General features: G+C 40.4%; 116 protein-coding genes, 3 tRNA genes and 1 other RNA gene (2 of these 120 cut by a window edge). 56 read left to right on the top strand and 64 right to left on the bottom strand.

All coding sequences use genetic code 11. The features are described 5' to 3' along the window. The 3 genes in view from IM797_RS00835 to IM797_RS00825 are tightly spaced (at most 14 nt apart) and all read left to right on the top strand, a layout consistent with a single transcriptional unit that may run on beyond the window. Positions 1-498, top strand: the 3' portion of a protein-coding gene (locus IM797_RS00835; RefSeq protein ID WP_194125194.1) for a DUF1338 domain-containing protein. The gene continues 408 nt to the left of window position 1, outside the view; the window shows 498 of its 906 coding nt (coding positions 409-906); the start codon falls outside the window, past its left edge; its stop codon occupies positions 496-498. A 14-nt stretch (positions 499-512) separates the two neighbouring features. Then, positions 513-2,042, top strand: a complete 1,530-nt coding sequence (locus IM797_RS00830) for an aldehyde dehydrogenase family protein (protein WP_194125193.1) — start codon at positions 513-515, stop codon at positions 2,040-2,042. 5 nt (positions 2,043-2,047) lie between these two features. Beyond that, entirely contained in the window at positions 2,048-4,996 is a 2,949-nt protein-coding gene (locus tag IM797_RS00825; protein ID WP_228098663.1) for an FAD-binding and (Fe-S)-binding domain-containing protein, read from the top strand. Here IM797_RS00825 and IM797_RS00820 read toward each other — a convergent pair. Then, positions 4,993-5,637 (bottom strand): hypothetical protein, encoded by a 645-nt coding sequence (locus tag IM797_RS00820; protein WP_194125192.1) that lies wholly within the window; start codon positions 5,635-5,637, stop codon positions 4,993-4,995. The genes IM797_RS00825 and IM797_RS00820 overlap by 4 nt on opposite strands. 69 nt (positions 5,638-5,706) lie before the next feature. Further along, positions 5,707-6,027, bottom strand: coding sequence for a hypothetical protein (locus IM797_RS00815; protein WP_194125191.1), 321 nt, complete (start codon positions 6,025-6,027; stop codon positions 5,707-5,709). A 413-nt stretch (positions 6,028-6,440) separates the two neighbouring features. Between IM797_RS00815 and IM797_RS00810 the strand changes: the two genes are divergently transcribed. After that, positions 6,441-6,593, top strand: coding sequence for a hypothetical protein (locus tag IM797_RS00810; RefSeq protein ID WP_194125190.1), 153 nt, complete (start codon positions 6,441-6,443; stop codon positions 6,591-6,593). Positions 6,594-6,630: 37 nt separating this feature from the next. On the opposite strand, the gene IM797_RS00805 is transcribed toward IM797_RS00810, so the two are convergent. From IM797_RS00805 to IM797_RS00795, 3 genes are all read right to left on the bottom strand, one after another. Then, complete coding sequence (locus IM797_RS00805; RefSeq protein WP_194125189.1) at positions 6,631-7,473, bottom strand: VOC family protein; 843 nt, start codon at positions 7,471-7,473, stop codon at positions 6,631-6,633. Between the two features lie 107 nt (positions 7,474-7,580). Next, a complete protein-coding gene (locus IM797_RS00800) occupies positions 7,581-8,045 on the bottom strand; it encodes a DUF6265 family protein (protein WP_194125188.1) in 465 nt (154 codons plus the stop codon). Between the two features lie 71 nt (positions 8,046-8,116). Further along, a complete protein-coding gene (locus IM797_RS00795) occupies positions 8,117-8,914 on the bottom strand; it encodes a helix-turn-helix domain-containing protein (RefSeq protein ID WP_194125187.1) in 798 nt (265 codons plus the stop codon). A 112-nt stretch (positions 8,915-9,026) separates the two neighbouring features. Here IM797_RS00795 and IM797_RS00790 point away from each other — a divergent pair, with 112 nt between their 5' ends. Further along, complete coding sequence (locus tag IM797_RS00790) at positions 9,027-9,503, top strand: hypothetical protein (protein ID WP_194125186.1); 477 nt, start codon at positions 9,027-9,029, stop codon at positions 9,501-9,503. A 60-nt stretch (positions 9,504-9,563) separates the two neighbouring features. Here IM797_RS00790 and IM797_RS00785 read toward each other — a convergent pair whose 3' ends face one another. Next, entirely contained in the window at positions 9,564-10,211 is a 648-nt protein-coding gene (locus IM797_RS00785; RefSeq protein WP_194125185.1) for a hypothetical protein, read from the bottom strand. A gap of 204 nt (positions 10,212-10,415) precedes the next feature. Beyond that, positions 10,416-10,856 (bottom strand): PaaI family thioesterase, encoded by a 441-nt coding sequence (locus IM797_RS00780; RefSeq protein WP_194125184.1) that lies wholly within the window; start codon positions 10,854-10,856, stop codon positions 10,416-10,418. A 254-nt stretch (positions 10,857-11,110) separates the two neighbouring features. Here IM797_RS00780 and IM797_RS00775 point away from each other — a divergent pair, with 254 nt between their 5' ends. After that, positions 11,111-11,647: a pyridoxamine 5'-phosphate oxidase family protein gene (locus IM797_RS00775; protein ID WP_194125183.1), complete on the top strand. Its 537-nt coding sequence runs from the start codon at positions 11,111-11,113 to the stop codon at positions 11,645-11,647. Between the two features lie 475 nt (positions 11,648-12,122). Here the strand turns inward: IM797_RS00775 and IM797_RS00770 are convergent, their stop codons facing one another. After that, positions 12,123-13,274, bottom strand: a complete 1,152-nt coding sequence (locus IM797_RS00770) for a DEAD/DEAH box helicase (RefSeq protein ID WP_194125182.1) — start codon at positions 13,272-13,274, stop codon at positions 12,123-12,125. 173 nt (positions 13,275-13,447) lie between these two features. On the opposite strand from IM797_RS00770, the gene IM797_RS00765 reads away from it, so the two are divergent. Further along, positions 13,448-13,867, top strand: coding sequence for an OsmC family protein (locus IM797_RS00765; RefSeq protein ID WP_194125181.1), 420 nt, complete (start codon positions 13,448-13,450; stop codon positions 13,865-13,867). A gap of 55 nt (positions 13,868-13,922) precedes the next feature. Here IM797_RS00765 and IM797_RS00760 read toward each other — a convergent pair whose 3' ends face one another. Next, on the bottom strand, positions 13,923-14,381 hold the full coding sequence (locus IM797_RS00760) for a PA2169 family four-helix-bundle protein (RefSeq protein WP_194125180.1): 459 nt from the start codon (positions 14,379-14,381) through the stop codon (positions 13,923-13,925). Positions 14,382-14,470: 89 nt separating this feature from the next. Then, on the bottom strand, positions 14,471-14,857 hold the full coding sequence (locus IM797_RS00755) for a hypothetical protein (protein ID WP_194125179.1): 387 nt from the start codon (positions 14,855-14,857) through the stop codon (positions 14,471-14,473). Positions 14,858-15,016: 159 nt separating this feature from the next. On the opposite strand from IM797_RS00755, the gene IM797_RS00750 reads away from it, so the two are divergent. Next, the gene (locus IM797_RS00750) at positions 15,017-16,420 is read left to right on the top strand and encodes a YihY/virulence factor BrkB family protein (protein WP_228098662.1); all 1,404 of its coding nucleotides are present in this window, start codon (positions 15,017-15,019) and stop codon (positions 16,418-16,420) included. Between the two features lie 10 nt (positions 16,421-16,430). Here IM797_RS00750 and IM797_RS00745 read toward each other — a convergent pair whose 3' ends face one another. The 3 genes from IM797_RS00745 to IM797_RS00735 are packed head-to-tail and all read right to left on the bottom strand — an operon-like array spanning position 16,431 to position 21,804. Then, positions 16,431-19,550, bottom strand: coding sequence for an error-prone DNA polymerase (locus IM797_RS00745; RefSeq protein WP_194125178.1), 3,120 nt, complete (start codon positions 19,548-19,550; stop codon positions 16,431-16,433). A gap of 15 nt (positions 19,551-19,565) precedes the next feature. After that, a complete protein-coding gene (locus IM797_RS00740) occupies positions 19,566-21,065 on the bottom strand; it encodes a DNA polymerase Y family protein (protein WP_194125177.1) in 1,500 nt (499 codons plus the stop codon). Between the two features lies 1 nt (position 21,066). Continuing rightward, positions 21,067-21,804: an ImuA family protein gene (locus tag IM797_RS00735; RefSeq protein WP_194125176.1), complete on the bottom strand. Its 738-nt coding sequence runs from the start codon at positions 21,802-21,804 to the stop codon at positions 21,067-21,069. A 70-nt stretch (positions 21,805-21,874) separates the two neighbouring features. Between IM797_RS00735 and IM797_RS00730 the strand changes: the two genes are divergently transcribed. Further along, positions 21,875-22,681: a helix-turn-helix domain-containing protein gene (locus IM797_RS00730; RefSeq protein WP_228098661.1), complete on the top strand. Its 807-nt coding sequence runs from the start codon at positions 21,875-21,877 to the stop codon at positions 22,679-22,681. Positions 22,682-22,763: 82 nt separating this feature from the next. Here the strand turns inward: IM797_RS00730 and IM797_RS00725 are convergent, their stop codons facing one another. Together IM797_RS00725 and IM797_RS00720 are read right to left on the bottom strand one after the other, a co-directional pair. Continuing rightward, on the bottom strand, positions 22,764-23,204 hold the full coding sequence (locus IM797_RS00725; RefSeq protein WP_194125175.1) for a carboxymuconolactone decarboxylase family protein: 441 nt from the start codon (positions 23,202-23,204) through the stop codon (positions 22,764-22,766). 77 nt (positions 23,205-23,281) lie between these two features. Then, positions 23,282-23,854, bottom strand: a complete 573-nt coding sequence (locus IM797_RS00720) for a Crp/Fnr family transcriptional regulator (RefSeq protein ID WP_194125174.1) — start codon at positions 23,852-23,854, stop codon at positions 23,282-23,284. Between the two features lie 172 nt (positions 23,855-24,026). Between IM797_RS00720 and ligD the strand changes: the two genes are divergently transcribed. Together ligD and IM797_RS00710 are read left to right on the top strand one after the other, a co-directional pair. After that, on the top strand, positions 24,027-26,744 hold the full coding sequence (gene ligD, locus IM797_RS00715) for a DNA ligase D (RefSeq protein WP_194125173.1): 2,718 nt from the start codon (positions 24,027-24,029) through the stop codon (positions 26,742-26,744). 87 nt (positions 26,745-26,831) lie between these two features. After that, positions 26,832-27,464 (top strand): TetR/AcrR family transcriptional regulator, encoded by a 633-nt coding sequence (locus IM797_RS00710; RefSeq protein ID WP_194125172.1) that lies wholly within the window; start codon positions 26,832-26,834, stop codon positions 27,462-27,464. A gap of 46 nt (positions 27,465-27,510) precedes the next feature. Here IM797_RS00710 and IM797_RS00705 read toward each other — a convergent pair whose 3' ends face one another. Then, complete coding sequence (locus tag IM797_RS00705) at positions 27,511-27,858, bottom strand: YtxH domain-containing protein (RefSeq protein ID WP_194125171.1); 348 nt, start codon at positions 27,856-27,858, stop codon at positions 27,511-27,513. 183 nt (positions 27,859-28,041) lie between these two features. Between IM797_RS00705 and IM797_RS00700 the strand changes: the two genes are divergently transcribed. Next, on the top strand, positions 28,042-28,242 hold the full coding sequence (locus tag IM797_RS00700) for a hypothetical protein (protein ID WP_194125170.1): 201 nt from the start codon (positions 28,042-28,044) through the stop codon (positions 28,240-28,242). A gap of 48 nt (positions 28,243-28,290) precedes the next feature. Further along, on the top strand, positions 28,291-28,755 hold the full coding sequence (locus tag IM797_RS00695) for an NUDIX domain-containing protein (protein WP_194125169.1): 465 nt from the start codon (positions 28,291-28,293) through the stop codon (positions 28,753-28,755). A gap of 141 nt (positions 28,756-28,896) precedes the next feature. Here IM797_RS00695 and IM797_RS00690 read toward each other — a convergent pair whose 3' ends face one another. Beyond that, complete coding sequence (locus IM797_RS00690) at positions 28,897-29,493, bottom strand: chemotaxis protein CheB (protein WP_194125168.1); 597 nt, start codon at positions 29,491-29,493, stop codon at positions 28,897-28,899. Positions 29,494-29,645: 152 nt separating this feature from the next. Here IM797_RS00690 and IM797_RS00685 point away from each other — a divergent pair, with 152 nt between their 5' ends. After that, positions 29,646-30,101, top strand: a complete 456-nt coding sequence (locus tag IM797_RS00685) for a PA2169 family four-helix-bundle protein (RefSeq protein ID WP_194125167.1) — start codon at positions 29,646-29,648, stop codon at positions 30,099-30,101. 98 nt (positions 30,102-30,199) lie between these two features. On the opposite strand, the gene IM797_RS00680 is transcribed toward IM797_RS00685, so the two are convergent. Beyond that, a complete protein-coding gene (locus IM797_RS00680) occupies positions 30,200-31,708 on the bottom strand; it encodes a PAS domain S-box protein (protein ID WP_194125166.1) in 1,509 nt (502 codons plus the stop codon). Between the two features lie 283 nt (positions 31,709-31,991). Between IM797_RS00680 and IM797_RS00675 the strand changes: the two genes are divergently transcribed. Together IM797_RS00675 and IM797_RS00670 are read left to right on the top strand one after the other, a co-directional pair. Then, on the top strand, positions 31,992-33,026 hold the full coding sequence (locus IM797_RS00675) for a hypothetical protein (RefSeq protein ID WP_194125165.1): 1,035 nt from the start codon (positions 31,992-31,994) through the stop codon (positions 33,024-33,026). Positions 33,027-33,180: 154 nt separating this feature from the next. Next, positions 33,181-33,438 carry a hypothetical protein gene (locus tag IM797_RS00670; protein WP_194125164.1) on the top strand — a complete coding sequence of 86 codons (258 nt, stop codon included), beginning with the start codon at positions 33,181-33,183 and terminating at the stop codon, positions 33,436-33,438. 15 nt (positions 33,439-33,453) lie between these two features. Here the strand turns inward: IM797_RS00670 and IM797_RS00665 are convergent, their stop codons facing one another. Continuing rightward, positions 33,454-34,911, bottom strand: coding sequence for a rhomboid family intramembrane serine protease (locus IM797_RS00665; protein ID WP_194125163.1), 1,458 nt, complete (start codon positions 34,909-34,911; stop codon positions 33,454-33,456). 261 nt (positions 34,912-35,172) lie between these two features. Between IM797_RS00665 and IM797_RS00660 the strand changes: the two genes are divergently transcribed. Then, positions 35,173-36,393 carry a PQQ-dependent sugar dehydrogenase gene (locus IM797_RS00660; RefSeq protein WP_228098660.1) on the top strand — a complete coding sequence of 407 codons (1,221 nt, stop codon included), beginning with the start codon at positions 35,173-35,175 and terminating at the stop codon, positions 36,391-36,393. 604 nt (positions 36,394-36,997) lie between these two features. Here the strand turns inward: IM797_RS00660 and IM797_RS00655 are convergent. From IM797_RS00655 to IM797_RS00645, 3 genes are all read right to left on the bottom strand, one after another. Continuing rightward, positions 36,998-37,252: a hypothetical protein gene (locus IM797_RS00655; protein WP_194125162.1), complete on the bottom strand. Its 255-nt coding sequence runs from the start codon at positions 37,250-37,252 to the stop codon at positions 36,998-37,000. A 174-nt stretch (positions 37,253-37,426) separates the two neighbouring features. Beyond that, positions 37,427-37,645 carry a hypothetical protein gene (locus IM797_RS00650; protein WP_194125161.1) on the bottom strand — a complete coding sequence of 73 codons (219 nt, stop codon included), beginning with the start codon at positions 37,643-37,645 and terminating at the stop codon, positions 37,427-37,429. Positions 37,646-37,799: 154 nt separating this feature from the next. Continuing rightward, entirely contained in the window at positions 37,800-37,985 is a 186-nt protein-coding gene (locus IM797_RS00645; protein ID WP_194125160.1) for a hypothetical protein, read from the bottom strand. 180 nt (positions 37,986-38,165) lie between these two features. On the opposite strand from IM797_RS00645, the gene IM797_RS00640 reads away from it, so the two are divergent. From IM797_RS00640 to IM797_RS00630, 3 genes are read left to right on the top strand one after another with little or no spacing between them, the layout of a single operon-like run. Next, entirely contained in the window at positions 38,166-39,098 is a 933-nt protein-coding gene (locus IM797_RS00640; RefSeq protein ID WP_194125159.1) for a hypothetical protein, read from the top strand. Between the two features lie 44 nt (positions 39,099-39,142). Continuing rightward, positions 39,143-40,333: an acetate/propionate family kinase gene (locus tag IM797_RS00635; RefSeq protein ID WP_194125158.1), complete on the top strand. Its 1,191-nt coding sequence runs from the start codon at positions 39,143-39,145 to the stop codon at positions 40,331-40,333. 4 nt (positions 40,334-40,337) lie between these two features. Continuing rightward, positions 40,338-42,698, top strand: a complete 2,361-nt coding sequence (locus tag IM797_RS00630) for a phosphoketolase (RefSeq protein ID WP_194125157.1) — start codon at positions 40,338-40,340, stop codon at positions 42,696-42,698. On the opposite strand, the gene IM797_RS00625 is transcribed toward IM797_RS00630, so the two are convergent. The 3 genes from IM797_RS00625 to IM797_RS00615 form a co-directional block, all read right to left on the bottom strand. Beyond that, a complete protein-coding gene (locus IM797_RS00625) occupies positions 42,699-43,748 on the bottom strand; it encodes a response regulator (protein WP_194125156.1) in 1,050 nt (349 codons plus the stop codon). A 129-nt stretch (positions 43,749-43,877) separates the two neighbouring features. Beyond that, positions 43,878-44,531 carry a 2,3-diphosphoglycerate-dependent phosphoglycerate mutase gene (locus tag IM797_RS00620; RefSeq protein WP_194125155.1) on the bottom strand — a complete coding sequence of 218 codons (654 nt, stop codon included), beginning with the start codon at positions 44,529-44,531 and terminating at the stop codon, positions 43,878-43,880. 136 nt (positions 44,532-44,667) lie between these two features. Beyond that, complete coding sequence (locus IM797_RS00615; protein ID WP_194125154.1) at positions 44,668-45,645, bottom strand: GlxA family transcriptional regulator; 978 nt, start codon at positions 45,643-45,645, stop codon at positions 44,668-44,670. 96 nt (positions 45,646-45,741) lie between these two features. Here IM797_RS00615 and IM797_RS00610 point away from each other — a divergent pair, with 96 nt between their 5' ends. Further along, a complete protein-coding gene (locus IM797_RS00610) occupies positions 45,742-46,368 on the top strand; it encodes a DinB family protein (protein WP_194125153.1) in 627 nt (208 codons plus the stop codon). 23 nt (positions 46,369-46,391) lie between these two features. Here IM797_RS00610 and IM797_RS00605 read toward each other — a convergent pair whose 3' ends face one another. Further along, positions 46,392-46,832 carry a hypothetical protein gene (locus IM797_RS00605; RefSeq protein WP_194125152.1) on the bottom strand — a complete coding sequence of 147 codons (441 nt, stop codon included), beginning with the start codon at positions 46,830-46,832 and terminating at the stop codon, positions 46,392-46,394. 146 nt (positions 46,833-46,978) lie between these two features. Between IM797_RS00605 and IM797_RS00600 the strand changes: the two genes are divergently transcribed. The 7 genes from IM797_RS00600 to IM797_RS00570 all read left to right on the top strand — a co-directional run bounded on the left by IM797_RS00600 (position 46,979) and on the right by IM797_RS00570 (position 54,923). Next, positions 46,979-47,410 carry a DoxX family membrane protein gene (locus tag IM797_RS00600; RefSeq protein ID WP_194125151.1) on the top strand — a complete coding sequence of 144 codons (432 nt, stop codon included), beginning with the start codon at positions 46,979-46,981 and terminating at the stop codon, positions 47,408-47,410. Positions 47,411-47,482: 72 nt separating this feature from the next. Further along, positions 47,483-48,067, top strand: a complete 585-nt coding sequence (locus IM797_RS00595) for a hypothetical protein (protein ID WP_194125150.1) — start codon at positions 47,483-47,485, stop codon at positions 48,065-48,067. Between the two features lie 199 nt (positions 48,068-48,266). Beyond that, the gene (locus IM797_RS00590) at positions 48,267-48,833 is read left to right on the top strand and encodes a putative glycolipid-binding domain-containing protein (RefSeq protein WP_194125149.1); all 567 of its coding nucleotides are present in this window, start codon (positions 48,267-48,269) and stop codon (positions 48,831-48,833) included. A 69-nt stretch (positions 48,834-48,902) separates the two neighbouring features. Beyond that, positions 48,903-49,964 carry a hypothetical protein gene (locus tag IM797_RS00585; protein WP_194125148.1) on the top strand — a complete coding sequence of 354 codons (1,062 nt, stop codon included), beginning with the start codon at positions 48,903-48,905 and terminating at the stop codon, positions 49,962-49,964. 193 nt (positions 49,965-50,157) lie between these two features. After that, a complete protein-coding gene (gene uvrA / locus IM797_RS00580) occupies positions 50,158-52,683 on the top strand; it encodes an excinuclease ABC subunit UvrA (protein ID WP_194125147.1) in 2,526 nt (841 codons plus the stop codon). A gap of 19 nt (positions 52,684-52,702) precedes the next feature. Next, a complete protein-coding gene (locus tag IM797_RS00575; RefSeq protein WP_194125146.1) occupies positions 52,703-54,103 on the top strand; it encodes a DASH family cryptochrome in 1,401 nt (466 codons plus the stop codon). A gap of 172 nt (positions 54,104-54,275) precedes the next feature. Further along, a complete protein-coding gene (locus tag IM797_RS00570) occupies positions 54,276-54,923 on the top strand; it encodes a hypothetical protein (protein WP_194125145.1) in 648 nt (215 codons plus the stop codon). A gap of 181 nt (positions 54,924-55,104) precedes the next feature. Here the strand turns inward: IM797_RS00570 and IM797_RS00565 are convergent. Further along, positions 55,105-55,177: transfer RNA gene (locus IM797_RS00565), tRNA-Lys, on the bottom strand. A gap of 430 nt (positions 55,178-55,607) precedes the next feature. On the opposite strand from IM797_RS00565, the gene IM797_RS00560 reads away from it, so the two are divergent. Further along, complete coding sequence (locus IM797_RS00560; protein ID WP_194125144.1) at positions 55,608-57,101, top strand: succinate CoA transferase; 1,494 nt, start codon at positions 55,608-55,610, stop codon at positions 57,099-57,101. Here IM797_RS00560 and IM797_RS00555 read toward each other — a convergent pair. After that, entirely contained in the window at positions 57,069-58,385 is a 1,317-nt protein-coding gene (locus tag IM797_RS00555; protein ID WP_194125143.1) for an ATP-binding protein, read from the bottom strand. The two genes, IM797_RS00560 and IM797_RS00555, sit on opposite strands and share 33 nt — an antisense overlap. Positions 58,386-58,653: 268 nt before the next feature. Here IM797_RS00555 and IM797_RS00550 point away from each other — a divergent pair. Then, a tRNA-Lys gene (locus IM797_RS00550) sits at positions 58,654-58,726 on the top strand. Between the two features lie 248 nt (positions 58,727-58,974). After that, a complete protein-coding gene (locus IM797_RS00545) occupies positions 58,975-60,192 on the top strand; it encodes a site-specific integrase (RefSeq protein WP_194125142.1) in 1,218 nt (405 codons plus the stop codon). A 216-nt stretch (positions 60,193-60,408) separates the two neighbouring features. Here the strand turns inward: IM797_RS00545 and IM797_RS00540 are convergent, their stop codons facing one another. Next, the gene (locus IM797_RS00540) at positions 60,409-60,966 is read right to left on the bottom strand and encodes a hypothetical protein (RefSeq protein ID WP_194125141.1); all 558 of its coding nucleotides are present in this window, start codon (positions 60,964-60,966) and stop codon (positions 60,409-60,411) included. Between the two features lie 633 nt (positions 60,967-61,599). Here IM797_RS00540 and IM797_RS00535 point away from each other — a divergent pair. The 3 genes from IM797_RS00535 (at position 61,600) to IM797_RS00525 (ending at position 63,416) form a co-directional block, all read left to right on the top strand. Further along, on the top strand, positions 61,600-62,526 hold the full coding sequence (locus IM797_RS00535) for a HEPN domain-containing protein (RefSeq protein ID WP_194125140.1): 927 nt from the start codon (positions 61,600-61,602) through the stop codon (positions 62,524-62,526). Positions 62,527-62,530: 4 nt separating this feature from the next. After that, entirely contained in the window at positions 62,531-62,824 is a 294-nt protein-coding gene (locus IM797_RS00530; protein WP_194125139.1) for a hypothetical protein, read from the top strand. Between the two features lie 103 nt (positions 62,825-62,927). After that, positions 62,928-63,416: a hypothetical protein gene (locus IM797_RS00525; RefSeq protein WP_194125138.1), complete on the top strand. Its 489-nt coding sequence runs from the start codon at positions 62,928-62,930 to the stop codon at positions 63,414-63,416. A gap of 15 nt (positions 63,417-63,431) precedes the next feature. On the opposite strand, the gene IM797_RS00520 is transcribed toward IM797_RS00525, so the two are convergent. The 5 genes from IM797_RS00520 to IM797_RS00500 form a co-directional block, all read right to left on the bottom strand. After that, a complete protein-coding gene (locus tag IM797_RS00520; protein WP_194125137.1) occupies positions 63,432-64,412 on the bottom strand; it encodes a DUF5712 family protein in 981 nt (326 codons plus the stop codon). Between the two features lie 3 nt (positions 64,413-64,415). Further along, the gene (locus IM797_RS00515) at positions 64,416-64,964 is read right to left on the bottom strand and encodes a BfmA/BtgA family mobilization protein (protein ID WP_194125136.1); all 549 of its coding nucleotides are present in this window, start codon (positions 64,962-64,964) and stop codon (positions 64,416-64,418) included. 3 nt (positions 64,965-64,967) lie between these two features. Beyond that, positions 64,968-65,285 (bottom strand): hypothetical protein, encoded by a 318-nt coding sequence (locus IM797_RS00510; RefSeq protein ID WP_194125135.1) that lies wholly within the window; start codon positions 65,283-65,285, stop codon positions 64,968-64,970. Further along, entirely contained in the window at positions 65,275-65,547 is a 273-nt protein-coding gene (locus IM797_RS00505) for a helix-turn-helix domain-containing protein (protein WP_194125134.1), read from the bottom strand. Before IM797_RS00505 ends, IM797_RS00510 begins: the two co-directional genes overlap by 11 nt. 543 nt (positions 65,548-66,090) lie before the next feature. Beyond that, positions 66,091-66,342, bottom strand: coding sequence for a helix-turn-helix domain-containing protein (locus tag IM797_RS00500; RefSeq protein ID WP_194125133.1), 252 nt, complete (start codon positions 66,340-66,342; stop codon positions 66,091-66,093). A gap of 359 nt (positions 66,343-66,701) precedes the next feature. Here IM797_RS00500 and IM797_RS00495 point away from each other — a divergent pair, with 359 nt between their 5' ends. Both IM797_RS00495 and IM797_RS00490 read left to right on the top strand, forming a co-directional pair. Beyond that, on the top strand, positions 66,702-67,418 hold the full coding sequence (locus tag IM797_RS00495; protein WP_194125132.1) for a hypothetical protein: 717 nt from the start codon (positions 66,702-66,704) through the stop codon (positions 67,416-67,418). A 96-nt stretch (positions 67,419-67,514) separates the two neighbouring features. Beyond that, positions 67,515-69,242 (top strand): hypothetical protein, encoded by a 1,728-nt coding sequence (locus tag IM797_RS00490; protein WP_194125131.1) that lies wholly within the window; start codon positions 67,515-67,517, stop codon positions 69,240-69,242. 27 nt (positions 69,243-69,269) lie between these two features. Here IM797_RS00490 and IM797_RS00485 read toward each other — a convergent pair whose 3' ends face one another. Next, positions 69,270-70,268 (bottom strand): phospholipase D-like domain-containing protein, encoded by a 999-nt coding sequence (locus IM797_RS00485; RefSeq protein WP_194125130.1) that lies wholly within the window; start codon positions 70,266-70,268, stop codon positions 69,270-69,272. Positions 70,269-71,266: 998 nt separating this feature from the next. Between IM797_RS00485 and IM797_RS28615 the strand changes: the two genes are divergently transcribed. Beyond that, a complete protein-coding gene (locus IM797_RS28615) occupies positions 71,267-71,509 on the top strand; it encodes an Arm DNA-binding domain-containing protein (RefSeq protein ID WP_194126096.1) in 243 nt (80 codons plus the stop codon). Positions 71,510-71,619: 110 nt separating this feature from the next. Here the strand turns inward: IM797_RS28615 and IM797_RS00475 are convergent, their stop codons facing one another. After that, the gene (locus IM797_RS00475; RefSeq protein ID WP_194125129.1) at positions 71,620-72,024 is read right to left on the bottom strand and encodes a hypothetical protein; all 405 of its coding nucleotides are present in this window, start codon (positions 72,022-72,024) and stop codon (positions 71,620-71,622) included. Between the two features lie 192 nt (positions 72,025-72,216). After that, positions 72,217-72,660: a hypothetical protein gene (locus IM797_RS00470; protein ID WP_194125128.1), complete on the bottom strand. Its 444-nt coding sequence runs from the start codon at positions 72,658-72,660 to the stop codon at positions 72,217-72,219. Between the two features lie 323 nt (positions 72,661-72,983). Between IM797_RS00470 and IM797_RS00465 the strand changes: the two genes are divergently transcribed. The 4 genes from IM797_RS00465 to IM797_RS28575 all read left to right on the top strand — a co-directional run bounded on the left by IM797_RS00465 (position 72,984) and on the right by IM797_RS28575 (position 75,854). Next, positions 72,984-73,229: a hypothetical protein gene (locus tag IM797_RS00465; protein ID WP_194125127.1), complete on the top strand. Its 246-nt coding sequence runs from the start codon at positions 72,984-72,986 to the stop codon at positions 73,227-73,229. Then, the gene (locus IM797_RS00460) at positions 73,189-74,739 is read left to right on the top strand and encodes an AAA family ATPase (protein WP_194125126.1); all 1,551 of its coding nucleotides are present in this window, start codon (positions 73,189-73,191) and stop codon (positions 74,737-74,739) included. Before IM797_RS00465 ends, IM797_RS00460 begins: the two co-directional genes overlap by 41 nt. Before the next feature lie 490 nt (positions 74,740-75,229). Then, positions 75,230-75,739 carry an AAA family ATPase gene (locus IM797_RS00455; protein WP_194125125.1) on the top strand — a complete coding sequence of 170 codons (510 nt, stop codon included), beginning with the start codon at positions 75,230-75,232 and terminating at the stop codon, positions 75,737-75,739. Positions 75,740-75,776: 37 nt separating this feature from the next. Then, complete coding sequence (locus tag IM797_RS28575) at positions 75,777-75,854, top strand: type II toxin-antitoxin system HigB family toxin (RefSeq protein WP_194126095.1); 78 nt, start codon at positions 75,777-75,779, stop codon at positions 75,852-75,854. A gap of 26 nt (positions 75,855-75,880) precedes the next feature. Here the strand turns inward: IM797_RS28575 and IM797_RS00445 are convergent, their stop codons facing one another. The 4 genes from IM797_RS00445 to IM797_RS00430 all read right to left on the bottom strand — a co-directional run bounded on the left by IM797_RS00445 (position 75,881) and on the right by IM797_RS00430 (position 80,781). Continuing rightward, on the bottom strand, positions 75,881-76,624 hold the full coding sequence (locus IM797_RS00445; RefSeq protein ID WP_228098659.1) for a LytTR family DNA-binding domain-containing protein: 744 nt from the start codon (positions 76,622-76,624) through the stop codon (positions 75,881-75,883). Next, positions 76,621-78,327: a sensor histidine kinase gene (locus IM797_RS00440; RefSeq protein WP_194125124.1), complete on the bottom strand. Its 1,707-nt coding sequence runs from the start codon at positions 78,325-78,327 to the stop codon at positions 76,621-76,623. Before IM797_RS00440 ends, IM797_RS00445 begins: the two co-directional genes overlap by 4 nt. A gap of 66 nt (positions 78,328-78,393) precedes the next feature. Next, the gene (locus IM797_RS00435) at positions 78,394-79,551 is read right to left on the bottom strand and encodes a TlpA disulfide reductase family protein (protein ID WP_194125123.1); all 1,158 of its coding nucleotides are present in this window, start codon (positions 79,549-79,551) and stop codon (positions 78,394-78,396) included. Between the two features lie 120 nt (positions 79,552-79,671). After that, a complete protein-coding gene (locus tag IM797_RS00430; RefSeq protein ID WP_194125122.1) occupies positions 79,672-80,781 on the bottom strand; it encodes a serine hydrolase in 1,110 nt (369 codons plus the stop codon). A 116-nt stretch (positions 80,782-80,897) separates the two neighbouring features. Between IM797_RS00430 and IM797_RS00425 the strand changes: the two genes are divergently transcribed. Beyond that, complete coding sequence (locus tag IM797_RS00425; protein ID WP_194125121.1) at positions 80,898-82,052, top strand: NAD(P)/FAD-dependent oxidoreductase; 1,155 nt, start codon at positions 80,898-80,900, stop codon at positions 82,050-82,052. A gap of 21 nt (positions 82,053-82,073) precedes the next feature. Here IM797_RS00425 and IM797_RS00420 read toward each other — a convergent pair whose 3' ends face one another. The 3 genes from IM797_RS00420 to IM797_RS00410 all read right to left on the bottom strand — a co-directional run bounded on the left by IM797_RS00420 (position 82,074) and on the right by IM797_RS00410 (position 83,931). Then, complete coding sequence (locus IM797_RS00420; RefSeq protein WP_194125120.1) at positions 82,074-82,325, bottom strand: hypothetical protein; 252 nt, start codon at positions 82,323-82,325, stop codon at positions 82,074-82,076. A gap of 269 nt (positions 82,326-82,594) precedes the next feature. Next, complete coding sequence (locus IM797_RS00415) at positions 82,595-83,266, bottom strand: DUF6766 family protein (protein WP_194125119.1); 672 nt, start codon at positions 83,264-83,266, stop codon at positions 82,595-82,597. Positions 83,267-83,343: 77 nt separating this feature from the next. Further along, entirely contained in the window at positions 83,344-83,931 is a 588-nt protein-coding gene (locus IM797_RS00410) for a ferritin-like domain-containing protein (protein ID WP_194125118.1), read from the bottom strand. A 352-nt stretch (positions 83,932-84,283) separates the two neighbouring features. On the opposite strand from IM797_RS00410, the gene IM797_RS00405 reads away from it, so the two are divergent. Together IM797_RS00405 and IM797_RS00400 are read left to right on the top strand one after the other, a co-directional pair. Next, on the top strand, positions 84,284-85,330 hold the full coding sequence (locus tag IM797_RS00405) for a glycoside hydrolase family 130 protein (protein WP_194125117.1): 1,047 nt from the start codon (positions 84,284-84,286) through the stop codon (positions 85,328-85,330). A gap of 86 nt (positions 85,331-85,416) precedes the next feature. After that, a complete protein-coding gene (locus IM797_RS00400) occupies positions 85,417-85,869 on the top strand; it encodes a hypothetical protein (RefSeq protein WP_194125116.1) in 453 nt (150 codons plus the stop codon). On the opposite strand, the gene IM797_RS00395 is transcribed toward IM797_RS00400, so the two are convergent. After that, positions 85,860-86,501 (bottom strand): hypothetical protein, encoded by a 642-nt coding sequence (locus IM797_RS00395; protein ID WP_194125115.1) that lies wholly within the window; start codon positions 86,499-86,501, stop codon positions 85,860-85,862. The genes IM797_RS00400 and IM797_RS00395 overlap by 10 nt on opposite strands. Positions 86,502-86,596: 95 nt before the next feature. Further along, positions 86,597-87,709 carry an acyltransferase gene (locus tag IM797_RS00390; RefSeq protein WP_194125114.1) on the bottom strand — a complete coding sequence of 371 codons (1,113 nt, stop codon included), beginning with the start codon at positions 87,707-87,709 and terminating at the stop codon, positions 86,597-86,599. 242 nt (positions 87,710-87,951) lie between these two features. Here IM797_RS00390 and IM797_RS00385 point away from each other — a divergent pair, with 242 nt between their 5' ends. Next, positions 87,952-88,392: an SRPBCC domain-containing protein gene (locus IM797_RS00385; RefSeq protein ID WP_194125113.1), complete on the top strand. Its 441-nt coding sequence runs from the start codon at positions 87,952-87,954 to the stop codon at positions 88,390-88,392. Positions 88,393-88,530: 138 nt separating this feature from the next. On the opposite strand, the gene IM797_RS00380 is transcribed toward IM797_RS00385, so the two are convergent. Next, positions 88,531-89,265 carry an SRPBCC family protein gene (locus IM797_RS00380; protein WP_194125112.1) on the bottom strand — a complete coding sequence of 245 codons (735 nt, stop codon included), beginning with the start codon at positions 89,263-89,265 and terminating at the stop codon, positions 88,531-88,533. Between the two features lie 229 nt (positions 89,266-89,494). Between IM797_RS00380 and IM797_RS00375 the strand changes: the two genes are divergently transcribed. After that, the gene (locus IM797_RS00375) at positions 89,495-89,815 is read left to right on the top strand and encodes a helix-turn-helix transcriptional regulator (RefSeq protein WP_194125111.1); all 321 of its coding nucleotides are present in this window, start codon (positions 89,495-89,497) and stop codon (positions 89,813-89,815) included. Beyond that, positions 89,812-90,309, top strand: a complete 498-nt coding sequence (locus IM797_RS00370) for an SRPBCC domain-containing protein (protein WP_194125110.1) — start codon at positions 89,812-89,814, stop codon at positions 90,307-90,309. The genes IM797_RS00375 and IM797_RS00370 overlap by 4 nt, the downstream gene beginning before the upstream one ends. 34 nt (positions 90,310-90,343) lie before the next feature. On the opposite strand, the gene IM797_RS00365 is transcribed toward IM797_RS00370, so the two are convergent. From IM797_RS00365 to IM797_RS00335, 7 genes are all read right to left on the bottom strand, one after another. Further along, positions 90,344-91,423 carry a hypothetical protein gene (locus tag IM797_RS00365; RefSeq protein ID WP_194125109.1) on the bottom strand — a complete coding sequence of 360 codons (1,080 nt, stop codon included), beginning with the start codon at positions 91,421-91,423 and terminating at the stop codon, positions 90,344-90,346. A gap of 374 nt (positions 91,424-91,797) precedes the next feature. Beyond that, a complete protein-coding gene (locus IM797_RS00360; protein WP_194125108.1) occupies positions 91,798-93,000 on the bottom strand; it encodes a sensor histidine kinase in 1,203 nt (400 codons plus the stop codon). Between the two features lies 1 nt (position 93,001). Beyond that, positions 93,002-93,982 (bottom strand): ATP-binding SpoIIE family protein phosphatase, encoded by a 981-nt coding sequence (locus IM797_RS00355; RefSeq protein WP_228098658.1) that lies wholly within the window; start codon positions 93,980-93,982, stop codon positions 93,002-93,004. Between the two features lie 19 nt (positions 93,983-94,001). Then, positions 94,002-94,415, bottom strand: coding sequence for an anti-sigma regulatory factor (locus tag IM797_RS00350; protein WP_194125106.1), 414 nt, complete (start codon positions 94,413-94,415; stop codon positions 94,002-94,004). After that, positions 94,396-94,803 carry an STAS domain-containing protein gene (locus IM797_RS00345; RefSeq protein WP_194125105.1) on the bottom strand — a complete coding sequence of 136 codons (408 nt, stop codon included), beginning with the start codon at positions 94,801-94,803 and terminating at the stop codon, positions 94,396-94,398. The genes IM797_RS00350 and IM797_RS00345 overlap by 20 nt, the downstream gene beginning before the upstream one ends. Positions 94,804-94,814: 11 nt before the next feature. After that, on the bottom strand, positions 94,815-95,672 hold the full coding sequence (locus IM797_RS00340) for an STAS domain-containing protein (protein ID WP_194125104.1): 858 nt from the start codon (positions 95,670-95,672) through the stop codon (positions 94,815-94,817). Between the two features lie 283 nt (positions 95,673-95,955). Continuing rightward, the gene (locus IM797_RS00335; RefSeq protein WP_194125103.1) at positions 95,956-96,177 is read right to left on the bottom strand and encodes a hypothetical protein; all 222 of its coding nucleotides are present in this window, start codon (positions 96,175-96,177) and stop codon (positions 95,956-95,958) included. A 305-nt stretch (positions 96,178-96,482) separates the two neighbouring features. Between IM797_RS00335 and IM797_RS00330 the strand changes: the two genes are divergently transcribed. Then, the gene (locus IM797_RS00330) at positions 96,483-96,983 is read left to right on the top strand and encodes a GNAT family N-acetyltransferase (protein ID WP_194125102.1); all 501 of its coding nucleotides are present in this window, start codon (positions 96,483-96,485) and stop codon (positions 96,981-96,983) included. 70 nt (positions 96,984-97,053) lie between these two features. Here IM797_RS00330 and IM797_RS00325 read toward each other — a convergent pair. Both IM797_RS00325 and IM797_RS00320 read right to left on the bottom strand, forming a co-directional pair. After that, positions 97,054-97,126, bottom strand: a tRNA-Lys gene (locus IM797_RS00325). Positions 97,127-97,247: 121 nt separating this feature from the next. Next, a complete protein-coding gene (locus IM797_RS00320; protein WP_194125101.1) occupies positions 97,248-97,847 on the bottom strand; it encodes a CBS domain-containing protein in 600 nt (199 codons plus the stop codon). Positions 97,848-98,116: 269 nt separating this feature from the next. On the opposite strand from IM797_RS00320, the gene IM797_RS00315 reads away from it, so the two are divergent. Further along, entirely contained in the window at positions 98,117-99,547 is a 1,431-nt protein-coding gene (locus tag IM797_RS00315) for an SDR family oxidoreductase (RefSeq protein ID WP_194125100.1), read from the top strand. A 42-nt stretch (positions 99,548-99,589) separates the two neighbouring features. Here the strand turns inward: IM797_RS00315 and IM797_RS00310 are convergent, their stop codons facing one another. Both IM797_RS00310 and IM797_RS00305 read right to left on the bottom strand, forming a co-directional pair. Continuing rightward, the gene (locus tag IM797_RS00310) at positions 99,590-100,498 is read right to left on the bottom strand and encodes an AraC family transcriptional regulator (RefSeq protein WP_194125099.1); all 909 of its coding nucleotides are present in this window, start codon (positions 100,496-100,498) and stop codon (positions 99,590-99,592) included. A 51-nt stretch (positions 100,499-100,549) separates the two neighbouring features. Further along, entirely contained in the window at positions 100,550-101,386 is an 837-nt protein-coding gene (locus tag IM797_RS00305; RefSeq protein WP_194125098.1) for an alpha/beta fold hydrolase, read from the bottom strand. A 118-nt stretch (positions 101,387-101,504) separates the two neighbouring features. Between IM797_RS00305 and IM797_RS00300 the strand changes: the two genes are divergently transcribed. Further along, entirely contained in the window at positions 101,505-102,035 is a 531-nt protein-coding gene (locus tag IM797_RS00300) for an HAD-IIIA family hydrolase (protein ID WP_194125097.1), read from the top strand. Positions 102,036-102,082: 47 nt separating this feature from the next. Here the strand turns inward: IM797_RS00300 and fsa are convergent, their stop codons facing one another. Both fsa and ffs read right to left on the bottom strand, forming a co-directional pair. Beyond that, positions 102,083-102,742, bottom strand: a complete 660-nt coding sequence (fsa, locus tag IM797_RS00295) for a fructose-6-phosphate aldolase (protein ID WP_194125096.1) — start codon at positions 102,740-102,742, stop codon at positions 102,083-102,085. A 138-nt stretch (positions 102,743-102,880) separates the two neighbouring features. Next, positions 102,881-102,980: signal recognition particle sRNA small type (gene ffs / locus IM797_RS00290), an RNA gene on the bottom strand. 391 nt (positions 102,981-103,371) lie between these two features. Between ffs and gltB the strand changes: the two genes are divergently transcribed. Both gltB and IM797_RS00280 read left to right on the top strand, forming a co-directional pair. Then, the gene (gene gltB, locus IM797_RS00285; RefSeq protein WP_194125095.1) at positions 103,372-107,880 is read left to right on the top strand and encodes a glutamate synthase large subunit; all 4,509 of its coding nucleotides are present in this window, start codon (positions 103,372-103,374) and stop codon (positions 107,878-107,880) included. A gap of 68 nt (positions 107,881-107,948) precedes the next feature. Further along, positions 107,949-109,415, top strand: coding sequence for a glutamate synthase subunit beta (locus tag IM797_RS00280; RefSeq protein ID WP_194125094.1), 1,467 nt, complete (start codon positions 107,949-107,951; stop codon positions 109,413-109,415). A gap of 57 nt (positions 109,416-109,472) precedes the next feature. Here IM797_RS00280 and IM797_RS00275 read toward each other — a convergent pair whose 3' ends face one another. The 3 genes from IM797_RS00275 to IM797_RS00265 are packed head-to-tail and all read right to left on the bottom strand — an operon-like array spanning position 109,473 to position 111,835. Further along, positions 109,473-110,126, bottom strand: coding sequence for a YdeI/OmpD-associated family protein (locus IM797_RS00275; RefSeq protein ID WP_194125093.1), 654 nt, complete (start codon positions 110,124-110,126; stop codon positions 109,473-109,475). Between the two features lie 11 nt (positions 110,127-110,137). Further along, entirely contained in the window at positions 110,138-110,668 is a 531-nt protein-coding gene (locus IM797_RS00270; protein WP_194125092.1) for an RNA methyltransferase, read from the bottom strand. Between the two features lie 15 nt (positions 110,669-110,683). After that, positions 110,684-111,835, bottom strand: coding sequence for a galactokinase (locus tag IM797_RS00265; RefSeq protein ID WP_194125091.1), 1,152 nt, complete (start codon positions 111,833-111,835; stop codon positions 110,684-110,686). Positions 111,836-112,008: 173 nt separating this feature from the next. Between IM797_RS00265 and IM797_RS00260 the strand changes: the two genes are divergently transcribed. The 4 genes from IM797_RS00260 to IM797_RS00245 all read left to right on the top strand — a co-directional run bounded on the left by IM797_RS00260 (position 112,009) and on the right by IM797_RS00245 (position 114,995). Further along, complete coding sequence (locus IM797_RS00260) at positions 112,009-113,049, top strand: aldose epimerase family protein (protein WP_194125090.1); 1,041 nt, start codon at positions 112,009-112,011, stop codon at positions 113,047-113,049. Next, the gene (locus tag IM797_RS00255) at positions 113,046-113,678 is read left to right on the top strand and encodes a DsbA family oxidoreductase (RefSeq protein ID WP_194125089.1); all 633 of its coding nucleotides are present in this window, start codon (positions 113,046-113,048) and stop codon (positions 113,676-113,678) included. Before IM797_RS00260 ends, IM797_RS00255 begins: the two co-directional genes overlap by 4 nt. A gap of 508 nt (positions 113,679-114,186) precedes the next feature. Next, positions 114,187-114,765 carry a DUF4833 domain-containing protein gene (locus tag IM797_RS00250; protein ID WP_228098657.1) on the top strand — a complete coding sequence of 193 codons (579 nt, stop codon included), beginning with the start codon at positions 114,187-114,189 and terminating at the stop codon, positions 114,763-114,765. Between the two features lie 44 nt (positions 114,766-114,809). Next, a complete protein-coding gene (locus IM797_RS00245; protein ID WP_194125088.1) occupies positions 114,810-114,995 on the top strand; it encodes a hypothetical protein in 186 nt (61 codons plus the stop codon). On the opposite strand, the gene IM797_RS00240 is transcribed toward IM797_RS00245, so the two are convergent. Beyond that, positions 114,987-115,343, bottom strand: the 3' portion of a protein-coding gene (locus tag IM797_RS00240; RefSeq protein WP_194125087.1) for a sulfite exporter TauE/SafE family protein. Its footprint extends 585 nt past the window's final position; only the last 357 of its 942 coding nucleotides appear in the window; the start codon falls outside the window, past its right edge — the gene reads right to left on this strand; the stop codon is at positions 114,987-114,989. The genes IM797_RS00245 and IM797_RS00240 overlap by 9 nt on opposite strands.

Raw genomic sequence — 115,343 nt, 5'->3', positions numbered from 1 at the left:
GACCTGGAGGATGGCCAGGCCATTGGGGAATTTTTTCACCAGGCTTTGTGGGACCTGCCAGAAAAAGCCGATTACCTGAGTTTACTGGAAGAAAGTGAGTATGCTGCCTGGGTAATTTATAACCGATACTATTTAAATCATTATACGATTAGCGTACATGACTTGAGGCCAGGGTACAATACATTGGAAGATTTCAATAAGTTTGTAGAAGGTCTGGACCTGAAACTCAATAGCTCGGGAGCTAAGATTAAGGTTAGTCCGGATGGCCTGCTTCGCCAGAGCAGTACGCTTGCGGAGGTGCAGGAGGCCGAATTTGCAGGGGGTGAAAAGATGGCGATAGCAGGTAGCTATGTTGAATTTTCCGAACGCCTGGTGCTGCCTGAATTTAAAGACCTGCCAATAAATGAAATCAGAGCCGCACATCGGAGAGAAGGCTTTGAGACAGATAATGCAGATAAAATATTTGAAAGTACTTATCTTAACCTAAATAAAAGATAAACAAAACCAATACTATGGATATTAGCGCAATATTAACCCGATTGGGTATAGATAAAAACAATCCGGGGACATCTACAGGTTCTACGGTACTAAGCTCAGATGCGGCATCAATAGCGTCACACTCACCGGTTGACGGTCAGCTGATTGCTCAGGTACAGGCTACGGATACAGCAGGTTATGAAACGGTGATGCAACAGGCTGTCGAGGCTTTTGCTTACTGGAAGAATATTCCAGCGCCCAAACGCGGCGACATGGTCCGTCAATTTGGAGATGCCTTACGCTTGCATAAAGCTGATCTCGGAGCCCTGGTTTCTTATGAAATGGGGAAGAGTTTGCAGGAGGGTTTGGGCGAAGTACAAGAGATGATTGACATTTGTGATTTTGCATTGGGCTTATCCAGACAACTTTATGGGCTTACCATGCATTCTGAGCGTCCTGCGCATCGAATGTATGAGCAATGGCATCCTATGGGGGTTGTCTGTATAATCTCTGCATTTAACTTCCCCGTGGCTGTCTGGGCTTGGAATACAGCATTGGCCTGGGTGTGCGGTAATGTTTGCGTTTGGAAACCATCATCAAAAACCACATTATGTGCAGTAGCTTGTCAGCATATCATTGCCGGGGTATTGAAGGCAAATGAGCTTCCGGAAGGAATCAGTAACCTGGTAACTGGTAATGCCTGTGGTAACCTGATGAATGAGGACAAACGAATTCCTTTGATCTCCTTTACCGGATCAACACGCGTTGGCAGAATGGTTTCATCGACTGTTGCAGGTCGCTTCGGTCGTAGTATTCTTGAACTTGGCGGCAACAATGCAATTATCATTTCGGCAGATGCCGATTTAGAAATGTCAGTGATCGGGGCAGTGTTCGGAGCTGTGGGTACAGCAGGTCAGCGTTGTACCTCCACACGTCGTCTCATTATTCATGAAAGTATTTACGATAGCTTTACAGCCAAACTGGTTAAAGCTTATGGTCAGATCAAGATAGGTAATCCATTGGATCAGAATAACCATATGGGACCATTGATTGATCAATCCGCTGTTCAAGCTTACCTGCATAGCATTGCGCAAGCCAAAGCACAAGGTGGACATTTCCTGGTAGAAGGTGGTCAGCTTGATGGCCCGGGTTATGAATCGGGCTGCTACGTTAAACCTTGTATTGCTGAAGTGAAAAATCACTTTGAGATCGTTCAGGAAGAAACGTTTGCGCCGATATTGTATGTGATGAAATACAGTACCATTACAGAAGCGATAGCTATGCAAAACGATGTTCCTCAGGGACTTTCATCAGCAATCATGACCTTAAACCTACGTGAGGCGGAATTATTTCTATCAGCTAATGGATCCGATTGCGGTATAGCCAATGTAAACATTGGTACTTCAGGAGCCGAAATTGGTGGTGCATTTGGTGGCGAAAAGGAAACAGGCGGAGGACGGGAAAGTGGCTCAGATGCCTGGAAAGGATACATGAGAAGGCAGACCAATACGATCAATTATTCAAACACATTACCTTTGGCACAAGGTATCAAATTCGATTTCTAAAATAGATGTTGAAAGCTACCGATCTGAAGCTTCAGTTAAAGCAATTTGCAAGTACGCTATCCGGAGAATTTCATGTAGATGAGACAAGCCGGATCCTGTACGCTACTGATGCTTCAGCCTATTCGGAAATGCCCCTGGCTGTAGCCATTCCAGCTTCAGTCGCAGATCTCGAAAAACTAATCGCATTTGCAACGCGCATTGGTACATCCTTGATTCCACGTACTGCCGGTACTTCGCTGGCCGGCCAGGTGGTCGGGCATGGTATTGTGGTGGATGTATCCAGGCATTTCAACCAGATTATTGAAGTCAATGCCACTGAAAAATGGGTCAGGGTTCAACCTGGAGTAGTGAGAGATGAACTGAATAAATATTTAGAACCCTACGGACTTTTCTTCGGTCCGGAGACTTCCACTGCCAACCGGGCTATGATTGGCGGAATGGTAGGTAATAATTCCTGTGGCTCAAACTCCATCATTTACAAAAGCACCAGGGAGCATACATTAGAAATTACAGCCTTATTGAGTGATGGTTCATTGGTTGAATTTAAAGCCCTGGGATTCGACGAGGTGATCGCTAAAACTAAAGGTACATCATTAGAAGCAATACTGTATCGGTCTATTCTACAGCAACTTGGAAACTATGAGAATCAAATTGAAATCAGAAAAGGATTTCCTAAAGCAAGCATTGAAAGACGAAATACAGGATATGCGATTGATTTGCTCCTTGAAACTGAACCTTTTACAGCCGGTGGCCCCAATTTCAATTTCTGTAAACTTCTTGCAGGTTCCGAGGGAACACTGGCTTTTATTACCGAAATCAAGTTAAACCTGGAACCTTTACCTCCCGCGCATTCTGGACTGCTCTGCGTACATTTTGATACCTTGGAACAAGCATTACAGGCAAATCTGGTGGCTTTAAAATTTGAGCCCAGCGCTGTAGAGCTTATCGATCATTACATCCTGGAGTGTACGCGTGAAAATATAGAACAACGCGAGAATAGCTTTTTTGTACAGGGAGAGCCAGCTGCATTGCTGGTTATTGAATATGCACGGGACAGTAAGGAAGAGGTCATCAGGGTGGCGGCAATGGTTGAATCACAATTGCGTCAAATGGGCCTGGGTTATCATTTTCCATTGTTGTTTGGTAAAGACATTAAGAAGATCTGGTCGCTTAGAAAGGCTGGACTGGGCTTATTGAGTAATTTACCTGGCGACGAAAAGGCTGTTCCTGTCATAGAAGATACAGCAGTTGATGTGGTCGATTTGCCTGCATACATCCGTGATTTTAATCAAATACTAAAAAAACATGGCCTGTATTCCGTTCATTATGCCCATGCAGGTTCCGGAGAATTACACCTAAGACCGATCCTGAACCTAAAATCTGCAGAAGGACACCAGATGTTTAGAACGATCGCAGAAGAGATTGCTTTACTGGTCAGGAAGTATAAAGGTTCGCTAAGCGGAGAACATGGAGATGGACGGTTAAGAGGAGAGTTTATAGCCCAGATGTTGGGTACCAGGAACTATGCACTACTCAAAACCCTGAAGGAAACCTGGGATCCAAATAACATTTTTAACCCGGGTAAAATTATCGAAAGCCCACCAATGGACACCATGCTCAGGTATGAGGCTGGTCAAAAATCTTTTGATTTTAAAACGGTGTTCAGATACAACGGTCAAAATATGTTGCAACATGTGGAACAATGTAATGGTTCGGGCGATTGTCGTAAATCTCACCTGGCGGGAGGGACGATGTGTCCTTCTTATATGGCTACCCACAAGGAACAGGATACTACCCGCGCAAGAGCAAATATCCTAAGGAATTTCCTAACCCATTCTGATCAGATCAATAAGTTCGATCACAAGGAAATTAAAGAAGTACTTGATCTTTGCCTGAGCTGTAAAGGCTGTAAATCTGAATGTCCGTCCAATGTAGATATGGCCAAATTGAAAGCCGAATTTCTACAACATTATCAGGATGCCAACGGCGTACCTTTCAGGTCGCGTCTGGTAGCCAACTTTAGCAGAATTGCAGCACTCGGCTCCCTGGTACCCAGCATGTATAATTACATGATGACCAGTCCGATTTTTAGCAAAATAATCAAAAGCAAGGCTGGTTTCGCCATGCAACGCAGCATGCCAACTTTGCACCACACGACATTATGGAGCTGGTTTAAGAAACACAAGAAGCATGAAGATTCAGGAAGTTGCAAGCACTTGCCGAAGAAAACCGTTTATTTGTTTTGTGATGAATTCAGCAATTACCAGGATACAAAAATTGGCATTAAAGCTATCTTATTGCTGGAGAAGTTGGGTTATGAAGTGATAATCCCCAAACATCTGGAGAGTGGCAGGGCCGCCATATCTAAAGGCCTGCTACGTAAGGCTAAAAAGATCGCCCAGCACAATGTATGGTGTCTAAGTCCGCTGATCAATGCCAACAGTCCGTTAATCGGCATAGAACCTTCTGCCATATTGAGTTTTAGAGATGAGTATCCTGATTTGGTAAATACTTCGCAATTGGACTCAGCTCAACAACTGGCTACACATACTTTCCTGATTGACGAATTCCTGGCCAATGAAATCCGGATCGGAAATATCAAAAAAACGCAATTTCATCAGGAACATAAGGCTATACAACTCCATGGCCATTGCCAGCAAAAGGCTTTCCATGCCCTGTCTGCTACAGAATTCATTTTGTCATTTCCTGAAAACTATGAAGTTCAAACCATTCCTTCCGGATGTTGCGGCATGGCAGGATCCTTCGGATACGAAAAAGAACATTATGAGATTTCCATGCAAATTGCTGAATTGGTTTTATTGCCAACCATAAGAAAGCAACCTAAAGAAACAATAATAGCGGCAACCGGAACAAGCTGCCGCCATCAAATTCTGGATGGTACGGCAAAAAAAGCCAAACACCCGGTTGAAATTCTTTTTGATGCACTGGTTTAATCAGAAATCCGGGTTACGTGAACGCTTCTCGTATTTCCTTTGATGGATTTGATCTTTCCACGTAATTTTTCATCGTCAAAATCATTGTAATAGGTAATGTTTACAGCACCTACTTTTTTAACAGTTCCTGCCCGGTCATGGATGTTAAATGCATTGTTATAAGCGACATTGATATTTCCTACCGACTTTAAACTGCCTTCAATATCATGGATATTAAAAGCATTATTGTATTTGATGCTGATTTTACCAATTGATTTCAAACGGCCTTTAGGATCATGGATGTCAAAATCACCATAATAATCAAAGGGTATGCCATCTACAGACTTTATTTTTCCACTTTTGGAGCTGTCGAAACTATCATAATAAACGACACGTAAATTTCCAATTCGCTGTGCTCTGGTGTTAGGGTTATCTTCATAATCATCCCAGTTGTCAGAACGATCTTGTCGCTCCGGTTCAATTGAACTGACATTTCCATTCTGATCCAGAGTTACCCTAAATTTGTCCAGGTAAAGATCAACGTATGCTATACCTTTAGCATAGTCTGCGAGTTTAAAATTTGCACTGATAATGTCCTGTGCCTCGCTTGCATAGCTTATGCCCAGCATTAAGCTACATGTAAATAACTTTTTGAATCTCATTTGTGTGTGATGTTAAGCAGTTCCTAAAGCTGCTCAACTAATGTAGATATTATTTACAATAGTTTGCACTTATACTGTTTTTTTGATTGCTTCTATCGTAGCTTCCAAAGCGGCGCTGACGATGTTTTTGTAAGCGTCGAAGTTCTCTCCGCGTGCTTCATCCGATTCGCTATCTCTTAAGGCTACTTTTCCGGCCTTAACCTGTTGCAGTTCATTGGTGTAAAGCTCCAAAAATGTCTCAGGCTCTTTATTTTTTAAGATTCTTACCGTGTGAGAATATTGTTCATGGATATCATTCAGAACCTTTAAATTCTGTTCGTCAAATGTACCAATCCCAGTAGTTTTTGTCAGGAGCTTTTCAAGCTTTCCTCTTTCTTTTGCGTAACCCATAATTGTTGCGAATATACCAGTAATTAGAACAATATCCGATATTTAGCTTTTAAACATTTTAGCTTTATATTTGCTTCGTCTGTTTTCTAATTTCTCAGAACCTATTTATGGCAGAGCTCCTTTTGTTACTTGGACTGGTATTACCTCAAACCATTGCTGGAATATTCGCGGTAAGTCAGGGACGAAAATTCTGGTTTTGGTTTTTCATATCTTTTCTTCTGCCCATTGTTTCACTCATTATTCTTGTTTTTTTAGAGGATAAGAGCGAGGGGACTGGTTTTAAGCTTGCAAATCATGTAAATCGTGATGAAAAAAGCGAGGTTTCTTCCGATCAGGTAAATAACTGATGAAATTATGACAATTTCTATGAACAATTGATTCTGTTCCGTGTTATTTAAGCATTAAACTATCTTATGAAAACACAGGAAATGACATCAACAAAGCTGGAGCGGCCAGCTACAAAAAATGAAAACAGGCCATCAGTAAATCCGGTAGCCACCAAACAAAACAACTCATCGCAAAGCGGTAAGTATCAACGACCAAATTATCTTTTAAGATTGTTATAGGTCGTTGAATATAGATATAACCTGGGCATTGCCCAGGTTAAGCATTTTCAAGGTCAGCAATAATCAATTTCTTCATTTTCATTAATGCCGTCATGACACGTTGTCCTCTTATCGGATCACTCATGAGCTTACCCAGTAAGGCGGGTATAATTTGCCAACTGATGCCATATTGATCTGTGAGCCAACCACAAGCAACTTCTTTACCACCATTTCCAGTCAGATCATCCCAATACTGATCTATCTCCTGTTGACTCTTACATTCCACTACAAATGAGATTGAATCGTTAAAACTAGCGCGATGTTCTGCAGAACTGTCCATGGCCATCATGACAAAGTTATGGATACTAAACTGGGCGTGCTTTACAAAGTCGGTAGAATCACCTTCGCCTTCATTATATTTCATTACACCCTGAATGTTTGATTCAGGAAATAAAGCGGTATAATGGCGAAGTGCGGCTTCAGCTTTCCCTGCATTTGTACCGGTAAACATTAAAGTGGGACAAAATTTTTGAGGGGTATCGATCTTACTTCCGGTATACAACTGCCAGGAGACACCGTATTTATCTTCAACCCAACCATACTTTGAACTCCAGGGGTAGGTATCCAGCGCCATAAAGGCTTTACCTTCTTTGATCAGTTCAGACCAGTATTTTTCTGTTTCGGCTTCCGTTTCACAAATAACCATAAATGATATGGTGGCATTCGGTGCTGCAGTAGGGCCATCGTTCAACAACATCAATTTCTGACCGCTCAATTCAATTTGAACTACAAAGGCTGAGGTCTGTACAACCTTTCCCTCGCCAAATGTCTGGATGTAAAAATCGGAAGCTTCAGCAGCTTTCCCTTTGAGTGTCAAGCAGGGATAAATGGATTTATTCATGATGGTCAGCTTTAATGTAAATGATTTATGTTAAGCTAATTTACAGAACAATAGACATAGTATGTACTGATGATCCGCCATTTTTAGGGGGTAATTGCGACAATCTTTTATCGCCTGGTAAATAAGTAATCTTCATGATTTCCATCACCCGAAATCACTGCCTTAATCTTGTTTCCATCTTTTTTATAACTTATTTTTTTAGGAAAGTCATGTTCCGGATTTTCACAGCTAAAACTATCATCGGTTAGTGCAGTTAGTTTGAAATGTGTTGGTTTAGTCGCTCCGCTTACTTTTACGACATAAAAAAGCGCATTGTCTTTAATGATAAACTGTAGGTCTTCAACAAAGTTTACTTTCTTACCTTGCATGGTTACACCTTTGCCAACAAGCTTTCTATCGCTAACCTTCTCCCAGGTTTCATAACCGGATTGCCCGGGCTTACAATTTGTTCTCACCCATTTTCCGGTAAGCCATTCCAGCTTTTTAAATTTTTGTTCTGCGGTTTCCTGTGCATGTGCCATGGCTGTGAATAGCAGCAGGACACCTAGAAATAGAATTTTTGATCGTTTCATGTTTTTTATCTCAAATGTAAGTCTCATCAATTCTTTTGTATTGTACAAAACCGACCGCAGATTCATTTTGCCTACTTGTTTAAAAAAAAGTTGGCCATGTTTGAAGCTTTAAAATAATAGGATGAAGGATCTTCACCTGTAAATGCCTTAAAATCCCTGATGAAATGGGATTGGTCATAATATCCAGACTGATAGACAACATCAGCCCAGCTGCTATTTTCTGATTTTATCAATTGAAAAATGTAATTAAAGCGGATAATTCTCGCGTAGTATTTCGGCGAAAGTCCAACGTATTTTTTAAACAAACGTTCAAGTTGTCTTTCACTGAGGTCACCTGCAACAGTCATTTCATGAACAGAGATCGCCCCATTTTTGCTAAAAATTAAATCCAACACATTTTGCAAGGGATTTGTAGCAGCTTGGGGAAGCAGACTGATGAAGTAGTCATCTAAAATCCGACTGGATTCTTGGTCACCTTGATAAGGAAGGATTTTATTTTGTAGGTTAACAAGCTGCTCATTGTCAAAAGCATTCAGATCTGTAATCTGATCAACATAATGACTCATATTCAACCCGAAGAATTGTGTCAATGCCGCGGGCTTGAATTTAACAGCAACCGATCCGGTTTTTCCAGTGTTTTCCAAATAAAAATAAGTTTTGATTTGCCCTGCCAGTAAGTTAGGCGTTTGTAAATACCATAGATCTTTTGTTTTTGCCCGATACAAATCTCCATAGTTGAAGATCAATTCAGTAAATCCGTCTGGAATGATTTTTTCAATCCCCGGGCTGGGATCATCGCACTGCATCATCCAATAACATTCAATAAACTGATCCAGTTTGGGATGGGCTTCGATCCTGGTAAATTTCATCTACACAAAATAGACATTAATTTGATCGGAAAAAAAACAGAAAATATAAACAATTGAAAGGTTCAGATCGTTTCTAAAAACAAAGGAATTTTAAATAGTTATTTTAGATACTATGAGGGTAATTAAATTAAGCAGAAAGCCCAACGCGGAAGAAATTAAAGAATTAGAGCAAATGAGTTCAAAATGCTTGACGTTGTTTAGAGAAAATAACCTTCCAACTGATACCGGAGACGCTAAAGAGTTGGCCAAATCGGTTAGGAGATTTATAGATATGTATAGGGAAAATGAACTTAGTGTTGCTGCTCAGGATTTTGATAAGGTAAATTTAGCTTATGGAACAGGGGAGTTGTATGCCAAAGCTATCGTTGATACCTATAACTGGGAATATGAGTTTTTAGAATTTGAGGACGGTTTTGCCGGCTTTGCTGTAGTAAGCCCGGATAAATTATGGTGCATCTATATCCATCATTATCTGCACAACCTGCTTCACGACCAGGAAAAAAGCAACAATTCTTTACTGAATTACAACATGCTCGATCCTCAGGTGCTACAGAAATACAAGAGTGAAGGGTATACCAGTTTAAGTTAAACAAAAAACTCCCGGCGATTACCAGGAGTTTTTTGCTGTAATATGAATGAAAAAATCGCTTTATTTTGCTGGTAACAATCCGTCCTTAACCAATTGATCAGCCAGAACCTTTGGATAAGTCGTCACAAAATTATCGATAGAACCGGGATTGACTGTTTGAGATTGTGCAGACCAAACCAATTTATTTGTCGCTATCTCATAAAGATTAGTTTCCATGAAATAAATCTTATCTGTCACATAATAACCTGGTTCATAGAACATCGGGCGCCAGTAGTTATAGTAACTATAGAAGCCGCCGTACCATCTGTAATAAGGATATGGCGCATAACCCGGGCCTCCAGGAACATATCTGGTTTCACTTTCCTTATTAATCAGGGATACAGTCAGGATCAGGTCAGCTCCTGATTGTTTAATCTGTGAAATTAACTGCTGTTCAGGTGGTATTTTCTTATAAAAATCAGGACTAAAGAAGTCAATGCTTTTAACCACTTTAACATTACCAAAAGCAGGTTGTTGCTCCAGATTGTTTTCCAGATTGGTTCTGACCTTTATATTGCTGGTCAAAGAGGCAACAAATATAGTCTTCCCATTCAACATTTTTCCTTTGGATGATGGGTCAACCCATGATCCTGTAATCCTTGTTGATGGACTACAAGACCAAACCATCGCACTCATGAGTAGGATGGGCAATAATTTTAGTCGTTTCATAACCACTTTTATAATAACAACATAAGATAGTTAAAAAAGTTTACAAATCCTGATAGAATAAACCAATTGATCAGTCGCAGTCAAGGTGACGATTATAATGCAACATGGATGCAATTGCCATTTTCGTAATTATTTAAAAACTAAAATTGTAAAAATCTGCAAATCATCAGTTAAAGTAAACCAACCTAATCTATCAGTACAGGTTTATTTTTTGTCCGCTGTCTTAAACATATTCGAATATCCCTTTGCAATCAATTTTGTTTTTCTTTCATTCCAAACCTCGCATTGCATATTTACAATCTGACTTCCTTTTTTTATGATCTGAGTTTCTGCGATAATGTGTTCTCCTTCTTTCGCTGACGCGAAATAATCAATGACATTGTTTAGTGTTACATAAGATTCGCGTTCTGATAAAGTAAAAAGTGTCGCACCAATAAGGTCATCGATTATGGCAGCAGTAATCCCACCGTGTAGAATACCCAGGGGATTGGTCATCTCATTTCTTATTAGGTAACTAAACTCCAGGTGTCCAGCCTCAGCAATTACTACAACTGGCTTTAGCCAACGCATAAAAGGAGAGGGAGATACACTAAACTCTTTTCCTATAAATTTTTGCAATAAAGCAAGTCTTTCCAATGTTTCCATTTGTATTCTTTGATGTGGTTAATGTATGTTTAATTATTTACCTGTCGGATTCATAACCGCTAAAGCTTGTTCCGGAGATTTCAGGTAAAGGTCAAAAATAGCCTGTGTATTTCCTACGCAAATTTCATAAACATCATCTTCCAATGGTTGCAAAAATTAATCAGCGACAGGTGATTACAGTACTGTTAATGAAAGCTTACCTCATCAAAAAAACAAAACCTGTAAACAGATGTTGTTAGAAAAAAATGAAACTTATGGATAGCATCAATAAAAATCAATCGGAAGAAAACAAAGCTGATTTATCTCAGGAAGAAGCTTTAGTAAAGATTAAGGAACTGATTAAACAAACTGATACTTGTTTCTTTAGTACAAAAGCAGAAACCGGTCCGTCTAATGGTGTAAGGCCAATGAGCGTTCAGGAGGTCGATGACCAAGGCAATCTGTGGATGCTTTTAGCCAATGACAGTCACACCTACAAAGAGGTATCGGCAGAGTCAAAGGTAAAGCTCTATTTTCAGGGGTCAAAGCATTCGGATTTTCTCTACCTCAAAGCAAATGCAGTGATTGTGGACGATCAGGAAAAGATCAAAGCACTTTGGAGTCCTTTTCTTAAGGTCTGGTTTACAGAAGGGGAGCATGATCCGCGAATCGCTTTAATGAAAATTACGCCAGAGGATGGTTATTATTGGGACAACAAACATGGCAATGTTGTAGCTGGAGTAAAAATGTTAATTGGCGCCGCGATCGGTCAAACTTTGGATGATTCCATTGAAGGAAAAATTAAAATTTAAACACATAAATACCAGCAGGTTAGATGTTTTAATATCTAAAAATTTGCATTTTCGATTTTAAGTCCTACTTTTGTATCGAGAGCGTTAATTTAAACGGGAGTCATTCTTAGGATTGATTCCCGTTTTCTTTTTGACACCATGCCGGCTAGTTAAGTCTGTAGTAAGCTACTTTTTTAAGCATTGAACTGAAATACATCGCATAAGCATGTCTTTTTTGACAATCATAGCAGCCGCAATCTTCGGCAGGATGGTTACAATCACAGTAAGTGGGACAACCTTCAGGATAGCGGTCAAAAAACATATCGATTTCCCAGTTTGTTTCTTTATATCGTTTCATTTTAGGGCTCCTTTCAAATAATAATTTGTTGGAATTGATTGACATAAAGGTCTGAAAAGGAAATGTCTGTCGAAATGAACTGTAGTCAGAAAGGCAAAATTGTAAGCTGAAATCGGAATTTAGGACTTTGACACTTAACTATACGCGAAACCCAAAGTTGAACTCAGGATTTTCACCATCGACCAGGTTTACTTGTTTACCCATTTTTTTCTGAATGACTTCAAAGTGATGCAATTCATTTTGACTAACCAAGGATATGGCCTGGCCAAATTGATCCGCGCGACCGGTTCTGCCGATCCGATGGACATAGTCTTTAGGTGAACGGGGCAACTCGTAATTGATTACGAAAGGAAGATCGCTGATATCTATTCCCCGTGCCATTAAATCAGTTGCTACAAGAATCCTGAGTTTACCTGCCCTGAAAAGCTGTAAGGCCTCTGTTCTGGCACCCTGACTTTTCTTGCTGTGGATCGCCCGCGCATCAAAGTTGTTTTTACGGAGCTTATTTACAATAGCATCGGCAACATGAACAGAAGAAGCAAATATTAAAACTTGTTTCATTTCAAGGTGGTTGATCAAATGGCGTAAAAAAGGACCTTTCTTTTCTTCAGATACAATGTAGGCAATCTGGCTAATCAAATCCACGCTGTCTGCTGTAGATTCTATTTTAATCACTACCGGTTCCTGCAGTAAAATCTGATGAATATTTTCAATATCGGGATTCAATGTGGCAGAAAACAAAATGTTCTGCCGCTTTTCAGGTAATAATGATATGATCCGGTTTAATTCATCTTTAAAGCCCAAATTGAGTAATTTATCTGCTTCGTCTAAAACCAGGGTTTCTATACTTGCTAAGGATACAGCATTGGAATCAATCAACTCCAACAATCTGCCCGGCGTAGCCACAAGAATATTTACACCTTGTAAAGCCATCATTTGAGGGTTGATAGAAACACCACCATAAACAGCTACAGTTTTTACCGGCACAGGAAGTGTTTTACTAAAAGCATGAAAAACTGTTTTTACCTGTTCAGCCAGTTCTCTTGTAGGTAACAACACCAATATATTGGCATGTCTGTTTTTTTGCCCACTTCCTTGTTGCAGTTTAGTTAAAATCGGCAATACGTAGCTGGCCGTTTTACCAGAACCTGTTTTGGCAATCCCCAATACATCCTTATGATTTAAAATTGCTGGTATCGCAGCATCCTGGATAGGCGTGGGTGTTGTGAAATTCTGATTGAGCAATGTTTTTAATAAAACAGGCGATAAGGCTAGGGAAGAAAAGGACATATAATGCAATTTCCTGCAAAAGTAAGTAAATCTAATAACAACGCGATAAAAGAATCCATTCCTGAATGCAGGCGGCTAATTTATAGCAATCAAAAAGAATGATTTATTTACCTGTCCTTAACACATAATGTTTTAAATTAGAGAATTGAATTGTCACTTAAATTATATAAACAATGAAACGTACAGCAAAAGCACATTGGAATGGAACCTTAACTACCGGACAAGGCGAAATTTCTACCCAAAGTACCATTCTAAACGAAACCCAATATTCTTTTAAAACAAGATTTCAAGATGGAATTGGTACAAATCCAGAAGAGTTGTTAGCGGCAGCACATGCTGGCTGCTTTACGATGGCAGTAAGTGCTGCGCTATCGGATGCGGGATTTACCCCGGCTGATTTGAATACAGATGCAATTTTAGATTTGGATATGGCTACATTAAGTGTAACCGGTATTCATTTAAAATTGGTTGGAAGCAGTATCGAGGGTGTTGATGAAGAAACTTTTAAAAAGATAGCCGAGGGAGCAAAAGCCAATTGTATCATATCTAAAGCCTTAAGTGTAAACATTACTTTAGAGGTTCAGTACGCCTAACTTATACTCAAATTAAAAAGGATCCCTTGAACAATCAGGGGATCCTTTTTTAAAGCTATGACGATACAGCGTCTCTTAAGGCTTTGATTTTATCGTGTGAAGTTCTCAGATCTGCTTTCTGCGCTGTAAGAATACTGCTAAGGTTGGCAGAAAGGCCTTCGGTTTCTAAGGCTGCTTTATAAGCTTTCTGAGCGGAATCTTCACCAAATTCACAATTGTTTAATACTGTTTCCCGATCATGTCCGGTAAACATTGCTTTCACATCCATCCAGGCACGATAGATTTTTCCAGATGTAGTCGTCCCTGTTTCGGCTGAAACACCCAACACCTGAACTTCTTGTGTCAATACTGATTTGTGCTGCGCACTTTGCCTGATCATTTCTACAAATAATGTCCTCAGGTCATTGTCTTCAGGCGATAATTCTGCAATTGCTTTTTCATAACCCGTTACCCTGTCGTTGTTGATCTGGATCAGATCGTTTAAAACTTCTGTGTTTACTGTGTTATTTTCCATTTTTTTCGAGGATTTGATGTCTGTACTTAACAGTGACACCGTAAAAAGGTTTTTGTAAAAACAATCCCAATCCTGATTTCAACAGAAGCTTACTGCTTAAAGAATTTAACCTTACTGATCTTTCCGTCTTTAAAATAACTGCCTTCAATTGATTTGGGAAGCTTGTCATAATACTCTGTAAGGTTAATTAAGGTAAAGTAATCCGGAGAATTTGTACCCGTAGGGAGGGGCCGGTAAAATTTCAAGGTTTTACTGCTGTCAACATATCCTACATCTGGCAGAAACTTTATTTTCCGATTACTTTTTAACAAGGTGATGGAAGAAGCGCCAATATAACCGTCAGCAAAAATTAACCTGACTTCGCTATGGCCCATCATCCCTTTATAAGGAATCGCTTCATAAGCTTTCTGGCCTAATGAAAAGATCGGCAGTAGCATCATCAACATTGCAGAAATACTCAATTGTTTAATTCCCATTTCCAAAAAATTGGTCTAACTCAACCCTGATAACAGCATAGCTACTGTTTTGTTTGTGCTTTAATTCAAAACTATTTTAATCAACTCCGGTTGTAATAATTAACCCGTTGGAAGCGCTTGATTCAGGCATTCCTCATTTGAGAACATACGATTTTAAATATGAAAGTAACGACAAACAGGTCAATTAATGAAATTTGGGAACAGGCTAAGGATTATTTACGCATTAGATTAGATATCATTCGGTTATTGGCTATTGAGAAAACGGCCACGATAATGGCCGATTTAGTTTCCGGTCTGGCACTCTTTTTTTTGATGTTGACTGCATTTCTGGTTGCTTGTATTACACTTGCCTTTTATCTTTCTCATGTGCTTGGAAGCTTTACAAGGGGATTTGGCTGTGCGGCTGTATTTTTCATGGTCATTGCGCTATTGGTTTTGTTTTTAAAGGATAAATTGGAATCTGTTATTGCTGACATGGCCATCCAACGTTATTTTGCCAAACATTGTACTCGGGAAGAACAAACTGAACCGCCAGCAAAGCCAACAGATGAACCTCCAGTAAAGCCAACAGAAAATAAGTCCGTTGAAAAAATCAGGGAAACAACTTCAAAAGAAAATACCATGGAAAAAAGAAAAGTAACTTTAAAAGGAGTTTGGGAAGTCTTGAAAAATGCGTTTACGGGTTTTTCAGACCATAAGGTCACCAAATTGAGTGGCTCACTAGCTTATTACACGGTCTTCTCCATGGCGCCGTTATTGGTGGTTATCATTTCGCTCTGCGGTATATTTCTGGGCCAGGAAGCTGCGCAAGGGCAAGTGTATGCACAACTTGATGGTTTTTTAGGTAAGGATACTGCGCTTCAATTACAGGATCTGGTCAAAAAAGCAGCGATTGGTGATAAGGGAATTGTCGCCGTTGTCATTGGTGGTGCAACCCTTCTTATCGGTGCAACGACTGTTTTTGGAGACATTCAAGACTCTATCAATACCATTTGGGGATTAAAACCCAAGCCCAAAAGAGGTTGGTTAAAGATGTTACAGAACCGCTTTCTTTCTTTTTCGGTCATCATAAGTCTGGGCTTTTTACTCTTGGTTTCACTGGCAGTAACAACCGTATTGGACGGGTTTAGCCATCGATTACAAACCAGGTTTGAAGATGTGTCTGTCGTGTTGTTCTATATATTGAATCAAGTCGTTACCCTCGCCGTGGTTTCCTTAATATTTGGGGTTATTTTCAAAGTACTGCCCGATGCAATCATTAAATGGAAAGACGTCTTTTTTGGCTCGGTAGTAACGGCATTACTGTTCATGTTGGGTAAATTTGGCATTTCAATTTATATCGGACAGAGTGATGTGGGAAGCACTTATGGCGCTGCAGGATCATTGGTCGTATTATTACTCTGGACCTATTATTCATCCATTATTTTATATTTCGGAGCAGAGTTCACCAAGGCCTATGCGATCGCTTATGGTTCTGAAATTCATCCTTCTCACTACGCGGTAACCACTAAAGAGGTTGAAATAGAAACAGGTAACACTTCTGTGCAACAAAATAATACCTAAATAAAGGGCATTATTTGAAATTTCTTGCGGATGGAATAATCTCGCCCTGCTCAAGCAATAATCCCGACATGTTGTAACATCGGCTGGCTACCACATGCGTGACCTCACCTTCACGTTGTAATTTACCTTCAATCATCAGTAATTTGGCCTGTACAATCTCTTTACGATACTTGTCAAAAAGATTGGCAAAAACAACAAGATTGGCAATTCCAGTCTCATCTTCAATCGTGATGAAGCAAATTCCTGTCGCTGTTCCAGGACGCTGCCGCACCAGCACCAAACCAGCTGCGCGCACCAGGGTTCCATCAGGCCAGAGGCTAAGTTCTTTGGTTTTTAAAATTCCGGCAGCAAACAATTGCTTGCGCACAAAGCTAACCGGATGGGCTTTTAAAGACAACGAAGTAGAACGGTAATCTTGTAAAACATGTTCTGATGTCCTCATTTTTGGCAGAAACACGGGCTTTTCATATTTACTTTCAGTAGCCTGACCCTGAAAAAGACCCACTGGCACATCCCTTAAAGCAGATATCTCCCATAAGGCTTCACGACGGTCAAAACCAATGGACCGGAATGCATCAGCATCTGCCAGTCGCTCCAGTGTCGCAAGCGATACCCCAATTTCAAGTAGCGTATGAATACTTGTATAAGTTTTATACCTTCCAGATACCAATAGCTGTATTTCTTCCTCCCTCAAGCCTTTAACCTGACGAAAACCCAACCTTAATTTATGATATTTTCCTCTAGTTGATTCTAATGTATTGTCCCAATCAGAATGGTTAATGTCGACCGGCATTACTTCAACACCATGATTTTGCGCATCTATTACAATTTGTGCAGGTTGATAAAAGCCCATTGGTAAGCTGTTGAGTAAGGCCGCAGCAAAAACATCAGGATAATGACATTTGACCCAGGAGGATATATACACCAATAAGGCAAAACTGGCAGCATGGCTTTCCGGGAAACCATAACTGCCAAAACCTTCCAGCTGGCGAAAAACACGTTCCGCAAAATCTGCATCATAACCATTGGCGATCATGCCATCTATCATCTTCTTTTTGTACCGGGTTACTTGTCCGTGCGACTTAAAGCTGGCCATGCTCCGACGTAAGCCATCAGCCTCTGCAGGGGTAAATCCAGCGGCAACAATGGCTATTTCCATCGCCTGTTCCTGAAATAAAGGAATACCTAGTGTTCGTTTAAGTATTTCCCTAAGCGCTTCAGAAGGATATTCTTCCTTCTCCTCCTTATTCCGGCGGCGCAGATAGGGGTGAACCATGTCACCTTGAATAGGTCCTGGCCTTACAATGGCCACCTCAATGACCAGGTCATAAAATTCCTTCGGTTTTAATCTTGGCAGCATAGACATTTGTGCGCGGCTTTCGATTTGGAATACACCAATGGTGTCTGCCCGGCTGATCATCTCATACACTGCAGGATCATCCTGTGGTACATTCGCTAAAGTTAAATCCAGGTGATAATGGTCTTTAGCCAGGTCAAAAGCTTTACGAATGCAAGTTAGCATTCCCAACGCCAGAACATCAACCTTCAAAAAGCCCAGCGTTTCAATATCATCTTTATTCCACTCTATGTTTGTGCGGTTTTCCATACGCGCATTCAGAATCGGACAGAGGTCTGACAACTTACCCGCTGTAATGACAAAGCCACCTGTATGCTGACCCAATTGCCGGGGGAAACCGATATATTGTTGGGTGAGTTCCAATACTTTTCGCAGGTGCGCGTCTTTCGAATCAAATCCCTCGCTTGAATTTCCCGATTTACCATCCAGCCATTCCTCAGTCAGTTCGTAACCAGATTTAGACAACCTGTCAACGGCATCAACTGATAGTCCCATTGCCTTACCCACATCGCGTACGGCTCCCTTAAAATGAACTTGAGTTACTGTCGCTACAATCCCCGCACGTTCACGACCATATTTGTTGTAAATATATTGCATAACTTCCTCACGTCGCTCATGCTCAAAATCTACATCAATATCCGGTGGTTCATCGCGGGCATCCGACATAAAGCGGGCAAACAATACTTTGATTTTAGAAGGGTCTACAGAAGTAATCCCCAGACAATAACAAACCACAGAATTCGCGGCTGATCCGCGCCCCTGACAAAGAATACGCTGCGCCCTGGCAAAACGGACAAAGTCATAAACCGTAAGAAAGTAGGAAGCGTAGTTTTTCCGTTCCATAAATTCCAGTTCCATATTTATGGTCTTCCGGATCGCATCAGGTATAGGACTGCCAAAGCGTTCCTCGGCACCTTGCCATACCAGATGGGTCAACTCTTCCTGCGGGCTGCGTCCTTCCGTTGTGATTTCCTGCGGATAAACGTATTTCAGGCTATCCAAACAGAAAGTACAGGAATGTGCGAGCTCCTGCGTTCTTGCAATGGCGTCAGGATATTGTCTAAATAAACGAAGCATTTCAGCCTCGGGTTTCATATACCGCTCTGCATTTTGAAAAAGCCTGAAGCCAGCATTGTAAATGGTGCATTTCTCCCTGATACAGGTCAGAACATCCTGTAATTCGCGGCGTTCCCGATCATGATAATGAATGTTGTTGGTCGCTACCATCGGGATTTCAAACTCAACAGCCAGTTGGGAAATGCGAAATAACCTTTTACTATCATGCGCCTGATAAGAGCGTACAGCAGCAATATAAAGTGCATCCCCTAAAGCCGCTTTGTATTGCTGAAGGGACATTTTGAAGCCAGCATCGAATTCAAAGTTTGCGTTTAAAACATCTGGCGGGACAGCAATAAATTTAATGCCTTCAGCATACCGATACACATCAGCTTTATATAAAGTACATTTTCCCTTTTCACTCCGTAAATTACCTGCTGTAAGCAATCCGGACAGTTGGGCATAAGCCTCAATATTTGTGGGATAAGCCAGGAGGCTTGGCCCATCCACCAAATCCAGACGGCAGGCGGGAATGATGCGGATGTCCTTTCCTCTTGCTGCTGCATGAGCACGAACAATGCCTGCTAATGTATTGTGGTCAGTAATGGCAATTTCTGTATAACCTAAATCAAGTGCATGTTCAACAATCTCTTCCGGATGCGATGCTCCCCGCAAAAAGCTAAAATTTGTAGTTACCTGTAATTCTGTGTACTGCATATCCTTTTTTCTTTTTTATGCAAAAAAACCATGGATAAACCATTGTGGATCTTTGTCATAATGCCCCAAACGGAAAAGCCAGTACCGCGCACCATTCTCATCTTCTATACAATAATAGTCCCTATGATTACCTTTTTGCAACCACCATTCCTGTTCTATCCGTTCGGGTCCTTCGGCCTTACTTACTTTATGAACTTTGCCCTTGTACCGGAAAAGCATCGGCGGATAATCGGGTATAGGAGCGGTTACTTCAATCAATTCTGGCCTGGTTAAAAGGTGTAAAGGGCGCGGCAAGTCCGTTCGCCAGGGCAGTATATGCTTTTCTTTCAATGCCCCAGACAATTTGATCGTATGTTCAGGCCAATGGCGTTCAGCGGGTAAATACCGGTGTATTGAACTGATCCCTGTACGTACACCAATCCGGTCCAATAAATTCATAACTACAGTTGTGTTTTCTGAACCCTGACTAAGGTTCCAAAGCGTTTCCTGCTCCAGGGACAGCACTTCAACAACAGGGGCTTCTAATAAAAACAATTCAATGCCCAGCCCCGGACGTATGCTGCTTATTTTCAATCCAAAAAGCTTAAGCAAGTGTGCGACACTTCTAGTTGGATAATTTGTGCCGATTTCTACTTTCTGCAGATTTCCATCCATGCGGTAACCTTTCAGAACCGCTTTCCTAAGACCTTTACCCTCCTTTAACAAACGCCTGCATAAAGCTTCCAAAAGTCGTTTAAGTGCAATTTCAATACCTGTAGCAGTACGAATTGGCTCCAGGCATGGCAAGCGTTCCTGGTAGGGCTCTGTTGGTTTAATGGATTGGATAGGTTCATGTAATTCACCCATAGCCTGGGCTAAGCGGTCGGGTAACAATTGGCCAAAACGTCTGCGCAATACAGACCGGGGCATGGTCATAAAGCTTTTAATTTGGTAAAAGCCCATCTTGTGCATACTTTCCACAATCCCAACATCGAGTCGTAAAGCTTCAGGCGGTAAAGCGGATAGGGCATCTGCGTTTGTACCAGGTTCAATGATGGCTTTAGCATGTCCATAACGTGCAATGGCCCAGGCAGTACCAATGGTGTCTGCTATAGCAGCGCGCACCTGGTAACCTGAACTTTTTAACCTCTTGGTGATATCTTCAAGATAAAGGCGTTCTCCCGCCCAAAGGTGCGTGCAACCACTTACCTCAAGAATGAGACCGTCAGGTGGATCCAGTGCAACAACCGGTGTATAACGAATGCAATATTCTGCTAAAGCAAAGAGTAGTTTAGTTGAGCTTTCCGGCTCTTGCTCAAACACCTGTAATGCAGGGAATATGGCACGGGCATCCGCTACTACCATACCTGCTGAAATTCCCAAAGCCTTTGCCGGGGTACTGGAAGCTTTAATAAGCATACGTCCACGTTCCGGAGCCGCAAGCACAAAAGAAGCCTCCTGCAATTCAGGCCGCAGCAGTAAAAACCAATCCGTTGTAAGGTGACTAAACCAAATGCTGATAAACCGCTTTTCCATTTTATCCTGCTTTTTCTAATGATATTGAAGCAACTAAATTGGGTTTTGTCAGGTATTTAAAATGATCTGTATGCCACTCCATATACCATGTACCCGGTTTTCCATTACGTATTTTGATTAACTCAACTTTCCAGCGCGGATGACCTATACCAGGCATACCTTCCTCAAGTACGCTGGCTATGGGACTAATTTTCCATCGGGCAACTGAAGTGGTATTGCGGATCTTATCGGGATTAAAGCAGTGCATAAATCCGGTTACCCGGCTTTGTTCTACAGCAAGTTGCAGACGCCGGGATTCAGAAAAACTAATTTCGCTAATTTCACCTACCACTGCTGAAAGGGCATCACATTTTAAGGCTTCTTCAACGGTCCACAAGATGTCCTTATCCATTTTCAGGTCTATAAAAATGATCCGGTCAGGCTGAATACCAAAAAAGGCTAAAGCGGGAGGAAAGAGTGTACGTTTGCTACCAATCCATAAACAAGGTCCTGTGCCTTGCCCAATCAGCTGACTCAATAAGACAGCCATAAAACCGCTGGTCGCCGCTGCCGATTCAGCATCCGGACTTAAGAATTCATGGATCACACCACCAGGGAAAATCTGGTTTGGAAAAGCCGACTCCATCGATCCCAGATTTGTAGAAATTGGCTGGGCTATCGGTGCTTTAAAGCCCTGCATAGATAAGATCTGTTGTTTCAGTCTTTCAATAATTTCAATCTTATTTTCCGCACGTTCCATTGTTATTAAATTTAATCACCTATATTTGTCATTATAAATGACAACATGTTGACATCAATAATAACAAAATATGATGACTGATCAAAAAGTTTTTTTTGGAAGCAACCTCAAATTTCTACGTGAGCGCAGAAAGCTGAGTCAGGAAGAATTGGCCAATACATTAAAAATCAAGCGCTCCAAACTTGCTGCAATAGAAAGCGGACAAACAAAAACGCCACCCTTTGAAGATGTCATTAACCTATCTGCATATTTTAAGATCAGCATTGATAGTTTACTGCGTATAGATCTGGGCAAGCTCGGAAGTCTAAAACTCCGTGAACTTGAAGCAGGTAATGATGTTTACATCAAAGGCGGACAAATCCGTGTTTTAGCCATTACGGTAGATCAACACAATAAAGAGAACCTGGAATATGTTCCTGTAAAAGCAAAGGCAGGTTACCAGTCGGGATTTAATGATCCGGATTTTATTGCCACCTTACCAAAATTTAGCCTGCCTAACCTGCCAGATGGAAAAACCTATCGTATGTTTCCCATTGCAGGAGATTCCATGTTGCCCTTTCCGGATGCCTCTGAACTGATTTGCACTTATATCGAAAATTGGAACAGCCTAAAGCCTCAAACGCTTTGTGTTGCCATTCTTAAAGGGACACAGGATTTTGTTTTTAAGCAGGTCAGTCTCACCTCCGGGGGATTATTAATGGAATCTTATAACAGTCTTTACAAACCTTATACGGTACCGGTTTCTGAAGTACTGGAGCTTTGGCAGTATTACAGTCATCATACCAGGCAAATACCTGAAATACAGGATATCCATAGTTTAACCGCAATAATCAAAGAAATGCAAGCTGACATTAAGGTAATTAAGGACAAAGCATAATAATTGATTTATTGCGATTGTTGTCTTTTAATTCCAATGAAATTAAAGGTTCCAGCCCAGCAAAAAAATGGGCTGGAATGCATTAAGCTGGTTGCTGTTGTGTGGCAATTGCAATCCTATTCCAGCCATTGATCGTAACAATCGCCATCATAATTTGCGCCAATTGGTTGTCATCAAAAAAAGCACCTGCGTTTTTATAGGTTTCATCAGAAACACCACCATTTGCAATGCATGTCATTTCTTCTGTTAAGGCTAAAACAGCTCTTTCCTCTGCCGTGTAAAGACCATGAACTTCTTTCCAGGCATTTAACAGATAAATGCGTTGTTCCGTTTCACCTTGTTTCCTTGCATCTGTAGTATGCATATGGATACAAAATGCACAGCCGTTAATTTGAGAAGCTCTGATTTTTATCAACTCTTTTAATGTTTTACTGATATTGGTATTGGCCAGATAGCTTTCCAGGCCTAACAATGCTTTATAAGCTATTGGTTCAAGTTCTGCAATGTTTATTCTCTTTTCCATTTCTTTTAATATTTAAATGATAGGTCAAAGATAAAACAGCCTTTCTTTCCAAAACTTAAACTGGTTTAAGAAATGATTTACAACTGTTTTTTTCTCAATTCACTTACGTATTCAGGAGTAAGTCCCAAATAAGAAGCCAGCATATATTGAGGAATGCGTTGAACAAAATCCGGGAATAAACTCACAAACTGGCGGTAGTTTTCTTCTTTAGAATAAACATGAAAGTATTTAACCCGCATTTGTGCTGCAGCATAAGCACGTTGCATCATCAACCTAAAGTAATGCTCAAGTTGTGGCAATTGCTTTAACAATTCGTCTTGCTTATGGTGCGGTACGGAAATGATTGTAGATGCTTCAACAGCCTGGATATAAAAATGAGAAGCTGTCTGCATGGTCAGGCTCATGTAATCTGCTATCCACCATTTTTCAAGCGCAAATTGTGTGGTCTGTTCAATTCCTTTATTATTGATGAAAAACATCCTGAGTAAACCCTGCTCCACAAAGTAATTGGCTTTGCAGACCTGACCTTCTTTAATCAGAAAATCTTTCTTCCGGGTGCTGAATGGTTTTACATAAGAAAGTAGCAATTCCACTTCCTCATCGTTCAATGAAATGTGCTTTTTAAGGTGAGCGATGAAATTTGGATACATGGATGATCAATTATAATTGTGATGGACAAATATGCAAATAACGCTTTAAAAGTTTAACAGTCCGGAGTATAGATAAAAATTTAAGCAAATCATGATTTTCGGAAACATTCTGATGAACAGTCTGTTCCATCTATCAGCCCCTGATGATGACAATAGACTAAACTTAATGATCATGAGTCTTAAAAAATATAATGAAAAAAGAGATTTTACCAGAACGGCTGAGCCGAAATCTGGTAAGCCTAAGCAGAATGATAAATTGCAGTTTGTGATTCAAAAGCATGATGCTTCGCGTTTGCATTATGATTTTCGTTTGGAGATGGACGGCGTCCTAAAGAGCTGGGCTGTACCTAAAGGACCTTCTACAGATCCTAAAACGAAGCGTTTGGCAATGATGGTGGAGGATCATCCTTTTGATTACAAAGATTTTGAGGGATTAATCCCGAAAGGGGAGTATGGTGGTGGTACGGTGATTGTCTGGGATGAAGGAACTTATGAACCTATCGAAAAGATTAAGGGTAAAAAGGCACAGGAAAAGCACCTGATGGATCAGTTAAATTCCGGTTCACTGAAGATCATTTTACATGGTCAAAAATTGAAAGGAGAATTTGCTTTAGTTAAAACTCATGGCATGGGTGAGAATGGCTGGCTGTTAATCAAGCATAAAGATGATTACGCTTCCACAAGTGACATTACCAAAATGGATAAATCTGTGATTTCTAAAAAGACCATTGAACAGATGGAAAAAAACAGCGACCAGGTTTGGCAACACGGTCAGACAGCACAGATCAAACAGCATGATCAGCAAAGCGTTGCAAGGCCAGCAAAGGAAACCACAAAGGAAACCACGAAGGAAATTTCATCTTTAATCAAAAAAGGCCGTAAGTCGAAAATTCCGATTGGCATGAAACCCATGTTGGCGACACTGGTGGACAAGCCTTTTGACAGTCCGGATTGGACCTATGAAGTGAAATGGGATGGTTACCGGGCCTTGGGATTCTCTTTAAAAAATGGGGATGTACAACTGCTTTCCCGGAACAATAAACCTTTCAATGAAAAGTTTTATCCCATATCACAATTGCTGCAGGGCTGGAAATTGGAAATCGTGGTAGATGGGGAGATTTTGGTGCTTAATGAACAAGGGGTTTCCAATTTTGGTGATTTGCAGAACTGGCGCAGTGAAGCGGATGGTGAACTGGTGTATTATGTTTTTGATGTAATCTGGTTCAATGGGAGAGATCTGACTGAACTTCCACTTGCTGAACGGCAGGAGATTTTAGCAGCTGTTTTACCACAGGATGACGATCGGGTGCGATTGAGTAAAGTGTTTAAGGACAAGGGTACCGAGTTTTTTCAAGCCGCCGGAAAAATGGGACTGGAAGGCATTATCGCTAAAAAATCTGATAGTATGTATACCCGGAATAACCGGTCTGGCGACTGGCTGAAGATTAAAGTTCACAAACGTCAGGAAGTCGTAATTGCAGGTTTTACAAAAAATGCAGGAACATCCAAACAGTTCAGCTCATTATTGCTGGGGGTATATCAAGATGGACATTTGCAGTATGTAGGTAAGGTTGGCACAGGATTCAACGACAAAGACCAGAAAGAAATGATGGCTCAGTTTAAACCATTGATCATAGACAAGAGTCCGTTTTCGGATGTTCCGGACGTCAATAAACCATCCAGGTTCCGCCCAAATCCACCCAAAGCGAAAGCAGTGTGGCTTAAACCGGAACTGGTTTGTGAAGTTTCTTTTTCAGAAGTGACTACTGACGGGGTTTTCCGCCATCCTTCTTTTAAAGGAATGCGGATTGACAAGAAAGCAAAAGAAGTGGTCAGAGAATCAGAGATCGAGACCAAAGCTATGGTAGCCTCCACTTTGCCTGAGCCGGAGGCAGTCAAAGCTGTCCATAAAGACCAACATGCCGCCGCGATTCGTCCGCCAAAAATTACCGGACGCAAAACCTTGCTAAATCCTAAAGATGAAACCCAGGTCCGTAAAGTAAATGGGCATGAACTCAAGTTTACACATTTAAGTAAGTTGTACTGGCCAGAAGACAAGGTGAGTAAAAGGGACATGTTCAATTATTACTACCAGGTGGCTGATTTCATATTGCCTTATTTGAAAGATAGGCCCATGTCTCTGAATCGCTTTCCAGGCGGAATACATGGTAAAGGTTTCTATCAAAAGGATGTAAAGGGTAAAGCACCAGATTGGGCCGATACCTTTCCTTATACCACAGGCGATGGTGAGCATAAAGAATATTTGCTTGGCAATGACGAGGCTGCATTGTTATGGATGGCTTCATTGGGTTGTATTGAAATGAATCCATGGTTTTCCCGGAGCGCCTCTCCGGATAATCCGGACTACTGTGTCATCGACCTGGATCCGGATAAGAATACTTTTGATCAGGTAATTCAGGTGGCACAAATGGTCAAACAGGTGCTGGATCAGATTGGTGTACCTTGTTATCCTAAAACTTCAGGATCTACAGGTATGCACATTTACATCCCTTTAGGCGCTAAATATACCTATGATCAATCACAATTGTTTGCTAAGCTGGTGGTAAAATTGATTCACCAGCAGGTTCCTGAATTCACCAGTCTGGAAAGGACCATAGCCAATCGTAATGGAAAGATGTATCTGGATTTTTTACAGAACAGACCTGTTGCCACCATTGCCGGACCTTATTCGCTCAGACCTAAGCCGGGGGCAACGGTCTCCATGCCGCTTGACTGGGAAGAAGTGAAAGCAGGAATGCGTATGCAGGATTTTACCATATTTAACGCTTTAGACAGGTTAAAAGAAACCGGGGATTTATTTAAAGGCGTGTTGGGCAAAGGGATAGATCTGGCTAAAGCGGTTGAGAAAGCTAAGTCTGTATTTGGTTAATTTTGGCCTGAAAATCAATACAATGTTGAAAAGGCTATATTTTGATGCTGTCTCAAAAATTTGCACCTTGCTTTAAAGTTGAATAAAATGGCAAGGAAAGTTACAGATGGTCCTCTTAGAAATAAGGAACGGACAAAGAAAAATCTGATCGCTGCGGTGGGATACATTTTAAAGAGAAAGGGTTTTTCCGGCCTGAATCTGAGCAAGGTTGCCGAAAGGGCAAAGGTAGACAGAAGGTTAATTTACGATTATTTTGGAGGGCTTGAAGGAGTGGTGAAGGAATATCTGAATGCAAATGATTATTGGAAGATCAACTCAGAAGATATAGATCACATTGTTGAAACAAGCCGCGCCGATGCTGGAAAAGGAATGGCATATTCTGTTTTGGAACATCAATTTGACAGCCTTATGGGGAATGAGGAAATGCGACGGATCATTAGCTGGGGATTGAGTGAGAAGCTCCCTTTGCTAAAAGCATTGGATCTGAAACGTGAAAATACGGGGGATCAGATCATGAGTAGCGTCATTGATAAATATTTTGTGGATCGGGACAAGAATTTCAGAGCAATATATGCCTTGTTGATGGGTGGAATCTACTACCTCACACTTCACGCTAAAATTCAGGAGAATCCATTCTGCGGTATAGATCTGAACCAGGAGCAAGGACAAGCTGAAATCAAAAAAGCATTAAAGCAATTGATTGATTGGACATATTCTTAAGTTTTGATACGATGTTTCAAAGTAAACATCGTATCAAAACGCATGGCTAGGTAGTTACACTTTGTTTCTTCCATGCTGTTGTTCCAGCCGAAGGTACTTTGATCTGGCTCGGGTCTTTTCTTTTGTTTTCTGGCCCTTGCAAATGATCGGCATGATCACGTACGGTTTCCCGCAGGTCATCGAATATGTGGTCCTCCAATTCATGAGGATGAGGTGGAACTGCTTTCAGGTTCAGTTTTTCAGCCAGTAGTTTTCTGGAGTCACGTCCGGATCTTGGTGCGAACAGCACAGCTATAGCAGCTCCAGCAGCAAGTCCGGCTATGAGTGCAAACGCAGTCAGACTGTCGTCTCTTTGTTTCATTAGGGCACTTTTGATGATTTTTTGATAATTCATAGGTCGACTTTTAGGGTTGTTTTTATGTTATTCAATTGATGTATTTTTTATAACAAGAGTCTTTAGATATGGTTTTAATTTACCTGAAATAGGTAATTGAAGAGAATTGAGAAAATAGACATTTCGCGAAACAATAAGGTTAGCTACCTGTTGATTGATATAGTCCTACTTAACATCTTAATTATGAAAACACGTGTTTCGAATCTGATCAAATATCTTAAAAGAATAAGTGCAAAAAAGGAAATGATCTCCGCTTCAGTGAGTTTCGAAGGAGCACAAATCGTCAATATAGTTAAGCCGAAGAATTTGGCGGAAGATTTCCTGGAAGAGTTCAAGGAAGCGATTCGCTCTGGAGACGATACGCTCTGGCGGATGTGGCGTTGATGCTACTCCTTCCCTGTAAATAATACGTTTACGTGTTTAATTACTCTTATGAAATCAATTAGCTCTGGAATTCTGTTGTATAGAATTAAAGCTCAGGTACCCGAAGTATTTCTGGTTCATCCGGGTGGTCCATTTTTTCGAAATAAGGATCAGGGTTGGTGGACGATCCCCAAAGGGGAGCCATTAAAAGGAGAAGTATTATTGGCCACAGCCTTACGTGAGTTTCAGGAGGAAACTGGTTATTTACCTGAGGGTGATTTCAGGGAGCTGAAACCAATAGTGCAAAAAGCCGGTAAGATGGTTCATTGTTGGGCGGTGGCCGGAGATTTGGACCCTTCAAATATGACCTGTAATACTTTTGCTTTAGTGTGGCCGCCCAAATCTGGCAAGATCATGAATTTTCCCGAGGTGGATAAAGGAGCCTGGTTTTCTTTTGATGAGGCTAAACTATATATCAATGGGCGTCAAATTGATTTTTTGGATCAATTGAAAGCCATACTTACAACTGGTTGATGTTGGAATTCCTTTTTTAAGTTTACTATATTTAGCACTGGTTCGTTTCAGCTATGCGAACAAACATGAAATGAAAAAACGCCTTTGTATCCCCGAAGAAGTACCTTCTGGTTTACGCTGCCAAAAAGAAAATCATTGTTTCTATGTCGCATGACCATGTTCCCTGGCAGGCTGGCACCATTCAACGAGTCTTTCTGCCAGTTCACCCGGACGGAGTACTGCTGAAGGATGATCGTGTCCAATGATGGATTTAGGCATCCCCTCAGCTTTAGCCGAAAGCGGGTCTTGCACCAGGATCAGACCACCGGCTTTGGAAATTGCTTTGGCGCCTTCCAGACCATCACTGCCGCCCCCTGACAAGATTATGCCTATAGCTTTGTCTGCATAATCTTCAGCCAGGGATTCGAAAAAGATATCAATCGAGGAGTTTAGAATTTTTTTGTCACGGGTTTTAACTTTGAGTTCGCTGTCTTTAATTTGAAGTTGTGTATTTTCAATAAGTACATAGATGTTACCCGGTTCTATTTTTATGTCTTTTTCAACTCTGTGCACCGGTAGTCTGGCATCTGTTTTTAAGAGCCTGTCTAAAATACTTTTGTGGTCGCGGTGTAGGTGGGTGACTACCACAAAAGCCATATTCAGTTCTGCCGGAATGTGCTGAAAGAATTCACTAAGAGATTCCAATCCACCCGCCGATGCGCCTATACCTACCGTGTAATTTGTTTTATGTGTATTCATGTGATTTCCCGTAATGATGTATCATATTTAACGCGTTTTCGATCCAATGGTTTGAAAAGAATCGTTTTTATAAAGCTTGTATAACATTTATGGTATTTTGATAAACATTCTTACTGAAGTGTTGTTCTGTTAAGACAAAAATCTATATACCTATGGAAACAAATAATGAGATCATTAGCGACCTGAAAGGATTGGTCAATATTGTAAATGATGGAAAAGAGGGTTATGAATCCGCAAGTGAGGCTACTGATAGCATTGAGCTGAAGGCTTTGTTTTTGAAGTATGCTGCTCAGCGCGCTGATTTTGCTGCAGAGTTGAAAGCGCACATTGCGCAGCATGGTGGGGATTCCGAAAATGAAGAAGGTGGTATTTTGGGCGCTTTGCATCGCACCTGGATTGACATTAAGCAGGCGTTGAGTAGCAAAGAAGATGCGGCGATTTTAGGCGCTGTTGAAACTGGAGAGCAGGCTGCCATAGACAAGTACGATAAAGTATTGGAAGATTATGCTTCACATGCCGATCACATTGTTTTACTACAAAGACAACGTACAGGAATTTTAGAGGCGTTAAGGGAAATCGAGACTTACCACCAACGTTTGCCTAAATAGTTTAGTCAACTGAAACAGAATTGATATAGCAACTGGCCTGGCTTTTAGCCAGGCCTTTTTGTGCTTTGATGTTTTTCTTATTTTGGCAGACAGCTTCCTTAACGCAGGAAAGGTAAGGAAAACGAAAATATGGAACCTTTATCTCTTTCACTCTGCACTTCAATGGTAGTATTGTGGTAACGCAAAATTTCCGAAACCAGGTACAGACCAATACCAAAACCTGAGACATTTTTGATCCGGTCGTCATCTACGCGATAAAAACGTTGAAACAATTGCTCCTGATCCTTCTTGCTGATGCCAACGCCCTGGTCAATAATGGATATGTTCACATTTTTTTCCACGATCTCGCAGGATATTGTGATGGTGCTTTTATGAGCCGAATATTTGATGGCATTACTGATCAGGTTGTTAATGACTTGTCCAATTTTATCGCGATCAGCGTATAAGATTATGGCTTGACAGTGACGGCATTCTATGTTGTGACTGGTTTGAAGCAATTGAGTTTCCTGGATAATTTCCTGAATGAGGATATGAAGCTCAAATTCAGATTTCGAAAGCTGTATTTTCGCCTGTTCCAACCTTCCGACATTTAAAAAGTCGTTAATCATATTGGTCATTCGCTTGACTTGCATTTCTGTCCTGGTAAGCGATAGGATGGCAAAATTGTCTTCTGTTTTTCTCGCTTTGGAGAGCAGCACCTGAACATAAGAGAGTATCGATGTGATCGGTGTTTTTAATTCGTGACTCACTAAAGCAACAAAGTCATTTTTACGCTGTTCTTCCAGTTTACGCTCGGTAATGTCCCGGACAATTTTGGATACCCCGGTAATGTTGCCCCGGGAATCAAATATTGGCGACATGGTAAGTGAGACATCCACAATCTTTTTGTCCCTGGTTAAGCGTTGCGTCTCAAAATGAGTCAACCTTTCGCCTCTTTTAAGCTGGGTATGTATTTCTTGTTCTTCCTCCCGGAGCGATTCCGGCAGCAACACCAGTGTCGATTTACCAATCATTTCCGCTGCACTATATCCATACATTCGCTCAGCAGAGGCATTCCAACTGGTGATGATATTGTCCAGGTCTTTGCTGATGATGGCATCAAAGGACGACTCGATAATGTCATTGGCCATTTGCAAACGCAATTCACTTTCTTCGAGTTTACGGATCAATTCGGCCTTTCTTTCCTGTTCCACAACAAGCGTGGTGATATCTCTGGTAAAGCAGCGGGTGTGGATGAACTCCCCGTTTTTCCTAAATACATTTGAGCTGATCAACACATGTTTGATCGTACCATCTTTGCATCTAAGTCTGGCTTTGTAATTTTCAAGTGTTTCATTGTTGATCAATCTCGTCAGTATGTCATCAATCACGTCTTCATCCACATGGAATTTGGTTATGGCTGAGCCAACGTACTCCGCTATAGTGTAACCTAAGGCATTCAGTTCAGCTTGGTTTGCCCACACAATAGTCCCTTGCCCGTCTACCCAATGTAAAGGGAGAGCAGCGTTTTCAATAAAGTCTGATAATTCTTCAATACGCGAAGCCATTTCCTTTTCACGGATTTTGTATTCCGCGAGTTCATCGCGTAGCGATTGGATAGTTTCCATGTGTGTAAGGTAAGGGATGTAGGTATTTGTCAAAAATACGTTTTTAATACAAGCATCAAAAATAAGGAATGAATTAGATCAGTACCAAGACTGGATGGTTTTATTTAAAGAGTCATTAGAAAATATTCATTACGGATTTTATGTGATTAGAACAGGATATTAAATCTGATTTGTTTCTACAAAAATTGTGAAATGGGAAGAGCATTGCTGATAATTACTGGTCTAAATTACGTAGTTTGGTCTTATTATTATGACAATACCGCTTTAGCTCAAAAAGGAACTTATGTTTATTAATATCAGAAATACAACGATTTTGGTTATGATGGTAATGGCCAGTTTAAACTGCAAACCGCAGGATGGGGAAACATATTGGGAAATAAACAACATTTACAGGGAGGACAAAACACCTTTTAAAGGCTTAACCGAGGATATTATGCAAGGAATCCTGGACTATAATTTTCATTTTATAAAGAAAGGGGATAGTTTGTATTTCGATTTGCCTGCAAAATTCAGCATCGGACTTTCCAGTTTCAAAAGTCTTTCGCAGTTGCAGATTGCGAAAACAGACTATTACCAAATGTATAAGCAATCATTTGAAAGGGATACTTTTAAAGTAATGTTCAAGGACCTTGCTACCATGACTGAATCTAAAAATACGGTATTGGAATTTGTCCGGATTTCGAAAGCCGAATATGAGGATCATATCAAAGATGAACTCCTGGAGCAGAAAGCGGTTGCTGAAAAAATAAATGCGTTCAAGCTGCAATTAAAGGCCAGTCCGCAGATCGTATTGGAGCCTCTGCAAAAGTTACCACAAAAGAGCCTGGCGATTGAAGACGATCAAGGCAAAGCAATCACTTTATTGGTCCCTAAGGAAATTGAACTTAAGAAATCCGGGCAGATTAAAACACAGCAATTCGGTGCTATCAAAATTGGGACATTTGTAAAAAATGCGGTGGTATATGATATCCAACACCTAAAAAAGAATTATGGGTTAAAGCAACTGGCCATTTGGGTATCAACAGATCCGGCAACTTTTCACCTCGATGACTGGATGAAGGAAAATCCGAAACGCATAATCTTTAAAGCAGATCATGGTGATCTGACAGGCTATGAACTTGATTATGATGACAAGAAACAAAAGGCCGTTATCCGTTCTGTTTTTTGCCTCAAATATAAAAAGGTGGGGCAGGCACATGTCTTTCTGTACGCTGATGTTTACGCTGCACAATTTGCCGGCAATTATGACCCCTTGAAGGAAATGAACGAAATATTGAACTTTAATTACCTGATGCTGGAAAATATCACTATTCAATAAAAAATGGGGAACATCCACCGAGCGTGGCAGCCGCAGTAAGAAAAAATAGGGTAAACCAAATTTCGGGAAACATTCTGACGAGTCAGCTGTTCAACGTATCAGTCTGTTACTACATTTTGTATCTTGGTAACCGTAATCATTAAATTAATAAACAATGGGAACAATAGCTGAACAATGGGAGCCTTTTGAAATCGAGGTAATGATTGAAGGAAAGATGAAAAAATTGCTGGTTATCCCTGATCGTGAAGAACCTAAATATGCGATTTTCGACGAACATACCCTACTCGGAACGATTTGGCAAGATACGTCTGACCAGGGGAAGTTTTGGTGCGGGGAGGGGCTTGTGGTTAAAGAAATTTTGCCCGGCCTGGGAGAGCAGGTAAGTGAATATCTGGCAAACAGACCAATTTAAAAACGATCTACACAATTATTGTGAAGATAATTCATCAATTGTTGATTTTATCTGTTTGTTAATCTGCTGTACTTGCGGCATGTCAATACCAGCGTCCAGGTTTATGTTCTGGCTTATCAACTGATAGCTTTGCAGCCTGAGCTGGCAATAATGAATAAGTATTTTATTCCGCTTGTGCAGTTTTTCAGAAAGCTTAAGATGATCTAATTCTGTGATCAGATTAATACTTCGCTTCCAGCAATCCATGCCTTTCTGCAGGCTTAATCGAAGCATTTGCTCAGATTTATCACCCGATTCTTTAAGTTCGTTTAAAGCGGTGCTTTCCAGATTGTAGAACTCCACGATTCGTTTTTGATAAGTAAGCCGGTCGCTTGTTGACAGCAAGTCATAAATGACAACCGAACAAATAATCGCAACGACTGATACTGAAACCAATATGATTTTTTTTATTCTGGTACTATCCGGTTTTTGCAAAGCGGGCATAAACGCATAACCGATCAATACGCCACTAAGCAAGCCGCCTAAGTGGGCAGCATTATCTATTCCACCTTTAAAACTACCGTACACTAAATTATAAACCACAAAAACACCAATATTGGCTAATAAACCATTGCGCATGGAACGCTCAATATGATTTGTACTTAACAATGCGAGAAATACACCATACATCCCAAAAATAGCACCTGAGGCGCCAGCACTCACGGTATTGTCATGCCACCAGAGGCTTGCCAGGCTGGCAAGAATACCCGTAAGCAAATAAGCAGTGATGAATTTTGCCTTACCCAGAAAAGGCTCCAATAATAATCCCACAAAAAAAAGCGCGTACATATTCATCAGCAAATGAATAACACCAAAATGGATAAAGCAATTACTGATCAACCGCCACCACTGTCCATCCAGGGTATAGATTGTTGCGTTAGCACCCCAACCAATCATACTTTTTCCGTCAGGCTGAAATACAGATACGCCAGTGCATACCATGACCAGAAAAATCAAAATGTTCAAATCGATTAAGATAGGAGTTACGCAATAACCTGCTCTGGGCTTAAAATAGGAGAGGAACCCACCAGAAAAGTTATACTTAGGTGTAATGTCGGGCTTTAACGTATCCTCATATGGAGGCAAAAAATCCTTTTTGTAAATCTTATATTTTTGGCGAATTTCATCATCAGTAAATGCTGTAGTCAATTTTTCAAATGCTGAGATATACTGTGAAACTGCACGTTCGCTCTGTCCAAAATCATTTATACCTCCAGATATGGAAACGCACTGAATATTTGCCGTATCCTGCCCCAATTTAACGGTGAGCTCTCCATTCCATGAATATTCGCTATTTTGGGTATAGGCGATTACGCCGGCATCAGATATAAATCTGATTCGCCAACCAAGATATTTGATGGCTTCAAAAGCGATGACAAGAAACTGTTTGTTGGTAAGGCCGTTTATCGACAAATTCTGTTCAGATTTTCCCATATAATTTTGACTGATATTCTTGCGTTATCGGTTAGCGTAGTAATTGTTTGTTACAACAACAAGAAGAGTCACTTTTCTAATCGCGCTGATAGTTAATCATGAACCATTGTCGTTACATAGAAACAACATAATGTGTGGATTGTTTAACTGATGATTTACATTTCGGTTTAAGAGTTGAGACTTTATGATCCCATAGTTATAATTGTCTTTATTTCATTATTTTAGCAAAGCCATATTTTACAATCAAAATAATTTTAATATATGATTCGATATAAGAGTGCAATATTGCTGGGTCTGAGTTTTTCTGTTTGTACGACTGTTGCTCATGCAGCTGCATCTATGCAGCGTGATACAACCTCCGCACCTGTTGAAACGCAAAAACCGAACAGCAATTATAAACCCGCCTTTAAAGGGCAGACACGTATTGGCGGTGTAAAAACTAAAACACCCATCGTGGTAAGCATTATCAATAGTAGTCTGAAAAACCCCTGGGGTATACATGTACTACCCGACGGCCGTTTTTTAGTAACTGAAAAAGCGGGAAGCATGCGCATCTTAAAAGCCAGCGGTGGGTTTGATAAACAAATAACTGGTTTCCCAAATGTATTGTTCGGTGGCCAGGGTGGTTTGTTAGACGTCACGATTGATCCAAATTTCGCCACTAACCGAATGATCTATTGGGGGTATGCAGAAAAAACAAAGGGAGGTTCATTAATGGCTATTGCTAAAGGCAAGCTATCAACAGATGAAACCAAATTAGAAAATGTCGAGGTAATATACCGGGCAAATCCTCCATATAAAGACATGCTACAATATGGTGGGCGTATCGTATTTGACAAGCAAGGTAATTTGTTTGTCAGCACAGGGGAAAGAAGTGGCAGTGATATCCGCATGAAGGCACAAGACCTAAGTGCTGGTATTGGCAAAATTATACACATCACCAAATCTGGTAAAGCCGTTGCTGGCGGTCCATTTGCAGGCAAAGCTAATACGCTACCTGAAATATACGCCTATGGATTACGTAACCCAGATGGTCTGGCCTGGAATCCTCAGACAGGTGAGCTCTGGGAAGCTGAATTTGGACCCAGAGGTGGAGATGAAATTAACATTATAAAACCAGGAAATAACTATGGCTGGCCATTGGTTACCTATGGTATAGAATATAGTGGAGAAAAGGTAGGTGAAGGGATACAGCAGAAAAAAGGCACCACCCAACCCATTTACTATTGGGATCCTACCATTTCACCGGGAGGCATAACTTTTTATACCGGTAACATTGCTGAATGGAAAAACAACCTATTTGTAGGAGGTTTGAGTGGATCACATATCGCCAGACTGGTAATTAAAGCGAATAGGGTGGTCGGTGAAGAGCGTTTGTTAAAGGATAGGGACGAGCGTTGGCGCGCGCTTGTAACCGGTAAAGATGGTGCTTTATACGGTCTGACTGATAGTGGAAAATTATATCGTATAGCAAAGAAGTAAGGGTGTGGAGGATCTATTTTCAAATTAGCAGCTTTTTAGATTTTTATATGTACATTTGGTTCATGTTTGATTCTGGTCTGGGTCTGGCTCGTAACAAAAGGATACCAAACAGGAGTTACATAGGAGTTTCCTAGGACTCGGCTAGGACTATAGTCCTATAACCCTCCAAGAAAGTCAAAGTTTTACCCAACTGTAAGGCCTATGGTTACCAAACCACACCAAAAGGATGTGCAATAGTCCTACAACTAATAATCAGGTTTTGACTTAAATCAGCTTTGCGCACTTACAAATCTCCGGAACAGGAAAGAAGCGCATGTAAAACACAAGAAGGCGCAAATTAAATCGATCAATGCGTTGATCAAGGAAAATCTTGAAAAAGGTAGCATTTGTCCTGTATCCAGGCTTTGTCCATATCCTTTAGTATGAAATGTCATGGGGAATCCCATTGTTGAATTGCCATCGTAATTTATTCCGTTATGATGAGAGATGAATGTGGCTATCGCAAACACCACTAATGTTCCAAATAAATAAAGCATTATTCTCATGATTTCAGATGGTTATGTAGAACATCTGGATCAAGTCTTTCATTGAAATATTCCATAGGCTACATGGTATTTTCTTCATCCAGATCCTGGGAGTTTAAGGCATCTAAATCTTCGGGATCTAAATTTGTATCGGGATCGTCATTTGGATTTAGTTCCAGATCTTCATTGGTGTTACCGGTATCTTCTGCGGAGTTGTAGCCCTTGTTGATTTCTTCGTTGATGGGTTTCTCTGGCTGGTTGCTGTCAAGTTCTGATTCGATGATCAATAGATTATCGACGTCTTGTTTGTTGGTTTCCTGTTCTTTCGTATCCATGTCGTTGTTGATTGATGTCTACTTAGAACAAAAGCAAAAGGAATTGGTTTGTTTTTTCTGTTACCTTAAATATTATACATCATTTGCTTCTTAATTAGTATTCTGGTTGTCGAGATGAAATTTTACGATGGGCGCTGGGTAGATGTTATTGGGAATGCCAGGCAGGGCCGGTAATTAGTTCATCATCCAGTTGAGCAAATGAACGGCGCACCAGATGACACCGGAAATGATCAGTAAGATGCCGATGATGACAAGGCTGCCATACAATTGTTCCCTGCCAGTGGTTTTTACCCGGCATTTAAATGGAGTGCTGAAATAAGGTTTTTGGGGTTTTGAGTTTAGACTGAATTGCTCTTGGGTAATGGTTTGGTACTTCTGGTCTGCTGAATTCATGATCAATGTTCATTTTAACAAACCTTATAACAATAGAAAAGGAATTTTGATTTGCCTAATGTTGATCTTTGTTTTTTTTTTGTATCCTGCGGTAGCCAGAGACGCAGCAATCTGACTAGATTTACCGTTTACAAAAATTTCTTTTCGACCTGGATTAATAATCATCAACGTTTTCAATGTTGATTTCATTGCCTTCGTCGTCCTTCAAGTCCAGTACCCATTTCAGGGTTATAATCCTCGGCATGAGTGCTGGACAGTCTTGAATGTCAATTCCTTCTGCTTTATTGACGATAGATTCTAGTCTATCCAATTCTTTTTTAATTTCTTCTGATGCTTTCATGCTCTAAGTTAGTTAGACTATCTCTAACGGGGATTGATCGGGGTCATGTCAGACTATGATTTGCATCATTCTATACAATAGGAAAAATTCTGATGATGTTTAAGGTCATCGGAAAGAATGATTGTCATCATCATTTAAAAGATTGAAAAACAAGACATTTAAGCAAGATATTTTATATTTATGAACTTGCTTCAGAAGGTTAATTTTAATGTTAAAAAGAAAAAGATAGTGGTATGTGTATTCATTTGTTTGTTGTTTCATTTAACAGCATCTGCAGATGCGATATTCTTAAAATACCATTACACTGATGGAATTGGAATATTACAGGATTCATTGCCGAATCCAGGTATTAAACGATTGCTTTCAAACAAGAAAAATGCGGTAATCTTTCATTATCCAAATGCTGTAAAACGGTTTTACGCACAGCGGGATTTCCGTCCTGCCTGGACAAATCCAAAGACTGATCTTAGACAAACATCAGAAGCTATGATGTTATTGGATTGTGTATTGCAATTTGGACTGTTTCACAAGGATTATCATTCAGATTATCTAACGTATGATTTGATGCATCAGATTTTTGAAAACAGCTCACAGAAGGCCAATGAACAACAGGCTGTGTTTGATGTGATGCTTACTGATGCGATGATTACTTTAATCAACAACCTGCATTATGGGAAGTTAAATCCGGTTTATACCACGGGGATTTTAGATAAGGGCAAGTTAAAGGGGTTTGATGCAGCAAATACTTTGAGAATTGCCAAATTACAATTTGATTTTAAAGCGCAGGTGCTTGATGTACAGCCTAAATCAAAAAGGTATGTATGGATGCAGGATTATATGAGATTGATCAAAGGGCAATATGTTGGCGATTGCTATGAAACCCCTGAAAGAACTGTGCGCAAATTAGCAATTAATATGGAAAGGCTACGATGGCTGGAAACGAACCAGAGCAAACCGTTACCTATTGCATTTACCCACCTTACGTGTGAGATATTGGATGGATTGATCGTCAATCACGATGACATTTACCATCGTGACCACAAACTTGAACAAGCTTTATATCAAACGGAGAAATCTTCTGTATTGCCCGAAATTAAACTGAAACAGAATTAGTCAGCAAATTTTATAACTAAAGTAACTTCAAGAACTTAAAGCAAATGATGATGCCAACAAACAATTGTATCCTTGCCCTCAATATGGGATCTTCAAGTTTTAAGTTTAAGCTGTTTGATGCCTCGACCCGGAAAATGAAGATATCTGGTAATGCGAAGTATTCTGGTGGACAGTTTTTAACATTTGATATTAAAAATTTCGGAGATCTGCAGGTGGAGCATCTGGCTTTAAATCGGACAGATAGAACAGGTGTTATTGATCAAATGATCCATTGGCTCAAAGCGCATGAACTGGAGTTTCCTATAGTGGCTATAGGCCATCGGATTGTTCAAGGGGGACCAAAGCATTTCAATCCCATAATTATTAGCAAGGAGGTGATTTCTAATTTGCAGCAATATGTGTATCTCGCACCAAATCATCTACCAGCCGAGATAGAACTGATCGACAAATTCAGTTCGGCCTTTAAAGGTGTAAAACAGATCGCCTGTTTTGACACTTGCTTTCATCAACATATGCCAGCAAATGCCAGATATTATCCGCTCAGTGAAAAGTACAGAACATCCGGTTTGATGCGGTATGGTTTCCACGGACTTTCATATGAATTTATTATGGTAAAACTAGCGGAGCAAATTCTGCATCCTGCCCGAAAAAAAATCATCATCGCCCATTTGGGTAATGGAGCAAGTGTGGTTGCTGTTAAGGATGGAATCAGCATAGACACCACAATGGGCTTAAGTCCCATGGGTGGACTGGTCATGGGTACCAGATCCGGCGATCTTGATCCCGGTGTTCTATTGTTGCTGATGAAACAGTATGGCTTAGACGCCGACCAATTGGATGATTTGCTAAGCAAGCATTCGGGTATGCTTGCCATTGCGGGGACCGGGGATGTTGAGGAATTACTGGATCTGGAAAAAACGAATCTGAAAGCAAAAGAAGCGCTCAGCTTATTTTGTTACCAAGCGAAGAAATCTATCGCGGCACTTGCCGCAGCTATGGGGGGCCTGGATACACTTGTTTTTACAGGTGGAATAGGAACAAATTCCTCGGTAATCCGGGAACGGATTTGCCACGATATGAGTTTTTTGGGTATTATTCTTGATCAGCAGGCCAATCATGACCACAAGGAAATAATTTCTGCTGACCGCAGTTGGGTAACTGTATGCGCATTTGAGACTGATGAAGAACAAATTATTGCACAACATACCTATAACCTTTTAAATCCTAAAAATTAAGCAAATGAACATCTTATCGGATCATGATTTACTGCAAATGCATACCTACTGGGAAGCAGCTAATTATTTGGCCGTAGGTCAGATCTATTTGCAAGACAATGCCCTGTTGAAACAACCCTTAAAACCGGAACATATCAAGCCGCGTTTGTTGGGGCATTGGGGAACTTCGCCAGGATTGAATTTAATCTACGTGCATTTAAACAGGCTCATTAAAGAGACAGGTGCAAATATATTGTATGTCTGCGGACCAGGGCATGGGGCTCCTGCAATTATTGCCCATACTTACCTGGAGGGAACCTATTCTGAGTTATTTCCGGATGTAGAGGAGAATGCGTCTGGCCTGAAAAAGCTGTTCAGGCAATTTTCAAGCCCAGGAGGCATTCCAAGTCATGTAGGTGCGCATACACCTGGATCCATCCATGAAGGTGGAGAACTTGGGTACTCATTAATGCATGCCTTTGGTGCAGCGATGGATCATCCGGATTTATTGGTGGCATGTGTGGTTGGAGATGGGGAAGCAGAAACCGGACCGTTGGAGGGCAGTTGGAAATCTGTTTCATTTTTAAACCCAAAGAGGGATGGTGCTGTATTGCCGATTTTACACCTCAACGGTTATAAGATTTCAGGACCAACAGTTCTGGCGCGAAAAAGTGATAAAGCCCTGGAAGCATTGTTTTCCGGTCATGGTTATGAAGTGTTTTTTGTAGAGGGCACCGATCCAATGGCTGTTCATCGCCTAATGGCTGATATTTTAAACCAGGCTTATTTGAAGATTCGCAGGATACAAAAAAGAGCACGCGAAGATAGCGATCTGGAAAATATTCAATGGCCTATGATTATTTTACGGACTCCGAAAGGTTGGACAGGGCCCAAGGAGTGGAACGGTGTACCTATTGAAGGCACTTTTCGATCACATCAGGTTCCACTTACCGGTGTTAAAGAAGATCCTGAGAAACTTAAATTACTGGAAAGTTGGATGAGAAGCTATCATCCTGAAAAGTTATTTGACCAGGAAGGAAAATTACTGAATGAAATTCATGCAATAGCACCTGAGGGCGATTTAAGAATGAGCGCATCGTCTTTTGCCAACGGAGGAACAATACTTAAGGAGTTGATATTGCCGGATTTTAAACATTATGGGGTACTCATGGCCAGACCAGGAGAAACAATAGCAGAAAGTACAAGAGATTTTGGGAAATACCTTCGCGATGTTTTTGAATTGAATGAGGATCATCATAATTTCCGGCTATTTTGTCCGGATGAAACCACTTCTAATAGGTTAGAAGCTGTTTTCGAAGTCACCACACGCTGTTCAATGGAAACTATTGAATTGGGCGACGATAAACTTACAAAAGATGGAAGGGTAATGGAGGTCTTAAGTGAACATCTTTGTGAAGGGTGGCTGGAAGGTTATCTCCTTACTGGCCGTCATGGATTGTTTCCTTGTTATGAAGCATTTGTAACCATTGTAGATTCTATGGTTAGCCAATATGCCAAATGGCTAAAGACTTCGAGCGAATTACCCTGGCGAAAGCCCATTGCTTCTTTAAACTATTTGTTGACTTCCCACGCCTGGCGGCAAGATCACAATGGCTACAGTCATCAGGGGCCTGGTTTTATCGATACGGTAGTGAATAAGAAAAGCTCGGTAGTCCGCATTTATTTACCGCCAGATGCCAACACCTTATTGTCCGTAATGGACCATTGTTTGAGAAGTAAAGATTATGTGAATGTGGTTGTTGCTGGAAAACAGCCAGAATTACAATGGTTAAATATGGAGCAGGCTATCGCACATTGCGCCAAAGGAGCTTCCAGATGGGATTGGGCTGGAAATGAGCGTGAACAACAACCGCATGTCGTTCTGGGCTGTGCCGGTGATGTACCTACTTTGGAGGCTGTAGCAGCTGCTTGGATTTTGAGAAAGCATCTACCTGGACTTAGGGTTCGTGTGGTGAATGTTGTTGATTTAATGGCCATGTCGCCTGCCGCATACCATCCGCATGGCATGAGTGAAGCGTTATTTTTAGAATTGTTTTCAGCAAAGGCTCCTGTTATTTTCGCCTTTCACGGTTATGTTCGGATTATCCACGACTTGGTTCACGGCAGGCCAGATCCGGCCAGATTCCATGTTCGTGGATTTATGGAGGAAGGAACAACAACTACTCCATTTGACATGGTCGTTTTGAACGAGATGAGCCGTTACCACTTGGCAATGGAGGCGGTAAGGCGTGTTCCAGAAATGCATCAGCAGGCTGATTCTTTCATTCAGTACTGTGAAAACAAATTAAAAGAACATAAAAAGTATATCTGTTTGCATTTGGATGATATGCCGGAGATTAAAAATTGGAAATGGAGTGATGTGTAACTAATTCTTAATTCTTGCAATCCGGTTGAGGTCTTTCAGCTCAATCGTATTGGCATTTTTCTCAATTAAGCCTTCCTCTTTAAAATCAGATAGAGTTCTGCTGACTGTTTCAATAGCGACACCAGCCAAAGCCGCAAGTTCTTCCCTTGATACATTGATGGTATTTAAAATTGTTGATCTCTTGTTTAAACGAATTAAAACCTGTGAAATTCTTTTACGCACAGATAGATAAGCCAGTTCTACTAGCTGTTCTTCTTTTTCATGGATATTTTTTGAAAGTATCTGAATGAATTGCCGGCTGATTTCTGGATATTGCCCTAATAAGGCAAGAATTAGTTCTTTGGGCAATAGACAAACGGAACTATCCTCAATAGCTTCTGCAGTCTCAGTAAATACTTCATCAAGTAAAAGGGAGTCTAGGCCAAGGTAATCGTCATCTTTATATAAACCTGTGATAAAGCATCGGCCGTCATCGGCCTGTTTAACTGTTTTAATGCTGCCAGACATGACCAGATATAATCCTTGAGGAATGTCTCCTTCATAATATAAAGTTTGTTTCTTTTTAATGTTTCTTATTTTGCGCTTCTGAATTAAATCATTCAGCTCTTTAAACCCAGTTTCTTTACCCAGAGCGAGATTTTCAATGTTTTGTAATGTCGTATGGTAGTTTTTTTTTCGGCTTTGGGATTTTCTAATCCTGGTTTCTATAGCATGCAATAATTCTATATCGTCAAATGGTTTAGTTAAAAAATCATCGGCACCCATTTCCATGGCTTTCCGAAAATCAATATGACCCGATTTCGCCGTTAAAAAAATAAATGGGATTTCAGCGGTTTGAATATTTCTATTCAGTAGGTACAAAACTCCGTATCCATCAAGGTTGGGCATCATCACATCACATAGAATCAGATCTGGTGTATGGGCAGTGGCCATCTCGATACCCAATTTTCCATTGTCAGATTGAAATACACGATAGCCTGAAAGCTCAAGAATTTCGGAGCAGCTTTCTCTGATGTCTTCATTGTCATCAATAATTAGGATAGTTTTCATGAATTCAAACCGTAAGTGTAAGATTTTTAGGAGATTATTTTATTAAATCTAATCATTTACTTTCGGTATTGTACTATTCTTTAAGTCTATCTCAGATGAAATGTTATGTGGTTATTTAATTCTTCTGCATTAGCTTACTTGAATTAGTTGCAGGTTTTTACCCATGGTATATTTCCTTGGGATTCCTGTAGGAAATTCGATGTTTGCAATTTCCTGCGGGCTTAACTGCTCAAGGAACATCATTAGTGCCCTGAGGCTGTTTCCGTGTGCAACCACCAGCACTGTTTTTCCATTTTTCAATTTTGGGACAATAGTACTAAGATAATAAGGGACAACCCTTTCCGCGGTATCTTTAAGACTTTCGCCTCCTGGTGGCGCAATATCATAAGATCTTCGCCAAATCATCACTTGCTCCAAACCATATTTTAAAGCAATGTCCGCCTTGTTTAAGCCTTCGAGTTTTCCGTAACACCGCTCGTTCAGATTCCTGTCTTTAATTACAGGGATGTTTGTCAACCCGGATACTTTTAAAACAATATCAAGTGTATGCTGTGCTCTTTTTAGTGTTGAGGTAAAAGCAATATCAATTTGTTCTGCTTTTAACAATTGTCCAGCACGTTCAGCCTCTTGTTCACCGGTCAGGCTGAGGTCAATGTCCTGCCATCCCGTGAAACGGTTCTCGAGATTCCACACAGATTGGCCATGTCTTAGCAAAATTAATTCTGCATGTTTTTCTTCGGACTCAGTTAATGGAAACGCGCTGTTCAAAATGGTAGTGTTCATATCAATTGTTTAGTAATGGCATTACGAGCAGTGGTAAAGATAACGCTTTGACAGAGCATAGTTTTCATGAGTTTTTTTTAAAGTCAAACATGTGTCTGCAATAACCTGTAATGCGGATGATCTTGTTAAGGTGTCGTTAGCTGGCTTCTTTGTTATAACGATTACGGTAATCGAGCGGGGATAAGCCGGTGATTTTGCGAAATACTTCGCGGAATGCTTTCAGGTCAGAATAACCGACTTCGTACATGACTTCGTTTATGGTTTTTCGGCTGGTCTCGAATGCTTTCTTTGCAGCTTCAACTTTTACGCGCTGGATGTATTCTATTGGTGTATTGCCGGTAGCTTTGATAAAACGACGGTCAAAATTTCGCCTCCCTACTGTAAAAATGGCCGCCAGGTGCTCGATAGACAATTTCTGATCCAGCCTGCTTTCTATATAAAGCTGTGCTTTTTTGATAAGTTCATCATGATGCGAGCGCTGTCCATTGAAAATCATGAATAATGACTGGCAATTCCGATCCAGTTCAATCTGAAAAACCTTTGAACAAAAAATGGCCGTTTTACGGTCATAGTATTTTTCAACCAGATAGAGGATTAGATTTAGAAAGGAGTAAGCGCCGCCGTTGGTATAAATTCCCAGCTCATCGGTGATGAGCTGGTCTGGTTCTACATTTATTTTTGGGTAACGTATTTTTAAGTCGTCTGCCGCAGACCAGTGTGTGGAACAGCTTTTGCCGTCTAATATTCCGGCCGCTGCCAGGAGGTAAGCTCCGGTACAAATGCTGGCTACTCGCGCGCCATTCTGATATTGCTGGCCAATCCACTTTATCATGCTGCCATTGCACTCAATGGCCTGTTGGTAGTTGTGATTGAGTGAAGGCACGATGATCAGGTCTGTATGTTCAATCTCATCGATAGATTTGTGTGGTCGTGCCGAGAATAATCCGCCGTAAAAGGATATTTCGTCTGATAACCCGGCCAATTCAATTTTGAAAATGTCACTTTTGCCTGCATCTCGACAATGGGTGTTCGCGCGACTGAATATTTTATAAGCACCAACGATGCTACTCAGGTTATTCTCCCCATTGGGTACAAGGATGGTCAAGTGTTTCATATTGTAAATATACAGCATTAGGCCTGTCCAAATCAACCCGTCATAATGTCTAAATCACACCCTGCAACAGTCTTTTTGCATTGGTATATTTGTGATATGAGAAATACAATTATGCGAATCACCTTCCTGTGTCTGAGCCTGATTTCGTATCAGAGCATTGCACAACAGCAACGTAAGACAATTACGAAAAAAGAAAGAACTTTTTTGGTTCAGTTTTTAAAGGAGACTGAATCAGATGTGTTCAAGTCGGTAAAAGACCTGACAGCAGCACAACTGAATTTTAAACCTGCGCTGGAAAAATGGAGTGTAGCGGATTGCGTTAAACACATTGCTGCAGCCGAAAAGGAGCTTTGGGTGATGGCGCAGCAGACTTTAAAGCAATCGGAAAATCCGGAGAAGAGGGCGGAGATCAAATTTAGTGATGAGAATTTGATCAAGGTAGTGGAAGACCGTAGCCGTAAAACAAAGACTTTTGCTGCCCTGGAACCGGCCAATTCACCTTATGGAACTGTAGCTGAGGCTTTAGCTGGGTTTAAAGCTGATCGCGAGCAGTTGATTTCCTTTGTTAATGATACCCAGGTGAATCTACGCAATCATGTATTGGTGCTGCCTCTGGGGACATACGATGCCTACCAATTTATACTTTTGATATCTGCCCATACCAACCGGCATATTCAGCAGATTGAGGAGGTAAAAGCAACTATTGGTTTTCCAAAATTATAACGATGGTTAAAAGTTATGATTGCTCAGTACCTTTTCAAGAGGTTCAGTGCCAGACCGGTTACTACGGCACCTAGTACATAATAACTAACGGTTAATGCTTTGACCTGGTTGTTTTTGGCTACAGGTTCGGGATCCAGCCCCATGGGTTCAGGCAGGCTGACGGCACCGATTCCGGCGCTCAGTCCCATCATGGCTACTTTTGGCCAAAGGTATTTTGGATTGCCCGCGCCGATTAAACTGTAATATAGGGTATTTCCTAAAATGTCTCCGGCAAGGGTGGCTTTATAGAGGTCTTTCTTGTGATCCAGATTTCCGCCGAAGTATTGTATGGTTTTCTGCAGGGCTTCTTCGCCAAGCAGATCAACTCTGGGCATATCTGAACTTGTTTTCTTTAGGCTTTCGTGTAATATGTTCAATGCAACTGCACCAGCTAGGCCGGCGAGTAGGTTTTTAATTTTGCTCATGTGCTTAGGGTTTAATGAATTATAAGGCTTGGGTTTTAATGATAGAACAACCTTATACGCGTATGGTTTTAAACATTGTTTTAAACCTTTGATAACGAATGAATTTTAGATTGAAACAATGCGCTTTCGGGCTTGTTTAATAAGGTATGAAAAACGAAAATAAACAAAGTGTTTGGCAGGGTTTGGCTAGGATTGCGTTGGGTGGTTTTCTGACTTTTACGGGCATTGGTCATTTGACTTTTGTGAGAAAGGAATTTCTGGCGCAGGTGCCGGAGTGGGTTCCTTTGGATCCTGATTTGGTGGTCGTGTTGTCTGGTGTGGCTGAAGTTGGACTGGGCTTATTGTTGATTTCCGGATGGAGGAAGCCTTTAGTGGGGCTTGGTGCTGCTACTTTTTTTGTGGCGGTTTTTCCTGGTAATATTGCTCAGTTTCTGAATCATAAGGATGCCTTTGGCTTGAATTCTGATTTGAGCCGTGGTGCAAGGTTGTTGTTTCAGCCGGTTTTGGTGGCCTGGGCACTTTGGGCTACCGGTGTTTGGTTAAGCAAAAGAAATGCGAAACATCACGTACTCAGGTAAGTATTTGATCAAATTTATGAATTTTGATTATCTGTTTCTTTTGCATAAGTCCATTTTTTTCTAAGTCGTAACATGATGAATTTACTCCGGTTTGCTGTGCTTTTGATCTGTCTATCTGTTAATCATGCTGCTTTTGGACAGCTTACTTTGGTTAAGGATCTGGATGGAGACTTGTTGAATGATACTGTAAGCCTTGATCGATCGCGTGGTGTACTGCTATGCAGGTTGTCAACTCTGGGTTTTCCGATGCAGAAAAGTAAAGTGATTGCGGATTTGGGTTCCTCTTGCGGATTAGAAGCTGCAAAGAATGGATTTAAGTTTTTTAATTACCAGATGAGGGAAGGCTATACCTGCCAGTTCCGGTTTAATCCGAAGGTGCGGAAGATGGAGCTTATCGGTATGTCGCGCTACCATGATGGGAATGCAAACCTTGACGGAAGTGGGGAATCAAGTGTCAATCTATTGACTAATATTTATTTGGGGAATTGGAGCTATTTTGAACAAAAGGGCAAAAGGCTCCGTAAAACAGGCCTTATTAAACAAAGAATGGTCATCCCGCAGACGTTTTTGGAAGGATTCAGCGATGCTCAGCCTGGGCTTTACCGGCAGGAATGTGATCAGATTTCCCGGAAGCAGGCAAGCCATCTGCGGCGGTAACTTTGAATATTCATCCGCAGGATGGTGCTAATTTTAAGGTGATTTATCATGGTGGTTTGGTCGGGTAGATGTTCCTGGATAATGGAATCTGGCAAACGGTTTATGAGTACGATGAGAATTCCGGGCATGTGGATATTTTATTGGAATTGATGTTTAAACAATGATCGAACTCTTGTGTTGTAAGGGTATATCTAAATTTATGAAAAGCGCTATACAATCATCGGTTTTTAACCAGGTCAGAATTTGGAAGGGGAATCATTCCCTGGAAGCCTTTACTTTAGAACAGTCTGATTCGGGCTTTATTGGTGGTGGGATTGTGACGGTGGAGGATTCTACCATTCGCTACCAGGTCGTCATGGATACCTCTTGGCATGTGCTTGAGCTTAGTATTAAGGATGTTGACCGTCCCCGGCTAAAGTTGTATTTGACCAGAACTGAGGATGATTTATGGTATAATGCTGAAGGCGTTTTGCTTCCTGAGCTCAGTGGATGCCAGGAGGTGGATATTTCAATTACGCCATTTACCAACACGCTTGCCATTAAAAAATTAACTGGTCACCAGCAGAAAAGATTTAAGGTAGCTTACATCTGTATCCCTGACTTTACTTATGCTGCTGTTGAGCAGGTTTACCAGGCTTTGGGTTCTGGCAGGTACCGGTATGAGAATCTGGACACCCGGTTTTCAGCGGAGTTAATTGCTGATGAATTTGGTCTCGTGTCGGAGTATCCTGGTTTGTTTATGACCTTGTCTAAGGATCAGGATTAGGTGTTCAGCTTGCAAAATTTACTGATGAAACAAATTGATGGGATGGCTGTTAGGTAAATCAAAACGCAAATGAAAATAGACATCAAAAAAATATTTTTATTCTCAATAATCTTAATTGCGATTGTAATTCTTCCAGACATTAATATGTACCGTGAGAGATATAAATTACGTTCTCAAAAACTGCCTGAAATTTATAAAAATCAAACAGAATTAGAGCATTTAAAAGATGATGATTACGAAGTGATCAAAATTAAGAAAAATGCTGCAGAACCAATTATCCAGGCAAATGACAGCACCATTGTAATATTCACAAAAAACAGTAAAGATTCAGAAAAGGGAAGTTCGGATTATGAAAATATATGGTACAAAATCAATCTGAAAGGACAAATTACCGATTCTCTAAAATATAGTTATAACAGTTTAGATAATGAACATGATTACCATACTTTTAACAACTACATTATAGATACAAAGCAAAACACCTACAGCAATTGGATTAAAAATAATGATACCAGGCATTATGCTTTTAAAAATATGAACGAAAATAAAATATTCACAAAAGAAGAGGCAGACAAAATAACAAGTGAAGGAAAAATAATGCAAATCGATTACAGCTATTTGGGAGACAATGGAATTGATTCAAAAAATAAAGTAATTATCTTTAAAAATGGCGTTTGGAATTACTTTTATACAGAAAAAAACTGGCACGAATCTGCTAATTATACAACTAACGAATTTCAAGCTCAATTTTATTATCCCATAGATAAAGAACTAGTTACAGCGCCTACAGCAGGAAATGAAAAAAAAAGCAAACAGATTTTTTTTGACATTAATAATCCCAAAAGTATAATTTACAGGGAATATGTGTTTAAAGAAAAATGGAATGAAAACTCTTTTTGGTATAATATTATGAACTGGCACTGGGGTAGCGGAAATACGTCAAGTTCAGGCGGATGGACTGGAAGTAGTTACTTTTCGATAAAAATGCCTAAAAAAACTTTACATTATAAACAAGCAGTTTATATAGATTCTCCTGATGAATCTTTGCGGGATCATATTTCTTATTCTGTATATAAGCCAAAAAATGGGGAATACATTTTGCTTGATTCTTATTTAATAAGACCTAAATAATTTTGCAGCACCCATGCTTATGGAATTTTAATAAAAAAGTTGGAGCGTGTAAAACAGATCGAAGATGAGGTATTGTGGTTAACATAGAAGATCAAATGATGAACCTGAGTGACTGGGCAATAAGGGCATAACCCAAAACAGTAGAATTTTGGATCAATATTAGTTCGAGCAAATACAAATAAAGAAGCGTAGCATGGAAAACGACGGTTTTGTAAAAGTAAGCGGTGCAAGAGAAAATAACCTGAAAAATGTAAGCCTTAAAATCCCGAGAGATGCCTTTGTGGTTTTCACCGGGGTATCCGGATCCGGAAAATCTTCACTAGCTTTCGGCACTTTATATGCCGAGGCCCAACGCAGGTACCTGGAATCGGTATCTCCGTACGCACGGCGGCTGTTCAACCAGATGGCGATACCCGAGGTTGATGAGATCGAAGGCCTGCCACCTGCCATCGCATTACAGCAACAGCGGGGTGCATCCAATTCCAGGTCATCTGTAGGCAGTGTAACTACATTGTCCAATTTGTTGCGCATGCTGTATTCCAGGGCCGGAAATTATCCCAAGGATCAGGAGATCATTTATGCAGAGGGATTTTCCGCCAATACCCCTGAAGGTGCCTGCCCGCAGTGTCACGGCACCGGGCGTATTTACGAGGTCACAGAACAATCAATGGTTCCTGATGACTCTTTAACCATCCGGGAGCGGGCGGTTGCAGCCTGGCCTACAGCCTGGCAGGGACAAAATCTCCGTGACATTTTGATCACCCTCGGATATGACGTGGATACACCCTGGAGGAAACTTCCTAAAAAAGACCGTGACTGGATTTTATTCACTGATGAACAACCGGTAGTCCCGGTATATCCCCGTTACACAGCAGAGCAGGTGAAAAGAGCCATCGCCGGAAAAGTACAACCGGATTACATGGGCACCTTTACAGGTGCTAAGAAATATGTGATGCAAACTTTTGCCGGGAGCCAAAGCCAGCTCATGAAAAAGCGGGTGAGCCAATTTATGCTCAGTGCGCTCTGCCCGCTATGTCAAGGAAAAAAACTACGTAAAGAATCTTTAAGTGTGACATTTGATGGAAAAGACATCAGCGAGCTGCATGCATTGTCCCTGGATGAACTCTATGATATCTTTAAGGGTTATTCCCAGGCAGATGAAACGACAACACCTGCGCATCCGGAAAAAAACATGGTCACCCAGCGGATTGCAGTGGACCTGGTATCCCGGCTGGAAACTATACTGGATCTGGGCCTGGGTTATCTGAGCCTGGACAGAACTACGCCCAGCCTTTCTCCAGGTGAGCTCCAGCGTCTTCGGCTGGCCACGCAAATCCGCTCGAATTTATTCGGGGTGGTTTATGTACTGGATGAACCTTCTGCAGGATTGCACCCGGCCGATACACAGGCCTTACTAAGAGCACTGGATAAATTGAAGGCCACAGGCAATTCGGTATTTGTAGTGGAACATGAGATTGATGTGATCCGGCACGCCGACTGGATAGTGGATGTGGGGCCCGGGGCCGGAGAAGATGGCGGGCAGATCCTCTACAGTGGAAGGCCGGAAGGGCTTCGGCAAATCAAAGAATCAAAAACCAAAGCGTATATTTTTAATAAGAAAAACACTATAAATGAAAACCCGCGTGAGCCCCAAGCATGGTTAAAGCTGGAAGCGCTAAGCCGTAATAACCTTCAGAATCTGGATGTAGCGTTTCCGCTCGGTGTGCTGACCAGTGTGACCGGCATTTCCGGTTCCGGTAAAAGCACTCTTGTGAGCCAGGCATTGGTAACATTGGTTTCGGCAGCTTTAGGACAAAAGTCTAAGGATGAACCCCAAGACAACAGTCCGGATTTGCTGCAGGAAGAAAACCTGCAGTTAACAGGAAAGATCACATCTGGTATCAGTCACATCAAAAGATTAGTCCAGGTTGATCAAAAGCCGATAGGTAGGACGCCGCGGTCTAATTTGGCAACCTATACCGGACTGTTCGATCCCATAAGAAAACTTTTTGCCGCGACACCACAGGCTCGAAAACGAAAATATGATGCAGGACGCTTCAGTTTTAACATTGCAAAAGGTCGATGCGCGCATTGTCAGGGTGAAGGCTTCGTCATGGTTGAACTGTTGTTCCTTCCCAGCGTGTACAGTCCCTGTCCGCTATGCAAGGGTACGCGGTACAACGACGAAACCCTGGAAATCACGTTCAATGAAAAAAACATTGCTGAAGTACTGCGAATGACTGTGGACGAGGCTTGGCGATTTTTCAAGGAAGATGCGTCACTTGCACGCGGACTGGATATTGTCAGGCAGGTAGGCCTTGGCTATTTGAAACTGGGTCAGCCGGCAACAGAACTTTCTGGCGGTGAGGCTCAGCGTATTAAACTGGCCACTGAACTGCAGCGCAGCCAGCAGGGTAGGACGCTTTACGTGATGGATGAACCTACAACCGGACTGCACCCAGCAGACGTGGAGAAACTGATGGTTCAACTCAATTATCTGGTGGAACAGGGCAATACTGTTATCTTGGTTGAGCATGATCTTTCTGTCATTGCCGCAAGCGACTGGATCATGGAAATTGGTCCCGGGGCTGGAGTTAAAGGGGGCAAAGTGGTATGCAGTGCCACGCCGAAAAAGTTTCTCCAATTTAGCAGCAGTCGTACAGCTCCTTTCCTGGCTGCCTACCAAACTGTGAAGCTAGCGACCATTTGTAAAGATTGAGGGTACATAAAATTTTAAAATGAAGAAACGGGGTCTGGTTTGGTTTAAGAATGATCTGAGATTGCACGATAATGAAGCCTTGATCAGGGCTCATCAGGAATGCAGCGATTTGGTTTTTTGTTACTGTATTGAACAAAGCGATTATGAGAAGTCACCGCTCGGATTCCAGAAGAAAGGTGCTGTTCGGTTTAAATTCATGCATCAGTCCGTGCTCAATTTAAAAAAGAACCTTGAATTTCTGGGTGGACATTTGGTTATCGGAGAAATTTCAGCAATGGTTACTTTACCTGAGCTGGTTGATACATATGGGATAACTGATATTTATGCAGAGGAGGAATATGCGCCTTACGAGTTGAAATTGGTTAAGTCGGTGATGAATGCCCTGCAGGCCGTGGAGTTTCATTTTTTCTGGGGCAAAACGCTTTACCATAAAGATGATATACCTTTTACGATTGCTAAAATTCCACTGACCAGCAAAGCCTATAGAATTCCTGCCGGACATCAGGCCGAGCCCAGGGAAACTTTCAGGCCACCTTCCAAATTGAATGCTGTTGCGAACGTAAAAACCAAAAGGTTTCCTTCTTACAAGCTTTATGGGATAAACGAAGATGAGTATAAAGATTCAAAGCCATTGGTTGAGGGTGGGGAAACTGCAGCGCTGGAAAGGCTGCATTACTATACGTTTAAATCCGAACTGCTGACAGGATACAGGTGGAGTAGAAACAAATCAGATGGCCTGGACTACAGTTCTAAATTTTCGCCCTACTTGGCTTTGGGTTGTATTTCCGCCCGGGAAATCTATAAGACGGTAAAAGAGTACGAATCAAAAATCAAGAAAAACCAGAGTACCTGGTGGTTGGTTTTCGAATTGGTCTGGAGAGATTACTTTACATTCAAGGGGATGCGGTTTCGAAACTCTATATTCAAGACCAAAGGTTATAAGAACAAACAAATAGCTTGGGAAAATGATCCGCTGAAGTTTGAGAAATGGTGTTCCGGTTGCACGGGAATTCCATTTATAGATGCCCACATGCGACAACTGAATCAAACGGGTTACATGAGTAACCGCGGTCGGGTGAACTGTGCAAGCTATCTGACACACGATTTAAAGATAGACTGGACATGGGGAGCAGGGTATTTTGAGAGCAAGTTAATTGACTATGATGTGAGCTCCAATTGGATGAACTGGCATATGCAGGCATTTGAGATCTGGTACACCAATCCCGTCCACCAATCCAATAAATACAAGGCGCAGGAATATATCCGGAAGTGGATTCCTGAGCTATCATACAGTAATGACATTGAGGTCTTGATTCCATGGGAATTCGACATTCCTGCTTATCCCAAGCCTATTGAAGTATACCAGAAGTGGAACAGGGCGATCAATCTGATCCAAAAAACGGTAGAAAAGAAAAAATAGAGTGAGCCTTAGCTTGTTCCAAAATGCTGTTCGTACATTAATTTTGGCAGAAAAATTTTGGATGGATTAAGGCATGAAAATTGTTTTGTTCAACAAGACAATGAAAATACATTAGTCAATAAAGAATTTCAAATTGATGTTTAGGCATCGCAGCATATAAACCAGATTAGCCATGAAATTTACCAGCCTTATTTTCTGTGTCATGATTTTTAGCTATTGCAAGGCGCAGGAAAAGACAACGACCTACAGCAGTTTTGATCCCGGTCTGACCACAACCGAGTGGAAAATTGAAGTGCAGGACAAACAGGCCGTAACCATCACGTCAAATCCTGCCAAACCAGAAACATTCCAGCGAGCGCTGTCCCGCACCAAACATCCCAATTTCTATTGTCTGGAAATAAGCAATGTTGTTTCAGACAGTAAGGAAAACGGATTTGTGATCGTAGAAATGGGCAGTAAAATGCTGACCCTGTATAATGAAAACATTTTCCCGACCAAAGCAGAGGTAGAGCAGGTGCTTGAAAAAAAAGACACTTTGGAATACTTCCCCGCAATCTATTTGGTAAAGGACATTTCCCTATCGGAAGCCCAGGGAATACCGGCAGTCACCAACATCACTGACGAGAAACTAACGGAATTGAGAAAGCTGGATGCCGCGAGAAAAGAAAAAGTGCGAAAGATTCCCGAAAACCTTGGGTTTGAAAAAAAACTGAAAATTTTCGGCAAGCAGCAGTTCTGGCTGGATGCCCAGCTACTGGTACTAGGGTACAAGCGCAAAGACGCCGAAGAGAGCAAATTCATAACAGAGAAGCTCCAATAAAAACAAAGTGACCTTGTGATAAAACATGTTCTTGCAATGAAAAAAAATCAATGAATACTACGAGCGCCAGAAGTCACAGTGGAAATCTCATATGGGTGATTCGCTGGTAAAGCCCATAAAAGAAAAAACCCTGCAATCATTTGATTTGCAGGGTTTTATTTATCTTTGATATTGTTTCTTGTGATCCCGCTGGGATTCGAACCCAGGACCACTACATTAAAAGTGTAATGCTCTACCAGCTGAGCTACGGAATCATTTTCTCTCTGAAGAGGCTGCGAAGATAGAATTAATAATTTAATAATGTTAAACACATCGAAAGAAAACATGCTACGCATCCTTAAAGCGCTTAAAACCAGGTTGAAAAATTTTACGCCTTATGACCTAAAATCGCGCTAATGATTACAAAAAGGCCTATTTCCTGATTCTTATGTAAAAATGCCTTAATGGATTTGACAGAATTTACCATATGAGAGTTTACTGTGGCTACCGTAATTCCGAGAATTGCTGCAATTTTTTACCATATCCGGATTTAATTGAAATAATCGTGATAATTATGGTCTAGATTTCTAAATTGCGTTACTACAATCTAAATACAGATCAACGGTAAGTTTTGACAATTACTTGCCCGATGGTGTTTGCCAAAGTAGCTATAACAGATTGTTTTGATTCATTAAACAGGATATTATGTACGAAGATAGAATATTAAGAGCCGGACTGGAAGCCTTGATCATTAGCCCTAAACAGGCAGCAGCACTCTTTAAAGACCAGATGGTAGTTGCTTCCAGTGGCTTCACCAAATCGGGAGACAGTAAAGCCGTATTGGCTGCATTGGCCGAAAGAGCAAAGGCAGACCCATTAAAAATTACCTTGATGACCGGGGCGTCACTTGGTCACGATACCGACGGGATGCTTACCGAGGCAAAAGTACTTTCCATGCGTCTGCCATTCCAGGTAGACCCTGTACTCCGGAAAGCCATCAACAACGGTGAAGTGCTATATATCGACCAACACCTGGGTGAGACAGCCAATCTACTCAAAGCCAACAACTTTCCAAAGATTGACATCGCCATCTTGGAAGCAACGCTAATCGAAGCTGATGGTAGCATTGTGCCCACCACTTCCATTGGCAATTCCGCTGCTTTTGCAGAGCTTGCAGATCACATCATCATTGAGATCAATACCACCATTCCCTTTTCCATTTGTGGGCTGCATGATATAGTTTCTTTGGGTAATTACCCAAATCGGCCTGCCATACCAATCATCGCTGCCAACAGCAGGGTAGGTACAACCTCGATCCCCTTAAATCCAGATAAAATTATCGGTATTGTCATTACCAATACCACAGACAGCCCTGCCGAAATTGCACCAGCTGATGAAACTACATCAGCAATTGCTGCTCGCCTGGTTGCTTTCTTTGCTGATGAGGTGAAAAAAGGGCACTTAACCAAATCACTGCTTCCGTTACAGGCAGGAATAGGTAAGGTAGCCAATTCCGTGTTAAGCGGTTTTATAGACGGTGATTTCGAACACCTGACAATGTATTCAGAAGTGCTGCAGGACAGCACATTTGACCTGCTCGATTCAGGAAAACTGGATTTTGCTTCAGGATCTTCCATTACAGTTTCAGAACCGTACTATGAAAAGATATTTTGTAACCTGGAACATTACAAAAACAAGGTGGTATTGAGGCCACAGGATATTAGTAATTCTGCAGCCATCATCAGGAGGCTGGGCGTAATCGCCATCAATACCGCTCTGGAATGCGACATCTATGGTAATGTGAACTCCACCCATGTTTCCGGAACCAACATGATGAATGGGATAGGGGGTTCAGGCGATTTTTCAAGAAATGCCTACCTCAGTATTTTTGTAACCCAATCTTTGGCCAAAGGCGGAGCAATTTCCAGCATCGTACCTATGGTTTCCCATGTAGACCATACAGAACACGATGTGGATATCATTGTTACCGAACAAGGACTTGCAGATTTACGTGGACTTGCACCCAGACAACGTGCGAAGGTAATTATAGAAAACTGCGCGCATCCAGATTACAAGGCTGATTTACTGGATTATTTTGAAAGGGCTTCCAAAAGAGGCGGTCAAACACCCCATTTATTAGAGGAAGCATTTAGCTGCTATATAAGATTACGCGAAACAGGTACTATGCGAAGGAGCTAAACTGACATAAAAAGTAGTGCCTTTTCCAGGTTCACTTTCAAACCACAATTTCCCCCCCTGTAATTCTACATAGGTTTTGGTTAGGCTAAGGCCTAAACCAACGCCTTTTTCATTATTTGTGCCATAAGTACCATTACTTTTTAACGAAAATATGTCCGATTCGTTCTGATTGATGCCAATGCCATTATCCTGTATAACAAGCACGCACTGATCTTCATCGTTCATATAACTCAGTTTGATCTCGCCACCTGCAGGTGTAAACTTTACAGCATTGTTTAACAGATTTCTAATCACCAGCTGTAGCATATTGGGATCGGCTATCACCTGTAGCTCAGCATCTATCTCATGGACAAATGAAATGCATTTATCAGTAGCAAGATTTTGCTGTACCCGAATGGTATTGTCTAAAGTCTGTTGTACAAATATTTGCTGCAAATGAACTGCAACTCCATTCATCTGATCCTTAGACCAGGAAAGTATGTTTTGAAGCAATTCTGAGGTCTGACGGGTTGATCGAAGCAAGTCTTTTTCTATAGATCCTTTTTCTTCAGGACTTAACGAAATTTGTCCAAGCAGTTCAAGGTAATTCTCAATAGAGGCCAAAGGAGCTTTTAAATCATGGGCAACAATAGAAAACAGTTTATTCTTCGCTTCGTTGGTCTCTTCGAGTTGCTCCTGACGTTCCTTTGCCAGGCTTTTTTCACGCTTATAATTTGTTTTGAGGTAAATCACAATCAGACAAAACAAAGCCACAACCTCGAACATGGTCTGCCCAAGATCAATCAATCTGTTTCGCTCACTGGCATACATCGGCTTAATCCATTCCGGATGATAATACTCTGCAATGAGTAGCGCGATGACCATTATAAAATTAGGTGGGACCCAAATCCAAAATTGTTTTCTTGGAACAACTACGGTAATGACAAACATGATCAAAATGAACCAAAGCAACGTAACTCCGTTTGAACCACCGCTTAAAAAGTATGTACTAGCTGCCGCAAGGTTACTACCAAGTCCAATAATGACGATCCCTAAATAAAGTTTTCTTTTAAATCTGGAAACGTAATAGGTGAGTAACATAACCAAACTAACCGCAAACATGAGCACTGCCCATAAGTACATGTCCATAATGGCAATGATAAGGCCATTTAAAATGGCTGCCAGGAACCCTGCAATTGAAACGGCATGAAATACCCTGCTCTCTAAAGAAAAGAAAGTTTTCTCACCGATTACAGTGTACCAAAGCTGGCGAAGAGATTCCGTTGTGACGATTTTTGAGGGCATGATCAAGTTTCAAATATAGAAAACACTTTCATGATTAAGCTAATAATTCATAAGTCTTTTTTATGTGGAATAAAGCTGTGATAAGGGCTCATAATTCCATTATGAAGCAAAAAAGATCAGTCCAAAATCAACTGCGAGGAAATAATCTGGCTTAAAATCAGCCGCATAACTGATTTCTAACATAATTATTTGCAGATGATGTATATCAGCCCTATATTTGCACCACTTTAAAAGGAAACGCTTAAAGTAAAGTTCAAATAAGAACTTTGATTCCGTAGCTCAGCTGGTAGAGCATTACACTTTTAATGTAGTGGTCCTGGGTTCGAATCCCAGCGGGATCACAGAGAATAGTATCAAAACTACGTAAAAGCTTGCAAATCAAATGATTGCAAGCTTTTTTGTTTACCGGGAAAACCCAAAATATCTAATAAATCACAAATAAAATGGTGAGTAATTAGGTGAGTAAAATTTGGGATTTTCAACTCACCAAAATCAATGTAACTTTCTGTAAAACAGAAAGTTCAATCATTAAATGACTTGATGCGTTTAGACTGCAAGGCTAACTTTGTTTAACCTTAAATCAGTTATTATGAAAACTAATTTCAGTCTGCTTTTCTATCTTAAGAGGCCAAAAGATTACACTACAGGCGTTACACCTATTTATTTAAGGATCACAGTTAACGGAAAACGTGCCGAACTTGCCACAGGTAAGGAATGTGAGCCGGAACAATGGAACTCTAAAACCGGACACATTCGGGGTACGAAAGAAGATACCAAAACTTTTAATGCCTATCTGGATAAAATGAAAGCCGGTGTCACTGCTGCGTACACAATATTATGCCTACAGGACGATGAAGTCACTACCGAAAGTGTCAAGTGCAAATACCTCGGCAAAGCGGAAAAGCCGCATACATTGGTTGAGGCAGTTACGTTGCATAATAAAAACATGAAAGCACTTGTCGGTAAGGAATATGCGCAAGGAACACTTAAAAGATATGAAGTACTGGAAAGGCACATACTGGATTTCCTGTCTTTTCAATACCGCAAAAACGACATCAATATAAAAAGCATAGACCATGAATTTATCAGTGTTTTTGATTTTTACCTGCGTACTGAAAAAGCCAATACAAACAATACCGCCATTAAGCATCTAAAAAATTTAGGTAAGATTGTTCGAATCTGCATGTCAAACAAATGGATCAGTGCAGACCCTTTCTTTGGTTATAAGCTAAAATCCAAAGATGTATACCGCAATTATCTTACGGCAACGGAACTGCAAAAAATAGTGGATAAGGAATTTACTACCCTAAGGCTGTCACAGGTGCGGGATTTTTTCCTGTTTAGCTGCTACACGGGATTATCTTATGTGGATGTACAAAAGCTTAAACCATCAGATATTGGTATCGGTGCAGATGGGGAACGCTGGATTGTTACTTACAGACAAAAGACAAATACCAGGGCGGCAATTCCACTGCTTCCTGTTGCCAAAGCAATTCTGGACAAGTACAAAGATCATCCGGTATGTATTAATAAGGACAAAGCCCTGCCTGTTTCCAGCAACCAGAAAATGAATGAGTATTTAGTAGAAATTGCCGCACTCGCTGGCGTAGACAAAACATTAGGAAACCGGATTGCCAAGCGAACGTTTGCCACAACCGTAACATTAATGAACGGAGTACCTATTGAAAGCGTTTCAAAAATGCTTGGACATACTAATCTCCGTACTACGCAACTTTACGCTAAAATACTGGATGAAAAAGTCGGCAACGATATGGCACCATTAAGGGAAATGTTTGCTGTTATATAGAAATGGCTATTGCACACCTGAAATCTACATTTTGGGTGTGCATTTTGTTACCGTTTCGAAGTAAGGGTAGCCTTCTGTTTCAGCACCGATATCCCCGAAATAGCAGTAACCTAACCGCTACTACTCCGTAAATGCCAAAGCGAGAACAGCGTTAGGGTTTGAGAATTGGGGTTTCGCACGCCGCAAATGAGCGTGGGGATAAGTCGATAGAAGTGTTTACTTAGATTTTTTCGATTTTAGCGTTTTAACCAGTGACTTGTCTTTTTCCTCCTTCAGTAATTTTGCTTGTTCGTCTTTTGAATTTAATCGGACATTAGTAAAGATCATTTTATAAAGATCACCAGGATTTTTATTGGTTGCTAGTTCTATGGAATAAAGTTCTTCTGCCAATGCAATTACATTAGATTTAGTTTTTAAATCCCTTAATCTAGATACTGTAATACTAGTCTTTCTAGATATTGCCTCAATGGTATCACGTTCAATTGAGTTTAAGTAATTGCCAATCTCAGTATATTTTTTACTGTTTGAATTTACTGGTTTTGTATCTGCAATGGCAAGAGTTGGGAAGACCTCCTTTAAAGTATCTCCTATATCTTTACTAGCAGCTAATGATATTAAATACAGTTTCTTTGCTGATAGTCTAGTTATACGTCCGCTTCTTAATTTGCTCAGTTCAACAGTAGGTATGCCCGTTTTAGCGTATATTTCAATATTAGGGATCTCCAATTGAGTGAGGTAGGTACCTAAATTGTTCTCTGGTAATTTTTCTTTCAATTTTAATCTTATTTCTATAAAAATAGATACCTGAAAAGAATGGGGCAACTTTAGTACTATTACCTTCTTTTATTTTAAAATAAATTTTATAAAAGAAGTATTTATTCGTATATTCGATTATTACAAGATAATAATAAAGAGTCTCGTCGCAAATTCCGACAATTAGCAATCTTAACGAGACGATAGATTATGTCTGTAGTGATATTTGCGTACTTTTGTGCGTACTATAGCACTACGGGCTCTATCGTATACCAGTTAAGAAGGTGTCGGAACCTTGCGACATGGTGATAGGGCCCAGCTATAGTAATTGCATATCTATCATAACCAAGAGACTCGTTACTAAAATAACGAGTTATGAAACAGCAATCCACTTTAGGTTTCAATGTGACTTTTCCTTCTGACAGGAAAGATCTAAACGTCACATCTGGTGTATATACCAAAAATTCATATTCAATTATAAAAAAGGCTCCGGTTTAAACTTTTGTTCGGGCAATAGCTGTGAGCATTGGCAACTTCACGTTTCCAATTCCTTCAAAGCTTAGAAAATTGTTCAGTTGAGGCAATCCATAGAGATCATGTCCTTGCAATTGACCGCTATTAAAAATTCCTACATCAAAATTAAACTACAGCATTATGAAAAAAGCTAAATTAAAAAACATCATCAATTCAAATCCGGTGGATGCAGAAAGCATCCAGTTGCAACAGATCACGGCGGTAATTACTAAATATTTTGCCATAGAAAAAATTATTTGTTTTGCCAGTACCATTAACGAAGTAAAATCCCGTAATTGTTTTGGCTCTGAATTTCTAAGCGCTGAAGCCGTAGCCGGGCAAAACAGTTATGCTTTATTGATAATCCCTTCCGCTGCTGAAAGCACTCACGATATTCAGATCGCTCAAAGAATTGAAGTAGAATGTAAGCCATTGGCCAAGGTTGCGGTATTTGTGCATAGGATGGATGAAATTAATAATGCCCTGTCTAACGGAAGTTCTTTTTTCTCCGCCATTTATTATAGTGGAGCAGTGATCCACGACCTAAAACAAGAAGCATTTGTGACCCCGGTAAAAGGACGGGATATCAATAAACGAGTTATTGAACGGGAGTCTTTCTGGAACCATTGGCACAACCTTACCTTAAATTTTTTAAAGGGTGCTAAATTTTATCAGGAAGCAGGGATTGACAACCTAGCGGTTTTTTCTCTTCACCAAGCATTACAACATTGTTATTCCGGTGTTTTGCGTGTATTAACAGGTTATCGTACCAACAGTAACGGTTTGCCAAGATTGTTAAAGCTGGTGGAAAACGTATTACCGAAACAAGCTTTCGCCACTCCAAACCGGAATACACCTGAGGAAATTAAACTTAGTACTTTACTTCTAAAGGGTTTAGGTGAGGCACGGTATGATCATAACTTCATGATTACAAAAGGGGAACTGGATGCCATGTTCATAAGGATTCACCACATCATTGAAGAAACAAACAGGATTTGCAGACAAAGGATCAGCGATATCAAAGAGGGCAAAGCAAATTACCTGCAAACGTCAAATCTAAATAACTAATGCTATGGAGCAATTTTTGGAAGCATTGAGTTATCAGCCTCCAACTTTTAAAGGAGAGAAACTGACAAATATAAACGGCTTGCTAATCAGCTTTTTTGATCATTATCCGGTTCATGAGGCAAGAACGCATTTATGGGAATTATTCCGGGCGTGGTTATTTCGATGTGGCGAATATGCTGATGAAGAAGTTATTAGCTCTAAACTACAGTTTTATGAACTGCTCGAGGAATTTATCGAAATGGCATATCTCAAAACAAAGTGTGAACAATTATTGAAGGAAGATGAAACTGCCAATTGATTTTTATTCCTTCCCGCAAAGCGGACAGTCCCGTATTTTATTGTACGGATCTGTCCTGCTTTGCCTCATTAATTTTGAACTTAATAACCTAACATGAATTGCTATGGCTTACGACCCTGAAATGTTAATGCTGGTTAGATCAGCATTGATTAAAAAGGATGCATGCGGGTTGATCCTGTTAATGGACAATTGTGGCGCTGAACTCAATGGAATTATATACCGGGTTCTGCCTGATCCAATTAGTAGATATTTCACCTATTTTCGAGTACTTGATGTGATCACTGACACGATTCATCAGCATGACGAAGAAAAGATCCATTTTTTTACTTGGATGTATAGGATCGCAAAATATGAGGCAACCGCAAAATTACGGCTGATTCAAGGAAAGCCAAATGGCTATATCTTTAGACCTTTTGATGAGCGTAAATTATCTACAAAACTTTCGTCTTTGCAAAAAAAGATTTTTGAAAGCCTTTATTTCTTCGACAATACTATTGAAGATGTTGCCCAAGAATTCAATATGACCACCATAGCCATTATGAAAACTTACCACATTGCACTAGGGGAGATTATAAAGGATCTCAATCGTTAAGACGTATGCACGTATTTATAGACTATGCCCGTGAATCTGTGAATGTCCTTTTTTCTTCTTTTTGCGTTTGCGTTCCGGATTCACATGCGGTGCCTCATAAACTGGCTCCATCAGGATTTTCAGTAGTCCGGTACCTGCCTTTTCTGCATGGCTGATCATTTGCCCTACACTTTTAAAAAGGCTATCCGCTACAGCTATACTTAATTGCTTAGTGGCTTTCTGACCATGTTGATTTTGCTGATCGGGTATGCTTCCTAAAATCTGCATTTGCACTTTTTGTGCGGCTGTTCCGTTTTTCATGGTATTGGCATAAACCATTGAGTCTTTTAAGCCCCTGTTATAATCAAAGTAACGGTCAAAGAGGCTTTCACCGGACTGCTTAAAGGCATTCCTGTTAAACTGCCCCAATTTGGCCGAGTGTTCCGCATTCCTGCCTTTCGAATTGTTTTCGGGACTCAATTTCAAGCGGTTAGTAATATCCTTCCTGCTTACAATGATCTGGATGTGCATCTGCTTACCTTCCTTACGCTCGCCCTTTTGTTTAGTGCCGTTCTTTACCTCCTTATCATTGTGTTTGTAATAGCGGAAGTTTTCATACTTACCATACCATAGCAAGTCTTTATGGCTGTCAATACCCGGTCTTTTAAAGTTACGAGCGTATTCGTCCATGACCTTTACGGCAAACTCTTTTAGCCTTTCCTTTGCGCCTTGTTCCCCGTATTTGTGCAGCAAGTGTGCCAGTTCCTTTTGGCTGGGGCTGATATTGATCAGGTAGAATTTACTTTCATAACGGGCTAGTTTGGCAATGTTACGGTCGATGTTTATCCGTACTTCCTGCCGGGGGATTTCATGATCCGAGCCGTTGAACCAATTTTCCTGTCCCAAACCCCGGCCTTTTTCGGGTTGCAAGTGATTTTCTTTTTCCAGATAATTGACCAGTGCTGCGCTACTTTCTTTGTTGCTGCCCGTCTCCAAGTTGGTAATATTGATGAACATAGGCTATAGATTTTCCAGTGATCGCCTTACGTGGTTTTGCAATTCTTCTTTTTTAGCAGCAGAAACAGGCCAACCTAAGGTCTCCCGTTGGGTAATGTAATAGTCCAGTAACTTTTTAAACCGGGCTTTTAGTTGTGCTTTTTCTTCGTGATACAGTTGTGTTTTGCTAATAGCCTTATCCAGCGTTCCCAACCGTTGTAGTATATCGTTGGTCTTTTTTACATCCTCATCAGCATATAGTTTTAAGCTATCCAGGTACTTATTACCATTTTCAGCAATCTGGAGTAATTTGGCACTATTGGCAAGTATAGGTCGCAGCCATTCTTCTTCCTGTGTACGGAAAAAACCGATAATGCGGTTGACACCGTTCAACATTTGGTTTTTCAGCATTTCATCATTCAGGTCTTTGGGGTCTTTTTTGCTCTTATAGAAATAGTCTATCATCTGCATGAATAACAGCTTCTTGGTTCTCCCCAACCTGAGCGCAAGTTTTGTTAATTTTTTATCCGCCTCTACCGGGTAGCGTATAGATTTGATACCGTTGTCCTCCATAACTTAGCTATTTTGGTTGTCTTCAATAATCAGCCTCACGCAAGTTCCTTTTAGGGGGTGCCATGAGGGATTATATTCTATATACCCGTAACGGGTCAGGTCGCTGATGTTCTTGTGATAAGTAGCAATGGATTTGATGCGTGAAAAACGCATTAGCTTTGGTCTGCTTACCTGAAAAGGTAAGCAGGGATTCGTATCATTGCTAAAGTAATACAAAGCCGCAAACAGGGCGATATGGGAAGAAAACAACCGTGTGTCTGCTGCCAGGCGTTCAAAGTAATTGTTTAGCGGATGGTGCTGCAAATTTTGGCTATTGCTCATTTGCACCTCCTTTCATTATTTTCTCGATCACTGATCGGTTGTAATACAAACTGCCCCCAATCTTTTGAAATGGTAGTGTTCCGTTGATCCGCAGATTCTGCAAAGTACCTGCGGATATGGTTAGCATTTCCCTGACCTCCGCACTTTTGAGCCATTGTCTATCGCCAGTTTCTTTTTTCTGGCCAATGATCTCTTTCAGTTCTGTGAACAGTTCGGCCTTGAACTGTTGTAGATCTTCTTTGGTGATGATGTCTAATCTCATAGTAGTTCCTTTCTCTTTTAAAATTTGTTTAATGTTTGAGCTGGCAAGTAAGCCCAATATATTTTCAGTTTATCTCTAGTATGGATGAATTTATTTTGTCAAAGCTTGATTAACTCATCTGCTTCTAATCGTCGAAATTGGTTAATATCTGTTTTGCGATATACAGCCCTGTATACGCAAAACAATACTGGCAAGGCTCTGCCAGCCTCACTGTATACCCGGAGTATACAGCAAACCCCGCTGGCGATAGCGTGGGGCAAGTAAGTAGGGCTACTGCCCAACTTCCGCTTGCTCAGCCCCGAAAAGGGGACTGACTGCCTGAACCGCCTTTCTACCGCTTTAGAACAGGCCATTTTACATAACCACAAGCCCGTTAGCGGTATGCTATTTATGGATTTATCCCTTGTTTTTGTTACAGATAAACTCCCTTTAATCGGCTCATACACATATTGGCCTATCAGCTATATTGTTATGCAGATAGGCCGCCTATTGGTTATGTAGATAGACAGCCTATCGGTTATATAGCTAAGCAAGTTATACAGCTTATTCTTGCGGGGGACTTTTCGCTGTGGGGCTATGTTTACCGTTAGCGACCCATTCGAGTAATTTGTTCCGGGAAAACAGCAATTTGCCTGCTGTTTTGGAAAAAGGGATTTTGTCCTCCCTGACCAGACCATAAAGTGTAGGTCTTCTGTAGTTGATTAGCTTAGCTGCTTGTCTGGCATTGAGCAACATGTCTGTACCAGATGCTTTAATGTCACATTCACCGATAACATTTCTAACCGATGTTTCCATGATGACGGAAAGTTCTTGACTTTACAATAAAAAATGTGAATGATTGAATTATATGGTAATTGGTAAGGGTGTTTTAACCTTAACCGTGATCATACTATAATAAGTAATGGACGAGGCTGATCGGGCGTACAAATCAGGTAATTATCCACATGCACACAATTGTATCTCAGTTGGTTAACGCGTATCGAACCAATAACAAAGCGGGAAAATGACAATACTCTTATTATTAGTATATCAAACACCCGATTAATTGTTGATAAGTCACATATACTGATATATTTAGCTTTGTTTAAATTTGATATTAATCAATTAGGTCATTTTAATTGACTGATGGATAATGATTTATTAATTAAGGGAACATGGAAAACAATCAGATTGAAGTAAAGCAGATAACAATTGTCGAAGATCCGAGACTATCACTCACGCAATTTTCCAGGTATTATGGTTCAACTTTAAACGGCCGCAAACGGATTTTAATTGGCGGAAAATATCCGGGGGACTATATTCCAAAGTATTACAATATCGCAAGGGATATTATTACTGCCACCTTTTCAGCTAACTTTGATGATTATGATCTCTATTTTGAGGAATTCCGAAGGCATGCTGTGAGGCTTAAAAAGGAAGCACTTGTTTTTTCACCTAAAACCGATAATTACAGAAACCGTTATTACTCGGCCGGGGCACTTGAAGGTCTGATCAGGATGTCGGATAAATTGATTCCTATACTGAGCAAATATGTGCTAAACACCAACCGTAAACGTGCGGCCATAATGGTATGTGGCGTGAAGATCAGTGCAAAGGCTGATATGTTGCTCTTTGATCTGACAGGAGAGCAGATCGGTCTGTTAAGATTTAATTTCCCGCAGGCACGCCTTAGGGTAAAAGAAGCCGAACTTGCTCTAAAGGTACTTAAGGTTTATGCAAAAGAAACCAGTGACCTTACGTTTAAATCTAAAGACTGTCTTTTTATCGACATTCCCTCAGGAAATGTGCTTATTGCGCAGGATAACCCTGGGATCGAAAGCTTAATGACAGAAACTTGCACGGAAATAAAAAAAAATTGGTTAGCACTATAATTTGGGGCTTTACAATATCATTGATCTATAAAATCCCCTCGTATGCTCGAGTAAAATACTATTTTGTTATCTTTAGTTTTCTAAACGCTCACATCAATGGAAGAACAAATACTGGATAGTGCATCTGCGCTTTACACCGAAATGAACAAACGAGGGCTGGAAATCCGAAAGATAGATGCCCGTGATAATGGTTGGTTCAAGGAGATGTGCGATCTGTTGGGTTGTCCAGATGATCAGCTTGCAATCTATTTAAAGACAAAGAATCTCTCAGCTGAACAGTTTCTACGCGCCTTCCTTCAAGCCGCGCAGCCTTTTTCGCTTATGTTCAGTGAAATCTGGGAATATCTTGCAGATCATCTTGCTCCTAAAGCAAGCGAGACTGTTTCCATAAAATTCGGTTTTCCCGACGATCTAGAAATCGCGGAAATAGATCTGGAACAGTTTCGCCGATATGATCAGCAGGCCAAACGCCTTGGGTACTTAGAGCTCAAAGAGGTATGGGATTCCTATACCTTAGGTAGACTTTTTCCCATATCAGATTTGTTGGTTCCTAGTAGCAGGGAATGGGATGATAAATACCGTTATTCAAGTGGAATGTCAAAATACCTACCGGAAATCATCATAGGTTCCCACCCTATTGATGTTATTATTGGAGATGTCCGCAACCTATTTCAGCAGGTTATCGATGATTATCATCAGCTATCCGATGAGGTCAGGCTTGACCAATCGAGTTTAATACTTGCTGCTAATGCACATTTGTTAACGGATCTGATGCCTAAATGGGCCTATATATTTTATAATCTTGATAATCTAGCGGTTGATGGCAAGGATAAAGCTTATGCTTTATATCAAAAGGATCTTCTTCCACATCTTAAAACCCGAGAAACCTTACGCGAAAAACTCATCGATGAGGCACTTGAGATTTTGGATCTGCCATTTTGGAAGCACCGCTGGCATACCTATGAGATCTGGTGTACGGTAACGGCTTTAAAGTCTATGGATGAGCTTGGCCCACTGCCCTGTGTAGTAGATGGCAGAATCACTTTGGACGGCTATTCAAAAGAAGTTATTGCAAATCTAGAGAACTGCAGGGACTATCCAGCAGCCTGTGTGGTTATCCAAGAGCAGACACCCATTGCTTATCAAAATCGAAAGGCAATGAAGCCGGATCTCAGGATTTGTTTCTCGTCCAACGAGAGTGGAACAAGTAATACGGCAGCGGTAATTGAATTCAAACAGCGAGGTAGTATTGATAAAGCACATATTGAGGAAGTAGCAAATGCTTATACACTCGGAGGTCCGAAAAGTGGCGGTACGATCATCCTGAATTACGATTCGCCAAGTGTTAGCCTTTCACTCCCGGCAAAATCCTTCTACATGGAAGGTTTTCGGCCTGACCATCCGGAGAAAATCAGCACTTTCAGCGAAAAACTGATGGAACTATTAACTAACGCCGGTTTAAAACGAAAAAACACCAACGTTTTGTTGGTAGATGTTTCCTCAAGTATGCAGGGCCTTTATGACCAGGTAGACATCCTTACACTGTTGCGTTGGGCCAAGGACGCAGGCAAGGTTGAACTCTTCTTCTTTAACAACGGGCTCGTGCCCGTGACTATCCCAGAAACCGGAGGTTTGCTTCCAACATCGGGAGGCACAAACCTACCTATGGCAATCGCAGACATCTTATCATCGGTTTCACAGGTTGGTAAAATCCTCATCGTTAGCGATCGCGGCTACGATGATCCTAAGGCACTTTTATCAGGTCTTGAATATGCAGAATGTTATCCCCTGGAACTCCCATCAATGATCTTCTGGATCAAATAGGTAAAAAATAGTTCACTTTACATCGAATTAAAACTTCGTAGTTGATTGCTCTTGGTGGCGAGCAATCGATTCGAAAATCGCTTTCAGATGCCCTTTATTGATAAATAATCCAAAGTTATCCGCCCACAAGCGATCCTCTACTACAATATCGATATTTTCTTGAATCAGTTTTTCAATTTCTGCTGTAGTATGTGTAGAGTCGATCAGCCTTTTGTAATAAGATTTAAACCAGTCATCATACTGCTCAAGCTCATCCGATATCTTGTCCCATTCTTCTGGTAATTCCCTGTAAGAATCGATAATGGCCATTTCAGCATCGTTATGCCTCCATCTAAGGATCATGTTTTTGCTGTACGGTTTTTTAAACTCACAATATGAATCGTTTACATGTGGAACAGCGGGATTGAATAGATATCCGGGCTCATAGGCGAGTGTGTCACGGTAACCATTGTCGTAGGTGTAGCAGTCACCACTGATGAGCAAAGGTTTATGCTTTAAGAACTCCTCCGCTGTGAAAGGATAATACATGGAAATCAATTGCTTCGCAAAGACTGGATATTTCCATAACAGTTTTATAGCTTCATCCACATGTTGGGGATTGCTAATAGAGGTGAATACGCGGGTATAAATCGAGCTGAACTGTTGATCTTCATTGATAAACATACTTTCAAGGTTTGTTTTCGCTTTGCCAGAATAGTTGTACGAGCCCATAAGCGTTTTCTTTCCATCTATGACCGCAAATTTGTGATGCATCATCCGCTCAGGTTCTGGATGAATGATGATTCCAGCGGAGCGGAAGCGGTTAGCAGTATTATAGAAATAGCGTACGTTAGTGTCATTTCTGTCGAGAATGATCTCAATATTGATCTCTGGATGGCGAAGCTTATGGTCAAGCAATGCACTTTTGATTTCGTGACTGGTAAACCAAGCCATGGCAATCAGGATCGAAGATTCCGCATCCTTTATTTCCTCCATGATTTTTTCTTCTATACCCTCGAAGTACGGTTTCGCTGTGTTTGATTGCATGATTTAGAAAATTTTGTTGAATATAAGATATTCTATAATTTTTTCTTAACGCTGCTTGTAAACCCGCTGAACTATGGCATCAAAGCCGAGTCGATCGTGCTCTCGACGTCCATCATCCTCATTTTTCGCTCAAGCACATCCTTAACCCATCTAAAAACTTGGTGCTGCCTAGGCGTTTCCTCGACCTAATCGAAGCCAGCCTAATTGCCGGTACACCGATATTCGCCGACAGCTTTTCCCCCGGCCAGGGGAATACTTGCGCAACGCCAGCCTGCCCGTTATTGAACTACCCGCCGAGCACCAATGCGTTAAATTAACGGATAGGGTATAACTGGCAACTCATTATCAAAATGAACCGAATTGCTGCCTTTTTGAAATTGCTATCCAAAATGCCGATAACCAACAGTTTATCTTTAAAGACATAGGTGGCCAGTTTTAACGAATAACTAACAAATTCACATCATGCTATTTATGCAAGATATAATCTCTATTACAAAATATTACCATAGGAATTTGCCAGAATTAACAAAATTTATCTTATATTTAAGTATAGCAATTGCAGCTAAAACGTATCAAAAAAATGGTGAGAGATTAGGTGAGTAAAAACCTAAAACCGCATAAAATACTATTTAAATGCTGATTTTAGCACTAGGTGCAAATCCCAGCGGGATCACCAGAAACAATATCAAAGAGAACTAAAACCTTGCAAATCAAATGATTGCAAGGTTTTTGATTTTACGGAATATGCCAAAATATGCATTAAATCGCATATAAAATGTGCGTCATTCGGAGCGTCGTTCTTTGATATATAATATCAAACTCCCATAATTTGTATTAATATATTGATATTCAAATAGTTTAATATGTGAACATCTTGTATGAATGGAACTGCAAAGCTATTTTTGTTTAACCTTAATGTTATCGTTATGAAAACTAATTTTAGCATGCTTTTCTTTTTGAAAAGGCCAAAAAACTACACAAAAGGGGCTGTTTAATTTATCTTTTTAAGAATTACGCTGGACGGGGTTCGTGCGGAAATTTCAACACGCAGAAATTGCGAACCGGAGCGATGGAATGCAAAAACTGGAAAAGTCATTGGTAGGAAGGAAGATGTTAAAACTTTGAATGCCTATCTGGAAAATATGAAAGCGGAAGTTTATGCAGTCCACAGTGGGTATTTCAGCAAAATGGTCGCTGATTCCGCATTTAAACTGTGTCACGACGGTTGTCGTTCTCTGTAATCCTTCCAATATAGTTCCTTGGCAAGTTCTAATTAAATTTCTCCATTAGTCAATTTTTCCCTTAATTCGATACGTTCGTTATATGTTTAACATACTTCAATCATATTGATTTAATTATTTACATTTAATATTCGAGCTACCATTCTTTTTTCTGCGTCAAAGTTCCATTGTACCTGCCACGCTCTACCGTCTATTTGGTCAAGCAAAATGAAGTTATATGTGTTTGTTGTTGGATAAAGAAAAAACCTACCATTCTTCTCTTCATTTTTAATTACCCGTGAAATGTCAGATAGTGTAGTCTCAAATTGATTGTCTTTTAGGCTCCATTGGACTTGCCACATTTGTCCATTTCTCGTATTTAATTTGATAAAGTTATACGTATTATTTGTAGCAAAGAGCCGATAGACAACAGTGCTATCCGTAGAAATATTTTGAATAGGGGGTTGGGATGTGCTTTGAGCAAAAGTTAACATTGTCGTTAATGCAAAAATCGATGTCAAAAAAAATGTTCTCATACAATCATTGTTATTAGTGTTCGTTTTAGGAGTAGTGTCGGTTTTTTATGCTGACAAATAACGTTTTGGGCTTTGCGAATTTTTGTTTTTACTTTCAGCAATTATTCCAGCACTAACCTAATAAATAATTACTGAACTCACATATTGCCTGTCGCCCAAAAATTTGCGAAACGACTGTTATAGGTCGTTTTTTTATGGTTTTTTATAATAACCAAAGTAATTATCGTCCAAGTATTTTTTTTCCTCCTCATTTTTAGGTCCAGTGCTTGAAATAAAAATTCTATATGCTCGATAAGTCCCTAAAACCATAAATTTTTCAAGCTTAATTTTATCGCTTATTAACGAACACATTTCTTTTGCGGTTAAACTGTCTGTCTTATTTTTTTCAACGTTTAGTAAAACCGTTCCGTCAAAATTATGGGTTCCGTCTTCATTTGTGTCTATGTATTGCTTATTTAAGAAGCAGTATTTAATTTTTTCGCCATTTAAACTTATGTATTTCCAATGTCTATTTACTTGTTTTGAGTTCAATGCAAAGGTTTCGTCATCCCAGTTCTTTTGTCCGAAACATTCGCCGTTACATATTGCAAGAAAAAACAATAAAAATATATAGAAAGAAGTTTTAAATGGCTTCATATGCAAATTCTGAATTTTGACGAATTTTCACTTTTGATGTTGGTCAGTAAAATGCCCTATAACTTCCAAATATACGTAAGTATCTTGATTTTTGTAATTACAGAATACCTGTGGGTATTTCAAGGGAAATGGCCGGTCATTCCGCATTTAAACTGTGTCTCTTAATAAATGATATACAAGGTAATTTTTTCTTTTTTACGAATTAGATGTGATGTCGCTTTTATTATTCGTCTAAGAATATCGGTTTTTATTATAGGGTAAATAAAAGATCAAACCTCTAATGATAATTTACATCCGACGTTAAGTTCTGCTATATTTGATTTATGAAAATAAGCCTCCAGGGAAGATTTAAGTCTTTAACTAGCTTTGAATGGGATAATATTCCGCAGTTTGTTGTTATAACCGGTCCCAATGGCTCTGGTAAAACACAGTTAATTGAATTGATCTATGAATCGATAACTTACCAAAAAACTACGAATAAAGAACCAACCTGGCGACTCTCAATAACAGGAGAAAATTATGCCTTCAATGAAGTCGTTTACCTTTCGGGGAGAATGGGGGGTAGTTAATCTTGTTCCAATAGGGATTGGAACAGTTCAGGCAAAACATAAACAGTTATATAATATCGCCTTTAGCAATTTCGATGGACCTAATAAATCGGCAAGTAGTTATAGGGAAACGGAAAAACAAAAGATTGAATATGATGAGCTCGCTCGTTCGCTAGGTAGATCGAAACGATATTTGGTTACCTACGAGGAATATTGTGAAAGATATCCGAAAAACATGCTGCCGTCAGAATCGTCAATTTGTAACCAGATAAACTTTGTATTTTTAAATTATAGAATTGCACATTTGGAGGCCGCTGGGAGAGGTGTTCCGGTTGAAGATATGAGACAAGAAATCGGTCAACCACCTTGGGATGTTTTACGCGAAATAATAAAAGTGTCGAATTTGCCGTTTGAAATTAATGATGCTAGTGAATCCAGCTTATGGGATGATTTTGAATTAAAGTTAACACATTCCATCACTAAACAAGAGATTAAATTTTCTGACCTTTCCTCCGGTGAAAAAGTATTGTTATCAACTATATTTTATCTGTATCAATCGCAGGAGAAGAATATATTTCCAAAGCTGTTGCTATTGGACGAGCCGGATGCACATTTACATCCATCGATGGCTCAGCAGTTTTTGAATGTGGTGAAGGATGTTTTAGTGGCAAAATTTAATATAAGAGTAATAATCACAACACATTCACCGTCCACCGTCGTATTGGCTCCAGAGGAATCGTTGTTTGAAATGTCTATCCATGAACCTCGAATAAAATCTTCTCTTTCTAAAAATCATTCGGTGTCATTATTGACTTCTGGACTGATATTCGTAGGGAATGGTACGAGATATTTTTTGGTTGAAGACCGCGCTGATGTGGATTTCTACAGCTATGTCAACAATCAGTTGATTGTTGAAGGCAAGATCAATACCAATATTCCCCTAGTTTTTATTCCCGCATCCACGAACGACAATTCTGGAGGTAAGAGTGTGGTATCAAGCTGGGTAGATAAGTTGTGCTCTTCCGGGCTAACCGGAATAATTCATGGACTTATTGATAAGGATGCAGGGAATCCTACCGGTAATGGGATTTTTAGTATTGAACGCTATAGTATTGAAAATTACCTTATTGACCCTATAGTAATCTATGCTGCTATGATGGAAAATGATAATGCTTTTCCAGTTGAAGGCATTAGGTTAACAATAGGTGAAGAATATAAATTAAAATCTTTGCCAAGTGATTTGTTGCAGATTATTGTTGACAATATTTCTGCGCAGATAGCGTCGGAACTAGATAACCATTTTAATGATTATAGCGAAGATAAAATCCTTGTTGCATTTGCTAACGGTATCACTCTTTGTTATCCAAAATGGCTATTGGAGTGCCGTGGAAAAACTATTTTAAATAATATCTGCAATAAGATATTTGGGAGCAAAATCAATCAAGGAACTCTGTTTAAGGCTTTCAAAAGGTTGGCATTTATGCCGCAGGATATTGCAGATAAGTTTAACGAACTTCAAAAAACACCCTAGTCGAATAAACAATCTCCGAATGGATTTTTATTAGTCCCTGAAATGAAAATATACATTTGCAATTTGAAGAAAAAAGCCGTATTTTTAAGTAAAGTAATTGCAGTTAAAAACGTACAAAATAAGTGGTGAGCGATTCGGTGAGTCGAATTTAAAAACCGCACTAAATACTATTTAAACCCTGATATTTGAACTAGGTTCGAATCCCAGCGGGATCACTGAAAGCCTCAATGCAAATTGAGGCTTTTTTGGTATAAATTATGCATCTGAATTAGTAACATTATCATTTGGAATTGACCTACCTAAAGCCACTATTCTCTTCGGACACAAAGGTGTTCGAGATCTTTACCCAGCGGGATCACGTATAAAATAAGTCTTAAAATCAATACATTGTAAGGCTTTTTTTGTTTTTAGGAAATCCTACGTATACAAATGGTAAATTTGATGGAAAGAATTAGTAATAATGGCTATCTGGAGGAATAAAGTGTAAACTATGAGAATTGCAATTGTCGGTGCTCACAGGGTGGGAAAATCAACCCTGGCTGAAGAACTCCTGATGAATCTTCCTGGTTATATACTTGAGATGGAACCATACTATCAACTGGAAACATCAGGGCATGAATTCTCAGAAATCCCTACTGCTGAAGATTTTATTGAGCAGTTTAATTATTCGGCCAGACTGGTTTCTAAAAGTGAAGGTAATGTGATATTTGACAGATGTGTTATTGATATTTTAGCCTATCTGCATGTTATAGTCCCAGGTATGAACATTCAATTACTCTTTGAAGCTGCTCAATCGGTGATTGCTGGAATTGACCTTCTCGTGTTTGTTCCAATTGAGGAACCTGATCTGATACCTTGCCGTCAGACAGATCTTCCAAAACTTAGAAGCCGGGTTAATAATTTACTATACGATTGGATTGGGGATTTTGGTATTGAGGTAATCGAAGTGGGCGGTACCTTATCAAACCGCAGAGACCAGGTACTTGCTAAAATTTCATGATAGATTGGGTAGTTTACAAACAAATTAAAATGCTGCTATACTTAATGAAAAAAGAGTTGTATTTAATATCCATGGTAATGGTTACCGCTTAATCGTAGATATAGAATATCAATGAGATACAATTAGATGGGGGTTATCCAGTTAAAGTTCTTTTAGCAGATGTTTCCTCTGCCTGCTCACCGGGATACTTATACTGTTGGTCATAATCAAATAGCCACCATCCGCCTTTTTAAATGAATGAATATGGTTTCTATTGATGAGCCAAGATTGATGGATCCGGATAAAACCATAGACTGAGAGCACCTGCTCGTATTCAGAAATAGGTTTCGAGACAATAATTGGCTTATTCTCACCACTGATGTAAAAACTTGTATATGTATTGTCAGCACCACAACAAATGATATTTTCTATCAGTACGTACTTGATCTCATGCTGATCGGGAAGGGCTATTCTTTTCTGCGTGTTGTCCCGCTGGTGTCTGTAAGACTGCAATAGCATGGCAAGCTGCTCGGCCTGAGAATTTTTCTGCAGACCGACTTTGTGAACCGCAGCGATCAGATCCTCCGGCATCACCGGTTTTAGCAGGTAGTCTGTCGCAGAAAATTTGATGGCCTGTATCCCGTATTCGTCGTGTGCGGTTATGAATATAACATGCGCTTTATTCTCCGGCAACTGTTCCAGCAGATCAAATCCAGTTTCCTGCTGCATCTTAATGTCCAGGAAAAGAATGTCAACAACATGATCGGCCAGAAATTCCAGCGCCTGTTTTACTGAATTTGCACTGCCGGCAATTGTGAGGTGGGGGCAATAGTTGCCCAACAACTGTGATAGGGTTTCGACAGCTTTTTGTTCGTCATCCAGGATAAAACAGTGAAGATCATTCATGAAAGCCAGTTTTGAAACGTAAATCTAGTCATTGTTCCTGTTCCTTCCTTATAGTTTACCTGTATATCAATTGGCATAGTTTCAAGTTTATCATTATATACAGCCATACGTTTTCTGATTAAGGACAAGCCGTGGCCTTCGTGTACCGTAGTACTGTCCCAACTGGCCTTACCATTGTCAGCAATATCAACATACAGCGTGGTGCCATAACTAAAGACCCTGATTTGAATCAACGGAGATGCGAAATCCCGGTTAAAGGCATGCCTGATACTGTTCTCCAGTACTGGTTGCAACAATAGTGGAGGAAAGTCAATCGTTGAAGTCTGGATTTCCGGTGCGATATCAATCGAATAGGAAAAATCCATTCTTTCCTGTTCCAACTTTAAATAATCCGTTTCTAGCGCGAGTTCCTCATGCAATGATATAAATTCTTTCCTACCGTTATTCATTACGTTGCGCATAAATCCGGCAACATTTCCAATGTAGGCATTTGCCCGCTCAGGATCACGACTGTTAAATGTTCCCTGAATCGCATTCAGTGAGTTGAAGAGAAAATGTGGGTTAAGTTGCCCGCTCAGTAACATAAGCTGAGCTTCTGCATCCTCACTCTTACGCTTCAGCTTAGCGAGCCTGGCTCTATTGCGCTTGCCCCAAAGATAAAACCATAGTCCACAGACCGCAACCGCAAACATACTAATCACCGCCACCTTTTTCCAGGGCATTTGAAATGGTTTCTGTTTTACGCTCATTGTTATTTTATGTACCGTTTCAGGTTGACTACTATACCTAAGGTAGATATCCTGCACTTTCCCTTCTGGCAGCTCTGCGCTAAAAACGATATAAGCTGAATTCTCGGCATTTAATCCTTTTATCGACTTCCATTGATCGCGACTTTTTTCAAAAGTATACTGAAGTTCATCATTTCCCAGCGGGCCAAATCTTAAAATGCCAATGGTGCCGTAGTCCTTTTCAAAAATATTGGAAGTTCTTCCCTGTTCCACTTCAGGTATACCTGAATTTATATTTAAAATGTTCTGTAAATTGATGCTGAAATCCTCACTGCCCATCGGCAATTCATAAAACACGAAATTAGTGGCCTTATCTTCTGCACGGATCACGGTAATGGTCTTCACTATTTTTTTAGTTTCAATGGCCCTGACGGTAATCTCCAAGGTGTCGTTGATGCGAAGGTTGAAAGTTCCTGCATGGAAGCTGGGCATACCTATTGAGTAATTTTTATCTTCCTTAAGCTCAAGAATCGGACCCCAGGATTTAATAGTCCTGCCATTCTGTTTTACAGAAAATTCAAGCTTACGGTAATCCGCTCCTCCATACGAGCGGAAATATTGGACTCTCTTTCCTTTTCCCATCAAAAAATTTGGCAGGAACGTTATCCCTATCAACCCTTTAGATATCAGATGTTTGGCGTTGCTATATGTTCCTAAAGCTGGATTGTTATCATTTCGCCCACAACAAAACCGTTCCGGTGTAAATCCGGATCCGGTCATTACATAACTAAAATCAGGTTCAGCATCAACTGCGAAATCTACCTGACAGCTATCGCAGATTTTTCCCACCACGCGTTTCTTCAGTGAAATGTTAGAAAAACCATGATCCAGGTATTGATCCTTCCGCTTCTGTCTGCCAGAAACGCTTTGGCAGACTGCACAGATTAATAGAAGAAGGACAATGTTTTTTGACATTTTAGATTTGTTTGAAAAGGCTGGCAAGATCGAAAAATATATGTAAAATCCGTATTCCATCGTCTGCTAAAAACCAGGTTTTAATTTCAGCTCTTTCCTGATTGCCTGCTCCAGCTTTTGCTCCGTGTCCTCACCTTCCCCGATCTCTACCAGTTTTACCTGACCATCCCTGCCTACAATCATCGTAGTAGGAAAAGCATATAGTTTGTAATCAGCCATCATCGATTCCGCCATGTAATATTGTGAGAAGAGGATTTTCCTTTCCTTTAAGAATTTCCTGATCTCTTTGGCAGACGTATCACGCACATTGATCCCGACGATGGCTACATCTTCACTTTTAAATTTATCCCGCAACCGCTGTATTTTGGGGATCAGCATCTTGCATGGCATGCAGGAAAGGTACCAGAAATCCAACAATACAACCTTACCCTTTAGCACTTCGTGCGACACAGACCTTCCGTTTCTCACATTGACAGCAGAAAACTTAGGAGCAAGGCTTCCTATCTTTAAAGTTTCATACTTATTTTTATCCAGTTCCTTTTCCACTGGCCCGGACAGGAATGCAGAAGCTGCAGAAGCCTCCGTATCGGATGTGGGGATAGACAGAGAAAAATCATAGATATCCACGGCCTCCTTTCCGCTTTCCAGCTTTTTGGAATGCATTAGCCTTCTTACCGGCAAAAGGTTTTTCTTATCAATCCAATACCGGTTGTAGTATTGCTTGCTTATCAGATCTGGCGTTCCGTAGTCAATCTTTTTCCTGATTATATCTATAATGTAAAACTTTTCCTTTTCAGACCCGGAGACAAACCTGATCGAGTCATCGTCCTTATTCAGAAGAGGCCGTTCCTTGCCCAGGATATTATATGGGCTAAAAGCAGCTAGGTCATGACTGTTCCACTTGTCAGTATAAGTGGTGGTTGCTTGCGGAGACTTTTTTTTATATAAGGTATCATTACGCACAAGCCATACGGAAAGGTCCTCAAAATAGATAAGCCAGTCTCCGTTTTTGCTTATAGTTCCGTTTACCTCTGACCTGACCACTCTGGGCCATCCATCCCTGATCATGGTATCGAGTTTAGTCATCCGATAATTAATCGGATTTATCCTGACCAGTCTGTCATAGGATTTCTGAAGGATCCCCAGAGCAGCGGTATCGATAGATTGCGCTGAGCAATAACAAAACGATATCATAATGGACAAAAGAATAACTGTTTTTTTCATTTCTATCTTTTTTTTGATCAAAAATGAAGAGCAGAATCTTTAGCTCATTACCAAAAACTGAATTCGGTATCCTTTTCTTTGAATGTGACAGATTTTATATATTTAAAGTATGCCTGATTTCTATTTACCAATGCCTGGCACATAAAATCCTGCTATTTTATCAATGATTTCTTCTGGATATACGCCTGTAAGATTTGTAAAAAGGATGATGGTGAGATTGTCTTTAGGGTAAATGATAAAAGCTGCACGTCCACCACCAAGAGGGGCAACTGCAGGATGGTTTTTTCGGGTAATTACAGGCCAACCCAAAGCATAAGCATCTAAAAGACCTCCAAAACCATCGTAAGTCCCGTTATTTAGTTTTACCGGCTCCCAAATGGTAGCAATATCCTCATTTCTATTAAGAAGTTTACCCGACTGCAAACCAATTATCCATTTCCCCATTTCTTCTGCAGTGGTAAACACGCCTGCGTCAGTTCTCATTTTTGAAGGGAATTCCTCATAAGTTTCCTTCAATTGTGCTCCCTTAATATATTCACCAGATATTTTGTCCTGATGATAATAGGTGTAGGTCGGGCATTTATTTTCAACCACATCATAGGAATTTCCATAATATACGTGCTTCATTTTTACGACATCAAACTGATGCTTGCTGACAAATTTTTCGAAATTTGTTGCGCTGTATTTCTCAATAATGTTTTGTAGAATATAATAGTTTGTGGCATTGTAATTAAACTTTTCTCCGGCCTCAGATTGTAAGGGTAATTTTTTAACTTTTAACCAGGCCGAATCTTGCCCCATGTCGCCAATCAGGCCTTTATCATCCTCAATATCAGGAAGCCCGGATGTATGGCTCATCAACTGTTTGATCGTTATCTGTTTCCAATTCTCCGGAATAGAATCAATATGACTGGAAATTTTGTCATTAATATTGAGTTTATTTTGTTCCTGTAATTGCATGATCGCAACGGAAGTAAAAACTTTAGCAATAGAATTGATTGAAAAAATGGTATTCGTTTTTACAGGGATGGAAAATGGCACTTCAGCAATGCCAAGTGCTTCAGATAATAGAACCTTGTTGTCTCTAATTACGACCAACTGGCATCCAGGTATTTTTTTCACCGCCATCTCTTTTTTGAGATAGCCAATGACTTCTATTTTCTTATCCTGGGAAAAAGCAAAATTCCCCCAGGAAAACACGAACAATAAAATTAAAATTCTAATTCTCATGATATCGCAAATTTCTAAAAAATTAGGAATAGCAAGGTTATATCTACTATAACCGAACTCATTCATTTCAGTCCAATTTATTCAATATGTTTGTATTCTGATTATAAAATATTAACATGCTACTGAAAGATAAAAAAATAGCTATTGTTGGGGGCGGGCCAGGGGGACTTGCATTAGCGCGGCTTTTACAACTTAAAGGCGCAGATCTGAAGCTTTATGAAAGAGACGTAAATCAAGATGCCCGTTTGATCGGTTCACCTTTAGACATGCACGATGGATCTGGATTAACAGTCATACGTGAGGCCAATTTACTTGAATCGTTTAAAAAGAAATACCGTCCGGGGGCAGATAAAAAAATAATTGTAGACCCCCAGGCCAAGGTGTTTTTTACCGATCACGACACCAAGTCTGCTGATGATTTCGACAATACCTATTTTCGTCCGGAAATAGACCGGGGACCATTGAGATCAATGCTACTGGACGCTTTAGCAGCAGGAACAGTGGTTTGGGACAGCCACTTTCTGTCGATGGAGCCTCAGCACGAAGGTTGGCTCATGCACTTTAAAAATGGCCACTCAGCGTACGCAGATCTTGTAATTGCGGCAGATGGCGTCAATTCTAAAATCAGGCCTTATCTTACAGACATCAAGGCTTTTTATTCCGGTGTCACCATGCTTGAAGGGAACGTCCATCATCCGGAAAAAAACGCAGCTCAAATTTATGCGCTTCTTAATGGAGGAAAATTAATGGCCTATGGAAATGAAAAAAACTTGTTAATGGGACTCAAAGGTACCGGTGAGCTCACTTATTATGCATCGTTTAAACCTGTCGAAAATTGGGCAGAAGACAATGGCTTAGATTACACTGATAACGAGCAGATGTTGGCCTGGTTTAAAAAAGAATATGCAGATTGGAATAACATATGGTACGCGCTTTTTGAAAATGCGACGACTTCCTTTATTCCACGTAGAATTTACTGCATGCCCCTGGATCAAAACTGGAAACCACAGTCCAACCTAACCATGATTGGAGATGCAGCCCATGCAATGCCTCCGTTTGCGGGTGAGGGTGCCAACATGGCCATGCTCGATGCATTGGAATTAACAGATTGTCTGACTGCAGAGAAATACGGAACACTTAAAGACGCCATTTCCGCTTACGAAATTAATATGCGTAAAAGAGCAGCTGTAGCAGCAAAACAGTCATTGGACAATGGTCAACTTATGCACTCACATGATGCATTGACTAAAATGCTGCGACTATTTAAATAAGATATATAGTGCTATAAACGATTAAGACATAGCCACGGTTGTGGTCATTTCATTTAGTTTTTTTATACTAAATGCATGCAAACCGTTAAACCACCTTATAATTTCGTTGTGATCGATGTCTAGCATCGCCGAAAGATCGGTCGAATCCATCCCTTTTTCCAATAAAAAGTTTGACATTTTATCCGCAACGTCCCGATTCGCCCTGGTTAATTCTTCAATTGCCGGATTACCGGTTTCTTCCAGCCAAATCGATACAAAATCGTTTTCTTCCATTTTATGATCATCGTTAATCTGATGGGATGCGAATTTAACAATTATGTTTTTCCACTGCAATCTCTTTTAAAGATTTTATTGGACCAGTAATTTAATAGGCGACTATTAGACAGCTATTAGCTGAATTCAGGATACATACAGTATAGTCCTGATTTTGTATAACTATTGGTTTAGTTTTGCCGAACAAGAGTCGGAGGAGAGTCGGACAAAGCATACATCAAATCGAGTCGTGCTAAGGCGTCCAATATCAATCTGATATTTTTTATTCATTACTTACCAGTTTCCAGATGGGGCGCATCAACCGGTTTTGATTCCGGAGACCCTTTTTGTCGGAGGTAAATGGTTAAAAACACGATGGAAGCTACCGATAGAAATTCACTTTGCCAGTTTTGAAAGGTTTCAAACCAGAATTCTGGTTCCCCGAGATATTCCATTACTGTTGCTATGGGAAGATGTTTGGCCAGCTGTTCTACATTGTGATTTTCCCAACTTCCATACAAATGCAGTGCCCAACTCGTAAAAAACAGGATGGCAAAACAGATGGATAAGGAATTACTATAGATCTTTAGTATCCAGCCGCCTTTTCTAACTGCCCAGGGTGAATCTGAATAAGGCTGCGGCTTGCGGTCTACTTCTTCTGGCTCATCAAGCTTTTTAGATTCAGCTGACCCAATTTGTCTTAACGAGATGGTCAACAATACGTACAAAGACATTTGTAGAAACTCACTTTCAAAATTTTCGAAAGTAGCGGAGATAAAATGTCCACTTTGTAGGTAAGCACCCAGACCAATTTCTTGCGCATGCACTTCTTTTAAGTCCTGGTTGTGCTGCTTCCAGCCCGTCAATGCCTGGGCACCGAGGGTAATCACGAATAAAAGCAGAAAGACTATGGTTAAGCCGTTACGGTAAAAATAGGATTGTTTGGTAGAATTTGCTTTCATATTAACAGTTATACTGGTCATAAACTCAAAACAACAGCCGCAGGTCTAAACTATTGCTTAAACCTGCGGCTTTGCATTTATTCTGCTGCCGCCTGCTCGTTGATGAAGCTTTCAGCCACTTCAGTCAGGGCAACGTCGGTCGCTTTCTCATTGTCCAGGGTAAACTGCAACAATTCAGCAACTTCTGTATGTCCCATGTTTTGCGCAAAGACTACCAATGTGCCATAAGTTGCAATTTCGTAGTGCTCTACTTTCTGAGCGGCAAGAATTAATCCTGCATCACGGATCATAGTACCTGCATCAGTATCCTCAATAATACTGTCGGCCTCTTTTAGCAAGCCTTCCATAGCGTCACATTTTTTAGCTTGTGCTTTTTCCTCCAGTAAAGCAAACACTTGTTCCAGCGTTGCAATGTGGGTATTGGTTTCTTCGGTGTGTTTTTCAAAAGCACTGGCCAGTTCAGGACTGGTAGCTGCTTTTTTCATTTTTGGTAAGGCTTTCAACAGGTGTTTTTCTGCCCAGTAAATGTCTTTTAATTCGTCGACGAAAAATTCGTGAAATTCAGAATTTTCCATTTTTCCGGTTTTACCTGTTGGTTTTGAAGCTGTTTTTTTTGTGCTTGTTTTTGAGCTGGTCGATGCAGCTTTTTTTGTTGTAGTAGCCATAGGGTTTGTTTTTTATAGGATATATGTAATTGATTTATTGCTTTTTGTTAATTAAATTGCTTTGTTTACCTACAACCGTAGCGCCTTTACTTTGTTTAATTTATTTAATAATATTTTAAACACTTAAAACAGCGCTCAGCTGTAACCTATACTTGAAATTTTTAAAGGTTTGATCCGGTTGGGAAGAACAGCAATCGGGATACTTTGTTTTGATGTTGTGTATTTTTTATCTTTTTGAAGTTTAAACTTAATATTCAGCTTTTACACCTTTTTGCTTAGACAGGTTCCCAACAACAAACATTCGGCACTTCCAGATGTTCATAGATTTCAATACTGTACTAAATAATTTGTCATGAAGGATATTGCCAGACGATTTTCTGAGAACCCATTGTTGATACCTAAGGATGTTAGCCCCAGTGCTGATGGACTACAGGTCATTTGTTTGTTAAACCCCGGTGTTTTTACCTTTAACGGCAAGATCTGGCTGCTGGTTCGGGTAGCCGAAAGTATCAGACAGGTAGAGGGATGGGCCTTTATCCCAACACTGAACGACGAGGGTAAGCTGGACATTTTGGAAGTACCTTTAAATGATCCTGATCTGATTGCTACAGACGCAAGGATCTTCAATTATAAAGGCCTGGATTATCTGACTACAGTTTCTCACCTACGGCTTTTAAGCAGCACCGATGGAATTCATTTTGCCGAAGACCCGGAATATCCAGGGTTATTTGGCAAGGGCAGGCTGGAGCGATATGGCATTGAGGATTGCAGAGTGAGTTTTCTTGAAGATTTATATTACCTGACTTATACCGCAGTTTCCGATAATGGGGTCGGGGTGGGCTTGCAACTAACGGCTGACTGGAAGAATTTTGAACGTAAGGGCATGATTCTCCCACCACACAACAAGGACGTGGCCATTTTTGACCAAAAGATTAACGGGAAGTATTATGCCCTTCATCGGCCGAGTAGTAAGGATATCGGGGGCAATTACATCTGGCTGGCTGAATCTCCTGATGGTTTACATTGGGGAAATCATCAATGTATTTTAAAGGTGCGTCCAGGGCTATGGGATAGTGCCAGGGTCGGAGCTGGTGCGGCTCCGATTAAAACAGAAAGAGGCTGGCTCGAAATTTACCATGGTGCTACAGCAGCGCACAGGTATTGTCTGGGTGCCTTTTTAATGGATCTAGACGATCCGTCAAAGGTTATTTCCAGGAGCGTTGAGCCGATCATGGTACCTACCGAACCCTATGAACTGAACGGATTTTTCGGGTTTGTGGTATTCACAAATGGCCATATCGTTAGGGGAGATGAGCTGACCATCTACTACGGTGCGGCCGATGAATTTGTATGCGGGGCTACTTTTTCTATCCGGGAAATTTTGGAAACACTGGCTTAATAATTATAAAATCGACATAATATAAACTAATTTAATTAGCATACATATTGTTTTGCGAATAATATTAGTATAACTTTGTGGTATCTATGATTGAATTAATTTATTTTTCAGAACAGGAGCCTGGCAGTCCGGTTTACCAGGTCATCCAGTTTAACCCAGGAGAGCCCTGGCAATTGGTGGATGGGGACGAGGTAATTGGTACCGTAGATAAACAGCATGGCTTATGGAACCTGCGAAGCTGGGTCACTTTACCCGATGGTTTGGTAACTGGTATTGGACAGTTGATTGAAAACCAGCATTTCAATAGGTTGCCGGCATTAATTACCCAGCGCTGGTCTGAATATGTACAGCAGGTGGTTATGGTTAGTGACCAGGAATATTTAGTCATTTGTATAGATGGCATTGACTTAGCACACTTTGAAAAACTCTTTAGAGGTTCTATTTCCGAACTGGTTAAAGATGAGTGGAAGATTTGTTTTAAAGTTTATGACGCTTTGATGTCGGCTGATTTTGAGGTATTGTTTTGGACTCAGCTATAGTACCATCTCCAATTGCTGTCGTAGTTCTTGTCAAAATTCTCCTTACTATCAAAAATAGCGTTGAAGTTTTCAAGTGTAAAATAACCAAACCTGTCATACGGTTTTAGCAAAGCATAATATGCTTCCTTAATTACTGCAGTCTGTTTCTGTTCTTCCGCTTTTTTTAAATCTTGAATTGTGAAAAAGAAAAAGGTGACATATTCCCCAAAGAAAACAATCTCCCAAAGGTGATCTTTGTATCTTTCTTTAAAAGCATTTTTGATCTTTAAAGGAATGTTGGCAACAGCTTCAACTCTTGCCAATGGCTCAAAAGCGTAAAACAAAACCAAAATGGGACTTAAGATCTGATCCTGAAACAAATCTTGATATTTTTTTACTATCGATTTTTCTTTACGTGACGATTTACTGAATCGATTTTTCAATAAAAATATGTCGACATCTTTTTGATGTTCAAAAATCAGTTGAAGCCTGGTCGTACCACTATTTATTGTATCGCTTAGGATATTAAGTATGTTAACTTTATACTTCTTATTGATCCAAATGGCCAGAGATTCGAATTTTTCTTCTAATGCTGCCTCACCTAGTTTAATTTTTCGCGTGAGTTTATATTCCTGATCTGATGGTCTAAGCATTACTGGATTTGGTGAATGTTGTTATCAATAGTACTAAAGATATAAATTAGTAAAGAAAATCTTCTTTGTCTATGTTTACCACCTCGTAGATTTACTTAACCCAATTTTTTTCTCAGCCATTTGCGGGCTGGCTCATCATACCATTTCAAACTAACATACGCCAAAATAATGCTGCCTATTAAAATTGACAGTGCATAAGGCCAGGCTTGTGCAATGGTAACACCCTTGTGATTGCTGATCCAGGCGACGTAAAAATATACCAGGGGATAATGCACCAGATAAAGCGGATAAGATATATCGCCTAAGAATTTGCATAACCTACGTTCACGCTGAGTATGTATTGTCCCACTTGCCCCAAGATAAACAATGAGTGGAAAAAGAAGGATGATACATATTGATTCATAGACCCCATTCATCCAAAGATGTTCAGCACCACCTATTCGCGGCATGTACAACACCAGCGCAACCATAAGGCTACACCATAAAAAGGCGTGCTTAATGCGGATAGGTTTCGTTATCCTTGAAAGCAGCAAACCTGCAAAGAAGGGGTACATTGTACGTGTAATGCCTACACGTACTTGTTCCACGTTCAGTGTCCATCCGCCACTAACATCTCCGTTTGGGCTGGTGATGGCTAAATGAGCGAGCGCTATAGCCGCAATTAGTACCAAAATACTTAATGCTATTTTTGAAAACTTCCTGATGCCGATAGCATATAGAATATTGGCAATGTATTCGAAGAACAATGACCAACCTACGCTGTTGAGCGGGTGCATTTCTTGCCATCCCCGTATATCCATTGATAAAGGAACGGGCAAAACTGTATAACCGATAAGCATCACCAACAGCATTTTCCATAGAGGAATGGTATGGATGAGGGGCCAGATCGTTGAATCTGTAAAATAAAACCCGATTGCCCCGAGACTCATGCCCAAAACCACCATGGGTTGAAGCCGTTCTAACCGGCGCTTAAAGAACGTGCTGATGGACATTTTATGCCAACGATCATCATAAGCATAACCAATCACAAAGCCAGACAGCAGGAAGAAAAAATCAACTGCCAGATAACCGTGGTTAACCAGGATATCCAGATGCCCGGTTCCCAGAGGCTCTGTCAGGTGAAAGGTTATCACAATAATGGCTGCTACACCTCGCAGTCCATCCAAGATCGGGTAATGTGGCTTTACCGAAAGGGCTGTATTAGTCATTTACTGTGTTTAAGTTGCAATTGATAGATCAGTAAAATTAAGTAAATACCAAATTTGCATTTGGCCAAATCGTATCAAAATTCATACAATTAGTCTCATTTTCTTTCTAAATGTAACATAGGTGTGAACGCTCATTTCTCTGCCGCAATTGACCCGTTTTAATGTCGTTTTTACACAGTTGTTCTTTAATGATTAAAGGGTATTTTTATGTCATCATTTTTATCATCTATAACCAGATCGCCATGAAAAAACTAGAATTCAGCATCACGATTGATGCCAGCCCCGAACAAGTTTGGGATATTATTATTGGAAAAGATACTTACAGCCAGTGGACCGCACCATTTGCGCCAGGTTCAAGTGCCGAGACAGATTGGAAAAAAGGAAGCAAAGCTTTGTTTCTGGATGGTAAGGGACATGGGATGGTCTCAAAAATTGTAGAGAGCATTAGGGGTAAGTTCCTTTCTATTCAGCATTTGGGAGAAGTTAAAGATGGCATTGAGGATCCAACTACATATCAGGGTGAGGAGTGGGGAGACGCATTGGAGAATTATTTCCTGAAAGAAGTTGATGGAAAAACAGAGTGGCGGGTGGTTATGGATATGAATGAGCAGTATGCCCAATATATGGAAAAAACATGGCCGATAGCGCTAGAAAAAGTAAAAGAATTGGCTGAAAGGCATTAATCATTAGTTCGTATCCATTTCTTGTAAAAGTAAAGGAAACAATTCGATTGAAAGCTTAACCACACGCCCTGGCTTGTGGTCAAGCTTTCAATAAAAAAAATTAAATCTGCTGAATATAATCTTAACGATTAGGATTACTTATAACGCAAGTCCCGCATATTGTTTAAAATCAGTCTCTTCAGCATAAGCTTTGAAACGTTGGATATCTTCACGGATCATACGTTCAAATATGCCGTTAAATAAAGAGGTTACTCCTCGGCCAACACTTCCTGCTGGTGGAAAGTAATCAATTTCGATGTGCAGTTCGGTACCTGTACCATTTAAAGTTTCTTTGAACTCCACTTTGCCAGCATTGTCGATCATAGAGCCTTCTAACGATTGCCAGCCAAGGTATTCACCTGCTTCTTCACGTGTAATTTCAGCATTCCAACTCAGGTCTACCAGTCCTCCCGGAGTATTGGCTGTCCAAAGGGAAACTTGATCACCAACTTCTTCTACACTTCTCAGGTGTTCCATAAATTTGGGAAGGTTGGACAAGTCTCTCCAGAAATTATATACTTTGTCGATTGGGGCGTTCACCACGATGTCTTCAGTGATGTTAATGGCCTCTGGATCGGTGGTGTCTTTGTCTAAGTATTTGTAGACTGGACATATGCCTGTTGCTCCACGATACAACATCAGTCCCCCAGCCGCTGCACCCTGGAGTCCAAGGAATGGATGTTTGCCTATTTTTTTTAGACTTTTGTAAAGTAGCCAGGTTCCTGCCAGCAGGGAAACGACTCTTTCTCCCTGATCGATGTTTTCTTTTCCTGTAGTGGATAACCCGAAGCTAGCCAGGCGATCCGTAATTTGATTGCTCAATTCGTTTTTCATGTGTATCAGATAATATTGTGATTGGTTATAGATGTTTGCTTTAGAACAACGTCAATATGCTTTAGTTTTAATGATTTAGAAAAATTGCCTTGATCCGCGGATAAAAGAGCTGGATTTTTATCCATGTCAATTTTCCCCAACAGTAAAAAAAATTAAGAAACATTTGCGAAACTGAAAGGTTGCATATATATTTGCAACCGATTAGTTTCTTAATTAAATCTTTAAACAAATGAGGCGAGACGTATTTCAAGCTATTGCGGATCCAACAAGACGGGCTATTATCGCCTTAATAGCACTGCAGGCTATGACACCCAATGCCATTGCGGAAAACTTTAATACAACTAGACAAGCAGTATCAAAACATTTACGCATTCTTTCAGAATGTGATCTTGTAAAACAAGAGTACCAGGGTAGAGAAATCTACTATACGCTTGAAATTGAAAAAATGAAAGAAATAGATAAATGGTTAGACCAGTACCGAAACATTTGGGAGAGCCGGTTTAACCAATTAGACAACGTACTACTAACTCTTAAAAAACAGAAAAAATGAACAATTTATTATTTGATTTTACCGTTGACAAGGCAAAAAAAACGGTATTTGTAAACAAAGAATTTGATGCTGACCTTTCGCTGGTTTGGGATGCTTTTACTAAACAAGAAATTCTTGATCAATGGTGGGCACCAAAACCTTGGTCGTCGAAAACAAAAGTGATGAATTTTGAACCTGGCGGACGAAGATTTTATGCCATGGTAAGTCCGGAGGGAGAGGAGCATTGGTCGATTCAGCAATACACTGCTGTTACTCCAAAAACCAATTTTAAATATTTGAATGCTTTTGCAGACAAAGATGAAAAGCCTGATTTGCCAGGTTCTGACTGGGATCTCAGCTTTAGCGAAGAAAATGGAAAGACAAAAGTGAGTATTACAATTAAAAATGATTCGCTGGAGCGTATGGAAAAAATGATTGAAATGGGTTTCCAAGGAGGATTTACCATGACATTGAATTTCCTAGACGAATTATTAGCTACTTTATCTAAAAAATGATTTCCGCTTGGAATTTTAGCAGTTTAACTGAAGATTAAAGGAACTTAATCGCATTGAGATCAATCGTATACACTTCCTTTCTACTGTCTTCGTCGTATATTACCTCCAGGCGTCCGGAGGAAATGAACCTGATGGTTTTATTACACCCTGTGACACAGCTCTCAATAAAAATGGGAAAGAACAGTTTCTTTTGTTTATCGAAACCCAGTAGGTTTCCTCTGAAATACGAGCTGACTAGGAACCGGTTATCTTCTATGGTTACTGGTTCCCCATTTTTTTGTTCGGTGAATTTCATGAGATCGTCCTTATAATAGGTACTGTAAATTGTGTCTGGGATTCCAGAATGCCCGTTGGCAAGGTGGTTATCAGCTTTGTTGTCCTGATCCCATTTCAATTCGTAGTTTTTCATGTGCCTGGGATTTTTTTCCGCCGCTGTCTCGGTTCTGTAAATCAATTTGCTTTTCCGGGCATAAGCATACAAGATCGTTTTAATCTCCGGAACACTTTCCAGGGCTTCGTTTTCTAGAAAAGCACCATCGATGCAAACCTCGCAGCGTAGTGAGGGTTCGCCTTGATATTGTAAGATGTAATGCTTTTTTGTGCTTGGGTCAATTAAAATAAAATTGATTGTCCTGGAAGTAATTGCCTGGCCTTTGAAAGATTCTTTAATGGTGAGCAACTGAAATGCTTTGCCATTTATCTTCTGGTTGGTCAAACTGCTTGAGTCGATTTCCGTATAGGTGAATTCATTAGTTAGTAGGGTGTCAGTTTTTAAATCTTTGCCGCTAACAAATTGGGCTACAACTGTGTTTGTATCTCCATCCAGAAAATACTTATCATGCGCCGAAGCGTGAAAAGCACCTATGCTAAACTGATCGCCACCCTTCAGGGAAACGGTGTAAATCAATGTTAATCCATCATCAAGCGAACGTAGAATGGTATTGCTTTGTGACCTGCTGTTGGTTGTATCTCCAATCTGAACATTCTTATTTGAATTGCTGGTATTTCCACAGGAACACAGAAACAGTGCTGAAATCAATACGACCGCCATTTTCTCAAAAAGAAGAGGAGCCAGGGCAGTTGTTTTTACTGAGGTAGTTTTGAAAGGTTTCAATATATGTTATCTGATTTAAGGTTTTATGCTTATAAAGTAACAAATACTTCATGCGGTATTTTAAAGAGAATGACTATCATCCTTCTGTTTTTCATAGGAATTTTTCTTTTATAACAATGTTTTCATCTCCCTTGTTTTACATCATTGGTTGTTTTCGGCATATGATTTTGAGTGATTTTTTAACCCTATTGGCATTAAAAATTTAAATTAATCACCATCGGCGCTGATCGGGGCATGAATATGGCAAATTTGTTTGTGAAGACTAATGCTGACGCACTTTGACCAGGCAAAGAAGCAGGCGCGCCGATCCCTTCATTATCTTCTGCTAAAAAAACTGCATTTGTTTTGTATTTTGCCTCTGTTCTTAAATCGGATTAATTTTTGCCTGGTGTAATTAGGGGAATGGTGAAATGGAAGGCTGAACCTTTTCCCTGTTCACTTTCAACCCAAATCTTCCCGCCGTGGCCATTGATGATTTTGGAGGTGATGTACAGCCCCATTCCAAGTCCTGGGTGGCTGTCTGTGATTTCTTTGTTCCGGTAAAATTTCTCAAATATGCGTTCCACATTTTCTTCAGACATACCTATTCCCTTGTCAATGACAGCAATTGTGATCTGTTCCTGGGCTAAGGTTCCTGTTATTTTGATAGCTGAGTTTGGTGTGGAATACTTGGATGCGTTTCCAATCAGATTGGTCAGTACCTGTTCCATGCGTAGTTTGTCAAGATTGACTTCCGTTTCCTCGCAATTGTTCCACTCCAGTTCATTTCCTGGATAAACATGTTTGAGTACAGACAGAACCTCACCTACAAATTGATTAATTTTAGTAGGTTCAAAGTTGTATTGCAGCTTGCCATTTTCAACTTTGGAAACGTCCATAAGCTGGTTGGCCAAATAGCTTAGTTTATTGGTTTGTCCGTTTAACCTGTCTATGATTTCATTGGCTTTGTCGCTGCATTCGGATCGCAGCATTTTGAGCATTTGCGCGTAGGCTTTAACAATGGTTATCGGGGTTTTGATTTCGTGACTGGCAATGGAGATGAATTCGTTTTTCTTTTCGTTGATTTCTCTTTCCCGTTTGATTTCTATTTCTTGTTCTCCGGTAATTTTATGGAGTACGCTGTTTTTGTATTTGATTTGTTCGTAAGCGTTGATGGGTTCTTCTGTTTCAAAAAACGCTTTAAGTAAATTGATTTTTAGCTGATCCAGTTTGAGGAATCGGGGAAGGCCGATGCGCATGGTAATGAAATGATCTGTACCGGAGCTACTCATTTCAAATTCTGGAACCAGTTTTTGTGCGTAGTAAAACCCTTCATCAGATTTGGTTAATCGGGCTTCGCTGTTAAAGATGATTTGGGCCATCAGGCTGAAGCGGGGGATGGCGCCGTCTATATAGATGTTCAACAGCCCGTTGTTTGTGTAATCGATGACAGTTCTGGCGACTTCAGACACAGCGGTTGCAAAGGTGGTTTGGGTGGCGATGGTGAGGCCGAGTTTTTCTGCGACTTTCATGGATCTTTTATGGGCCAACACCAGGTCCATCTCGTTTTCAAGCGATATGGTAAGAATTTCTGTCATCTTAGTTAATTTTAATGATGATGATGGACATGTCATCGGTTCTGCGTGCCTGGTCTTTGTAGAGTGCCGCGCATAGAATTGATGGGTCACATTTTTGAATCATTGGATATTTACTCATTTCCCATCTGGTTTTGATGCCGTCTGAACATAAGATCAACTGGTTGTATTCATCGCTGTTGTATTGCTGGTCATTCATGCTGCCGGGTATGTTGTGCCCAACTATTCCGTTGTAGCTCATGTGGTTTTTGCTGGTGCCCGGGCCAAGCCATCTTGCGGCGATGTTTCCAATGCCTGCTGAGCTCCAACGTTTGTTTTCGATGTCGTAGTTTACGACGTTTGCAACCATGCCCCGTGTTTTTTTAATAGAACTGTGGATGAATCTCAAAGTTTCTGTTGGACTAGTGTCCGGAAATACCCGGAACGAGGCTGCTGCTTCATTGATGGCTTTGTTGGCTTCCGGGCCGTGGCCGAGTCCGTCGCATAGCATGAGCTTGATACCGTTTTTGGTTATTTTGTAAATAACGCCGTCGCCGCTGGTGGTTTCTCCAGGTTTTGAAAGTACAAGCGGGCGGATAACTATGGCTGAGTTTTTTTGTGGTTTGCCTTTGACGTAAATCCGGCTGAGTACAATGGTTCCCCATCCAACCTGGGAGTAGATGTCGAAAGTGTCTGATAAGCGTTTGATGCTGCCCAGACCGTGTCCCATGGTGTTGCCTGTAGATACGCCATCGACCAGCATTCTGGTTGCATTGTGCATTCCAGGGCCTGAATCGATACAGATGAGTTCGATGTAGGGGGCATCGCCGTTTTGGATGGTACCGAATAGGATTTCACCGCCTTCACCGTATTTAAATAGGTTACTGGTGAGTTCGGCGACGATGATGTCCAGCTCGGAAATCCTTAATTTACTTAGGCCCGCATTTTCAGCCAGGCGATGTATGTCTTTTTTGAGTATCGAAAAATAGCTTCTGTCGTTTGCCATGAAGCTGATATGTGTTGCATCAACCATTGGCCCATTTTAAAATCATCACTGTGGTTCCTTCTCCTACTTTACTTTTCAAATCGAATTCATTGACGAGTCGTTTAGCACCCGGGAGACCGAGTCCCAGACTTCTCCCTGTTGAGTAACCGTCTTTCATGGCAAGGGATAGATCGGGGATACCGGGTCCTTTGTCGGTGAAGGTCAGCCTTACGCCGTTGTCTCTGCCTTTTGAAACAATTTCGATCAGGCAGAAGCCACCACCGCCATAGCGCAGCATGTTGCGCAGCAGTTCACTGGCAGCTGTGATGAGCTTGGTTTGATTGACAAGTCCCATTTTGATCTTAACTGCCACTTCTTTTACACGGTTGCGCAATAAAACGACGTCTTGTTCCCTGATGACTTGGATATTATCTTTACTCAGTGAGATAATCATCGTCTTGTTCTTCTTCGGGTTCCTCTTCGGTGGTGCCGATCATAGATTTCAGAAGATCCATGCCGCGTTCTACATTTAGTGCGGTATGGACGCCTTTTAAGGGGAGTCCAAGTTCTATAAGTGTAATGGCTACAGCAGGTTGCATACCGACTACTACGGTTTCAGCATCCATGATTTTTGACATGCTTGCGATATTTCCGATGATGCGACCCATGAAGGAGTCGACTATGGATACAGCGGAAATATCTATTAAAACACCTCTTGCATTGGTTTTACTAACCATTTGCACCAAATCTGCTTCCAGGTTTAGCGCCAGCCGGTCGTATAGATCTACTTGTATCGTGACCAGCAGGAAGTTTCCCATCCTAAGAATAGGAATTTTATCCATAACAGTATATTTTAGTTTTTAGTGATTGTTGTTCTCTTAACTTCCAGCCTGAGCACTTTAAACGCATAGGCGAGGGCCGTTGCCAGACTTGCTTTGGTAATGATGTTGGATAGGTCAATGCCAAGATGCACGACAGTTTGCGCGATTTCTGGTCTGATACCACTAATGATACATTCTGCGCCCATCAGTCTGGTTGCACTTACTGTTTTGATCAGGTGTTGTGCCACTAGTGAATCTACGGCAGGTACGCCTGAGATATCCAGGATGGCGATGCTGGAACCTGTTTCTACGATCTCCTGAAGGAGGTTTTCCATCACGATTTGAGTTCTGGAACTATCCAGTGTTCCTATGATAGGTAGGGCAAGAATGCCATCCCAAACGCGGATAACTGGTGTGGATATTTCGGCAATTTCATCTGTTTGTCTTAAGATAACTTCTTCGCGACCTTTGATGAACGTTTCAAAAGTGATAATACTAAGGTTGTCCATTACCCGACTGATCTTACTGGATTCTTCGAATAGTGTTTTAGCATCCGCGATTTCTTTTTGTAGAACGGTTAATAATGCGTCTTTTAGGGAAAATACAAACCGGCCTGTTTCTCTTGGACTAAATCCTTGTCTTGCCCTGGTAATGGCAATTCCGCCCAGAATTTCTATCACCGGATTCCAATTGTCGCCGTCCAGATCTTCCATGTCGTCAGAGGTCAGGTTATTAACTAGTGATGAAATGAGTTCTTCTGACTGAGCTCTCAGGTCTTCATTGCTGATCAGGTCTTCACGAAGGCCTTCATCTGCCAGTTGGTTTTTCATCCAAAGCTCAAGGATGTTTTTTTTTTGTTTTTGTAGCAATTTGTGCGAGTTAAATGACATGTTGAATGACAGGTTAAGGTTTTAATCTAGACTCACCAGACGTGATTATTTATTAGACTCGAAAGGTATGAATATGGTTTTGTAAAAGGAAATTTTATAAAAAATAAACAAAATACCTGGAATGCTACTAAGAGCCTTTTTTTGTTTGCTGATTATTAGCGATTTAAGACTGGCAGATATATGGGAAATGAAAGCTATTTGGTGTTGGAATCTGGGCTGGATGATTTATGAGCGGATCTTATTTTATTTACCCGGGAACTCCCCTGGTAAACTAGCACATTTTTTATGCTGGATCGTCGTCCGGATTTTCAAATTTTGCTTTTCCTTCGGATGTCTTTTCGTTTTTTGATCCTTTGCTGTGCTCATCTTTGAGGTGGTCTTGGTCTTCTGTTTGTTTATCGAGGTTGGTGCCTTCACCGTCTGCAAATTTGGTTTCTCCAGGTGTATAAGTGTTGTCCTGACTTTTGCTTTTTTGCTGATCTTTTGATTGCTGATTGTTTTCCATAGTGATGTTATTTTTTGTTTTATAACACGGGTACAATGATTATGTTTCTGAATTTCTTACAGCATATGGCTGTATTTTTTTTCAGAACTCTGATATTTCTATCGACTGAAGTCGGTTTAAAGTTTGGCTGGCACCTATTTTCACATCGTATTGCGATAGTTTAATGGGGTGCGAAGAGATTTTCCAGGCTAAAAAATCGCCAATAAATAAAAAAGCATTTTTCTGCGCTTAGGTTTAAGCATATTTAGGGTAATTTTGACCGAAGGTCCCTTAGCGCATCGCATGCACTTGATATTAGACAACATATGGAAAATAGTTATTTAACGACAAGGCTTGTAATCAATAAATTAAATTTAGCTGACCATCAATTTATCATGCAGCTGGTCAATACTCCCGAATGGATAAAATTTATTGGCAACAGGAACATAAATACAGCTGAGGACGCCAAATTATATATTCAAAAAATAATTGACAGCTCCGATGTGAATTATTGGGTTGTAAAATTCAAAGAAACAGGTACGCCAATAGGTGTGGTGACATTCATTAAACGTGATTATCTGGAATATTATGATATCGGTTTTGCCTTTCTATCAGAATTTGGTAACAAGGGATATGCTTTTGAGGCGACGTCGGCTGTATTAAATTGTATGGGAAAAAGCCATGCTCATCCCCGCATTCTTGCAACAACAATAAAAGAAAACATAAATTCCATAAAACTTTTGAAAAAATTAGGTTTCCAATTTGAAGGAGAAATTGATAATGGTAAGAATGAATTGTCTTTGTATGCTGTCGATTGCTCGTCTTAGAAAGCTCATAAAAAAAAAGCCTGCAATCAACTGACTTGCAGGCTTCTATACGTTTTGTTGCTATTCTCTGTGATCCCGCTGGGATTCGAACCCAGGACCACTACATTAAAAGTGTAATGCTCTACCAGCTGAGCTACGGAATCGTTCCTTTTTTAAAGGACTGCAAAGGTAGAAAAAAAAATCACATTCCGTTAATTTGCACACAATATATTTGAATATTTATCACCTAAAACCTATAAAAAGCTGATAAATAACACTATAAAATTACTTGACATCCGCAATTCGTTGAAGAGCGATCAATGCACTTTGTAGATCAAAGTTTAGCCTGTGATAGCGTAAACTCTGATCAGGATTGTCCATGTCAATAAATTCGAGTAAATTTTTTAAATATATAATTCCTATACATTTACCGTTATCAAAAACAGGTAAAGAATCATCATGATGAGTCGTCATCAATTCAATCGCCACAAAAACCAACTGTTCAGCGTATAAGCAGCGGTTATCTTTTAGAAGCGAAGTATGAAACCATTCTGGGTTAATCACTGTTCCTATTTTCATATTTCCCGCTAAAATCTGATCTTCAAGATACGGCGGATCATTGAAAATACAAAGATTTGAATCCTTATTTAAAGTTAGGTGAATGTCAGTTTTTGGGTTGACAAATATTTCAAGTGTAGTGAAGGTATAATTGGAAAAACGGAACTGTATACGTGCAAATCCAAAAATGCGTTTAATAGTACTGGTGCTGATGTATCGGTTTGTAGCTGCATGAATCTGCCTTGCAATGTTCGAACAATCCCTGGGAGTAATGACTTTTAAACCAGTTTTTATGAAAATTTTTAGTTTTAGCTCCTCTGAAATCATTAAGTATCGGCAAATTATATTCCATAAGCCACCGACAGTGAGGAGCGTACAGGATTAAACCTTAACGACAGCTTTTAAGTGTAAAGATAATGCATTGTATCAATAACGCAAAAAATATTAAAATATAGCAAACTACACCTCATTAAATAAAACCGAAGCCATTTACCGACCTGAAGTATTTTATGGTGTAGAGGTAAAAAATACTGGTTTAGCGTAATTACAGCGAATTGCGTAAGTTAGTAGAAATAAACAAAATTATTCCTCAAAAGATGATTATACTGCTGACTGGTGCTACAGGTTATATTGCGCAAAGACTACTGCCAGTTTTGCTGGAAAACAAACATCAGATTATCTGTTGCGTGAGGGATAAGAACCGATTTGATCAGTCGAAATTCGGTGGAACAGGCATAGAGATCATAGAAGTGGATTTTATGAAAAAAGAAACACTTCAGAATATACCTACCCATATCGACGTTGTGTATTATCTGATGCACTCTATGTCGAATGCCAAAGATGATTTCTCTAAAGCAGAATTGATCACAGCGACAAATTTTAAAGAGCGTATAGCAGCTACACATGCAAAACAAGTCATATTTTTAAGTGGGATTGTAAACAGTGTACATTTATCAAAGCACTTGAGTTCTCGTTTAAAAGTAGAACAGACGTTGAAATCGGATAGCTATGCGCTGACTACCTTGCGTGCAGGAATTATTGTTGGATCGGGTAGTGCAAGTTTCGAAATCATCCGGGATCTTGTAGAGAAATTGCCTGTGATGATTGCCCCAAAATGGTTAAATACAAAATGCCAGCCTATTGGAATCGGTGACGTTATCCGCTTTCTTGCTGCTGTCATGTTCAAAAAATACACTTTTAATCAGGCTTATGACATAGCCGGACCGGATGTGATGACTTATAAACAAATGCTATTGCGATTTGCTAAGGTACGTGGACTTAAAAGGAAAATTTTCACGGTTCCGGTTATGACACCAAAATTGTCATCGTATTGGCTTTATTTTGTGACGTCCACTTCATACCCACTTGCCAGCAGTTTAGTAGAAAGCATGAAAGTAGACGTAGTGGCCGAACCCAATGACCTGGCTGAAAACCTGCAGATCCATCCTATAAATTATGAGCAGGCTATTGAATTGGCTTTTGGCAAAATTGAACAAAACCAGGTGATATCCAGCTGGCGTGATGCGATGAACAATACAGCCTATAACAATGGATTTAGCAATCTGGTTGAAGTACCGCAACGTGGTTGTTTCAAAGACATTCGCAAAATGAAAGTGGACGATACAGAAAGGGTACTTGAAAACATCTGGTCTATTGGGGGAGTAACCGGTTGGTATTATGCAAACTGGCTTTGGGATATCAGGGGTTTTCTGGATAAATTATTTGGAGGCGTTGGACTACAACGGGGAAGGACAAGTTTAAATGCGCTGGCAACTGGAAGCGTGATTGATTTTTGGCGGGTAATTTTAGCAGATAAAAAAGAAAAGCGTCTGTTACTTTACGCTGAAATGAAATTGCCCGGCGAGGCATGGCTGGAATTCAAAATAGATGAACAAAATATACTGATCCAAACAGCGACTTTCCGGCCACTCGGAATATCGGGGCGGCTATACTGGTACTCCGTATTGCCTTTTCATGCTTTTATTTTTAAAGGCATGATTCGTAACATCGTAAATAGCAATAAATAGGACGTGTAGGTTCTAATACATGCAAATGAATAATTATAAAAATCAAACAATCAGATTTCTCAATTCATTGGGTGAAGCTCCAGTATTTTTTTTGAAAAAATTGGTAAAATAAGCAGGGTATTCAAAACCAAGACTATAAGCAATCTCTGACACATTCCAGCTGGTATGCTGCAATAAAGCTTGTGCCTCAAGGGCAATTCTTGCAGCAATGTGTGCAGTGGTTGTCTTGCCGGTAATTTCTTTCACCGAACGGTTTAAATGGTTGACATGAACGGATAAATTTTGCGCATAATCATTGGCTGTTTTTAATTTTAAGGCCGATTCTGGCGTATCAATTGGGAATTGCCGTTCTAATAATTCAAGAAACAGGGAAGTGATACGTGAAGAAGCATTACCATGTTGTTCAAACTGCGCAACTGGCCTCATTTTCATTGCTTCATGAATAATCAGGTGCAGGTAATTTCGAAGCATGTTGTATTTGTGCGCATATTCTGAATTGATTTCGCTCAGCATTTTCTTGAAGATGACCGACAATTCATTTAATTGCTGAGGATCGATAAAGAAAACTGGATTACCGCCTGTTTTAAACAAAGGTGAGTTCTGTAAAAAACCTTTTTTTTCATTGGGTTCTACAAATGATTCAGTAAACAGGCAGAACCAACCATCCTGGGTTTCCGATTCTCCTTCCCAGGAGTAAGGGATCATTGGATTAGAAAAGAGTAGGGCGGGCTGGTCAATTTGAATCCATTTATCAGCATAATGGAGTTTACCTGAACCAATAATCAAAGATACTTTATAAAAATCACGACGACTATAGGGACTTATTACCGGACAAGATGACCTTTCAAAAACATTAAAATGCCCGGAACCGGCATTGTTCACTGATAAATCAAATCCATTTGCCTGAGGTACACGCGCGTAAAATTCCTGAATGCTTTCCGTTTGTTTCATAACTAAAGTTATAAAAATCAAACGGAAAACAAAGATCAGGGAATTGTTAAATTATGTCTTTTTAAGGAAATTGATCAGCAAATGATTCAATTCTGTCTTATGTGTAACGAAAAGTCCGTGAGGTGCACCCTCTATAACATAGTATTCAGCATTAGGAAGTAAGGAAGCTGCGAGTTCGCCAGTCGCCTTATGGGGAACAACCTTATCATCATCACCATGCACAATCATTACAGGAATGGTAATGGTGCTTAGATCGGTTCTAAAATCTGTTTCAGAAAAAGACCTGACACAATCAACTGTTGCTTTAGGACTGCCCACCACAGCCAGCTGATGCATCCATTGCTGGATTTCATGGCTTACCGGTTTATTCAAGACACCTTCGCTAAAGAACTGCTTACCGAAGTCGGTAAGAAATGCAGGTCTGTCATTCTGAACATTGGCAATAATGCCATCAAAAACTTCCAAAGGCACGCCTTCTTCATGATCTTCAGTCTGTAGCAGCAACGGCACTACTGAACTGACAAACACGGCTTTTTCCACTTTAGAAGAGCCATACTTACCCAGGTAACGTGCAACTTCGCCACCACCCATTGAAAAGCCTACAAGAATAACATTCGACAAATCCAGCGCTTCAATAACGTCATTTAAGTCGGCAGCGAGCGTATCATAATCATAACCAGACCATGGCTTATCTGATTGACCGAAACCACGCCTATCGTAAGCAATACAACGGTAACCGGAATTCACAATTGCCGCGACCTGGTATTCCCACATTTCGTGTGATACTGGCCAGCCATGAATTAAGATAACGGGCTGTCCGGATCCCAGATCTTCAAAAAATAGATTTACGGATTGATTATTGTTTGGATTTTTTTTGATATATGGCATAAGATTAGGATATGTTTGTTGTGATAACAACAGCCTACCCGGTCATTTGTTTAAGAAAAGCCTACAAATCTGGCGATACTAATTTTATATCACCATATTTGTTTCATAAAATTAAAGCATGAATAAAGCCGTATTTCTAGACCGTGATGGTGTCCTTAATCACGAAATGAATGATTACATAACTAAGGTAGAAGATTTCAGTATACTGGAATATCAGATCGAACCTTTAAAAAGATTATATGATGAGGGATTTATGCTCATCATCATCACCAACCAGGGTGGTATCGCTCAAAACCGTTATACGGAAGAGACTTTAGCTGAAATGCATGATTTATTAAAACTCAAATTTGAGGAACAAGGTGCAAAAATTACGCATGCTTATTATTGCAAGCATCATCCAACAGTTTCCGGAGATTGCGATTGCCGCAAACCAAAATCTGGGATGCTGTTAGAGGCAATAGCTACATATGACATTGATCCTGAACTTTCAGTGATGATTGGAGATAAGCCGAGAGACGTTGAAGCTGCAAATGGAGCAGGAGTGAGGGGGATTTTGATTGCTCCGGATGAACAGATTGATTATAACCTGGTTAAATCTGTATTGGCTGGCAATAAGTTTCAAAATTCAACAGCCGGGGCCTTAAATTAAAGGCATAGAAATCTTCATCCCGCAATTTGCGGGATGAAGATAAAATATTATTTTCCAGACGCTTTAGCATGGTCGGCTAAAAATGTAGCCAAACCGCTGTCTGTAAGTGGATGTTTCAATAAAGCAGTAATAGCAGACAATGGAGCTGTGATTACATCAGCGCCTAATTTTGCACAACTTACAATATGCAATGGTCCGCGGATTGAAGCAGCTAAGATTTCTGTTGGATAACCGTAATTGTCAAAGATCAAACGGATATCTTCGATCAATTGTAAACCATCGGTAGAAATATCGTCTAAACGACCTAGAAACGGAGATACATAAGAAGCTCCTGCTTTTGCAGCCAATAAAGCCTGACCTGGAGAGAATATCAGGGTACAGTTGGTTCTAATGCCTTTTGATGATAAATATTTGATTGCTTTAACGCCATCTTTAATCATCGGAACTTTCACAACGATCTTTGGATCTAATTTAGCAAGCGCTTCACCTTCTTTAATGATTTCATCATAAGTAGTCGAGATTACCTCAGCACTAACATTATCATCTACAATTGCGCAAATGGCTTTATAGTGAGCGATTACATTCTCGTCGCCAGTGATACCTTCCTTAGCCATTAAACTTGGGTTGGTTGTCACCCCGTCTAAAACACCAAGGTCTTGTGCTTCTTTTATCTGATCAAGATTAGCTGTGTCAATGAAAAATTTCATGTTGTTTAATATTAGGAATTGGTTAATGAGTATTTGTCAATTAAAATAATGGCCTAAATTAGGGATTTAGATTGAGCTCTTTAAGAAAAATGTAGATTATCAATCGAATTGCCATTTTTTCTTTATGGAAAAAGAAAAAATGGGCAAGCACCTTTTATCGCACCGCTACAACCTTCTACCCTTGCTTCGTTCCCGCCCTGGGGGAGTTCAAAAGGAGCTGATCGTAAAAGACTTGCCCGCCACAAAAGTAGCAAAAGAGTTTAAACTACAAAAAAGAAAATCACATTTATTTTGGTTTTTTACACCGAAAAAAGTTAAATACCTGATGTTAAATTGATTGAGTGTGTAAATATTTTTTTCTTCTGACAAACCAGAATTGGCAGTCTTTTAAGAAAAATAAATGGGCAATACAGAATGGGATCGCCCTTATGCAAAATAATTCTAAATAATTGAATTACGAATCTCACAATTTCAATCGATGTAATTTGTGAAATTGCAAATATCAGCGTTTATCGTTTACAATATGTTGTATAATTCCTAAAAAATATATGAATATTATAATTCATCATTTTTTATTCGTATCTTAGTGTCTCAAATACACTATACCAAACTATTATTAAACGAAACTTATGGAATTAACACAAGATAACCAGGGGTTATACGACCAGCGTTTTGAACATGATGCCTGCGGCATCGGATTTGTTGCTCACATCAAGGGCCGAAAGTCGCAGCAAATTATTTCAGACGCCATAACCATTCTTGAAAATCTTGATCACCGCGGAGCCAGCGGAGCTGAAATCAATACCGGCGATGGTGCTGGTATCATGATTCAAATACCTCACGAATTTCTATATGATGAATGTCTTAAAATAGGCTTCAGCTTAAATGAATCGGGAGACTATGGTGTGGGGATGCTTTTTTTACCGAAGGATGTAAAAGCAAGAGAAGAATGTAGAGAAATTATTTACAGAGCAGCTGAAAAACTGAAACTCGAAGTTTTAGGTTTTAGAAAAGTACAAACCAATACGGAAGGTATTGGTAGTATGGCGCTTTCTGTAGAGCCTGAGATGGAACAGGTTTTTATCGGCCGTCCTTTTGAGATTAAGGCAGGTGCCGACTTTGAACGTAAATTATATGTGTTCAAAAATTACTTATCCAAAACCATCAACAATACCGTAAAAGGAATTAACGGCGAGTTTTATATTGCATCGTTCTCTTCCAGAACGATTGTATATAAAGGTCAGCTGACTTCCTTGCAAGTACGTTCGTACTTCACAGAGTTGAGCGACAAACGCGTAGTTTCGGCGTTTGGTTTGGTTCACTCTCGTTTCGCCACCAACACTTTTCCTTCATGGAGACTGGCACAACCATTTAGATATATTGCCCATAATGGCGAAATCAACACTTTGCAAGGTAACCTGAACTGGTTCCGTGCGAGTGTAAAATCATTCGCTTCTTCTTATTTTACACAAGAAGAACTGAACATATTGTTACCAGTTATTGATGAGACCAACTCAGATTCCGGTTGTCTGGATAATGTAGTGGAGCTGTTGTTACACTCAGGCCGCTCTTTACCACACGTATTGATGATGTTAATCCCTGAAGCATGGGATGGCAACGACGATATGGATGAACTGAAACAGGCATTTTATAAATTCCACGCCACATTAATGGAACCATGGGATGGACCTGCAGCAGTTTCATTTACTGACGGTAACTTAATTGGTGCAACTTTAGATAGAAACGGGCTGCGCCCGCAAAGATACGCCATTACCGAAGACGACCATGTAATTATGGCCTCTGAAGCTGGCGCTCTGGCATTGGACCAAAGCAAAATTATTGAAAAAGGCAGACTGACCCCAGGTAAAATGTTTGTCGTAGACATGGAGCAGGGTAGAATCATTAGTGATGATGAGATCAAACGCGAAGTTTGTGGCCGCAGGCCATATGCCGACTGGATCAATCAATACCAAATCAGATTGGAAGAGCTTTCTAATCCAAGAGTGGTATTCAGCGGTCTGTCACACGAATCTATCTATAAATATCAGCAAGTATTTGGCTATAGCAGGGAGGACATTGACCTCATCCTGAAACCAATGGCGCGAGATGGGAAAGAACCGATAGGTTCTATGGGTACAGACATTCCATTGGCTGTATTGTCGCAAAAACCACAACATTTGTCTTCTTACTTTAAACAGCTATTTGCACAGGTAACCAACCCGCCAATTGACCCGATCAGGGAAAAGGTAGTGATGAGCCTTGCTGGTTTTATGGGTAACAATGGGAATTTATTGGAAGAGAACGCCATGCAATGTCACTGTGTGGGCATTAAGCATCCCATACTAACCAATGTTGAACTCGAAAAGTTAAGAAGCATTGACACTGGTGTATTCCAGTCTAAAACATTGCAAACCTATTTTAGAGCGGATGGTAAACCTGGAGCTATGGCTAAAGGTTTAGACAGACTTTGCAGGTATGCTGTGGATGCTGTGGAAGACGGCTTCCAGGTAATTGTGCTGTCTGACCGGGCTTTAGATTCTGAGCATGCTGCAATCCCATCTTTACTGGCGGTTTCTGCAGTACACCACCACTTGATCCGTAAGGGGTACAGAGGTGCCGTAGGTATTGTAGTAGAGGCTGGCGACGTTTGGGAAGTACACCATTTTGCATGTTTAATTGGCTTTGGTGCCACTGCAGTAAATCCGTACCTGGCTTTAGAAACCATTACTGGTTTTGAACAAGAATTGACTATTAAATCTGAAAAGTTAATTCAGAATTATATATATGCCATCAACAACGGTTTATTGAAGATATTCTCTAAAATGGGTATATCAACATTACAATCGTACCATGGTGCACAAATATTTGAAATACTGGGCTTACATAAAAATGTAGTAGACAATTATTTTACCGGCGCAGTGTCCAGAATTGGTGGACTGGGCCTGGACGAAATTGCTAAAGAAGCACTGATTAAGCACAACCGTGTATTTAAACTGGCGAATCGCCCGGATCCGATTTTACCGACTGGTGGAAATTACAAATGGAAACGCAAAGGTGAACAACACTTGTTTAACCCGCAAACCATCCACTTATTACAGAATGCCACGCGTAAAAAAGACTATAATGTTTACAAGCAGTATTCTAAGCTGGTTAACGAACAAACCAATCAGGCCTTTACCATCAGAGGTTTGTTTGAATTTAATTACAACCGTCCGTCTGTACCACTGGATGAAGTAGAGCCAATAGAAGGAATTTTAAAACGCTTTGCTACCGGCGCAATGTCTTTCGGTTCCATCTCTCATGAAGCACACTCAACCTTAGCCATTGCTATGAACCGCATTGGCGGAAAGAGCAATACGGGTGAAGGTGGGGAGGATGAATTGAGATATGAACCGCTGCCAAACGGAGACTCTATGCGCTCTGCAATTAAGCAGATCGCCTCAGCACGTTTTGGGGTAACCAGCTACTATTTAAGTAATGCTGATGAGTTGCAGATTAAAATGGCACAAGGTGCTAAGCCGGGTGAAGGCGGACAGCTACCAGGAGAAAAGGTAGATGACTGGATCGGAAAGGTTCGTCATGCTACACCAGGCGTTGGTCTGATTTCTCCGCCGCCACACCACGATATTTATTCGATTGAAGATTTAGCACAGCTGATTTTTGATTTAAAGAATGCCAACCGTGCCGCAAGAATCAATGTGAAATTGGTTTCTAAAGCTGGTGTAGGCACGATTGCAGCAGGTGTAGCTAAAGCACATGCCGATGTAATTCTGGTATCTGGTTTTGATGGCGGTACAGGTGCTTCACCTTTAACTTCTATCCAACATGCAGGCTTACCCTGGGAACTTGGTTTAGCTGAAGCGCACCAGACCTTAGTTAAAAACCGCTTGCGCAGCAGGGTTGTATTACAAACAGACGGACAGCTTAAAACCGGTAAAGACATTGCAATTGCAACTTTACTGGGTGCTGAAGAATGGGGTGTGGCTACTGCGGCCTTGGTAACATCAGGTTGTATCATGATGCGTAAGTGTCACTTGAATACTTGTCCGGTAGGTGTGGCCACTCAAGATCCAAACCTTAGAAAGCTATTTACAGGAGAGGCCGATCATGTGGTGAACTTATTCTATTTCCTTGCGGAAGAGTTAAGGGAAACCATGGCTGAACTTGGTTTCAGAACTATCCAGGAAATGGTTGGACAAGCGGATGCCTTAAGTGTACGTAAAATTGAAGCAGCAGACTGGAAATTAAAAGATCTGGATCTTTCGGCGATTTTATTTAAAGCACCAGACAATGGCCTGAGCTTATATCAGACTGAAGAACAAGACCATGGACTGTCTGAGGTTTTAGATCACGAATTGATTAAAGCGGCACAGCCTGCTTTAGCAAGTAAAGAACCGGTATACAAAGAATTTGATGTTAAAAATACCAATCGTGCCATTGGGACGATGTTGTCCAATGAGGTTTCTAAAATCTATAAAAGTCAGGGTTTACCAAACGACACGATAAACTTTAAGTTCAAAGGTTCTGCCGGTCAAAGTTTTGGCGCATTCGCAACAAAAGGAATTTCTTTACAGCTGGAAGGTGAAGGAAATGATTATGTTGGAAAAGGTTTATCTGGTGCCAGACTTGCCATTTATCCGATGAGTACCATTAAATATGTACCTGAACAAAACATCATTATAGGTAACGTTGCTTTATACGGAGCTACTTCAGGTGAACTTTTTGTAAGGGGACAGGCTGGTGAGCGTTTTGCAGTTAGAAACTCTGGTGCTACCGCGGTAGTAGAGGGATTAGGCGATCACGGTTGCGAGTACATGACAGGCGGTGAAGTATTGATTTTGGGTGATACCGGAAGCAATTTTGCAGCAGGTATGAGCGGTGGTGTTGCCTGGATTTACAACGTTAAAGGTGATTTTGCCAGCAAGTGCAATAAAGAGATGGTGGATCTGGATCCGCTTGACGAACAGGACGAACTGAGAATTAACGTGTTGTTGAAACGACACATTCAATTGACCGATAGCTCCGTTGCTAAATTTATACTGAATGACTGGGCAACACAATCTGCACATTTCATTAAGGTATTTCCTAAGGAATACAAAGCAGTGTTGGCAAAAAGAGCTCAAAAAGTTAAAGTTTAACCGGCCTCATCAGATCACCAGAAAAAAGAAAAAAATGACGACTAAAAATAATTCAACAATAGTTTAAAATGGGAAAAGTAACTGGATTTTTAGAGTACGAAAGAACTGCTCCTTTAAAAGAAGATGCTAAAGCTCGTTTAAAACACTATAATGAGTTTGTACAAGCTTTTGAAATAGAAGAAGTAAATAGAGAAGCTGCCAGGTGTATGGATTGTGGCGTTCCATTTTGCCAATCGGGTTGCCCGCTTGGAAATGTGATCCCTGAATTTAACGAAGCTGTATATAAGGGCGACTGGCATTTGGCATCGACCATTTTATTGAGCACCAATAACTTTCCTGAATTTACAGGAAGGATTTGCCCTGCGCCTTGCGAATCCGCTTGCGTATTGGGTATCAATAAATCGCCGGTATCTATTGAAGAAATAGAAAAACACATCATAGAAATCGCATTTAATAAAGGATACATCAAAGCTGAGCAACCCCTGATCCGTACTGGCAAAAAAGTTGCCGTAATCGGATCCGGACCTGCAGGTTTGGCTGCTGCTGCACAATTAAATAAAGCAGGGCATGAGGTTGTTGTTTACGAACGTGACGATACTCCCGGAGGTTTGTTAAATTATGGTATTCCCGATTTCAAACTTCAAAAAGATGTGGTTACCAGGAGAATCGCACTATTGGAAAAAGAAGGTGTTGTATTTAAATGTAATGCCAACGTAGGTGTAAACGTAGAATTGAATACCTTGCTCAGAGATTTCCAATCGATCGTTCTGGCTGGCGGTTCAACCATTCCCCGTGATTTACCTGCCCCTGGCCGTGAGGCTAAAGGTGTTCATTTTGCCATGGACTTTTTAAAGCAGCAAAACAAACGTGTGAAAAACTTTGCGGTAGATGGTGAAGCCATTTTGGCAACCGGTAAAGATGTGATTGTAATTGGTGGTGGTGATACAGGATCGGATTGTATCGGTACTTCAAATCGTCAGGGAGCAAAATCTGTAACCCAGTTTGAAATCATGCCTATGCCAGCTTCAAACCGTACTACAAATATGCCCTGGCCTACCTATCCGATGTTGCTAAAAGTAACTTCTTCTCATGAAGAGGGTTGTGAGCGTGGCTGGGGAGTGAATACCAAAGAATTCATCAAGGACGAGAACGGAAACCTGAAAGCTTTACGCGTAGTTGATGTGGAATGGGAAATCGATGCTACAGGCAGACCATTAAATTTTAAAGAGAAAAAAGAAACAGAAAGAGAATTGCCTTGTCAATTGGTATTGCTGGCTATGGGTTTCTTACATCCTCAAAAAGAAGGATTAATTGAAAAATTGGGTGTTGAATTGGATAACAGAGGGAATGTAAAAGCTGAAGAAGGTAAATACCAAACCAACATTGCCAAAATATTTGCCGCCGGTGATATGCGCCGCGGGCAGTCGCTGGTAGTTTGGGCGATATCTGAAGGTCGTGAGGCTGCGCGTAAAGTTGACCAGTATTTAATGGGTCACAGTAGTTTACCATCTAAAGATGGTATTCCATACGCTTAGTTTCTAGTTTGTATATGTATTGAAGAAGCCCTGACAAATTTGTCAGGGCTTTCTTTTTTATTTATCAGTTGGATTTTTCTTACTGACCTGCAACAATTCAATAGTCTTGAGCAATCTGCTGGTACGTGTTTTTTCTTGTTTTGCGGTAAGAATCCATAACACATATTCTTTTTGATGGGAATAGGCCAGGCCTTGAAAAAAAGCAGCAGCCTGCGGGTATTGCAAAAATAGAAGCGCCAGATCTGGTGGTACAGTCACTTTCTTACGCGCTACATCGATAAACTCTGCAAAGTCATTGGTTTTAATCTGGGCATTTCCAACTCCGGAAGCTTTAACCTGATCAATGGGTTTTATTCTAATGCCAGTCCAGGTATCATCGATAGAAGCAGAACCACATGGACTTAATTCATAATCTTCCAATTCTTTCCACTTCTCCATTTTAAGGTCTGTAGCAATGCCCGATGTCTTTTTCGGATAAGCAATCCAGACAACCTGATCTTTGAATACAGATCCATATTGTTGAAGCACCTGTAACAATTCCGTACTATTTTTAACAAAAGCCAAAAATCCCTGGCAAAGGTCCAACTCATCCTGCAAAATGGAGATGGCCGAAACATCTCCTAAAATTGTAGAAATATCTGCAGGTCCTTTTACAACCAAAATTTTGAATCCAGGTTTAAAATACATTTTTTTTAACAGGCCATTTTCCATATCAATGTGTTTTACAACCTCAATTTAGCAAAGAAATCCCAAAGTACAATTCCAGCTGATATGGTGATGTTGAACGAATGCTTGGTTCCGAACTGTGGAATTTCAATACATTTGTCAATTTTTGCCATTACCGCCTCATCAACGCCGTTTACTTCATTACCAAAAATTAAAGCAAACTTTTTACCCGCAGCAGGTTGGTAAGTATTTAACATGGTGCTACCCGATGCCTGTTCAATGGCTATAATCTCGTAACCTGCAGTTCTTAAACTTGCTACGGCGTCCAGCGTGGTCGGGAAGTGTTGCCAATCAACCGACTGTGTAGCACCTAACGCAGTTTTCTCAATTTCCCGGTGGGGAGGTTGAGCGGTAATGCCACATAAGCAAATCTGTTCAATAGCAAAACCATCGGCAGTTCTGAAAATAGAGCCAATGTTGTGCATGCTACGCACGTTATCCAACACAACTACGACAGGTAGCTTTTCTGATTCTTTAAATTCGGCTATACTGACACGGTTAAGCTCATCTAATTTTAATTTCTGCATGCTGCAAAAGTAAAATTAAATTGCCGAAGCACCATTGCCAATTTCACTGATATAGATGGCTGCCGGATAGCCAATACGCGCTACGTAAAAATCAGTAAGCTGCTTGGCAAAATCTTCTTCTTTTCCTTTTTTCAATAAGGCGATAGCACAACCACCAAATCCAGCACCGGTCATGCGTGCACCAATAACATGTTCATAGTCGGAACAAAAGTCTACTACCGCATCTAACTCAGCACCGCTAACTTCATATAAATCCCTTAAAGATTGATGCGAAGCATACATCAAGCGTCCAAATTCTTCCAGATCACCGTTGTTTAGTGCTTTTGCAGCCAGGTTTACACGGTCATTTTCTTTAACAACATGCGTAGCTCTTTTCAACACCGTTGGATCTGTAATCAGATGACTGTGCAAAGCAAATTTCTCGGCGGTCAGCTCACACAAAGCATGCAACTTAATTTCCTGATTCAGTTGTTGTAAAGCTGTCTGGCATTCTGCTACACGTTCGTTGTATTTTGATTCTGCCAGTTTGCGTGGCTTATTCGTATTGATGATGGCCAGGTTATAGTCGCCCAGATTACAGTCTACCGCTTTGTATTTCAAGGTATCGCAATCCAGTACCAAAGCTTTATGACTTTCACCAAAAGCAACTGCAAATTGGTCCATAATACCAGAGTTCAATCCAATGAAATCATTTTCAACCCTTTTCGCCATCAATACAAGCTGCAATCTATCGTAACCCAGGTTAAAATAATCATTCAGCGCATAGGCCATGACAACCTCGATAGACGCAGAAGAGGAGAGACCTGAACCAATCGGGATATTGCCATGAAAAATCAAGTCCAGGCCAGTAGGGATCTTATGGTCTTTCAGAATTTCATTAAAAATACCCAGAGGGTAGTTGTACCATTCCTTTCCCTCTTTGATATAGCTATCTTTCAGTTCAATGGCAGCTTCTTCCTCAAAATTCAGACTTTTGAAACGGATTACATTTTCGTTGTTTGGCGCCAAAGCCAGCCAGGTCCCCATAGTTACCGCACATGGCATCACCAATCCGCCATTGTAATCTATATGCTCTCCAATCAGGTTTACCCGACCAGGTGTAAAATAATGATGTGTTGGCTGTTGCCCATATTTGTTGAAAAATTCGTTTGTTAATTCCGCTTTCATTGTAAAATTTTCAATTATGTTTGTTGTCTTAAGGAAAGTATTGATAGTATTGTTTAATATTAAAAATAACGCTCCTAATATACAATTTATGAACGATCATGACTTTATTACGCGTCAAAAAAACAGATAATAAATAATCTTCGTTGTCAACCTTAAAATATAACCACCATTCGATGAAAACAAAGCTGATCAGAACAGGCAAACTAATAGACGGAAAAGAAGTACTTGCAATTGAATTGACTAATTCACTGGGTACCTATGTTAAGATATATAATTATGGGGCAATCATCAACAAGTTTATTGTAACCAATAAACAAGGCGAAAAACAAGACATTGTATTGGGTTTCGATGATATTGATCAATATACCAATGAGAGCTACCTGACAAATTACCCATATTTTGGTGCTGTGATTGGTAGGTATGCCAACCGCGTTAAAAATGGCAGGTTTACGATTGATGGTCAGACTTATCAATTGTCGCAAGCAAAGGGTGGCGACTGTCTGCATGGCGGCGACATAGGCTTCGACAGAAAAATGTGGGATGTACTTTCCACAATAGACCCAAGCGTAACGCTTCAATATGTAAGTGAAGATGGGGAAGAGCATTTTCCAGGCAAGCTGACGGTACAGCTCACTTTTAAATTAACTGATGAAAATGAGCTCATCCTGGATTACAAAGCAGAAACAGACCAGGCTACCGCAATTAACCTTACGCATCACAGCTACTTCAACCTGGCTCCGCAAGGAGGTTCTATTGCAGCGCATAAGCATAGGATGCCCGCGAGCAATTACCTGGAACAGGATGACAATTATGTGGTTACAGGGAAATTAATTCCAGTTGAGGGTACGCATCATGATTTTTTGGCAGAAAAGGAAATTGGTAAAGACTGGGACCTCAACGAAGGCTATGATCAATCGTACGTATTGGATAAACAATACGGAGAATTTACACTTGCTTCTGAAACCAGGGAGGAAAACAGCGGATTGAAATTATCTGTCTATACAACTGAACCTGTTGCTCATTTTTATACTGCTAAATATCTGGATGTAAAAGGGGGCAAAGAAGGCAAAGATTACCATTCATTTGGTGGTTTCTGTGTAGAAACTCAGCACCATCCAAATGCCATCAATATTCCTGCTTTTCCAAGTACCATACTCAGACCTGGCGAGCATTATAAACAGACTACAATTTATAAAATAGAACATCATTCATGAAAGTAGATATTTGGTCGGACGTAAGATGTCCGTTTTGTTATATTGGCAAAAGAAAATTTGAACAGGCTTTAGCACAGTTTCCAGGTAAAGAGGATGTAGAGATTGAATGGCACAGCTTTGAGTTGGATCCTAACGCATTGACCGTTTTAGATAAAAGTGCATACGACTACCTGGCAGAACGTTATGGCAGGAGTAGAGAATGGGCTATAGAAACCCACAAGCAGGTTACTCAAACCGCAGCAGAAGTAGGTTTAACTTTCAATTTCGATGACGCTGTCATCGCCAATTCTTTTGATGCGCACCGTTTAATCCAAATGGCCAAACAGCATGGCACAGGAGACCAGGCTGAAGAACAATTATTTAAAGCGCATTTTACTGATGGTAAAAACATTGCGGACCATGAAGTGCTGATCGAAATCGGAAAATCAATTGGATTAAACAGTCTGGATTTGCAAACGATGTTGAAAACTGAGGATTTTGTGGATGAGGTGAGGTATGATGAAAAAACTGCAGGTGATTTAGGCATCAATGCGGTGCCATTTTTTATTTTTGATCAAAAACTAGCGGTGTCCGGAGCACAGTCGCCAGAGACTTTTCTGGGTGCATTAAACAAAGCTGCCGAGGGCTAACTGACAAATTAAAAAAGGCTATAAAAAAAGAAAGGGTTGTCGCATCCACGCACATCCCTATTCTAACCAAATATAAACCTGTATGAACGGGTTTTCTCTTTATTTCTGCACAGTCTTTAATTGAATTTTAAGACTGCTTAGAACATGTTGTCTTTGTTATTGTAGTACAAATATACATACTTATTTTTAATAGTGTACATGATACACTATTAAAAATAACACTTTATGACATTAAAATAATATTTCCATGACAAAACTTGGTTTATTGCTTAAAAACGAAGTATTTTATTAAAAAATAAATTTATTTTTTTTCTCAAAAAACGACCAAAAACTACAATTTGTTATCAATTCCTTAACATACAATTGTCAATAGTACATTTATAAATAGCTGAGTATCTGTATTTGAAGTATCTCCATAATGTAAAATAAACCAGGGGCGACTATATTTAACCGGTTTATAACTGATTTGAATTAAATTTGTAGCTTCAAAATTGATAACCTCATTCTAATGAAAGTTTTTAAACGGTATCCTTCGTTGTTTTATATTGCAGCATTTATGCTGATGCTTTTCGGTATAAGCGCTTCTGCACAAACAACAGACAACAATGATCCATCTCCCTTAAAGTTTCCAACGCCTAAAGGAATTGCCAACCAACTTTTTTATGTACAACGTGATCCAAACATCAATACCATCATATGTGAACTAAATACGAATGAGGATGGTACTGTAGATAAAAAGAAGCCGGTTAATGTATATTGGATTCGATATGACGAAGGAAATGAAAAGAAAGACCTGAGTTATATTCAGCGTAAATTTGCTTACGGCATCGAAACAAAAGACCTGGGCAATGACCAGTACGAACTACGTTTTGTTTCCTATAAAAAATTCCCTTTGTATCTCAGCAAATCAGCAGAGGATAATAAATATCATGTCTACGTAACAGTAAACAAGAAGAAAATACAATTAGACCGGATATTTCTGAGAATTGAAGGTGGGTCGTTCTGGATTCCAAATGTAAAATATGTGGAACTCAGAGGCATAAACACGGCAAATAAAACAGCGATTTCTGAACGCATCAAAGTTTAATTTTTACTATCTTTAAGTATATGTTTAACTAATATACTTAAATCATGGAAAAGGAAGCTATTCTAGAATTATTGGAAATTATTGACCAACAGGTAAGTTCAGCGATATTAGGCGGGAGAGAAGAAGAATACGAGGAACTGGAGCGCATGGGTTTAATCACCATAAAAAGAGACCGGGTGCAGCATTCAGCTTCATTAACACCAAAAGGACTGGCGTATTTATCAGAGTAACTTACCCAGCGACATCCAGATGATGCGTACACTGGATATAATGACAATTGCAGCCACACCAATAAACATTTTCTTAACGGGTAGCTTACCCACTAAACGGGCCGCCAATGGAGCAGCCGCTACGCCACCGATGATTAATCCGAGGATGGATTGCCAGTGACTTACGCCGAGAATGATAAAAAAAGTTACTGCGCTGGCCATTGTCACAAAGAATTCTGTTAAACTTACAGATCCAATGACATATTTAGGCGTACGTCCCTTAGAAATAAGGGTAGAGGTGACCAATGGCCCCCAACCGCCGCCACCAAAGGAATCTAAAAAACCCCCGGCACCGGCAAGCCAACCTGC

The sequence above is a fragment of the Pedobacter sp. MC2016-24 genome (assembly GCF_015223055.1).
Taxonomy (GTDB): Bacteria; Bacteroidota; Bacteroidia; order Sphingobacteriales; family Sphingobacteriaceae; genus Pedobacter.
The sequence above is the reverse complement of the archived record's forward strand: the minus strand, read 5'-3'. Positions and strand labels throughout refer to the sequence as shown.

Coding starts and splice junctions, on each gene's coding strand:
- IM797_RS00345 (WP_194125105.1), bottom strand. CDS start 94,803: ATGGATAAAATTCCTATTCTTAGGATGGGAAACTTCCTGCTGGTCACG.
- uvrA (WP_194125147.1), top strand. CDS start 50,158: ATGGAAAACGACGGTTTTGTAAAAGTAAGCGGTGCAAGAGAAAATAAC.
- IM797_RS00670 (WP_194125164.1), top strand. CDS start 33,181: ATGGGAACAATAGCTGAACAATGGGAGCCTTTTGAAATCGAGGTAATG.
- IM797_RS00560 (WP_194125144.1), top strand. CDS start 55,608: ATGTACGAAGATAGAATATTAAGAGCCGGACTGGAAGCCTTGATCATT.
- IM797_RS00435 (WP_194125123.1), bottom strand. CDS start 79,551: ATGAAAAAAACAGTTATTCTTTTGTCCATTATGATATCGTTTTGTTAT.
- IM797_RS00405 (WP_194125117.1), top strand. CDS start 84,284: ATGAAGGATATTGCCAGACGATTTTCTGAGAACCCATTGTTGATACCT.
- gltB (WP_194125095.1), top strand. CDS start 103,372: ATGGAATTAACACAAGATAACCAGGGGTTATACGACCAGCGTTTTGAA.
- IM797_RS00800 (WP_194125188.1), bottom strand. CDS start 8,045: ATGAAACGATCAAAAATTCTATTTCTAGGTGTCCTGCTGCTATTCACA.
- IM797_RS00725 (WP_194125175.1), bottom strand. CDS start 23,204: ATGGAAAAGAGAATAAACATTGCAGAACTTGAACCAATAGCTTATAAA.
- IM797_RS00710 (WP_194125172.1), top strand. CDS start 26,832: ATGGCAAGGAAAGTTACAGATGGTCCTCTTAGAAATAAGGAACGGACA.
- IM797_RS00420 (WP_194125120.1), bottom strand. CDS start 82,325: ATGGAAGAAAACGATTTTGTATCGATTTGGCTGGAAGAAACCGGTAAT.
- IM797_RS00245 (WP_194125088.1), top strand. CDS start 114,810: ATGGAAAAGGAAGCTATTCTAGAATTATTGGAAATTATTGACCAACAG.
- IM797_RS00780 (WP_194125184.1), bottom strand. CDS start 10,856: ATGGAAACATTGGAAAGACTTGCTTTATTGCAAAAATTTATAGGAAAA.
- IM797_RS00735 (WP_194125176.1), bottom strand. CDS start 21,804: ATGGAACGTGCGGAAAATAAGATTGAAATTATTGAAAGACTGAAACAA.
- IM797_RS00815 (WP_194125191.1), bottom strand. CDS start 6,027: ATGGGTTACGCAAAAGAAAGAGGAAAGCTTGAAAAGCTCCTGACAAAA.
- IM797_RS00525 (WP_194125138.1), top strand. CDS start 62,928: ATGGCTTACGACCCTGAAATGTTAATGCTGGTTAGATCAGCATTGATT.
- IM797_RS00740 (WP_194125177.1), bottom strand. CDS start 21,065: ATGGAAAAGCGGTTTATCAGCATTTGGTTTAGTCACCTTACAACGGAT.
- IM797_RS00785 (WP_194125185.1), bottom strand. CDS start 10,211: ATGAAACGACTAAAATTATTGCCCATCCTACTCATGAGTGCGATGGTT.
- IM797_RS00810 (WP_194125190.1), top strand. CDS start 6,441: ATGAAAACACAGGAAATGACATCAACAAAGCTGGAGCGGCCAGCTACA.
- IM797_RS00455 (WP_194125125.1), top strand. CDS start 75,230: ATGAGAATTGCAATTGTCGGTGCTCACAGGGTGGGAAAATCAACCCTG.
- IM797_RS00625 (WP_194125156.1), bottom strand. CDS start 43,748: ATGAAAACTATCCTAATTATTGATGACAATGAAGACATCAGAGAAAGC.
- IM797_RS00775 (WP_194125183.1), top strand. CDS start 11,111: ATGGATAGCATCAATAAAAATCAATCGGAAGAAAACAAAGCTGATTTA.
- IM797_RS00340 (WP_194125104.1), bottom strand. CDS start 95,672: ATGTCATTTAACTCGCACAAATTGCTACAAAAACAAAAAAAAAACATC.
- IM797_RS00610 (WP_194125153.1), top strand. CDS start 45,742: ATGAGAAATACAATTATGCGAATCACCTTCCTGTGTCTGAGCCTGATT.
- IM797_RS00385 (WP_194125113.1), top strand. CDS start 87,952: ATGAAAAAACTAGAATTCAGCATCACGATTGATGCCAGCCCCGAACAA.
- IM797_RS00390 (WP_194125114.1), bottom strand. CDS start 87,709: ATGACTAATACAGCCCTTTCGGTAAAGCCACATTACCCGATCTTGGAT.
- IM797_RS00600 (WP_194125151.1), top strand. CDS start 46,979: ATGAAAAACGAAAATAAACAAAGTGTTTGGCAGGGTTTGGCTAGGATT.
- IM797_RS00360 (WP_194125108.1), bottom strand. CDS start 93,000: ATGACAGAAATTCTTACCATATCGCTTGAAAACGAGATGGACCTGGTG.
- IM797_RS00315 (WP_194125100.1), top strand. CDS start 98,117: ATGATTATACTGCTGACTGGTGCTACAGGTTATATTGCGCAAAGACTA.
- IM797_RS00400 (WP_194125116.1), top strand. CDS start 85,417: ATGATTGAATTAATTTATTTTTCAGAACAGGAGCCTGGCAGTCCGGTT.
- IM797_RS00585 (WP_194125148.1), top strand. CDS start 48,903: ATGAAAATAGACATCAAAAAAATATTTTTATTCTCAATAATCTTAATT.
- IM797_RS00765 (WP_194125181.1), top strand. CDS start 13,448: ATGAAACGTACAGCAAAAGCACATTGGAATGGAACCTTAACTACCGGA.
- IM797_RS00495 (WP_194125132.1), top strand. CDS start 66,702: ATGGAAAACAATCAGATTGAAGTAAAGCAGATAACAATTGTCGAAGAT.
- IM797_RS00470 (WP_194125128.1), bottom strand. CDS start 72,660: ATGAAGCCATTTAAAACTTCTTTCTATATATTTTTATTGTTTTTTCTT.
- IM797_RS00790 (WP_194125186.1), top strand. CDS start 9,027: ATGAGGGTAATTAAATTAAGCAGAAAGCCCAACGCGGAAGAAATTAAA.
- IM797_RS00415 (WP_194125119.1), bottom strand. CDS start 83,266: ATGAAAGCAAATTCTACCAAACAATCCTATTTTTACCGTAACGGCTTA.
- IM797_RS00605 (WP_194125152.1), bottom strand. CDS start 46,832: ATGAGCAAAATTAAAAACCTACTCGCCGGCCTAGCTGGTGCAGTTGCA.
- IM797_RS00330 (WP_194125102.1), top strand. CDS start 96,483: ATGGAAAATAGTTATTTAACGACAAGGCTTGTAATCAATAAATTAAAT.
- IM797_RS00575 (WP_194125146.1), top strand. CDS start 52,703: ATGAAGAAACGGGGTCTGGTTTGGTTTAAGAATGATCTGAGATTGCAC.
- IM797_RS00260 (WP_194125090.1), top strand. CDS start 112,009: ATGAAAACAAAGCTGATCAGAACAGGCAAACTAATAGACGGAAAAGAA.
- IM797_RS00770 (WP_194125182.1), bottom strand. CDS start 13,274: ATGTCCTTTTCTTCCCTAGCCTTATCGCCTGTTTTATTAAAAACATTG.
- IM797_RS00440 (WP_194125124.1), bottom strand. CDS start 78,327: ATGTCAAAAAACATTGTCCTTCTTCTATTAATCTGTGCAGTCTGCCAA.
- IM797_RS00350 (WP_194125106.1), bottom strand. CDS start 94,415: ATGATTATCTCACTGAGTAAAGATAATATCCAAGTCATCAGGGAACAA.
- IM797_RS00795 (WP_194125187.1), bottom strand. CDS start 8,914: ATGAAATTTACCAGGATCGAAGCCCATCCCAAACTGGATCAGTTTATT.
- IM797_RS00510 (WP_194125135.1), bottom strand. CDS start 65,285: ATGAGCAATAGCCAAAATTTGCAGCACCATCCGCTAAACAATTACTTT.
- IM797_RS00695 (WP_194125169.1), top strand. CDS start 28,291: ATGAAATCAATTAGCTCTGGAATTCTGTTGTATAGAATTAAAGCTCAG.
- IM797_RS00570 (WP_194125145.1), top strand. CDS start 54,276: ATGAAATTTACCAGCCTTATTTTCTGTGTCATGATTTTTAGCTATTGC.
- IM797_RS00640 (WP_194125159.1), top strand. CDS start 38,166: ATGAACTTGCTTCAGAAGGTTAATTTTAATGTTAAAAAGAAAAAGATA.
- IM797_RS00500 (WP_194125133.1), bottom strand. CDS start 66,342: ATGGAAACATCGGTTAGAAATGTTATCGGTGAATGTGACATTAAAGCA.
- fsa (WP_194125096.1), bottom strand. CDS start 102,742: ATGAAATTTTTCATTGACACAGCTAATCTTGATCAGATAAAAGAAGCA.
- IM797_RS00545 (WP_194125142.1), top strand. CDS start 58,975: ATGAAAACTAATTTCAGTCTGCTTTTCTATCTTAAGAGGCCAAAAGAT.
- IM797_RS00720 (WP_194125174.1), bottom strand. CDS start 23,854: ATGTATCCAAATTTCATCGCTCACCTTAAAAAGCACATTTCATTGAAC.
- IM797_RS00805 (WP_194125189.1), bottom strand. CDS start 7,473: ATGAATAAATCCATTTATCCCTGCTTGACACTCAAAGGGAAAGCTGCT.
- IM797_RS00665 (WP_194125163.1), bottom strand. CDS start 34,911: ATGGGAAAATCTGAACAGAATTTGTCGATAAACGGCCTTACCAACAAA.
- IM797_RS00650 (WP_194125161.1), bottom strand. CDS start 37,645: ATGAATTCAGCAGACCAGAAGTACCAAACCATTACCCAAGAGCAATTC.
- IM797_RS00655 (WP_194125162.1), bottom strand. CDS start 37,252: ATGGATACGAAAGAACAGGAAACCAACAAACAAGACGTCGATAATCTA.
- IM797_RS00305 (WP_194125098.1), bottom strand. CDS start 101,386: ATGCCATATATCAAAAAAAATCCAAACAATAATCAATCCGTAAATCTA.
- IM797_RS00490 (WP_194125131.1), top strand. CDS start 67,515: ATGGAAGAACAAATACTGGATAGTGCATCTGCGCTTTACACCGAAATG.
- IM797_RS00820 (WP_194125192.1), bottom strand. CDS start 5,637: ATGAGATTCAAAAAGTTATTTACATGTAGCTTAATGCTGGGCATAAGC.
- IM797_RS00395 (WP_194125115.1), bottom strand. CDS start 86,501: ATGCTTAGACCATCAGATCAGGAATATAAACTCACGCGAAAAATTAAA.
- IM797_RS00375 (WP_194125111.1), top strand. CDS start 89,495: ATGAGGCGAGACGTATTTCAAGCTATTGCGGATCCAACAAGACGGGCT.
- IM797_RS00250 (WP_228098657.1), top strand. CDS start 114,187: ATGAAAGTTTTTAAACGGTATCCTTCGTTGTTTTATATTGCAGCATTT.
- IM797_RS00265 (WP_194125091.1), bottom strand. CDS start 111,835: ATGAAAGCGGAATTAACAAACGAATTTTTCAACAAATATGGGCAACAG.
- IM797_RS00705 (WP_194125171.1), bottom strand. CDS start 27,858: ATGAATTATCAAAAAATCATCAAAAGTGCCCTAATGAAACAAAGAGAC.
- IM797_RS00335 (WP_194125103.1), bottom strand. CDS start 96,177: ATGGAAAACAATCAGCAATCAAAAGATCAGCAAAAAAGCAAAAGTCAG.
- IM797_RS00520 (WP_194125137.1), bottom strand. CDS start 64,412: ATGTTCATCAATATTACCAACTTGGAGACGGGCAGCAACAAAGAAAGT.
- IM797_RS00535 (WP_194125140.1), top strand. CDS start 61,600: ATGAAAAAAGCTAAATTAAAAAACATCATCAATTCAAATCCGGTGGAT.
- IM797_RS00830 (WP_194125193.1), top strand. CDS start 513: ATGGATATTAGCGCAATATTAACCCGATTGGGTATAGATAAAAACAAT.
- IM797_RS00310 (WP_194125099.1), bottom strand. CDS start 100,498: ATGAAACAAACGGAAAGCATTCAGGAATTTTACGCGCGTGTACCTCAG.
- IM797_RS00430 (WP_194125122.1), bottom strand. CDS start 80,781: ATGAGAATTAGAATTTTAATTTTATTGTTCGTGTTTTCCTGGGGGAAT.
- IM797_RS00255 (WP_194125089.1), top strand. CDS start 113,046: ATGAAAGTAGATATTTGGTCGGACGTAAGATGTCCGTTTTGTTATATT.
- IM797_RS00370 (WP_194125110.1), top strand. CDS start 89,812: ATGAACAATTTATTATTTGATTTTACCGTTGACAAGGCAAAAAAAACG.
- IM797_RS00685 (WP_194125167.1), top strand. CDS start 29,646: ATGGAAACAAATAATGAGATCATTAGCGACCTGAAAGGATTGGTCAAT.
- IM797_RS00445 (WP_228098659.1), bottom strand. CDS start 76,624: ATGAATGATCTTCACTGTTTTATCCTGGATGACGAACAAAAAGCTGTC.
- IM797_RS00645 (WP_194125160.1), bottom strand. CDS start 37,985: ATGAAAGCATCAGAAGAAATTAAAAAAGAATTGGATAGACTAGAATCT.
- IM797_RS00555 (WP_194125143.1), bottom strand. CDS start 58,385: ATGCCCTCAAAAATCGTCACAACGGAATCTCTTCGCCAGCTTTGGTAC.
- IM797_RS00280 (WP_194125094.1), top strand. CDS start 107,949: ATGGGAAAAGTAACTGGATTTTTAGAGTACGAAAGAACTGCTCCTTTA.
- IM797_RS00515 (WP_194125136.1), bottom strand. CDS start 64,964: ATGGAGGACAACGGTATCAAATCTATACGCTACCCGGTAGAGGCGGAT.
- IM797_RS00755 (WP_194125179.1), bottom strand. CDS start 14,857: ATGGGAATTAAACAATTGAGTATTTCTGCAATGTTGATGATGCTACTG.
- IM797_RS00680 (WP_194125166.1), bottom strand. CDS start 31,708: ATGGAAACTATCCAATCGCTACGCGATGAACTCGCGGAATACAAAATC.
- IM797_RS00590 (WP_194125149.1), top strand. CDS start 48,267: ATGAAAAGCGCTATACAATCATCGGTTTTTAACCAGGTCAGAATTTGG.
- IM797_RS00660 (WP_228098660.1), top strand. CDS start 35,173: ATGATTCGATATAAGAGTGCAATATTGCTGGGTCTGAGTTTTTCTGTT.
- IM797_RS00620 (WP_194125155.1), bottom strand. CDS start 44,531: ATGAACACTACCATTTTGAACAGCGCGTTTCCATTAACTGAGTCCGAA.
- IM797_RS00745 (WP_194125178.1), bottom strand. CDS start 19,550: ATGCAGTACACAGAATTACAGGTAACTACAAATTTTAGCTTTTTGCGG.
- IM797_RS00355 (WP_228098658.1), bottom strand. CDS start 93,982: ATGGCAAACGACAGAAGCTATTTTTCGATACTCAAAAAAGACATACAT.
- IM797_RS00270 (WP_194125092.1), bottom strand. CDS start 110,668: ATGCAGAAATTAAAATTAGATGAGCTTAACCGTGTCAGTATAGCCGAA.
- ligD (WP_194125173.1), top strand. CDS start 24,027: ATGAGTCTTAAAAAATATAATGAAAAAAGAGATTTTACCAGAACGGCT.
- IM797_RS00700 (WP_194125170.1), top strand. CDS start 28,042: ATGAAAACACGTGTTTCGAATCTGATCAAATATCTTAAAAGAATAAGT.
- IM797_RS00630 (WP_194125157.1), top strand. CDS start 40,338: ATGAACATCTTATCGGATCATGATTTACTGCAAATGCATACCTACTGG.
- IM797_RS00750 (WP_228098662.1), top strand. CDS start 15,017: ATGAAAGTAACGACAAACAGGTCAATTAATGAAATTTGGGAACAGGCT.
- IM797_RS00505 (WP_194125134.1), bottom strand. CDS start 65,547: ATGAGATTAGACATCATCACCAAAGAAGATCTACAACAGTTCAAGGCC.
- IM797_RS00595 (WP_194125150.1), top strand. CDS start 47,483: ATGATGAATTTACTCCGGTTTGCTGTGCTTTTGATCTGTCTATCTGTT.
- IM797_RS00460 (WP_194125126.1), top strand. CDS start 73,189: ATGAAGTCGTTTACCTTTCGGGGAGAATGGGGGGTAGTTAATCTTGTT.
- IM797_RS00320 (WP_194125101.1), bottom strand. CDS start 97,847: ATGATTTCAGAGGAGCTAAAACTAAAAATTTTCATAAAAACTGGTTTA.
- IM797_RS00475 (WP_194125129.1), bottom strand. CDS start 72,024: ATGAGAACATTTTTTTTGACATCGATTTTTGCATTAACGACAATGTTA.
- IM797_RS00465 (WP_194125127.1), top strand. CDS start 72,984: ATGAAAATAAGCCTCCAGGGAAGATTTAAGTCTTTAACTAGCTTTGAA.
- IM797_RS00425 (WP_194125121.1), top strand. CDS start 80,898: ATGCTACTGAAAGATAAAAAAATAGCTATTGTTGGGGGCGGGCCAGGG.
- IM797_RS00410 (WP_194125118.1), bottom strand. CDS start 83,931: ATGGCTACTACAACAAAAAAAGCTGCATCGACCAGCTCAAAAACAAGC.
- IM797_RS00675 (WP_194125165.1), top strand. CDS start 31,992: ATGTTTATTAATATCAGAAATACAACGATTTTGGTTATGATGGTAATG.
- IM797_RS00485 (WP_194125130.1), bottom strand. CDS start 70,268: ATGCAATCAAACACAGCGAAACCGTACTTCGAGGGTATAGAAGAAAAA.
- IM797_RS00825 (WP_228098663.1), top strand. CDS start 2,048: ATGTTGAAAGCTACCGATCTGAAGCTTCAGTTAAAGCAATTTGCAAGT.
- IM797_RS00760 (WP_194125180.1), bottom strand. CDS start 14,381: ATGGAAAATAACACAGTAAACACAGAAGTTTTAAACGATCTGATCCAG.
- IM797_RS00635 (WP_194125158.1), top strand. CDS start 39,143: ATGATGATGCCAACAAACAATTGTATCCTTGCCCTCAATATGGGATCT.
- IM797_RS00615 (WP_194125154.1), bottom strand. CDS start 45,645: ATGAAACACTTGACCATCCTTGTACCCAATGGGGAGAATAACCTGAGT.
- IM797_RS00530 (WP_194125139.1), top strand. CDS start 62,531: ATGGAGCAATTTTTGGAAGCATTGAGTTATCAGCCTCCAACTTTTAAA.
- IM797_RS00380 (WP_194125112.1), bottom strand. CDS start 89,265: ATGAAAAACGAATTGAGCAATCAAATTACGGATCGCCTGGCTAGCTTC.
- IM797_RS00690 (WP_194125168.1), bottom strand. CDS start 29,493: ATGAATACACATAAAACAAATTACACGGTAGGTATAGGCGCATCGGCG.
- IM797_RS00730 (WP_228098661.1), top strand. CDS start 21,875: ATGATGACTGATCAAAAAGTTTTTTTTGGAAGCAACCTCAAATTTCTA.
- IM797_RS00275 (WP_194125093.1), bottom strand. CDS start 110,126: ATGGAAAATGGCCTGTTAAAAAAAATGTATTTTAAACCTGGATTCAAA.
- IM797_RS00300 (WP_194125097.1), top strand. CDS start 101,505: ATGAATAAAGCCGTATTTCTAGACCGTGATGGTGTCCTTAATCACGAA.